At 67.1% G+C, this 109,354-nt stretch carries 94 protein-coding genes, 1 tRNA gene and 8 pseudogenes; 51 read left to right on the top strand and 52 right to left on the bottom strand.

Annotated elements, in window-relative coordinates; genetic code table 11:
- The coding region (locus AC1DXK_RS03705) for a collagen-like protein (protein WP_477296925.1) at window positions 1-787 on the top strand (787 nt) is incomplete at its 5' end.
- Window positions 788-797: 10 nt separating this feature from the next.
- Here the strand turns inward: AC1DXK_RS03705 and AC1DXK_RS03700 are convergent.
- The 3 genes from AC1DXK_RS03700 to ccrA all read right to left on the bottom strand — a co-directional run bounded on the left by AC1DXK_RS03700 (window position 798) and on the right by ccrA (window position 4,006).
- A complete protein-coding gene (locus AC1DXK_RS03700; protein ID WP_457105494.1) occupies window positions 798-2,099 on the bottom strand; it encodes a TIGR03862 family flavoprotein in 1,302 nt (433 codons plus the stop codon).
- A 148-nt stretch (window positions 2,100-2,247) separates the two neighbouring features.
- Window positions 2,248-2,547, bottom strand: a complete 300-nt coding sequence (locus tag AC1DXK_RS03695; RefSeq protein ID WP_457105483.1) for an alkylphosphonate utilization protein — start codon at window positions 2,545-2,547, stop codon at window positions 2,248-2,250.
- A 172-nt stretch (window positions 2,548-2,719) separates the two neighbouring features.
- Window positions 2,720-4,006 (bottom strand): crotonyl-CoA carboxylase/reductase, encoded by a 1,287-nt coding sequence (ccrA, locus tag AC1DXK_RS03690; protein WP_457105482.1) that lies wholly within the window; start codon window positions 4,004-4,006, stop codon window positions 2,720-2,722.
- A gap of 604 nt (window positions 4,007-4,610) precedes the next feature.
- Between ccrA and AC1DXK_RS03685 the strand changes: the two genes are divergently transcribed.
- The 5 genes from AC1DXK_RS03685 to AC1DXK_RS03665 all read left to right on the top strand — a co-directional run bounded on the left by AC1DXK_RS03685 (window position 4,611) and on the right by AC1DXK_RS03665 (window position 11,138).
- Complete coding sequence (locus tag AC1DXK_RS03685) at window positions 4,611-6,653, top strand: protein meaA (protein WP_457105481.1); 2,043 nt, start codon at window positions 4,611-4,613, stop codon at window positions 6,651-6,653.
- Window positions 6,654-6,761: 108 nt separating this feature from the next.
- Window positions 6,762-8,447: a methyl-accepting chemotaxis protein gene (locus tag AC1DXK_RS03680; RefSeq protein ID WP_457105480.1), complete on the top strand. Its 1,686-nt coding sequence runs from the start codon at window positions 6,762-6,764 to the stop codon at window positions 8,445-8,447.
- Between the two features lie 40 nt (window positions 8,448-8,487).
- Complete coding sequence (locus AC1DXK_RS03675) at window positions 8,488-9,537, top strand: MraY family glycosyltransferase (protein WP_457105479.1); 1,050 nt, start codon at window positions 8,488-8,490, stop codon at window positions 9,535-9,537.
- Window positions 9,534-10,469, top strand: a complete 936-nt coding sequence (locus AC1DXK_RS03670; protein ID WP_477296922.1) for an NAD-dependent epimerase/dehydratase family protein — start codon at window positions 9,534-9,536, stop codon at window positions 10,467-10,469. Before AC1DXK_RS03675 ends, AC1DXK_RS03670 begins: the two co-directional genes overlap by 4 nt.
- 144 nt (window positions 10,470-10,613) lie before the next feature.
- Window positions 10,614-11,138 carry a SixA phosphatase family protein gene (locus AC1DXK_RS03665; RefSeq protein ID WP_457105477.1) on the top strand — a complete coding sequence of 175 codons (525 nt, stop codon included), beginning with the start codon at window positions 10,614-10,616 and terminating at the stop codon, window positions 11,136-11,138.
- A gap of 4 nt (window positions 11,139-11,142) precedes the next feature.
- On the opposite strand, the gene AC1DXK_RS03660 is transcribed toward AC1DXK_RS03665, so the two are convergent.
- Window positions 11,143-12,177 (bottom strand): alpha/beta fold hydrolase, encoded by a 1,035-nt coding sequence (locus tag AC1DXK_RS03660; RefSeq protein ID WP_457105476.1) that lies wholly within the window; start codon window positions 12,175-12,177, stop codon window positions 11,143-11,145.
- 207 nt (window positions 12,178-12,384) lie between these two features.
- Between AC1DXK_RS03660 and AC1DXK_RS03655 the strand changes: the two genes are divergently transcribed.
- A complete protein-coding gene (locus AC1DXK_RS03655) occupies window positions 12,385-12,867 on the top strand; it encodes an Hsp20 family protein (protein WP_457105475.1) in 483 nt (160 codons plus the stop codon).
- A 161-nt stretch (window positions 12,868-13,028) separates the two neighbouring features.
- The gene (gene olsB, locus AC1DXK_RS03650; RefSeq protein ID WP_457105493.1) at window positions 13,029-14,027 is read left to right on the top strand and encodes a l-ornithine N(alpha)-acyltransferase; all 999 of its coding nucleotides are present in this window, start codon (window positions 13,029-13,031) and stop codon (window positions 14,025-14,027) included.
- 138 nt (window positions 14,028-14,165) lie between these two features.
- Here olsB and AC1DXK_RS03645 read toward each other — a convergent pair whose 3' ends face one another.
- Window positions 14,166-14,615: an RNA polymerase subunit sigma-70 gene (locus AC1DXK_RS03645; protein WP_457105474.1), complete on the bottom strand. Its 450-nt coding sequence runs from the start codon at window positions 14,613-14,615 to the stop codon at window positions 14,166-14,168.
- A 218-nt stretch (window positions 14,616-14,833) separates the two neighbouring features.
- On the opposite strand from AC1DXK_RS03645, the gene AC1DXK_RS03640 reads away from it, so the two are divergent.
- The 3 genes from AC1DXK_RS03640 to AC1DXK_RS03630 all read left to right on the top strand — a co-directional run bounded on the left by AC1DXK_RS03640 (window position 14,834) and on the right by AC1DXK_RS03630 (window position 21,585).
- On the top strand, window positions 14,834-15,694 hold the full coding sequence (locus tag AC1DXK_RS03640) for a Kdo hydroxylase KdoO (protein WP_457105473.1): 861 nt from the start codon (window positions 14,834-14,836) through the stop codon (window positions 15,692-15,694).
- Window positions 15,695-15,711: 17 nt separating this feature from the next.
- Window positions 15,712-16,011 carry an antibiotic biosynthesis monooxygenase family protein gene (locus AC1DXK_RS03635; RefSeq protein ID WP_457105472.1) on the top strand — a complete coding sequence of 100 codons (300 nt, stop codon included), beginning with the start codon at window positions 15,712-15,714 and terminating at the stop codon, window positions 16,009-16,011.
- A gap of 285 nt (window positions 16,012-16,296) precedes the next feature.
- Window positions 16,297-21,585, top strand: a complete 5,289-nt coding sequence (locus AC1DXK_RS03630) for an alpha-2-macroglobulin family protein (RefSeq protein WP_477296919.1) — start codon at window positions 16,297-16,299, stop codon at window positions 21,583-21,585.
- Window positions 21,586-21,897: 312 nt separating this feature from the next.
- Here the strand turns inward: AC1DXK_RS03630 and rlmN are convergent, their stop codons facing one another.
- On the bottom strand, window positions 21,898-23,172 hold the full coding sequence (gene rlmN / locus AC1DXK_RS03625) for a dual-specificity RNA methyltransferase RlmN (protein ID WP_457105470.1): 1,275 nt from the start codon (window positions 23,170-23,172) through the stop codon (window positions 21,898-21,900).
- Window positions 23,173-23,271: 99 nt separating this feature from the next.
- On the opposite strand from rlmN, the gene AC1DXK_RS03620 reads away from it, so the two are divergent.
- A complete protein-coding gene (locus tag AC1DXK_RS03620; protein WP_477296917.1) occupies window positions 23,272-23,928 on the top strand; it encodes a class I SAM-dependent methyltransferase in 657 nt (218 codons plus the stop codon).
- Between the two features lie 94 nt (window positions 23,929-24,022).
- Here the strand turns inward: AC1DXK_RS03620 and grxD are convergent, their stop codons facing one another.
- The 5 genes from grxD to recQ all read right to left on the bottom strand — a co-directional run bounded on the left by grxD (window position 24,023) and on the right by recQ (window position 29,403).
- Window positions 24,023-24,361, bottom strand: coding sequence for a Grx4 family monothiol glutaredoxin (gene grxD, locus AC1DXK_RS03615; RefSeq protein WP_043347809.1), 339 nt, complete (start codon window positions 24,359-24,361; stop codon window positions 24,023-24,025).
- A gap of 29 nt (window positions 24,362-24,390) precedes the next feature.
- A complete protein-coding gene (locus AC1DXK_RS03610) occupies window positions 24,391-24,897 on the bottom strand; it encodes a DUF29 family protein (RefSeq protein ID WP_477296915.1) in 507 nt (168 codons plus the stop codon).
- 23 nt (window positions 24,898-24,920) lie between these two features.
- Window positions 24,921-25,157 (bottom strand): BolA family protein, encoded by a 237-nt coding sequence (locus AC1DXK_RS03605; protein ID WP_007568343.1) that lies wholly within the window; start codon window positions 25,155-25,157, stop codon window positions 24,921-24,923.
- A gap of 24 nt (window positions 25,158-25,181) precedes the next feature.
- Window positions 25,182-27,407, bottom strand: coding sequence for a phosphoribosylformylglycinamidine synthase subunit PurL (gene purL, locus AC1DXK_RS03600; protein ID WP_477296910.1), 2,226 nt, complete (start codon window positions 27,405-27,407; stop codon window positions 25,182-25,184).
- 154 nt (window positions 27,408-27,561) lie between these two features.
- Window positions 27,562-29,403, bottom strand: coding sequence for a DNA helicase RecQ (gene recQ, locus AC1DXK_RS03595; RefSeq protein ID WP_477296908.1), 1,842 nt, complete (start codon window positions 29,401-29,403; stop codon window positions 27,562-27,564).
- 83 nt (window positions 29,404-29,486) lie between these two features.
- Here recQ and AC1DXK_RS03590 point away from each other — a divergent pair, with 83 nt between their 5' ends.
- The gene (locus AC1DXK_RS03590; protein ID WP_457105465.1) at window positions 29,487-29,714 is read left to right on the top strand and encodes a type II toxin-antitoxin system VapB family antitoxin; all 228 of its coding nucleotides are present in this window, start codon (window positions 29,487-29,489) and stop codon (window positions 29,712-29,714) included.
- Window positions 29,714-30,115 carry a type II toxin-antitoxin system VapC family toxin gene (locus tag AC1DXK_RS03585; protein ID WP_477296906.1) on the top strand — a complete coding sequence of 134 codons (402 nt, stop codon included), beginning with the start codon at window positions 29,714-29,716 and terminating at the stop codon, window positions 30,113-30,115. Before AC1DXK_RS03590 ends, AC1DXK_RS03585 begins: the two co-directional genes overlap by 1 nt.
- 145 nt (window positions 30,116-30,260) lie before the next feature.
- Here AC1DXK_RS03585 and denD read toward each other — a convergent pair whose 3' ends face one another.
- The 5 genes from denD to AC1DXK_RS03560 form a co-directional block, all read right to left on the bottom strand.
- On the bottom strand, window positions 30,261-31,238 hold the full coding sequence (gene denD, locus AC1DXK_RS03580) for a D-erythronate dehydrogenase (RefSeq protein WP_477296904.1): 978 nt from the start codon (window positions 31,236-31,238) through the stop codon (window positions 30,261-30,263).
- A 28-nt stretch (window positions 31,239-31,266) separates the two neighbouring features.
- Window positions 31,267-32,541 carry a 3-oxo-tetronate kinase gene (otnK, locus tag AC1DXK_RS03575; RefSeq protein ID WP_477296902.1) on the bottom strand — a complete coding sequence of 425 codons (1,275 nt, stop codon included), beginning with the start codon at window positions 32,539-32,541 and terminating at the stop codon, window positions 31,267-31,269.
- Window positions 32,538-33,320, bottom strand: coding sequence for a 2-oxo-tetronate isomerase (gene otnI / locus AC1DXK_RS03570; protein ID WP_457105461.1), 783 nt, complete (start codon window positions 33,318-33,320; stop codon window positions 32,538-32,540). Before otnI ends, otnK begins: the two co-directional genes overlap by 4 nt.
- Before the next feature lie 205 nt (window positions 33,321-33,525).
- The gene (ltnD, locus tag AC1DXK_RS03565) at window positions 33,526-34,434 is read right to left on the bottom strand and encodes an L-threonate dehydrogenase (protein WP_477296900.1); all 909 of its coding nucleotides are present in this window, start codon (window positions 34,432-34,434) and stop codon (window positions 33,526-33,528) included.
- Window positions 34,435-34,538: 104 nt separating this feature from the next.
- Complete coding sequence (locus tag AC1DXK_RS03560; RefSeq protein WP_477296898.1) at window positions 34,539-35,861, bottom strand: MFS transporter; 1,323 nt, start codon at window positions 35,859-35,861, stop codon at window positions 34,539-34,541.
- Between the two features lie 395 nt (window positions 35,862-36,256).
- Here AC1DXK_RS03560 and AC1DXK_RS03555 point away from each other — a divergent pair, with 395 nt between their 5' ends.
- Window positions 36,257-37,264, top strand: a complete 1,008-nt coding sequence (locus AC1DXK_RS03555; protein ID WP_477296896.1) for a LacI family DNA-binding transcriptional regulator — start codon at window positions 36,257-36,259, stop codon at window positions 37,262-37,264.
- Window positions 37,261-37,941: a 3-oxo-tetronate 4-phosphate decarboxylase gene (otnC, locus tag AC1DXK_RS03550; RefSeq protein WP_477296894.1), complete on the top strand. Its 681-nt coding sequence runs from the start codon at window positions 37,261-37,263 to the stop codon at window positions 37,939-37,941. Before AC1DXK_RS03555 ends, otnC begins: the two co-directional genes overlap by 4 nt.
- A 165-nt stretch (window positions 37,942-38,106) precedes the next feature.
- On the opposite strand, the gene glyS is transcribed toward otnC, so the two are convergent.
- The 3 genes from glyS to AC1DXK_RS03535 all read right to left on the bottom strand — a co-directional run bounded on the left by glyS (window position 38,107) and on the right by AC1DXK_RS03535 (window position 41,861).
- Complete coding sequence (glyS, locus tag AC1DXK_RS03545; protein ID WP_477296892.1) at window positions 38,107-40,206, bottom strand: glycine--tRNA ligase subunit beta; 2,100 nt, start codon at window positions 40,204-40,206, stop codon at window positions 38,107-38,109.
- Between the two features lie 52 nt (window positions 40,207-40,258).
- Window positions 40,259-40,702, bottom strand: coding sequence for a nuclear transport factor 2 family protein (locus AC1DXK_RS03540; RefSeq protein ID WP_457105455.1), 444 nt, complete (start codon window positions 40,700-40,702; stop codon window positions 40,259-40,261).
- Between the two features lie 250 nt (window positions 40,703-40,952).
- The gene (locus AC1DXK_RS03535; protein WP_457105454.1) at window positions 40,953-41,861 is read right to left on the bottom strand and encodes a glycine--tRNA ligase subunit alpha; all 909 of its coding nucleotides are present in this window, start codon (window positions 41,859-41,861) and stop codon (window positions 40,953-40,955) included.
- Window positions 41,862-42,039: 178 nt separating this feature from the next.
- On the opposite strand from AC1DXK_RS03535, the gene AC1DXK_RS03530 reads away from it, so the two are divergent.
- Together AC1DXK_RS03530 and AC1DXK_RS03525 are read left to right on the top strand one after the other, a co-directional pair.
- Window positions 42,040-42,498: an N-acetyltransferase family protein gene (locus AC1DXK_RS03530; RefSeq protein WP_477296889.1), complete on the top strand. Its 459-nt coding sequence runs from the start codon at window positions 42,040-42,042 to the stop codon at window positions 42,496-42,498.
- Between the two features lie 147 nt (window positions 42,499-42,645).
- Window positions 42,646-42,924 (top strand): hypothetical protein, encoded by a 279-nt coding sequence (locus tag AC1DXK_RS03525; protein WP_477296887.1) that lies wholly within the window; start codon window positions 42,646-42,648, stop codon window positions 42,922-42,924.
- Window positions 42,925-42,939: 15 nt separating this feature from the next.
- Here AC1DXK_RS03525 and AC1DXK_RS03520 read toward each other — a convergent pair whose 3' ends face one another.
- The 4 genes from AC1DXK_RS03520 to AC1DXK_RS03505 all read right to left on the bottom strand — a co-directional run bounded on the left by AC1DXK_RS03520 (window position 42,940) and on the right by AC1DXK_RS03505 (window position 46,701).
- The gene (locus AC1DXK_RS03520) at window positions 42,940-44,544 is read right to left on the bottom strand and encodes a Na+/H+ antiporter (RefSeq protein WP_477296885.1); all 1,605 of its coding nucleotides are present in this window, start codon (window positions 44,542-44,544) and stop codon (window positions 42,940-42,942) included.
- A 221-nt stretch (window positions 44,545-44,765) separates the two neighbouring features.
- Complete coding sequence (locus tag AC1DXK_RS03515) at window positions 44,766-45,278, bottom strand: MmcB family DNA repair protein (RefSeq protein ID WP_457105450.1); 513 nt, start codon at window positions 45,276-45,278, stop codon at window positions 44,766-44,768.
- A 91-nt stretch (window positions 45,279-45,369) separates the two neighbouring features.
- Window positions 45,370-46,146 (bottom strand): cobalamin-binding protein, encoded by a 777-nt coding sequence (locus tag AC1DXK_RS03510; RefSeq protein ID WP_477296883.1) that lies wholly within the window; start codon window positions 46,144-46,146, stop codon window positions 45,370-45,372.
- Between the two features lie 33 nt (window positions 46,147-46,179).
- Complete coding sequence (locus tag AC1DXK_RS03505) at window positions 46,180-46,701, bottom strand: DedA family protein (protein ID WP_457105448.1); 522 nt, start codon at window positions 46,699-46,701, stop codon at window positions 46,180-46,182.
- Window positions 46,702-46,825: 124 nt separating this feature from the next.
- On the opposite strand from AC1DXK_RS03505, the gene pdxY reads away from it, so the two are divergent.
- The 7 genes and pseudogenes from pdxY (at window position 46,826) to AC1DXK_RS03470 (ending at window position 54,558) form a co-directional block, all read left to right on the top strand.
- Window positions 46,826-47,674 (top strand): pyridoxal kinase PdxY, encoded by an 849-nt coding sequence (gene pdxY / locus AC1DXK_RS03500; protein WP_477296882.1) that lies wholly within the window; start codon window positions 46,826-46,828, stop codon window positions 47,672-47,674.
- A 48-nt stretch (window positions 47,675-47,722) separates the two neighbouring features.
- The gene (locus tag AC1DXK_RS03495; RefSeq protein WP_477296880.1) at window positions 47,723-48,607 is read left to right on the top strand and encodes a PhzF family phenazine biosynthesis protein; all 885 of its coding nucleotides are present in this window, start codon (window positions 47,723-47,725) and stop codon (window positions 48,605-48,607) included.
- Complete coding sequence (locus tag AC1DXK_RS03490; RefSeq protein WP_477296878.1) at window positions 48,600-49,322, top strand: NUDIX hydrolase; 723 nt, start codon at window positions 48,600-48,602, stop codon at window positions 49,320-49,322. The genes AC1DXK_RS03495 and AC1DXK_RS03490 overlap by 8 nt, the downstream gene beginning before the upstream one ends.
- A gap of 241 nt (window positions 49,323-49,563) precedes the next feature.
- On the top strand, window positions 49,564-51,834 hold the full coding sequence (gene glgX, locus AC1DXK_RS03485; protein WP_477296876.1) for a glycogen debranching protein GlgX: 2,271 nt from the start codon (window positions 49,564-49,566) through the stop codon (window positions 51,832-51,834).
- A gap of 142 nt (window positions 51,835-51,976) precedes the next feature.
- A tRNA-Ser gene (locus AC1DXK_RS03480) sits at window positions 51,977-52,066 on the top strand.
- A 132-nt stretch (window positions 52,067-52,198) separates the two neighbouring features.
- Window positions 52,199-52,750, top strand: a pseudogene (locus tag AC1DXK_RS03475) (tyrosine-type recombinase/integrase); the annotation flags it as partial.
- Between the two features lie 707 nt (window positions 52,751-53,457).
- Entirely contained in the window at window positions 53,458-54,558 is a 1,101-nt protein-coding gene (locus AC1DXK_RS03470) for a GSCFA domain-containing protein (protein WP_477296874.1), read from the top strand.
- A gap of 163 nt (window positions 54,559-54,721) precedes the next feature.
- Here the strand turns inward: AC1DXK_RS03470 and AC1DXK_RS03465 are convergent, their stop codons facing one another.
- The gene (locus tag AC1DXK_RS03465) at window positions 54,722-54,895 is read right to left on the bottom strand and encodes a hypothetical protein (protein WP_477296872.1); all 174 of its coding nucleotides are present in this window, start codon (window positions 54,893-54,895) and stop codon (window positions 54,722-54,724) included.
- A gap of 403 nt (window positions 54,896-55,298) precedes the next feature.
- The gene (locus AC1DXK_RS03460) at window positions 55,299-55,433 is read right to left on the bottom strand and encodes a hypothetical protein (protein ID WP_477296870.1); all 135 of its coding nucleotides are present in this window, start codon (window positions 55,431-55,433) and stop codon (window positions 55,299-55,301) included.
- 248 nt (window positions 55,434-55,681) lie between these two features.
- Between AC1DXK_RS03460 and AC1DXK_RS03455 the strand changes: the two genes are divergently transcribed.
- From AC1DXK_RS03455 to AC1DXK_RS03445, 3 genes are all read left to right on the top strand, one after another.
- Entirely contained in the window at window positions 55,682-55,858 is a 177-nt protein-coding gene (locus AC1DXK_RS03455) for a hypothetical protein (protein ID WP_477296868.1), read from the top strand.
- Window positions 55,855-56,442, top strand: coding sequence for a hypothetical protein (locus tag AC1DXK_RS03450; protein WP_477296866.1), 588 nt, complete (start codon window positions 55,855-55,857; stop codon window positions 56,440-56,442). Before AC1DXK_RS03455 ends, AC1DXK_RS03450 begins: the two co-directional genes overlap by 4 nt.
- Before the next feature lie 123 nt (window positions 56,443-56,565).
- Window positions 56,566-56,931, top strand: a complete 366-nt coding sequence (locus AC1DXK_RS03445; RefSeq protein ID WP_477296864.1) for a c-type cytochrome — start codon at window positions 56,566-56,568, stop codon at window positions 56,929-56,931.
- 255 nt (window positions 56,932-57,186) lie between these two features.
- On the opposite strand, the gene AC1DXK_RS03440 is transcribed toward AC1DXK_RS03445, so the two are convergent.
- Complete coding sequence (locus tag AC1DXK_RS03440; protein WP_477296862.1) at window positions 57,187-57,540, bottom strand: hypothetical protein; 354 nt, start codon at window positions 57,538-57,540, stop codon at window positions 57,187-57,189.
- Between the two features lie 235 nt (window positions 57,541-57,775).
- Window positions 57,776-58,042, bottom strand: a complete 267-nt coding sequence (locus AC1DXK_RS03435) for a hypothetical protein (protein ID WP_477296933.1) — start codon at window positions 58,040-58,042, stop codon at window positions 57,776-57,778.
- Window positions 58,043-58,197: 155 nt separating this feature from the next.
- Here AC1DXK_RS03435 and AC1DXK_RS03430 point away from each other — a divergent pair, with 155 nt between their 5' ends.
- The 7 genes from AC1DXK_RS03430 (at window position 58,198) to AC1DXK_RS03400 (ending at window position 64,112) form a co-directional block, all read left to right on the top strand.
- Entirely contained in the window at window positions 58,198-59,508 is a 1,311-nt protein-coding gene (locus AC1DXK_RS03430; protein WP_477296860.1) for a nucleotide sugar dehydrogenase, read from the top strand.
- Between the two features lie 80 nt (window positions 59,509-59,588).
- Window positions 59,589-60,206, top strand: coding sequence for a CoA-binding protein (locus tag AC1DXK_RS03425; protein ID WP_477296858.1), 618 nt, complete (start codon window positions 59,589-59,591; stop codon window positions 60,204-60,206).
- Between the two features lie 210 nt (window positions 60,207-60,416).
- Window positions 60,417-60,878: a 50S ribosomal protein L13 gene (rplM, locus tag AC1DXK_RS03420; protein WP_457105432.1), complete on the top strand. Its 462-nt coding sequence runs from the start codon at window positions 60,417-60,419 to the stop codon at window positions 60,876-60,878.
- A 2-nt stretch (window positions 60,879-60,880) separates the two neighbouring features.
- Window positions 60,881-61,366, top strand: a complete 486-nt coding sequence (gene rpsI, locus AC1DXK_RS03415; RefSeq protein WP_457105431.1) for a 30S ribosomal protein S9 — start codon at window positions 60,881-60,883, stop codon at window positions 61,364-61,366.
- A gap of 169 nt (window positions 61,367-61,535) precedes the next feature.
- Window positions 61,536-62,486, top strand: coding sequence for an N-acetyl-gamma-glutamyl-phosphate reductase (argC, locus tag AC1DXK_RS03410; protein ID WP_477296855.1), 951 nt, complete (start codon window positions 61,536-61,538; stop codon window positions 62,484-62,486).
- 833 nt (window positions 62,487-63,319) lie between these two features.
- Window positions 63,320-63,538, top strand: a complete 219-nt coding sequence (locus AC1DXK_RS03405) for a hypothetical protein (RefSeq protein WP_477296853.1) — start codon at window positions 63,320-63,322, stop codon at window positions 63,536-63,538.
- A 22-nt stretch (window positions 63,539-63,560) separates the two neighbouring features.
- Window positions 63,561-64,112, top strand: coding sequence for an NUDIX hydrolase (locus AC1DXK_RS03400; RefSeq protein WP_477296852.1), 552 nt, complete (start codon window positions 63,561-63,563; stop codon window positions 64,110-64,112).
- Here AC1DXK_RS03400 and AC1DXK_RS03395 read toward each other — a convergent pair.
- The 3 genes and pseudogenes from AC1DXK_RS03395 to AC1DXK_RS03385 all read right to left on the bottom strand — a co-directional run.
- On the bottom strand, window positions 64,109-65,224 hold the full coding sequence (locus tag AC1DXK_RS03395; protein WP_477296850.1) for a hypothetical protein: 1,116 nt from the start codon (window positions 65,222-65,224) through the stop codon (window positions 64,109-64,111). The two genes, AC1DXK_RS03400 and AC1DXK_RS03395, sit on opposite strands and share 4 nt — an antisense overlap.
- A gap of 270 nt (window positions 65,225-65,494) precedes the next feature.
- A pseudogene (locus AC1DXK_RS03390) lies at window positions 65,495-66,682 on the bottom strand (IS3 family transposase).
- Window positions 66,683-66,838: 156 nt separating this feature from the next.
- A pseudogene (locus AC1DXK_RS03385) lies at window positions 66,839-67,157 on the bottom strand (transposase); the annotation flags it as partial.
- Between the two features lie 148 nt (window positions 67,158-67,305).
- On the opposite strand from AC1DXK_RS03385, the pseudogene AC1DXK_RS03380 reads away from it, so the two are divergent.
- Window positions 67,306-67,445: pseudogene (locus AC1DXK_RS03380) on the top strand (IS630 family transposase); the annotation flags it as partial.
- A 209-nt stretch (window positions 67,446-67,654) separates the two neighbouring features.
- Here AC1DXK_RS03380 and AC1DXK_RS03375 read toward each other — a convergent pair.
- Both AC1DXK_RS03375 and AC1DXK_RS03370 read right to left on the bottom strand, forming a co-directional pair.
- Window positions 67,655-67,945 (bottom strand): hypothetical protein, encoded by a 291-nt coding sequence (locus AC1DXK_RS03375; protein WP_477296848.1) that lies wholly within the window; start codon window positions 67,943-67,945, stop codon window positions 67,655-67,657.
- Window positions 67,946-68,018: 73 nt separating this feature from the next.
- Entirely contained in the window at window positions 68,019-68,618 is a 600-nt protein-coding gene (locus tag AC1DXK_RS03370) for an acyltransferase (RefSeq protein WP_477296846.1), read from the bottom strand.
- Between the two features lie 361 nt (window positions 68,619-68,979).
- Between AC1DXK_RS03370 and AC1DXK_RS03365 the strand changes: the two genes are divergently transcribed.
- The 3 genes from AC1DXK_RS03365 (at window position 68,980) to AC1DXK_RS03355 (ending at window position 73,551) form a co-directional block, all read left to right on the top strand.
- Window positions 68,980-70,368: a discoidin domain-containing protein gene (locus AC1DXK_RS03365; protein ID WP_477296844.1), complete on the top strand. Its 1,389-nt coding sequence runs from the start codon at window positions 68,980-68,982 to the stop codon at window positions 70,366-70,368.
- A 256-nt stretch (window positions 70,369-70,624) separates the two neighbouring features.
- The gene (locus AC1DXK_RS03360) at window positions 70,625-71,869 is read left to right on the top strand and encodes a hypothetical protein (protein WP_477296842.1); all 1,245 of its coding nucleotides are present in this window, start codon (window positions 70,625-70,627) and stop codon (window positions 71,867-71,869) included.
- A 23-nt stretch (window positions 71,870-71,892) separates the two neighbouring features.
- Window positions 71,893-73,551: an SGNH/GDSL hydrolase family protein gene (locus tag AC1DXK_RS03355; protein WP_477296840.1), complete on the top strand. Its 1,659-nt coding sequence runs from the start codon at window positions 71,893-71,895 to the stop codon at window positions 73,549-73,551.
- Window positions 73,552-73,669: 118 nt separating this feature from the next.
- Here the strand turns inward: AC1DXK_RS03355 and AC1DXK_RS03350 are convergent, their stop codons facing one another.
- The 9 genes and pseudogenes from AC1DXK_RS03350 to AC1DXK_RS03310 form a co-directional block, all read right to left on the bottom strand.
- On the bottom strand, window positions 73,670-73,954 hold the full coding sequence (locus AC1DXK_RS03350) for a HigA family addiction module antitoxin (protein ID WP_477296838.1): 285 nt from the start codon (window positions 73,952-73,954) through the stop codon (window positions 73,670-73,672).
- Window positions 73,926-74,096, bottom strand: a pseudogene (locus AC1DXK_RS03345) (type II toxin-antitoxin system RelE/ParE family toxin); the annotation flags it as partial. The gene AC1DXK_RS03350 and the pseudogene AC1DXK_RS03345, both read right to left, overlap by 29 nt.
- A 53-nt stretch (window positions 74,097-74,149) precedes the next feature.
- On the bottom strand, window positions 74,150-74,356 hold the full coding sequence (locus AC1DXK_RS03340; protein ID WP_477296836.1) for a type II toxin-antitoxin system RelE/ParE family toxin: 207 nt from the start codon (window positions 74,354-74,356) through the stop codon (window positions 74,150-74,152).
- Window positions 74,357-74,625: 269 nt separating this feature from the next.
- Window positions 74,626-77,010: a glycosyltransferase family 2 protein gene (locus AC1DXK_RS03335; RefSeq protein WP_477296834.1), complete on the bottom strand. Its 2,385-nt coding sequence runs from the start codon at window positions 77,008-77,010 to the stop codon at window positions 74,626-74,628.
- A gap of 52 nt (window positions 77,011-77,062) precedes the next feature.
- Window positions 77,063-77,476, bottom strand: a complete 414-nt coding sequence (locus tag AC1DXK_RS03330; RefSeq protein WP_477296832.1) for a hypothetical protein — start codon at window positions 77,474-77,476, stop codon at window positions 77,063-77,065.
- Window positions 77,477-77,925: 449 nt separating this feature from the next.
- Window positions 77,926-80,079, bottom strand: a complete 2,154-nt coding sequence (locus AC1DXK_RS03325; protein WP_477296830.1) for a glycosyltransferase family protein — start codon at window positions 80,077-80,079, stop codon at window positions 77,926-77,928.
- A 593-nt stretch (window positions 80,080-80,672) separates the two neighbouring features.
- Window positions 80,673-81,308: pseudogene (locus AC1DXK_RS03320) on the bottom strand (DedA family protein); the annotation flags it as partial.
- A gap of 113 nt (window positions 81,309-81,421) precedes the next feature.
- Window positions 81,422-82,465: an NAD-dependent epimerase/dehydratase family protein gene (locus AC1DXK_RS03315; protein ID WP_477296828.1), complete on the bottom strand. Its 1,044-nt coding sequence runs from the start codon at window positions 82,463-82,465 to the stop codon at window positions 81,422-81,424.
- Window positions 82,462-85,131: a glycosyltransferase family 61 protein gene (locus AC1DXK_RS03310; protein ID WP_477296826.1), complete on the bottom strand. Its 2,670-nt coding sequence runs from the start codon at window positions 85,129-85,131 to the stop codon at window positions 82,462-82,464. Before AC1DXK_RS03310 ends, AC1DXK_RS03315 begins: the two co-directional genes overlap by 4 nt.
- Before the next feature lie 265 nt (window positions 85,132-85,396).
- Here AC1DXK_RS03310 and AC1DXK_RS03305 point away from each other — a divergent pair, with 265 nt between their 5' ends.
- The 6 genes and pseudogenes from AC1DXK_RS03305 (at window position 85,397) to AC1DXK_RS03280 (ending at window position 94,414) form a co-directional block, all read left to right on the top strand.
- Window positions 85,397-86,041, top strand: a complete 645-nt coding sequence (locus AC1DXK_RS03305) for an acetyltransferase (RefSeq protein WP_477296824.1) — start codon at window positions 85,397-85,399, stop codon at window positions 86,039-86,041.
- Between the two features lie 6 nt (window positions 86,042-86,047).
- Window positions 86,048-86,823, top strand: a pseudogene (locus AC1DXK_RS03300) (transposase).
- Window positions 86,824-86,932: 109 nt separating this feature from the next.
- Window positions 86,933-88,042: a DegT/DnrJ/EryC1/StrS family aminotransferase gene (locus tag AC1DXK_RS03295; protein WP_477296823.1), complete on the top strand. Its 1,110-nt coding sequence runs from the start codon at window positions 86,933-86,935 to the stop codon at window positions 88,040-88,042.
- 55 nt (window positions 88,043-88,097) lie between these two features.
- Window positions 88,098-89,870: a glycosyltransferase family 61 protein gene (locus tag AC1DXK_RS03290; protein WP_477296821.1), complete on the top strand. Its 1,773-nt coding sequence runs from the start codon at window positions 88,098-88,100 to the stop codon at window positions 89,868-89,870.
- 646 nt (window positions 89,871-90,516) lie between these two features.
- Window positions 90,517-91,665 carry a glycosyltransferase family 2 protein gene (locus AC1DXK_RS03285; protein ID WP_477296819.1) on the top strand — a complete coding sequence of 383 codons (1,149 nt, stop codon included), beginning with the start codon at window positions 90,517-90,519 and terminating at the stop codon, window positions 91,663-91,665.
- Window positions 91,666-91,678: 13 nt separating this feature from the next.
- Window positions 91,679-94,414, top strand: a complete 2,736-nt coding sequence (locus AC1DXK_RS03280; protein WP_477296817.1) for a glycosyltransferase family 4 protein — start codon at window positions 91,679-91,681, stop codon at window positions 94,412-94,414.
- A gap of 352 nt (window positions 94,415-94,766) precedes the next feature.
- Here AC1DXK_RS03280 and AC1DXK_RS03275 read toward each other — a convergent pair whose 3' ends face one another.
- From AC1DXK_RS03275 to tnpA, 4 genes are all read right to left on the bottom strand, one after another.
- Window positions 94,767-95,006, bottom strand: coding sequence for a hypothetical protein (locus AC1DXK_RS03275; protein ID WP_477296815.1), 240 nt, complete (start codon window positions 95,004-95,006; stop codon window positions 94,767-94,769).
- 60 nt (window positions 95,007-95,066) lie between these two features.
- Window positions 95,067-96,632, bottom strand: a complete 1,566-nt coding sequence (tnpC, locus tag AC1DXK_RS03270; protein ID WP_477296931.1) for an IS66 family transposase — start codon at window positions 96,630-96,632, stop codon at window positions 95,067-95,069.
- 95 nt (window positions 96,633-96,727) lie between these two features.
- The gene (gene tnpB, locus AC1DXK_RS03265; RefSeq protein WP_477296813.1) at window positions 96,728-97,075 is read right to left on the bottom strand and encodes an IS66 family insertion sequence element accessory protein TnpB; all 348 of its coding nucleotides are present in this window, start codon (window positions 97,073-97,075) and stop codon (window positions 96,728-96,730) included.
- Window positions 97,072-97,485 (bottom strand): IS66-like element accessory protein TnpA, encoded by a 414-nt coding sequence (gene tnpA / locus AC1DXK_RS03260; RefSeq protein ID WP_477296811.1) that lies wholly within the window; start codon window positions 97,483-97,485, stop codon window positions 97,072-97,074. Before tnpA ends, tnpB begins: the two co-directional genes overlap by 4 nt.
- 129 nt (window positions 97,486-97,614) lie before the next feature.
- Here tnpA and AC1DXK_RS03255 point away from each other — a divergent pair, with 129 nt between their 5' ends.
- On the top strand, window positions 97,615-97,845 hold the full coding sequence (locus AC1DXK_RS03255; RefSeq protein WP_457104594.1) for a DUF6429 family protein: 231 nt from the start codon (window positions 97,615-97,617) through the stop codon (window positions 97,843-97,845).
- A 21-nt stretch (window positions 97,846-97,866) separates the two neighbouring features.
- On the opposite strand, the pseudogene AC1DXK_RS03250 reads toward AC1DXK_RS03255, so the two are convergent.
- Window positions 97,867-98,139 (bottom strand): annotated as a pseudogene (locus AC1DXK_RS03250) (transposase domain-containing protein); the annotation flags it as partial.
- 100 nt (window positions 98,140-98,239) lie between these two features.
- Window positions 98,240-99,187, bottom strand: coding sequence for an FkbM family methyltransferase (locus tag AC1DXK_RS03245; RefSeq protein WP_477296809.1), 948 nt, complete (start codon window positions 99,185-99,187; stop codon window positions 98,240-98,242).
- Window positions 99,188-99,628: 441 nt separating this feature from the next.
- Here AC1DXK_RS03245 and AC1DXK_RS03240 point away from each other — a divergent pair, with 441 nt between their 5' ends.
- The 4 genes from AC1DXK_RS03240 (at window position 99,629) to AC1DXK_RS03225 (ending at window position 104,178) form a co-directional block, all read left to right on the top strand.
- Window positions 99,629-100,390 carry a recombinase family protein gene (locus AC1DXK_RS03240; RefSeq protein WP_477296807.1) on the top strand — a complete coding sequence of 254 codons (762 nt, stop codon included), beginning with the start codon at window positions 99,629-99,631 and terminating at the stop codon, window positions 100,388-100,390.
- Window positions 100,387-100,575, top strand: coding sequence for a hypothetical protein (locus AC1DXK_RS03235; protein ID WP_477296805.1), 189 nt, complete (start codon window positions 100,387-100,389; stop codon window positions 100,573-100,575). The genes AC1DXK_RS03240 and AC1DXK_RS03235 overlap by 4 nt, the downstream gene beginning before the upstream one ends.
- A gap of 654 nt (window positions 100,576-101,229) precedes the next feature.
- Entirely contained in the window at window positions 101,230-102,633 is a 1,404-nt protein-coding gene (locus AC1DXK_RS03230; protein WP_477296803.1) for a glycosyltransferase family protein, read from the top strand.
- A gap of 258 nt (window positions 102,634-102,891) precedes the next feature.
- Entirely contained in the window at window positions 102,892-104,178 is a 1,287-nt protein-coding gene (locus AC1DXK_RS03225) for a glycosyltransferase (RefSeq protein WP_477296801.1), read from the top strand.
- A 185-nt stretch (window positions 104,179-104,363) separates the two neighbouring features.
- On the opposite strand, the gene AC1DXK_RS03220 is transcribed toward AC1DXK_RS03225, so the two are convergent.
- The 5 genes from AC1DXK_RS03220 to AC1DXK_RS03200 form a co-directional block, all read right to left on the bottom strand.
- Complete coding sequence (locus tag AC1DXK_RS03220) at window positions 104,364-104,651, bottom strand: transposase (protein ID WP_477296929.1); 288 nt, start codon at window positions 104,649-104,651, stop codon at window positions 104,364-104,366.
- 474 nt (window positions 104,652-105,125) lie between these two features.
- Window positions 105,126-106,004, bottom strand: coding sequence for an NAD-dependent epimerase/dehydratase family protein (locus AC1DXK_RS03215; RefSeq protein ID WP_477296800.1), 879 nt, complete (start codon window positions 106,002-106,004; stop codon window positions 105,126-105,128).
- Entirely contained in the window at window positions 106,001-106,720 is a 720-nt protein-coding gene (locus AC1DXK_RS03210) for a nucleotidyltransferase family protein (protein WP_477296798.1), read from the bottom strand. Before AC1DXK_RS03210 ends, AC1DXK_RS03215 begins: the two co-directional genes overlap by 4 nt.
- Before the next feature lie 7 nt (window positions 106,721-106,727).
- Window positions 106,728-107,723 carry a GDP-mannose 4,6-dehydratase gene (locus AC1DXK_RS03205; protein ID WP_477296796.1) on the bottom strand — a complete coding sequence of 332 codons (996 nt, stop codon included), beginning with the start codon at window positions 107,721-107,723 and terminating at the stop codon, window positions 106,728-106,730.
- Between the two features lie 376 nt (window positions 107,724-108,099).
- Window positions 108,100-108,636: a hypothetical protein gene (locus tag AC1DXK_RS03200; protein WP_477296794.1), complete on the bottom strand. Its 537-nt coding sequence runs from the start codon at window positions 108,634-108,636 to the stop codon at window positions 108,100-108,102.
- 543 nt (window positions 108,637-109,179) lie between these two features.
- Between AC1DXK_RS03200 and AC1DXK_RS03195 the strand changes: the two genes are divergently transcribed.
- Window positions 109,180-109,354 (top strand): NAD-dependent epimerase/dehydratase family protein (locus tag AC1DXK_RS03195; protein ID WP_477296927.1); only part of this gene is annotated, 175 nt, incomplete at its 3' end.

The raw sequence follows: 109,354 nt of genomic DNA, 5'->3' as shown, positions 1-109,354 counted from the left end.
GGCGGATCCGGGGGCCGCGGCGCCGGATCCGTCCGCCGCGGCGCGACCGCGCCCGGTCCGGCCCCGGCGGCCGCAGATGCCGAGCCAGCCGATCATGGTCTACGACGCCCGCATCGAGGCCGGCGACCTGCGGATCTCTGGCTCGGTGCGCAAGCCGGGCGCGATCGTGGTGCTGGACGACGACATCTCGGTCCAGGCCGACCGACGCGGGCGGTTCACCTTCCGGGTGCCCTACCGGCCTTCGACCTGTGTGGCGACGCTGAAATCCGATCCGGACGAGCGCGAGGCGGTGGTGGCGAATTGCGCCCCCGAGGGACCACCGGGCGCGCCCGGGCCTCAGGGCGTGGCGGGGTCGCCCGGGGAGACGGGTCCCAAGGGCGAGCCGGGCGCGATGGGGGCCAACGGCGATACGGGGCCGAAGGGCGATACGGGTCCGAAAGGGGAGCCGGGTCCGAAGGGGGAGACAGGCCCTCAGGGTCCGGCCGGTCCCCAGGGAGCACCCGGACCGAAAGGCGAGGCGGGGATTCCGGGCCTCCAGGGTCCGCCGGGTCCCAGAGGTCAGGCCGGCCCGCAGGGCGGCCCGGGTCCGAGGGGCGAGGGCGCGGCCTCCGCCCTGCGGCCCGTGCGCAAGACCGACTGCGCGGGCGGTTGCGCCGTGACCTGCGAGGCCGGGGAAACGCTGGTCACCGCCCATTGCCTCAAGGCCGGTGCGCCGGTCTATGACGGGGAGGGCGCCAGCTGCCCGGCGGAGGCAACCGGTATCGTCGGGTTCTGCACGCGGCCGTGAGGCGTCCGCCTCAGCCGCCGGTCTCGCACAGCCAGTCGAGCATTCCGGCGGCGGCCGCCCGGCCGCCCGCGAAGGCGCCCTGGAGCAGGTAGCCGCCGGTCGGAGCCTCCCAGTCGAGCATCTCGCCGGCCAGGAACAGGCCGGGACGGGCGCGCAGCATCGACCGCCCGTCCAAAGCGTCGAGCCGGACGCCGCCCGCCGTCGAGATCGCCCGCTCGATCGGCGCCGAGGCCGTGAGGAACAGCGGTGCGGCCTTGATCAGCCCGGCGAGTTCCCCCGGATCGGCCGGGAGGGCGCCACCGCCCGCCTCGCGCAGGAGGCCCGCCGCCACGGGGGCGAGGCCCGCGGCCTTGCGCAGGCGGGTCGCGGTCGAATCCCCGGGCCGGGCACCGGACAGGCGGCTGGCGAGGGCGTCCCGGGTCAGGTCGGGCCGCAGATCCACGACGAGCCGGGCGGTGCCCCGGACGGCGATCGCCGCGCGCAGGGAGCGTGACAGGGCGTAGACCGCCCCGCCCTCAAGGCCGGATTTCGTGACCACGGCCTCGCCCCGCACCGTGGTGCCGTCGCAGGCGAGGGCGATCCGCTTCAGCGGGGCGCCGGAAAAGCGCTCCCGGAACCGGTCGGACCACGCCACCGCGAAGCCGGCATTGGCGGCCTGCAAGGGCGTCACCGCCACGCCGAGCCCTTCGAGGAGCGGCACCCAGCGCCCGTCCGACCCGAGCCGCGGCCAGCTCGCCCCGCCCAGCGCCAGGAGCGCGGCACGCGGCCGTATGGCGCGGGGGCCGTCCGGGGTCTCGACCTGCATCCTCAGGTGCGGACGTCCCGCTTCGGGGTCGAAATCCCTGCCTCCGGCGGACGATCCCCCGCCCAGGGTCTCGGGTGCGGATGGCCCCCCGGCGATTGCCGTGAGCCGGTGGCGGGTGCGGATCCGGACCCCGAGGCGGTCGAGCCGCGCCAGCCACGCCCGCAGCAGCGGCGAGGCCTTGAAGCTCTGGGGAAAGACGCGCCCGCTCGACCCGACGAAGGTCGGCTCGCCGAGGTCCGCGCACCAATCCCGCAGCGCCTCGGGAGGGAAGGCCGAGATGGCGGCGTCGAGGACACCGTGCGGGTGGTAGCGGGCGAGGAAGTCCGCCTGCTTCTCGCTGTGGGTGATGTTGAGGCCGCCACGCCCGGCGATCAGCAGCTTGCGGGCGACTGACGGCATGTGCTCGTAGACCGTGACCGAATGGCCGGCCTGGGCCAACACCTCCGCCGCCGCGAGTCCGGCGGGGCCCCCGCCCACGATGGCGATCTCGTCCGTGTCGTCCGGCATCCGCACGGAGAGCGGCAGGCCGGCGCCCTCTGTCAAGGGCGGGAGGGGGCGGATCCGCCGCCGGAGGAGGGGCTTCGCGCCGGCTCCCGGGTCAAGGGTCCCGCTTCGCCGCTCGGGGCCGGGGGTTCGGCCTGCCGCTCCAGAAGCGTCAGCGCTTGCGCACGAACTCGGTGCGCAGGACGAGACCCTTGATGGTGTCGTGGCGGCAATCGATCTCCTCCGGATCGTCCGTGAGCCGGATCGACCGGATGACCGTGCCCTGCTTCAGGGTCTGGTTCGCGCCCTTGACCTTCAGGTCCTTGATCAGCGTGACCGAATCGCCGTCGGCGAGCACATTGTCGGCCGCGTCGCGGACCGCCGCTTTCTCCGGGGGCGTGATCGCGGTCCCCGGCGGCAGCCATTCGCCTGTCGCCTCGTCGTAGACGTAAGCCTCGTCGTCGCCGTTCAAATCCGTGCCCCCGATTCGGATCGGGGCCGGGTCCGGTCAGGATCTCGCAGGCCCGTCATCCGCGCGCGTCCCGGCGCACCGAACCGATCGCCGAGTCGGCGCGGGACGATCGGAGCTTAGCCCATCGGGCCGGCCCCGCGCGAGAGCGGCGGGCCGGCCCGATGAGGTCGCCCTAGCGCTTCAGCGGCCCGGCCTCGATCACGTCCTCGACCGTGCGCAGGCCGGCGCGCGGGGAGTTGACGAGGCAGGCCATGTTGCCCGGCGGGTGCTGGTTCTTCCACATCTTGGTGTGGGCCTGGGGGATCTTGTCCCAGGGGAAGACCTCGCTCATGCACGGGTCGATCCGCTGGTCGAGGACGAACTGGTTCGCCGCCGAGGCCTGCTTGAGGTGGGCGAAGTGCGAGCCCTGGATCCGCTTCTGCCGCATCCAGACGTAGCGGGCGTCGAAGGTGATGTTGAAGCCGGTCGTGCCGGCGCAGAACACCACCATGCCGCCGCGCTTCGCCACCAGCGCCGAGACCGGGAAGGTCGCCTCGCCCGGATGCTCGAACACGATGTCGACATCCTGCTTGCCGGTGATCTCCCAGATCGCCTTGCCGAATTTCCGCGCCTCCTTGGTCCAGGCATGGAATTCGGGCGAGTTCACCTTCGGGAGCTGGCCCCAGCAGTCGAAGTCCTTGCGGTTGATGACGCCCTTGGCGCCGAGGCTCATCACGTAGTCGCGCTTCGACTCGTCCGAGATCACCGCGATCGCGTTGGCGCCGGAGGCCGCGCAGAGCTGCACGCCGAACACGCCCAAGCCCCCGGAGGCGCCCCAGATCAGCACGTTCTGGCCCGGCCGGACCGTGTGCGGCGCGTGGCCGAACAGCATGCGGTAGGCGGTGGCCAGCGTCAGCGTGTAGCAGGCCGCCTCTTCCCAGGTGAGATGCTTGGGCCGGTGCATCAGCTGGCGCGACTGCACCCGGCAGAACTGCGCGAAGGAGCCGTCCCCGGTCTCGTAGCCCCAGATCCGCTGGGTCGGCGAGAACATCGGGTCGCCGCCGTTGCACTCCTCGTCGTCGCCGTCGTCCTGGTTGCAGTGGACGATGACCTCGTCGCCGACCTTCCAGCGCTTCACCTTGGCGCCGACCTTCCAGACGATGCCGGACGCGTCCGAGCCGGCGATGTGGTACTCGCCCTTGTGCACGTCGAAGGGGGAGATCGGCTCGCCGAGGCCGGCCCAGACGCCGTTGTAGTTCACGCCCGCCGCCATGACGTAGACCAGCACCTCGTCGTCGCCGATCTCCCAGACCGGCAGCACTTCGAGCTGGTGGGACTGTTCCGGGGGTCCGTGGCGCTCGCGCCGGATCGCCCAGGCATACATCTTGGCCGGCACATGACCCAGCGGGGGGATTTCACCCATCTCGTAGAGGTCCTTGACCTCCCCGCCCGTCGGACTGATCGCAGCGCTCGCCGCCATCTCGCTCTCCTCTCGTCCCGCGTGGTTCTCACGGCCGCGGTTCTCCATCGCGCTATAGCGGCGATGCCGGAGGCGTCCAAGTGGGCCGAAAGTCGAAACCCGGTGGTTTCCGACATGAAAAAAGCGCCGGCACAGGGCGGGCGGCCACGTATTCAAAATCGGCTTTCCGGGAGACCAAGTATTATTCGGAGACCGCCTTGGCCGTGTCGGTCCCGTGACCTTGCACGACGCCGACGCCCCGGACCTGAGCTGGTCCCGATCACCCGCGGACACATTCAGACCTAAGTCATTGGCCTGACATGCTCTCTCGCATCAGTGCAGAGGCGGCTCCTGCGAACGACAGATCAGGTGGACTTTATACCAGGACGGCGGTGCCGGTCTGGACCGCATCGCGGCGCGCGGGTCGCACAGGGCTGGGCGGCCTCGGCGCGCGCCGGCGCCTTCAAATCCTGCTGTCCCGGCGGGCAAGTTTTTTCATGAGCCGCCGAGGCCCGCGCGGGCGCCTTGCACTTCCGTCCCGGATGACGGGTGCCCACGCCTTCGCTACGGTGGCCGCAAGGCTGCGCCCCGCGCGCGGGCATTAAAGATCACACGGAGGCGAGGAATGGGCGCGAGCGTCGCGGAGACCAAGAGCGACAAGTCGAGCCGCGATAAGCCGTGGATCATCCGCACCTATGCGGGTCACTCGACCGCGGCGGAGTCGAACAAGCTCTATCGGGGCAACCTCGCCAAGGGTCAGACCGGCCTGTCGGTGGCCTTCGACCTCCCGACCCAGACCGGCTACGACCCCGACCACGAACTCTCCCGGGGCGAGGTCGGCAAGGTCGGCGTCTCGATCGCGCATCTCGGCGACATGCGGACCCTGTTCCAGGACATCCCGCTCGCCCAGATGAACACCTCCATGACGATCAACGCCACGGCCCCGTGGCTGCTGGCGCTCTACCTCGCGGTGGCCGAGGAGCAGGGCGCGCCGATCGCCGCCCTCCAGGGCACGACCCAGAACGACATCATCAAGGAGTACCTGTCGCGCGGCACCTACGTGTTTCCGCCCGCGCCGTCCCTCCGGCTCACCAAGGACGTGATCCTCTTCACCACGAAGAACGTGCCGAAGTGGAACCCGATGAACGTCTGCTCCTACCATCTGCAGGAGGCGGGGGCGACGCCGGTCCAGGAGCTCTCCTACGCGCTGGCCATCGCCATCGCGGTGCTCGACACCGTGCGCGACGATCCCGAGTTCGACGCCGAGAGCTTCTCCGACGTCTTCGGGCGGATCTCGTTCTTCGTGAACGCGGGGCTGCGGTTCGTCACCGAGATCTGCAAGATGCGGGCGTTCTCGGAACTCTGGGACGAGATCGCCCAGGAGCGCTACGGGATCGACGACCCGAAGAAGCGCATTTTTCGGTATGGCGTGCAGGTGAACTCTTTGGGGCTCACCGAGCAGCAACCTGAAAACAACGTCCACCGCATCCTGATCGAGATGCTGGCGGTGACGCTCTCGAAGCGCGCCCGGGCGCGCGCCGTGCAGCTGCCGGCCTGGAACGAGGCGCTGGGCCTGCCGCGGCCCTGGGACCAGCAATGGTCCATGCGCATGCAGCAGATCCTCGCCTTCGAGACCGACTTGCTGGAATACGACGACATCTTCGACGGCAGCCACGTGATCGAGGCCAAGGTCGAGGCGCTGAAGGCCCAGACCCGCGCCGAGCTGGAGCGGATCGGCGGCATCGGCGGCGCGGTGGCGGCCGTCGAGACCGGCGCGCTCAAGCGCGCGCTGGTCGAATCGAATGCGCGGCGGATCTCCGCCATCGAGGCCGGCGAGCAGATCGTGGTCGGCGTCAACAAGTGGCAGCAGGGCGAGCCGTCGCCGCTCACCGCCGGGGAGGGGGCGATCTTCTCCGTCTCCGAGACGGTGGAGATGGAGGCGCAGGGTCGCATCCGCGAATGGCGCAGCCACCGCGACGCAGACGCCGTGGGCCAAGCCCTCGACGCCCTGGAGCAGGCGGCGCGCTCCGGCGCCAACATCATGCCGCCCTCGATCGAGGCCGCCAGGGCCGGCGTCACCACTGGCGAGTGGGGCGCGCGCCTGCGGGAGGTCTTCGGCGAGTACCGGGCGCCCACCGGCGTCACCCTCGAAACGGTCTCCAGCGGCGCGGCCGAGGATGCCAAGCTCCTGATCGCCGATCTCGGCGAGCGCCTCGGCGAGACGCCCAAGCTCGTGGTCGGCAAGCCCGGCCTCGACGGCCACTCGAACGGCGCCGAGCAGATCGCGCTGCGCGCCCGCGACGTCGGGTTCGACGTGACCTACGACGGGATCCGCCAGACGCCCGCCGAGATCGTCGCCAAGGCGAAGGAGACCGGCGCCCACGTGGTCGGCCTGTCGATCCTGTCGGGATCCCACGTGCCCCTGGTGCGCGAGGTCCGGGCCAAGATGCGGGAGGCGGGGCTCGATCACGTCCCGGTGGTGGTCGGCGGCATCATCTCGCCCGAGGACGAGCTGGTCCTCAAGAATATGGGCGTGCGCGCCGTCTACACCCCGAAGGACTACGCCATCGACCAGATCATGGTCGGGCTGGCCAAGGTCGTGGAGAAGAGCCTGGAGCGCCGGGACGGTCCGGCGGAAAGCCCCCGCGCGGAGGCCCAGGTCTACTGAGGGCTCTGACGCTGAGGTTGAAGCGACCGCTAACGCTTCTCAAACAAGTTTAACCGTTGCACGGTCATAACACCCTCGGTCCTCCTCCAGGACCGAGGGCGAAGTGACATGCGCACCGGTATCTCGATCGCGGCCAAGCTCGGGGGATGCCTCGCCGCCCTTGTCCTGGTCATCGCCGCCACGAGCGGCCTCTCGCTGTCCGAGCTGCGCAGCGTCAACGCCACCGCGGCGGAGCTGCGCGACGTGCGCGTACCCACCACCGATGCGCTCGGGCGGATCGGCGTCCTCATCATGCGCCAGCGGGTCAATGGCGGACGCCTGATCACCGCCGACACGCCGGAGCTGCGCGCAGAGGTCGCGGCCATGATCGCCAAGCGCGGCGCGCAGCTCGCCGCGCAGTTCGCCCGCTACGAGGCCGAGCCGCTCACACCGGCCGAGCGCGAGTCCTACGCGGCCCTTCGCCGGAACCTCGATACCTACACCGCCCTGCAGACGCAGGCTCTGGACAAGGCCACGTCCGGCGACGTCGGCGGCGGTCAGCGGATCTACAACACGACGATGTCGGCCGGCATCAACGCCGTCCTGAGCGAGTGGGACCGGCTGGTCGACCTGAACGCCGCCGGCTCCCAGGCGAGCGGCACGCTGATCGAGGAGACCTACGCGGCCGCCAACCGGAACATGCTGGCGCTCGCCGGCCTCGCCCTGGTCGTCGCCCTGGTCGCCCTGGTGATGGTGCTGCGCGGCGTCAGCCGACCGCTGCGGGCGATTTCCGCGGCGACGCAGCGCCTCGCCGCGGGCGATACCGAGACCGAGATCCCGGGCCGGAGCCGCCGGGACGAGATCGGTGCGCTGGCCGGATCGGTCGTGGTGTTCCGCGATAATCTGATCCGGAGCCGCGCCCTCGAGGCGGAGACCGCCCTGGCCCGTGCGGACGCCGAGACCCAGCGCCGGGTCGCGACCCATGCCCTGGCGGACGCCTTCGAGCAGGCGGTGGGCGGCATCGTCGGCGGCGTCTCGGCGGCGGCCACCGAGCTGGAGGCCACCGCCCGGTCCCTGACCGGCAGCGCGACGGATGCGGCCGGGCAGTCGGGCACGGTCGCGGCGGCCGCCGGAGAGGCGGCGGCCAACGTCAACACCGTGGCGGCCGCTGCCGAGGAGCTGGGCTCCTCCGTGCAGGAGATCAGCCGGCAGGTCAGCGGCTCGGCCGAACTCGCCCGCATCGCCGTCGCGGAGGCGACCGATACGGTGGCGCTGGTGCAGGACCTGAGCAAAGCGGCGGCGAAGGTCGGCGACGTGGTGGCGCTGATCTCCGGCATCGCCGCGCAGACCAACCTGCTGGCGCTCAACGCCACCATCGAGGCGGCCCGGGCCGGCACCGCGGGGCGCGGCTTCGCGGTGGTCGCCTCCGAGGTCAAGGCGCTCGCCGAGCAGACCGCCCGGGCCACTGAGGAGATCACCGGCCAGATCGGCCGGATCCAGTCCTCCACCGGGCAGGCCGCATCGGCGATCGACGGGATCGGCCGGCGCATCCGCGAGATCGACGGCGTGGCGACGAGCATCGCGGCGGCCGTGGAGCAGCAGGGCGCAGCGACACAGGAGATCGTCCGCAACGTCGCCGAGGCGGCCGCCGGCACCGGCGCGGTGACCGGCACCATCGCGAGCCTCGCCCAGTCGGCCGAGGAGACCGGCGCGGCGGCGGCCCAGGTTCTCGGAGCCGCCTCCGAGATGTCGCGCCAGTCCGAGCATCTGACCGCCGAGGTCGGGCGCTTCCTTGCCACCGTGCGGGCGGCGTAAGGTACTCACGGTCGCATCGCGGATCGGTTAGGACGGCGCCATGCCGTCCGATTTACCCTCCGCCCTGCCGACGCTCCTCCTCCTCGCCGTTCCGCTCGCTGCCGCCCTGTCGGCCGGGCTGATCCTGCGCCTGCGTCCACTGCTGCAGCGCTACGCCCTGGCGCGGCCCAACGCCCGCTCCAGCCACACCGTCCCGACCCCTCAAGGCGGCGGGATCGCGGTGGTCACGGCCCTCGTGACGATCTCGGGCCTGCTGATCGCGGCACCCGAGATCGGCGGCCGGCCGGACTGGATCTGGCTCGCCGGATGCACCCTGGCCCTGGCGATCCTGGGCGCCATCGACGACGTCAGGCCGCTCCCGGCCGCGCTGCGCCTCGCCGCGCAGGCGGTGGCGGTGGGGCTGCTGGTCTGGCACCTGGACGGACGGCTGCTGCCCGGCCTCCCCCTCGGGCTCGAGCGCGCCTTCGCCCTGCTGGCGGGGCTGTGGTTCGTGAACCTGACGAACTTCATGGACGGTCTCGACTGGATGACCGTGGCCGAGATCGTCCCGGTCGCCGGCGCGCTCCTCCTGGCCGGCCTCGTCGGACACCTGCCGCCGCTGCCGACCCTGGTGGCGGCCAGCCTCCTGGGCGCAATGCTCGGCTTCGCGCCGTTCAACCGACCCGTCGCGAAGCTCTTCCTCGGGGATGTCGGGTCGCTGCCGATCGGGCTCGTCACCGCCTGGCTGCTGTGCCAGCTGGCCCTGGCGGGCGGCCTCGCCGCCGCCCTGCTGCTGCCGCTGGTGTATCTCGCCGATGCCAGCCTGACGCTCACCGCCCGGGCGGCCCGGGGCGAGCGGATCTGGGAGGCCCATCGCGGACACTATTACCAGAGGGCGACCGTCAACGGGCTTAGGGTCCCGGCCGTTGTGGGACGGGTGTTCGCGGTCAACCTCGCGCTGACCATGCTCGCCGCCGCGACCTTGCTTTGGCCGTCCTGGCTGGTCACGCTCGCCGCCCTGGCAGCCGGGCTCGCCCTGGTCGCCGCCCTGCTCCGCCGCTTCGCCCGCGCCCCGGCGCCGGCCCCAGCCGAAGGTGCCGCACAACCGTGACCGGACTCATCGCGCTCACCGGGGCGACCGGCTTCATCGGCCGCCATCTGCTCGCCGACCTCACCGCGCGCGGCTACCGGGTCCGCGTGCTGCTGCGCCGGCCGACCACCGTGCCGGAGGGTGCCGCGAGCGCGGTGGTCGGCGACCTGACCCGCCCGATCAACATGGCGGCGGCCCTCAGCGGCGTGGACGCGGTGGTGCATTCGGCCGGCCTCGCCCATGCCAATCTCGGCCCGACGCCGTCGGGTGCCCCGGAGGACGATTACCGGACGCTCAACACCGAGGCGACGCGCAGGCTCGCGGAGGCCGCGGCGCGCGCGAAGGTGCGCCGCTTCGTGTTCCTGTCCTCGATCCGCGCCCAGGTCGGGGCGAGCGCGCCGGGCGTGGTCGGCGAGGAGGATCCTGCCAACCCCACCGACGCCTACGGCCGCTCCAAGCTGGAGGCCGAGCGGGCGCTCGCCGAAACCGGGCTGGATTGGGTCGCCCTGCGCCCGGTGCTCGTCTACGGGGCGGGGGTGAAGGGCAACATGGCCGCCCTCCTGCGCCTGGCGCGCAGCCCCTATCCGCTGCCGCTGGGCGGCCTCGCGGCGCGGCGCTCGCTGATCTCCCTGGAAAGCCTGTCGGGCGCCGTCGAGGCGGTGCTGGCGGCCCCCGTCCCCCTGAACCGCGCGCTCATCGCCGCCGATCCGGATCCGCTCAGCCTGCCCGAGATGATCGCGTCCCTGCGCCGGGGCCTCGGCCGTGGCCCCGGCCTCGTGCCGGTTCCGGCCGGGCTCGTCAGACTGGCCTGCCGGATGACCGGCCGGGACGCGCAGTTCGCCCGGGTCGCCGAAGGGCTCGTCGCCCGCGCCGACGGGCTCGCGGCGCTGGGCTGGCGGCCGGCCGCACCGACCCCGGACGGCCTTGCCCGGCTGGCGCGCGATGGCGGCTGAAGGCGGGGCAGGAACGGAGCGGGGAACGTCGCGGTTCCTGCCCGCGGCGCCTTCGGCTAACCCGGGGGAAAGACCACGGCCCCGCGTCCGGCAGGCCCGGGTCGGGGTCCGGCAACGCCTACAGGTTCGTCCCAGAGGTTCCTCATGCGCAGGCTGATCCTGCTCCGGCACGCCAAGTCGGACCGCCCGCCGGGCGTGGCCGACCACGAGCGCCCACTCAACGACCGCGGACGACGCGCCGCCCCGACGGTGGGCGCCCACCTCGCACGGGAGGGCCTGTGCCCGGATCTCGCCCTGGTCTCGACCGCCGCGCGGACGCGCGAGACCTGGGCGGCGATGGAGGCCGCCCTCGGCCACCCCGAGACACGCTGGCAGTCCGAGATCTACGAGGCGCCGGCGCGCCGGATCCTCGCGGTGATCCGGCAGGCGCCCGATGCGGCGGCCACCCTGATCGTGGTCGGCCACAATCCGGGCCTCGGCGACCTCGCGGCGGACCTCGCGGGGTCCGGGCCGCGGGCGGCCCGGGACCGGCTGGCCCTGGAATTTCCGACGGCCGCCTACGCGGTGATCGATTTCGACGGCGACCTCTGGGCGGAGATCGCGCCGGGCCGAGGCCGCCTGGACCGGTTCGTGCGCCCGCGGGACATCGACCCGGATCTCGGGGGCTGACGCCTCAGGCGACCGGCACCACGACGGCGTGCGCCTCGACCTCCGCGTGGGTTGGGAGGGGCGAGCCCGGCACGAAGGCCTCGAAGGCCGCCCAGAAATCCTGCCGGATCGCGTCCCGCTCGGTCAGGATCTCGTGCCGGGAATCCGGCAGGACCAGGATGTGGCCGGCCTTCAGCCGCGCCGCGAACCGCTCGGTGTCCGGCGTGCCGCAGACCGGGTCGGCGCCCGCCGCGACGATCAGGGTCGGCAGCGTGATGCGTGGCGCCGTCCGCGGGTCGCGCAGGCGCGCCATCGCCCGGAACGCCTCGGCGAGCCACGCGATCGTCGGGTCGCCGACCGCTCCGGCCCCCACCTGCCGCGCCGCCGCGGCGTTGCGGGCGTAGCGGACGGGATCGCGCGCGAGGCGGTTGCCGGCGTAGGGATTGGTGGCGATCGAGACCGGCTTGCCGAGCGGGATGTACCGGCTCCCGAGGCCCAGACGGTGCAGGCCCTGGGACAGCAGCGCGGCGCCGGCCGGCCAGCGGACCATCCGGATCGACAGCATCGGCGCCAGGGCCACCAGCCGCCGGAACGGCAGCCAGCCGTCGAGGGCACCGAGGAGGGCGACGCATCCCCCCATGGAATGCGCGAGGCCGACATGCGGCTCGGGCATCAGCGGCACCAGCACGGTCTCGGCCACGGCCCTGAGGTCGAGCCGATACTCGTCGAACCGGGCGACGTGGCCCTTGTGCGGATCGTCCACCCGCCGATCCGATTCGCCCTGGCCGCGCCAGTCGAAGGCGACGACCGCGAAGCCCCGCCCCCGCAGCTCGTGGATCGTCTCGTAGTACTTCTCGATGAACTCGGCCCGGCCCTGGAGCAGGCAGACGGTGCCCCGGCAGGTGCGCGCCGTCGTCTGCCAGTAGGCCGCCCGCAGGGTGCAGTCGTCGCGCGTGCCGACCGCGATCAGCGTGCCGCCCGGCGGGACCGGGTTGTCGGGCGTGCTGCGCAGGGTCAGGAGCGGCGGCTCGCGCCCGGTGTCACCGTCGAAGCGTCTCACAAGCCTCACCTCTGCGCGTCCGTGCATCGCCGGCATGCACCCGCCGACCGTAGCGAAAAAAATTGCGTTTCCTGCCATCGCCCCGGGTCTTGAAGCCCGATTTTCCCCCTCCGATATCTCGTCTGTGCCGGCCGTCAGGCGGCACGAAAGGCGGGTCCGGCCCATCGGGCGGACCGGAATTGCATGTTGCTCAGACGAGGATATGTCATGCGTCAGTTCGATCTCGCTCCCCTCTACCGTTCCACCGTCGGCTTCGACCGCCTGTTCTCCGCTCTCGATCAGTTCGCGAGCGCCGAGGCGGCTCCGACCTATCCGCCCTACAACATCGAGCGGACCGGCGAGAACGCCTACCGCATCACCGTCGCGGTCGCCGGCTTCACCGAGTCCGACCTGTCGATCGAGGTGCGGGAGAACGCCCTCACCCTGAAGGGCGAGCGCTCGGCCGAGGGCAAGGCGGAATTCCTGCACCAGGGCATCGCGGCCCGCGCCTTCGAGCGCCGGTTCCAGCTCGCCGACCACGTCCAGGTGACGGGCGCGGCGCTCGAGAACGGCCTCCTCCACATCGACCTCGTGCGCGAGGTCCCGGAGGCGAAGAAGCCCCGCCGCATCCAGATCGCCACGGCGGCGCGCCCGAGCGCCCCGGTGATCGAGGGTGACGTCCGCAAGGACGCGGTCCAGCAGGCCGCCTGATCCCTTCTCGCGCGGAACTGTCAGGTCCCAATCAGGTCCTTGGAGCGCCCCGGCCCCCGGCCGGGGCGCTTTCTTGCGTCGGGTGTCATAATGGCGTGTGGCCGACATGCTCTCTGTCGGATTCGACGGTGCAGGGACGCGCACCCGGAGTGAACCCGACCATGGTCGCCAATCTCGCCCGCGGAGCCTACAGCGCGCTCGGAGCCGGCTGGCACAGGGGCGTGCAGTGGGGCGTCGGCGCGCCGATCGCCAAGCTGCGCCGCCGGCCGATCCCGCTTCCGGTCGTCGACGGCGCGAACGGAATCGCCGACCTCCTCTCGGCCGAGCGTCCGATCCGCCTGCCCGAGCCGTTCGAGGGCCGCAGCCTCGGCCGCATCGGCAGCCTGGAGGTGCGGCTGGCGACGCGGAAATCCGAGATCCGGCGCGCCCAGCGGCTGCGCTACAAGGTCTTCTACGAGGAGATGTCGGCGGCCCCCTCCGCGCTCGCCGCCCTGTCCCGCCGCGACGTCGACGGCTACGACGCCGTCTGCGACCACCTCCTCGTCCTCGACCACGCCGCCGCGAAGCGGAAGAAGCCCTTCGTCGAACCGCGCCCGAAGGTCGTCGGCACCTACCGGCTGCTGCGCGGCGAAGTGGCCGAGCGGCATACCGGCTTCTATTCCGAGAGCGAGTACGACCTCGCGCCGCTGCTCGCCGCACAGGGACACCGGCGGATCCTGGAACTCGGCCGCTCCTGCGTTCTCAAGCCCTACCGGAGCAAGCGCACCGTCGAGCTGCTGTGGCAGGGGATCTACGCCTATGTCCTGCATCACCGGATCGACGCGCTGATCGGCTGCGCGAGCCTGGAGGGCACCGATCCGGACCGGCTGGCGCTGCCGCTCGCCTTCCTGCACCACCATGCCCGCGCGCCTGAGGCTTGGCGCGCGCAGGCGCTGCCGGAGCGCGCGGTGAGGATGGACCGGATGCCGCGCGAGGCGGTGGATGCCAAGGCCGCCCTTCAGGCGCTGCCGCCCCTGGTCAAGGGCTACCTGCGCCTCGGCGCCACCTTCGGCGACGGTGCGGTGATCGACCGTCAGTTCGGCACGACGGACGTGTTCGTCACGCTGCCGGTCGAGGCGATCGGAGCCCGCTACCGGGGGCACTTCGCGCCAGCGGAGTAAGAGTGCGGGCGATCGGAGGCGAGGGTCCGCACCGTCTTTGCGAGCGGAGCGAAGCAATCCAGGGCAGCGCGACCACGCTGAGCGTGGCGATGCTGGGTTGCTTCGCTCCGCTCGCAATGACGAAGGCGCGGCAGCCCCTTAAAGATCCCCCAGCGCCAGCTGACCCTGGTTGCGCGCCTTCGGCGGCGCGGCCTTGCGCTCCTTGGTCCGGGCCGGGGCGGCACGCGCGGCCGCCGGCTTCCTGGGCTTCGGATCGCCGCGCATCCGGGCCACCGCCTTGTCGCGGGCGACCGCCTCCGGGGCGCTCGGATCGTCGGTCAGCCACTTGCCGCGCTTGATCACCTCGTTCACGCGGCCCTGGTTGACCCCGACCTTGAAGGCGATCTCCTGCTGGGTCATGCCGGTCGTGGCGTGGAGGTCCAGGATCGCCCGGGCGAGTTCCGGGGTCATCTTCTGCCCCGTCAGCCGGCGGGCCGGCTTGACCGTGCGGGTCGCGCGGTCGCGCTCCCGCAGGCGCTCGAGGAGCGCCAGCGCCATGTTCATGCCATGCTCGCGCAGGGCTTCCTCGAACTCTTTCAGGGTCGCCATCGGCGCCATCCTCCGCCGGGCTCTCGGGCCGGTATCTCGCGGGAGAACGTGCCGGGAACGCCACAGTTGCGCAAGCGCCTGGGACAGGCACCCGCTCCGGTGTCGGTGGACGACAGGTGTCATCCACCGGAAATCCCGGCCGGCCACCGCCCCTGGCCTCCCCGCAGCGGCTCGTTTACAGGGGGCTCACCCGTTCCGGCAGGCCCAGCCCGCGCTCGATGATCAGCCCGATCCGCAGAATCGCCCCCGGCGAAACGCCCGGCGCCCTGGCCCGGGAGCTGGAGGCGGGGGCGGTCCTGCTCTTCCCGGACCTGCCCTTCCCGTTCAGCGATTTCGAGCGCCGGTTCACCGAGCGGCCCTTCGCGGACGGCAAGGCCAAGAACGTCAACATCCGCGGCGAGGCCGCGGTGTTGCGCGGCGCGGCCGGCACCCCGGAGGAGCAGGAGGCCCTGCGCCAGCTCCTGATCCGCTACCGGGCCTTCGCCCGGGAGCTGATCGGCGCCTACCTGCCCCAGTATCTCGACCGGGTGAGCCTCGCCGGCACCTCCTACCGTCCCTTCGACGTCGACCGGCGCAAGCTCAGCTGGCGGCGCGACGACACCCGGCTGCACGTCGACGCCTTCCCGTCGAACCCGATCGGCGAGAGGCGGATCCTGCGGGTATTCCGCAACATCAACCCGGCGGGCGAGCCGCGCCGCTGGCGCGTCGGCGAGGATTTCGGATCGATGGCGGACAGGTTCCTGCCGCGGCTGCCGGGCTATTCGCCGCTCTCGGCCCGCCTGCTCGCCGCGCTGCGCATCACAAAGGCCAGGCGCTCGGAATACGACCACCTGATGCTGAACCTGCACGACGCCCTCAAGCAGGACGAGACCTATCAGGCGTCGGCGCCCCAGGCCGACGTGGAATTCCACCCGGGCGAGACCTGGGTGACCTTCTCGGACCTCGTGATGCACGGGGCGATGGGCGGCCGCTACATGCTGGAGCAGACCGCCTATCTGCCGGTCGCCGCCCAGGCCGACCCATCCTTGAGCCCGCAGCGCATCCTGGCGGCCAAGCTCGGCCGCCCTCTTCGCACCTGAGAGAGGGACGTCAGACCATGATCCTCGAGATCGCGCAGATCGAGATCAAGCCCGGCCTGGAAGCCGAATTCGAGGCGGGCATCACCGAGGCCTCGGCGATCTTCAAGCAGGCCAAGGGCTGCCGACACTTCGAGGTGCGTCGCTCGATCGAGCACCCGCAGCGCTACCGGCTGCTGATCCACTGGGACACGCTGGAGGCCCACACGAAGGACTTCACCGGCTCGCAGCCCTGGCAGGATTACCGCGCGCTGGTCTCCCACTGCTTCGCCGGGCCGGTGGCCGTCGAGCATGCCGAGCAGGTGCTGAAGGCGTTTTGAACGGAGCCGCTTTGCGGCAAGTCCCGCGCTGGGTCCCGGGTCGCATTCCGCTAGCGCTGCATGCGCCCGGGAAAAGGCGTCGCGATCCATCCTGCGCCGCCCTTTCCCGGACAGGTGGAGCGGAGCGGAACCTGATCCGGGATCCAGCGCGGGAAGTGCCGCGAGAGCGGCTCCGAATAAGCCGAAGCGGTCCGCAGCGTTGCGACGCAGGCCGCCGGTGCTAGGCTCCCGCGCGACTGGCCCCGACGCGAATCATCGGGGACGCGGCAGGTGGGGAGCAGGCTGATGACGCGGCTCGGACGGCTCGCGGGTGCCCTGGCGCTCCTCGGATGGGCCGCGGGACCGGCTCTCGCCCAGACCCCGCCGGCCGCCCGCACCGCACCGCGTCCGGTGACGACGGTGTCCGTGCCGTTCGCCAAAAGCTTCGTCCGGCCGGACCTCGCCAGCGCCGCGGTCCGCCTGGAGACCGCGCTCAAGGCGGAAGCCGCCGGTCCGCTGCGGCCGGCCGGCCAGTCCCGGGCCGCCGGGCTGGCCCTGCTCGCCGCCGACAAGCCCGACGAGGCCCTCGCATCCCTTGCCGCCGCGGTGGCGGCCGACCCGGCCGACGGGCGCAACTGGCAGTCGTATGCCCGCGCAACTTCGGTAGCCCTGGGCACGCTCGAGGACAACGATTACCAGGGCCGGGCGCGCCTGCGCGGGCGGGCGACGGCCGCCGCCTATCGCGCCTACGAGCGCGCCGGCACGGCCGCCGACGCCGCGGCGTCACTGGCGGCTCTCGGCGCCGCGGAGGCGGAGCAGGAATCCTGGCGCCCGGCGCTGGACGCCTACGCGGCGAGCCTCGCCCTGGCCGAGACCGGCCCGGTCCGCGAGACCTACGAGACCCTGCGGGCGCAGCACGGCTTCCGCATCCTCGACTACAAGGTCGATTCCGACGCGGCCGCCCCGCGGGCCTGCTTCACCTTCTCGGACGCGATCAAGCCCAAGACCGACTACGCGCCCTTCGTCGCCGTGTCGGGCAGCAGCGCGGCCGCGGTGACCGGGGAGGGCTCCCAGGTCTGCGTCGACGGCCTCAAGCACGGCGGCCGCTACGCCATCGTGGTGCGCCAGGGCCTGCCCTCCGCGGTGGGCGAGAGCCTGCTCAAGGCCGCCGATTACGAGATCTACGTCCGCGACCGCGCCCCGCAGGTGCGCTTCACCGGCCGCAACTACGTCCTGCCGCGCACCGGTCAGGCCGGCGTGCCCCTCGTCTCGGTGAACGCGCCGAAGCTCGACGTCGAGGTGCTGCGCATCGGCGACCGCGGCCTGCTGCCGACCCTGCGCTCCGAGGACTTTCTCGGCCAGCTCAGCGGGGCCACCGCCCGGACGATCGCCTCCGAGAAGGGGCAGCGCGTCTGGAAGGGCACCCTCGACACCGCCAAGGCCGAGCTGAACCAGGAGGCGGTGACCGCCTTCCCGGTCCTGCAGGCGGTGGGCAAGCTGGAGCCCGGCCTCTACGTCATGCTGGCCCGCCCCTCGGGCGTGGCCGCCTCCGACGAGGAGTACGACACCCAGGCGACCCAGTGGTTCGTGGTCTCGGATCTGGGGCTCACCGCCACCAAGGGCCGGGACGGGGTCACCGTGGTCCTGCGCTCGCTCGCCTCCGCGCAGGTGATGGCGGGCGCCGAGATCCGGCTGATCGCCCGCAACAACGAGGTGCTGGGCACCCGCACCACGGATTCGCAAGGTCACGCCGCCTTCGATCCGGGGCTCGCCCGCGGGGAGGGCGGCACGGCGCCGAGCCTCGTGGTCGCCCAGGCGGGTGGCGATTACGGCTTCCTCGACCTCAACCTCGGCGCCTTCGACCTCACCGACCGCGGCGTGAAGGGAAGGCCCGAGACCGGCGGCCTCGACGCCTACCTGTTCCCGGAGCGGGGGGTCTACCGCACGGGCGAGACCGTCCAGCTCACCGCTCTCCTGCGCGATCCCCGCGGCGCCGCCGTGCCGGACCTGCCGCTGACCCTGGTGGTCAAGCGTCCGGACGGCGTCGAGTACCGGCGGGTCTCGGTGCCCGACCAGGGGCTCGGCGGCCGGGCGCTGCAGCTGCCGCTCCTGTCGGGGGCGATGCACGGCACGTGGCGGGTCTCCGCCTACACCGACCCGAAGGCGCCCGCGCTCGGCGAGACCAGCTTCCTCGTGGAGGATTACGTCCCCGAGCGGCTGGAGGTGACCCTCAAGGCCCGGCAGCCGGCCCTGAACCGGGGCGAGGCCGCGCGGGTCGACGTCGCCGCCCGCTACCTCTACGGCGCCCCGGGGTCTGACCTCGACGTGTCGGGCAGCGTCGTGGTGCAGGCCGCCGCGTCGAGCGGCATCAAGGGCCTGGAGGGCTATGCCATCGGCCTCGACGACGAGGCCGTGGAGCCGGTCACGCAGGAACTTCAGGATCACGCGACCACGAACCCGCAGGGCAACGCCGTCGTGACGGTGCCGGTGCCGCAGGTCGCCGCCCCCCGCGCGCTGGAGGCGAAGATCACCCTGGCGGTCGGCGAGCCCGGCGGCCGGGCTCTGTCGCGCAGCCTGACCCTGCCGATCCTCCCGGCCGGCCCGGTCCTCGCTCTGCGCAAGGGCTTCGCGGAGCTCAAGGACGGCGGGAATGCGGCCTTCGACGTGGTCTTCACCCAGCCGGACGGCGTGCTCCTGGGCCGACCGGGGGTGACCTGGACGCTGTCGCGGATCGATTCCGCCTACCAATGGTACCGGGCGGACGGGCGCTGGTCCTTCGAAGCGGTCAAGACTGCCCGGCGCGTCGCCAGCGGCACCGTCGACCTCAAGGTCGCCGGCCCGAGCCGGATCGAGGCGCCGGTGGGACTCGGCCGCTACCGGCTGGAGGTCTCGACCCCGGGCGCGCCCGAGGCGACCGCGAGTCTCGGCTTCGAGGTGGGCTGGGGCGGCTCCGAGACCGCGGAGGCGCCCGACCTCCTCGATCTGACCCTCGATAAGGCCGCCTACGCGGCCGGCGACACCCTGCGGGCCAAACTCAGCCCGAAGTTCAAGGGTCAGGCCAGCCTGATGGTGGTCAGCGACCGCGTGCACGAGACCCTGGAGGTCAGCGTACCGGAGGGCGGCACCACGGTGAGCCTGCCGGTGAAGGCCGAATGGGGTGCCGGCGCCTACCTGGTGGCCACCGCCTACCGGCCTCTCGATCAGGCGGCCAAGCGCCTGCCCGGCCGGGCGCTGGGACTGGCGTGGTTCTCGGTGGACCGGGAGCGGCGCAGCCTCGGCGTTGCCGTGAAGGCACCGGAGCGGGCGCGCCCGCGCCAGGACCTGACCCTGCCGGTCCAGCTCACGGGGCTGAAATCCGGCGCGCCGGCGCGGATCACCGTGGCCCTCGTCGATGTCGGCATCCTCAACCTGACCCGCTACGCGGCGCCGGACCCGACCCAGTACTTCCTCGGCCAGCGGGCGCTCGGGCCGGAGGTCCGCGACCTCTACGGCTACCTGATCGACGGCATGCAGGGATCGGCCGGGGCGATCCGCTCCGGCGGCGACGCGGGCGGCGGCGAGCTCGCCGATTCCCCGCCGACCCAGGCGCCGCTGGCGCTCTACTCCGGAATCGTCACCGTGGGACCGGACGGCGCGGCCAGCGTCACCTTCCCGATCCCGGCCTTCAACGGCACCGGCCGCGTCATGGTCACCGCCTGGAACGGCGACCGGGTGGGGCAGGCGCAGGCCGACGTGATCATCCGCGATCCGGTCGTGCTCAGCGCCACGCTGCCGCGCTTCCTCGACACCGGCGACCGCTCGCGCCTGTTCGTGGCCCTCGACAACGTCGAGGGGCAGGCGGGCGCGTACACGGTCGACCTGAGTCCGACCGGCCCGGTCGTGGTCGGAGCCAGCGCGCTGCGCCAGACGCTGCGGCTGGAGGCGGGCGCCAAGGGCCAGTTCGCGGTCCCGCTCACCGCCGCCGGACCGGGCACGGCCCGCCTCGACCTCGCTCTGTCGGGGCCCGGCCTCCCGGCCGCCCTGAACCAGAGCTTCGCCCTCGGGATCTCGCCGGGGACCGGGGCCCTGCTGCGCCGCTCGGTGCGCAGCCTCGCCCCTGGGGCGAACCTGACGCTGACCTCGGATCTCCTCGCCGACCTGCAGCCGGGCACCGGCAGCGTCTCGCTCTCGGCCACGCCCCTGCCGGGGGTCGACGTGGCGGCCCTGCTCCGGGCGCTCGACCGCTACCCCTACGGATGTTCCGAGCAGGTGGTGAGCCGGGCGATGCCACTGCTCTACGTCAACAAGCTCGCGACCCTGGAAAAGCTCGCCCTCGATGCGGGCGCCGACGACAGGGTGCGCGAATCGATCGAGCGGCTGCTCGCCCGCCAGGATTCGAGCGGCGATTTCGGCCTGTGGTCGGCGCAGGGGTCGAGCGACCTGTGGCTCGACGCCTACGTGACCGACTTCCTCACCCGCGCTCGGGAGCGCAACTTCGCGGTGCCGCAGAAGGCCTTCGCCCAAGCCCTCGACTACCTGCGCAACGCGGTGGCCAACGCCACCGAGGTGCGCAACGGCGGCGCCGACCTTGCCTACGCGGCCTACGTGCTCGCCCGGAACGGCCGGCCTGTGATGGGCGACCTGCGCTACCTCGCCGACACCAAGATCGGCGACTTCTCCTCCGCCTTCGGGCGCGCGCAGCTCGCCGCCGCCCTGGCGCTGCTGGGTGACCGCGGCCGGGCCGCCAAGGCGATGGAGTCGGCGCTCACCGTGCTCCGCACCGACCGCGACAAGGGCCTGTACCGGGCCGATTACGGCTCCCGCCTGCGCGACGGGGCCGGGTTGATCACCCTGGCGGCTGAGAGCGGGCTGACGCAGAGCGCCCTCGGTCCGGTCGCGGCGGCCCTCGGCGAGGAGCAGCAGTCCGAGCGGGCGACGAGCACGCAGGAGAATGCCTGGTTGGTGCTCGCCGCCGAGAGCCTGTCCAACGAGGCGGGCGCCCTGTCGTTCACCCTGGACGGCGCGCCGCAGACCGGGATGCTCGCCCGGGTCTACCGGGAGGCGGCCCTAGCCGAGCAGGGCGTGCAGCTGGTCAATACCGGTCGCGCGCCGGTGCAGGTGGCCGTGACCGTCAACGGCAGCCCCCTGGCGCCGGAGCCGGCGGCGCAGCAGGGCTACACGATCGAACGGAGCTTCCGGCGCCTCGACGGCAGCGTCGTCGACCCCGCGAGCGGCCTGCGCCAGAACGACCGGCTGGTGGTGGTGCTCAAGGTCACCGAGGCCAAGGCGGAGGCCGCGCGGCTCCTGCTGGTCGATCCCCTGCCGGCGGGTTTGGAGATCGACAACCCGAAGCTGCTGGACGCCGACGCGCTCCAGGGGCTCGCCTTCGCCAAGTCCGACGTGCAGCCGGTCCACACCGAGTTCCGCGACGACCGGTTCGTGGCGGCCTACGAGCGGGAGCCGAGCCAGTCGGCCTTCTTCACCGTGGCCTACACGGTCCGGGCGGTCGCGCCCGGAACCTACGTGCATCCCGGCGCCACCGTGGAGGACATGTACCGGCCGGCGCGGTTCGGACGGACCGCCTCGGGCAGCGTGACGGTCGGGGCGGCGAAGTAGGGCGCCGTTCGGGGGCGTCGGTCGACGTCAGCTCGCCGTCATCGCGCGCGCGGCGAAGCGGCCCAGGGCAGCGGGACACCGGCCGTCGTGGCGCTGCTGGATTGCGTCGCTGCGCTCGCAAAGACGGCGACCCGCCACCCAGATCTTACGGAACTCCAACTCTCACCCCTCATCCTGAGGTGCCGGAGCGCAGCGAAGGCCTCGAAAGAGGCCTCCAGCAACCGCAAGTCTCTCTGGAGGGCTCCTTCGAGGCGGCTTCCCCGCACCTCAGGATGAGGGGTGAGAGTTGGACGCCTTCCGTTGGACCGTCGCTCAATCGTCGAGGCCGGCGTAGAATCCCTCCACGCCGATGCCCTCTTCCTGCATCATCCGGGCGCGGGCGCGCAGCTTCTCGGTCTCGCTCTTGAGCTGGCCGCAGGCCGCCAGGATGTCCCGGCCGCGGGGCGTGCGCACCGGCGAGGCGTAGCCGGCGTTGAACACGATCTCGGAGAAGCGCTCGATCCGGTCCCAGTCGGAGCATTCGTAGCGGCTGCCCGGCCAGGGATTGAACGGGATCAGGTTGATCTTGGCCGGAATGCCCTTGAGCAGGCGCACCAATTCCCGGGCATCGGCGTCCGAATCGTTGACGCCCTTCAGCATCACGTATTCGAAGGTGATCCGGCGGGCGTTGCTCAGGCCTGGATAGGATCGGCAGGCGGCAAGCAGCTCGGCGATCGGGTATTTCCGGTTGAGCGGCACCAGCTCGTTGCGTAGGTCGTCGCGCACGGCGTGGAGCGAGATCGCCAGCATGGCGTTGGCCTGCTCGCCGAGTCGGGAAATCTGCGGCACGACCCCCGAGGTCGAGACCGTGATCCGGCGACGGGACAGGCCGAGACCCTCCTGGTCCGACATGACGCCGACTGCGTCGACCACCGCGTCGAGATTGTAGAGGGGCTCGCCCATGCCCATGAACACGATGTTGGTCACGAGCCGGCCGACCTCTCCGGCCCCGCCCGCGTCCCGGCTCGGCATCTGGCCGGGCCAGTCGCCGAGTTCGTCCCGGGCGGTGACGAGCTGCTGCACGATCTCAGGGCCTGATAGGTTGCGCACAAGGCGCTGCGTGCCGGTGTGGCAGAACGAGCAGGTGAGGGTGCAGCCGACCTGGCTCGACACGCACAGCGTGCCGCGATCGGGACCGGGGATGTAGACGCACTCGATCTCGGCGCCGCGATTGTGCTCCTGCCGGTTGGTCGGGGCCATACGCAGCAGCCACTTGCGGGTGCCGTCGCGGGACACCTGCCGGCTCGCCACCTCGGGCCGCTCCAGGGTGAAGTGCTCGGCGAGCTGCGCCTTCAGGGCCTTGCCGACATTGGTCATCTCGGCGAAGTCGGCCACCCCGCGGAAATTGACCCAGTGCCAGATCTGGCCGGAACGCATCCGGCTCTCGCGCTCGGGCACCCCCATGCCGACGAGCTGCGCCTTGAGGGCGTCGCGGGTCAGGCCGACCAGCGACGGGCGGCGGCCGGGCAACGCCTCGGGAAGGAAATCGGGCGCCTTCTCGATCGCGGCATCGGCCGCGCGGGCGCTGTCGAGCGACGGCGTCGCCATGGCGTTCAAACGATCCATACGATGGGAAAGGGTCTGATATAGGCGATCGCGGCGACGAATGCGAATGCGCGCCGCCCACAGGGGACCTGACGAAGAGCCATGGCGACCGACACCCGAGCCGGGCAGGCGATCTACAATCCGCGGACGCTGCAGCTCTACGATCTCGTCGTGCTGCGCCTATCGAATCCGCTGATCTGGCGCTGCCCGACGGCGCGGATCCTGGACCTCTACGACCGCCACGCGGGCTCGGCGCATCTCGATGTCGGCGTCGGGACCGGCTGGTATCTCGACCGGTGCCGCTTTCCCGCGCCGGCGCCGCGCATCGGCCTGATGGACCTCAACGCCGACAGCCTCGCCTTCGCGGCCGACCGGATCGCGCACTACCGGCCCGAGACCTACCGCGTCGACGTGCTCGGCGCCCCGGCCACCGGCCTCGCGCCGTTCGACTCGATCGGGATGACATACCTGCTGCACTGCCTGCCCGGGGACATCGCCGCGAAGGCGAGAGCCTTCGACACGGTGCGGCCGTGCCTGCGGGACAGTGGTGTCGTCTTCGGCGCCACGATCCTGTCCGGGGGCGTCCCGACCACGGCCGCGGCGCGGTCGCTGATGCGGCTCTACAACCGCAAGGGCGTGTTCTCGAACGCCGCCGACACCCTGCCGGCCCTGCGCGCGGCGCTGGACCGGCGCTTTCGATCGGTGGCGATCACGGTCGTCGGCTGCGTCGCCCTGTTCGTCGCACGGGACCCGCGCTGATTCGACCATCGCCTTCGCTCGCCCCGCAGGGACAGGGATCACACGAAAAAGGGCGCCCGCAGGCGCCCCGATCCGTCCGGCCCGTCAGAAAATGTCAGGCGGCAGCGGTCTTCACCGGCACGCCCTTCTCGGCCAGGAAGGTCTGCAGCTCGCCGGACTGGAACATCTCGCGGGTGATGTCGCAGCCGCCGACGAACTCGCCCTTCACGTAGATCTGCGGGATCGTCGGCCAGTTGGAGAAGGCCTTGATGCCCTCGCGGATGCCCTGGTCGGCCAGGACGTTCACGCCCTTGAACGGCACGCCGAGGTAGTTGAGGATCTGCACCACCTGACCCGAGAAGCCGCATTGCGGCATCTGCGGCGTGCCCTTCATGAACACCACTACGTCCTGGGAGGCGATCTCGTTCTGGATGGTCGTGTTGGCGTCGGTCATCGGGTCGATCCTTGTTCCTGGTCCGTGATCTAGTGATGGTCGGTGGGGGATTTCAACACTGCAGCCAAGCGTTCCAGCGCGACGTCCATGTCGAAGTCCGGAGCCAGCAGCTCTTCCGGCACGAAGGGCAACGTCTGCGACAATCCGCCGACGAGCGTGTCGCCGTGGACCCTCAGCTGCACGTCGGCATTCGCCTGCGCGTCGCGCCAGAGTGCCTGCCAGTCGATCCGCTGCCGCATCGCCGGCGTGTAGTTCCGTCGCGCCGCGCTCTGGAACGCCACCACCTCGGCGCGCCATGACCGGGTGGATTGCGCCGCAGGCGCGGACATGTACTTGAGCACGTGCACGAGGAGTTGCAGCAGGAGGCTCTCGACGCCGCGGATCTCAGACCGGCCCAAGGTCTCGATCTCCTCGATCACGTTCTCCCAATCGACGGCGTTCGAGAGATCGCTGCGGGCGGCGAGCGCGCGCAGGGCCGCCGCCTGCTCCTCGGCCCAGGTCACGATGTCGTCGTCGTAGAGACTCGGTCGGTCCATCGGGAGAACGCCCGCGAGAGGGCTCAATCCTGCGGGACGCCCGTGGTCAGCGCAAGGGCATGGAGCACGCCGCCCATCCGGCCCTGGAGGGCGCCGTAGACCATCTGGTGCTGCGCCACCCGGGTCTTCCCTTTGAAGGCCGCCGACAGGACGGTGGCCGCGTAATGGTCGCCGTCGCCGGCGAGGTCGCGGATCTCCACCTGCGCGTCCGGCAGGGCCTCGCGGATCATGCGCTCGATCTCGCCCGCATCCATCGGCATCGGGTCACTCCTGGGCAGTAGGGGTCAGGACGCCGGCGCGGCCGGCTGGCTCGCCATGTAGGCGGGCAGCCAGCCCTCGTGCGCCGCGCTCAGCTCGGCGAGCGGTATGGTCTCGCCGCCCGGCAGGGTCAAACGGTCGGAGCCGGTGACACCGACCACCGCCGCGTCGATGCCCTGCGCCGAGGCGCTGTAGAGCAGGTCGCTCGCCGCTTCCGGATCGACCGCCAGCAGGTAGCGGCCCTGGTCCTCGCCGAACAGGTAGGCGTGGGGGGCAAGAGCCACGGGCACCTCGGGCAGGGCTGCGCCGAGCCCGCCGGCCATGGCCATCTCGGCGAGCGCCACCGCGAGGCCGCCATCCGAGAGGTCGTGGACCGTGTCGACGGTCCCGGACTGGATCAGGGTGCGGACGAAATCGCCGTTGCGGCGCTCCAGGGCGAGGTCGACGGGCGGCGGCGCGCCCTCCTCGCGGCCCTCGATCACCGACAGGTAGGCGGACTGGCCGAGCCAGCCCTCGCCGGAGCCGATCAGCACCAGCACGTCGCCCTCGCGCTTGAGGGCGATCGTGGCGTGGCGGGCCACGTCGTCGAGCACGCCGACGCCGCCGATGGTCGGGGTCGGCAGGATGCCGACGCCATTGGTCTCGTTGTAGAGCGAGACGTTGCCGGACACGACCGGGAAGTCCAGCGCCCGGCAGGCCTCGCCGATGCCCTGCAGGCAGCCGACGAGCTGGCCCATCACCTCGGGCTTCTCGGGATTGCCGAAGTTCAGGTTGTCGGTGATGGCGAGCGGCTTGGCGCCGACGGCCGTGATGTTGCGCCACGCCTCGGCCACCGCCTGCCGGCCGCCCTCGACCGGGTCGGCCTCGCAGTAGCGCGGGGTGACATCGCAGGTCAGAGCGAGGCCCTTCGGCCCGTCCTCGACCCGGACGATGGCGGCGTCGCCGCCGGGCTTCTGCACGGTGTTGCCCAGGATGAAGTGGTCGTACTGCTCGAAGACCCAGCGCTTGGACGAGAGGTCCGGGGAGCCCACCAGGCGCTTGAGCGCATCGGTAAGCGAGGCGGGGGCCGGGACCTCCGAGGCCGCGATCACCGGCTGGTGGGTATTGGCCAAGTGCGGCCGGTCATAGAGCGGCGCCTCGTCGCCGAGTTCCTTGATCGGAAGGTCGGCCACGGTCTCGCCGTGCCACTTGATCACGAAGCGCAGCGTGTCGGTGGTCCGCCCGATCACCGCGAAGTCGAGACCCCACTTCACGAAGATGGCTTCCGCCTCCGCCTCCATGCCGGGCTTGAGCACCATGAGCATGCGCTCCTGGCTCTCGGAGAGCATCATCTCGTAGGGGGTCATGCCCTCTTCCCGGGCCGGGACCTTGTCGATGTCGAGTTCGACGCCGAGGTCGCCCTTGGCGCCCATCTCCACCGCCGAGCAGGTAAGGCCGGCCGCGCCCATGTCCTGGATGGCGATGACGGCCCCCGAGGCCATCAGTTCCAGGCACGCCTCCAGCAGCAGCTTCTCGGCGAAGGGGTCGCCGACCTGCACGGTCGGGCGCTTCGACTCGGACGCCTCGTCGAACTCGGCCGACGCCATGGTGGCGCCATGGATGCCATCGCGGCCGGTCTTGGAGCCCAGATAGACGATCGGGTTCCCGACGCCGGCGGCGGCCGCGTAGAAGATGCCGTCGGTGCGGGCGAGGCCCACCGCCATGGCGTTGACCAGGATGTTGCCGTCGTAGCGCCGGTGGAAGCCGGTGAGGCCGCCGACCGTCGGCACGCCGAAGGAGTTGCCGTAGCCGCCCACGCCCGCGACCACGCCGGAGACGAGGCTGCGCGTGCGCGGATGGTCGGGGGAGCCGAAGCGCAGSGCGTTSAKCGCCGCGATCGGCCGCGCGCCCATGGTGAAGACGTCCCGCAGGATGCCACCGACACCGGTCGCCGCGCCCTGGTAGGGCTCGATGTAGCTCGGGTGGTTGTGGCTCTCCATCTTGAAGACGCAGGCGAGACCGTCGCCGATGTCGATGACGCCCGCGTTCTCGCCCGGCCCCTGGATCACGTGCGGCCCCGAGGTCGGCAGCCCGCGCAGGTGCTTGCGCGAGGACTTGTACGAGCAGTGCTCGTTCCACATCGCCGAGACGATGCCGAGTTCGGTCAGCGTCGGGTCGCGCCCGATCAAGCCGCGGAAGCGGTCGTACTCATCCGGCGTCAGGCCGTGCTGGGCCACGAGTTCGGGGGTGATCGGAACGTCGTTGCGGAACATGCGGCGGTCTCGACGAAGGCGGTCCGGGAGCCCCGCAGGACCCTCGACATGATACGCGACCCGGACCGGGCGGCGTGCGGCGGCTGCGACGGATTAGTGCGTTCCGCCACCGCGTTGCAATACGCCGGCTGTCCCGACCGTGTATGGAGGCCGGTCACGCCGCCGGCGGATGGGCCAGGAAATCGGCGATCGCCGCCACGAACTTGTCGCCGTAGGCCTCGCGCTTGCGCTCGCCGACCCCGTGGACGGTGCGCAGAGCCCAGAGGTCGACGGGCTTCTGGCGGGCCATCTCGATCAGCGTGCGGTCGGGAAAGACCATGAAGGCCGCGATCCCTTCGGCACGCGCCAGGGTGGCGCGCAGGCCGCGCAGATGCTGGAACAGCGCCTCGTCGCCCTCCGACAGGGCGATCTCGCCGTCCTCGCGCGGGGCTGCGCGGCGGCGATCCCGCGATTCGGCCTTCGGCTCCGGATCCGGTCGGAGCTGGACCGGCTCCCGGCCGAACAGGATCGCCTCGCCCTTCTCGGTCATGGAGAGGCCGCCGAAGCCGTCGGCGTTCTCGGCGATGGCCCCGGCCGCGAAGAGCTGGCGCAGGATCGCGCGCCACGCCGCCACCGGCTTGTCGGCCCCGACCCCGAAGGTCTTGAGGCTCGCGTGGCCGTTGCGGCGGATCTGCTCGCTCTCCTTCCCGTGGACCACGTCGCAGATATAGGCCGCGCCGAAGCGCTGGCCGGTGCGCACGATCGCCGAGAGGATCTTCTGCGCCGAGACGGTCCCGTCCACCAGGGTGACGCCGCCGCGGCACAGGTCGCAGCGGCCGCAGGCTCCGCTCGCCTCGCCGAAATAGGCGAGCAGCGACTGGCGCCGGCAGGTGGCGCCCTCGCACAGGGTGATCATCGCCTCGAGCTTGCGCCGCTCGACCCGGCGGCGCTCGTCGGAGATCTCCTTCTCGTCGATCTGGCGGCGGCGGAGCGCCATGTCGTCGAGGCCGTAGAGGGTCAGCGTGTCGGCGGGCAGCCCGTCGCGCCCGGCCCGGCCGATCTCCTGGTAGTAGCCCTCGACGTTGTTGGGCATGTCGGCGTGGCAGACGAAGCGCACGTCCGGCTTGTTGATGCCCATGCCGAAGGCGATGGTGGCGGTCATCACCACGCCGTCCTCCTGCAGGAACCGGTCCTGGTTGCGCATCCGCGTCGCTTGGTCGAGGCCGGCATGGTAGGGCAGGGCGTCGAACCCGTCCTTCTTGAGGGTCTCGGCGAGCTGCTCGGTGCGCTTGCGCGAGGAGCAGTAGATGATCCCGCTCTCCGCCCTCCGGTGCTTCAGGAAGCGCTCGATCTGCCGGGCCGGGTTGTCCTTCGGCTGGAAGGTCAGGCGGATGTTCGGCCGGTCGAAGGAATGGACGAAGATCTTCGGCGGCCGGTCCTGCGGGAACAGCCGCTCGGCGATCTCCGCGCGGGTGGCGGCATCGGCGGTGGCGGTGAGCGCCAGGGTCTGGACGTTGCCGAGCGCCGTCCGGGCGCGGGCGATCTCCCGGTATTCGGGCCGGAAATCATGGCCCCATTGCGAGACGCAGTGCGCCTCGTCCACCGCGAGCCGCCGGACGCCGGCCCCGCGCAGGGCCTCGATGCAGCCGTCCATGAGCAGGCGCTCGGGGGAGACGAACAGCAGCCGCAGGTCGCCCGAGCGCAGGGTGCGCCAGGTCTCACGGGATTCCGCCTCGCCCACCGTCGAATTGAGGGTCGCGGCCTGGATGCCGACGCTCTTCATCTGCTGCACCTGATCGTGCATCAGCGCGATGAGCGGGGAGACCACGACGGTCAGCCCCGGATCGACCAGGGCCGGCAGCTGGTAGGTCATCGACTTGCCAGAGCCCGTGGGCATCACGGCGAACACGTCGGCGCCGTCCAGCACCGCGCCGATCACCTCGTCCTGGCCGGGTCGGAAATCCTCGTAGCCGAAGGTTTTTTTCAGCGCGGCGCGGGCCTCGTCGAGGCGGGTCATCGGCATCCTTGATCGGGTGTCTGCACCGGGCTTGCGGCGCGGATGTGTAGACACTAGCCTCGCATGTCTACACGGAGGCGATCGTGCCGCTCAACATCCGCAGCGAAGAGGTGAATCAGCTGGCCGAGAAGCTGGCATCGCGGGCCGGCGTGAGCAAGACCGAGGCGGTGCGGATCGCGCTCGAGAACGAACTGAAGCGGCGCGTGCCGCTCGCGGAACGGCTGAAGCCCCTCCTCGACAGGATGGATGCCGTACCGCGCACGGGCCTCGAGGCTGACAAGGCGTTCTACGACAGCCTGAACGACGAGTGATGTTCGTCGACGCCTCGGCCCTCGTGGCGATCCTGACCGCGGAGCCGGAGCGCCCCGTCCTGCTGGACTGCCTCGACGGCGCGGTGACACCGCTCACCTCGGGCCTCGCCATCTTCGAGACGGTGGTCGCCGTGGCACGCAAGAAGGCATTGTCCGTGGCCGAGGCCGAGGCGGAAGTCGATGCGTTCATCCGCGTCGCCGGTCTGGGCATCGTGCCCATCGCCGAGGCCGTGAGCGCTCAGGCTCTCGCGGCCCACGCCCGCTACGGAAAGGGCCGCCACCCCGCACGCTTGAACCTCGGCGACTGCTTCGCCTATGCCTGCGCGCAGGTGCACGGCTTGCCGCTGCTCTACGTCGGCGACGACTTTCCGCAGACCGACATCCGCTCGGCGCTCGGCTGACCGCCCGTTCGCATGTGATGCCGGGTCGCAGATCTCGGCACCGCCGTCTCTGCGAGCGAAGCGAAGCAATCCAGTGCGCCGCGTCCTTTAATGGCGCGCCGCCCTGGGTCACTTCGCCGCGCTCGCGATGACGGCGAGCGGGGCCTCAGCCGCCGTGGAACTCGGCCACGTGCTGCGCCACGATGGCGTCGAAGGATGCATCCGCCCGGAAGCCCAGAGCGAGGGCCGCCTCCGGCTCGAACGCCTCCGGCCAGGAGCCGACGATCCGCGCGATGGTGGCGTCGGGGACGCGCCGGATCAGCGCCACGGCCTTGTCGCCCGCCGCGCGGCGCAGGGCCTCGATCTCCTCGGCGACGGTCGCCGAGACGCCCGGCATGGTCAGGCTGATCCGCGGGCCGATCGCCGCGAGGTCGAGCCCGGCCGCGTGGACGAGGAAGCCCACCGCCGCGGCGGGGCTGGCGAACCAGTGCCGGACCGTGTCGGGCACCGGCAGGATTGCCTCCTGGCCGGCCAGCGGCTCGCGGATGATGCCCGAGAAGAAGCCCGACGCCGCCTTGTTGGGCTTGCCGGGGCGCACGCAGATGGTCGGCAGCCGCAGGCCGATCCCGTCGAGGAAGCCGCGCCGCGCGTAGTCGGCGAGCATCAGCTCGCCCATGGCCTTCTGGACACCGTACGAAGAGGCCGGCCGCAGGATGTGGTCGTCCGGGATGACCTGCGGGAAGGGGGGCCCGAACACGGCGAGCGAGGAGGTGAAGACCAGCTTCGGCCGGTAGCCGTCCGCCGCGTTGGCATGCCGGATCGCGTCGAGGAGCAGCCGCGTGCCGTCGAGGTTGACCCGGTATCCGAGTTCGAGGTTCGCTTCGGCCTCGCCGGAGACCACCGCGGCGAGATGGAAGATCACCCCCGGCCGCTCGGCGATGGCGGCTTCGGCGGCGCCGGGGGCCGTGAGGTCCGACGCCTCGGCCCGGACCGGCCCGGAGAAGCCCGCTGGCGCCGCGGGCGGCACCACGTCGAGCAGGGTCAGGGCGCTGAGCGTCTGGCCGCCCACCTGTCCGTCCTTCACCAGGGCATCCACGAGGCGGCGGCCGATCATACCGGCGGCGCCGAGAATCAGGGCGTGCATGGGAAACCTCTCGTCGGAGTATGCGGCCTCAGGCCATCATGTCGAGGGCGCGGCCGAAGAAGTCGGGGCCGCCGAAATTGCCGGATTTCAGGGCGAGCAGCATCGGCTCCGGACGTCCGGCGGTTCGCAGGACGGGCACGCCCGCCGCGATCTCCGGCCCGAGCAGGAAGGCGGTGAGGCCCAGCCGGTCGACCACCGCGCCCGAGGTCTCGCCCCCGGCCACCACCAGGCGCCGCACCCCGCGGGCGACAAGGCCCTCGGCGATCGCCGCCAGCGCCGCCTCGATGGCGTGGCCGGCCGCGTCGACCCCGTGCGCGGCCTGGAGGGCGCGCACGGCGTCGGGGGGCGCCGAGGAGGCGATCAGCACCGGGCCGGCGGCGAGGCGCTCCTCCGCAAAGGCCAGGGCCTCGGCCACCACGTCGGCGCCCGCGAGCAGCCGCGCCGGATCGATGCGCAGCACCGGCATGATCGCCTCCGCGGCGGCGACCTGCTGGAGGGTCGCCTGGGAGCAGCTGCCGGCGAGGCAGGCCGAGGTTCCGCCGACCGGCTCGCCCACGGCGGCACCCGCGGCGTCGCGGGCGCCGCGTCCGGTGGCGACCAGCGCTCGGGCGAGCCCGAGCCCAAGCCCGGAAGCGCCGACCGAGAATTTACGGTCGATGATCGCCCGCCCGAGCACTTCGAGGTCGCTGTCGAAGATCGCGTCCGCGATGGCCGCGCCCTTGCCCTCGGCGGCGAGGGCGTCGAGACGGGCGGCCACGGCCTCCGCGCCCCGGGCGACCGTGGCGGTGTCGATCAGGCCGACCGGACTGCCGCTCTGGCGCCCGAGCACGCGCACGAGGTTGGCGTCGCGCATGGGGTTGAGCGGGTGATCCTTGAGCGGGCTCTCGTTCAGCGGCACGGCGCCCACGAACAGGTTGCCCTGGTAGACGCTCCGCCCCGTCTCCGGGAACGCCGGCGTGACCAGGGCGACGGTCTCGCCCGCGTCGGCCCGGAGGGCGTCCATCACCGGGCCGATATTGCCCGCATCCGTCGAATCGAAGGTCGAGCAGACCTTGAACATCACGTGGGCGGCGCCCCGGGCTCGCAGCCAGGCCTCCGCCTCGCGGGAGCGGGCCACGGCCTCGTCGGCCGGGATCGAGCGGCTCTTGAGCGCCACCACCACCGCATCCGCCTCCGGCAGGGCGCGGCCCTCCTCCGGCACGCCGATGGTCTGGATCGTACGCAGGCCCGCCTTGGTCAGCGTGTTGGCGAGGTCCGAGGCCCCCGTATAGTCGTCGGCGACGCAGCCCAGCGCGAGGCTCATCGGGCACTCTCCTTGTAGGCGGCGAGCCAGCCGAGGCCCGCGACGGTGTCGGCGGCCGGGATGTACTCGCAGCCGACGAAGCCGCGGTAGCCGAGTCGGTCCAGCTCGTCGAACAGGAAGGCGTCGTTCATCTCGCCGGTTCCGGGCTCGTGCCGCTCGGGCACGCTCGCGGTCTGGACGTGGCCGATGATCGGCATCAGGGCGCGCAGCCGCATGGTCACGTCGCCGTGCAGAATCTGGCAATGGTAGAGGTCGAACTGCAGCTTGAGGTTCGGCAGCGCGAGGTCGCGGATCAGGTCCGCGGCCCGGCCGAAATCGTTGAGGAAGTAGCCCGGCATGTTCCGGCCGTTGATCGGCTCCAGGACGAGATCGAGGCCGGCCGGCGCCAAGCGCTCGGCCGTCCAGGTCACGGCCCGGCGGTAGGCTTCGACCGCCTTGGGATCGTCCCAGCGTGCGAGGCCCGCCATGAGGTGGAGCCGGCCGACGCCGGTCGCCTCGGCGTAGCGCAAGGCCGTATCGACCCCCGCCTTCAACTCGTCGAACCGCTCGGGGAACGCTGCGATGCCGCGCTCGCCCGTCGCAAAATCGCCCGGCGGCAGGTTGAACAGCGCCTGCGTCAGGCCGTTGTCCCGGAGCCGCGCGCCGATGGCCTCCGGCGGGTGCTCGTAGGGGAACAGGAACTCGACCGCGTCGAAGCCGGCCCGGGCCGCGGCCTCGAACCGGTCGAGGAACGGCACCTCGTTGAACATCAGGCTCAGGTTGGCGGCAAAGCGCGGCATTCTTTTGGGACTCCCTGTCCGATCCTTGAAACGCGACGATCCGCTCAGCGGACCATCATCTAACCCGTGCCCTCATCCTGAGGTGCCGGAGCGGAGCGGAGGCCTCGAAGGAGCCCTCCAGCCAGCCCTGCGATCCCTGGAGCCCTCCTTCGAGGTCCGCTGCGCGGTCACCTCAGGATGAGGCGGAGGGCGGGATCGGCGCTGATCACTTCGTCCCCGGCAGCTTCGCCCCCGAGACCTGCGCGTAGAGCCGCGCCACGGAGGCGTCGTCGTCCCGGCCCATGCCGGCGCCCGACGCCATCAGGAACATCTGCAGGGCCGCCGCCGCCACCGGGACCGGATACTTCTCCGCCCGGGCCATGTCCTGCACGATGCCGAGATCCTTGACGAAGATGTCGATCGCGCTCTTCGGGCTGTAATCCGCGTCGAGGATGTGGGGCACCCGGTTCTCGAACATCCACGAATTGCCGGCGGACTTGGTGATCACCTCGTAGACGCGCCGGAGATCGAGACCCTGCTTGGCCGCGAAGGCCATCGCCTCGCAGGCGGCGGCGATGTGGACCCCCGCCAGCAGCTGGTTGATCATCTTGAAGGCCGCGCCCTGGCCGGCGGCGTCGCCGAGTTCGTAGAGCGTGCCCGCCATGGCATCGAGGGCCGGGCGCGCCTTGGCGAAGGCCGCCGCCGAGCCCGAGGCCAGGAAGGTCAGGCCACCATCGGCCGCGCGGGCGGCGCCGCCGCTCATCGGAGCGTCGAGATAGTGGCGGCCGGTGGCCTCCAGCCGGGCGGCGAGAGCCCGGGCGACGGCGGGGTCCATCGTGGCGGAGGAGACGAACACCGCGCCCTCGGGCATCGCGGCGGCCGCGCCGTTCTCGCCGAACAGCACCGCCTCGGTCTGGGCGGCGTTGACCACCACGCTCACCACCACGTCGGCGTCGCGCGCCGCCTCGGCGGGGTTGGCCGCGCCCCGGCCGCCGGCGGCCGCGAAGCGCGCCACCGCATCCGGGTTCACGTCGCAGGCGGCGACCGAGAAGCCCGCCCGCAGGAGCGAGCCGGCCATGCCGGAGCCCATGGAACCCAGGCCGATCACCGCGGCGCGGTGTGTTGCGTTGGTCATCGGGGGCGGATCCTACGTGAGGGGGGAGGGCGGCTCTTCGTCGCCGCGTGAGGCGCGAGCCCCCTCTCCCGTACGGGAGAGGGGGCTCGCGCCCGGATCGACAGTCAGCGGTTGACCATCCGGGCCGGCGTGACGAACACGCAGACCGCGCCGACCACCAGCATCGCGGCCAGGGCGTACATGCCGGCGGCGGTGCTGCCGGTGGCATCGCGCAGCGCCCCGATCACGTAGGGGCTGACGAAGCCGGCCAGGTTCCCCACCGAGTTGATCAGCGCAATGCCGGCCGCAGCGCCCGCGCCGCTCAGGAAGGCGGTGGGCAGGGACCAGAACAGGGGCGAGCAGGTCAGCACGCCGGCCGCCGCCACCGAGAGCGCCGCCACCGCGACCGTGGTCGAGCCCGCGCTCGCCGAGACCACGAAGCCGACGGCGCCGAGAAGGGCCGGGACGATCAGGTGCCAGCGCCGCTCGCGCATCCGGTCCGCGCTCAGGCCGCACAGGACCATCACGACGGCCGCGCACAGGAACGGGATCGCGCTGATCAGGCCGATGTTGAGGTTGCCCTGCACCCCCGACGCCTTGACGATCGTCGGCATCCAGAAGGTCAGGCCGTACTGGCCGGTGACGAAGGCGAAGTAGATCAGGCTCATGAACCACACGCGGCCGTTGCGGAACACGGTGGCGATCGAGTGCGGGCTCGATTCCTTGCCGTGATTGTCGGCGGCGATGTCGCGCTCCAGGAGCTGCTTCTCGGCGTCGGTCAGCCATTTCGCCTCGGCGGGGCGGTTGTCGAGGTAGAGGAACACGGCGACACCGATCAGCACCGCGGGCACCGCCTCGATCAGGAACATCCACTGCCAGCCGGACAGGCCGTGGGTGCCGTTGAGCGCGTCCATGATCCAGCCGGAGAGCGGATTGCCGAAGATGCCCGAGATCGGGATCGCCGCCATGAACACCGCGATCACCTTGGCGCGGCGATGGGCCGGGAACCAGGAGGTCGTGTAGAGGATCACGCCCGGATAGAAGCCGGCCTCGGCGAGGCCGAGCAGGAAGCGCATCCCGTAGAAGCTCCACTCGGAGTTCACGAACAGGAACGCGCCGGAGATCAATCCCCAGGTAATCATGATCCGGGCGATCCAGACCCGGGCGCCGACCCGGTGGAGGATCACGTTCGAGGGCACCTCGAACAGGAAGTAGCCGAGGAAGAAGATCCCGGCGCCCAGCCCGTAGACCGTCTCGGAGAACTTCAGCTCCTGGGACATCTGGAGCTTGGCGAAGCCGACATTCACCCGGTCGAGATACGCCACCACGTAGCAGAGCATCAGGAACGGCACGAGGCGCCAGAACACCTTCCCGTAGGTGCGGTCGGCGAAGGACTTCTCGTCCGTGGGGGCGGTGGCGCCCCCCAGCGGGGCGGCTTGGACCGGCATCGCGTTCTCCCTGGTCCGCACGATCCCGCGTCCGGACAAATCGTGCTCTTCGCCGCTCGTCGGGCGGCGCTGCGGGCGAGATAACTCAGTTTGGCAGCGCTGCCAATCCGGTTGTGCGAGATAATGCACGCGGCTATGTCGGGTCAGCGCGACGACGATGACAGGCGCGACGGGCTCCCTCTCCCGTGGGGGAGAGGGTCGGGGTGAGGGTCGAGAAGGAGCAGGACTGAGCACGCCATCGCCGCGCGTTCACGTCGAGCCTGATCCGGAAGCTGTCCATCCCTCACCCTGTCCCTCTCCCGCACGGGAGAGGGGACCCGCGGCCATCCGGACTCGTCTGGATCGCCGTGCGGTCATCGCATGAAGGCGCCGCGCCGGGCGGGAGAAGCGGGGCCATGGACGACATTCAGCCGCCGGGGCGGCTCGTGACGCTCACCGACGTCGCCCGCGCGGCCGGGGTGGGCGAGAGCACGGTCTCGCGGGTCCTGCGTAACCACGGCTCCTATTCGAAGCGCGCCGGCGAGCGGGTGGCCGAGGCGGTGGCCCGGCTCGGCTACGTGCCGAATCGCCTCGCCGGCAGCCTCGCCGGGCAGGGGGCGAGCGCGCGGCTCGTGGGCGTCGTCATCCCCTCGCTCGCCAACGTGGTCTTCCCCGACCTGCTGCGCGGGCTGACCGCGGCCCTGGATGCCGAGGGCATCCCCTGCGTGATCGGCGTCAGCGACTACGACCCGGACCGGGAGGAGGCGCTGGCCGCCGCGCTGCTCTCCTGGCGGCCGGCGGCGCTGCTGCTCACCGGGCTGGAGCACACGCCTGGAACGGCGGCCCTGGCCAGGGCCGCGGGCGTGCGCGTCGTCGAGATGATCGACACGGATGGCGCCGGGATCGACACGGTGGTGGGCTTCTCCAACCGGGCCGTGGGGGCGGCGAGCGCCCGGCACCTCGTCGCGCGGGGCTACCGCCGGATCGCCTATCTCGGGCACGATCTCGCGGTCGACCTGAGGGCGGGCAAGCGGCTGGCCGGGTTCGAGGAAGCCCTGGGCGAGGCCGGTCTGGGGCTCCAGGGCCGGGAGATTCGGCCCGGCCCGTCCTCGCCGGCCTCGGGCCGGGCCGGACTGGAGGCGCTGCTGGCGCGCCACCCGGATCTCGATGCCGTTTACTTCTCCAACGACGACATGGCGCTCGGCGGCTACTTCGCCTGCCTGTCGGCGGGGCTTCCCGTTCCGGGGCGGATCGCCCTGTTCGGCTTCAACGGCCTCGACTTCGCGGCGGCGATGCCCCAGCCCCTGTCGACGGTGCGCACGCCGCGCCTGGAGATCGGCCGTCGGGCGGCCGCCTGCCTGACGGGTGAGAGTCCCAAAAGAATCGATCTCGGGTTCGAGCTGATCGAGGGAGCGACCGCATGAGCGACGAGAGCCGGCTGCGCGAGGAGATCTGCCGCTATGGCCGCTCGCTGTTCGAGCGCGGCCTGACGCCGGGCTCGTCGGGCAACATCTCGCTGCGCCTGCCCGACGGCGGCTGGCTGGTGACGCCGACCAACGCGTCRCTCGGCTTCCTCGACCCGGCGCGGATCTCGCGGCTCGACCAGGCCGGCCGGCTCGTCTCGGGCGACAAGCCCACCAAGGAGATCCCGCTGCATACGGCGCTCTACGAGAGCCGGGGGAGCGCCAAGGCCATCGTCCACCTGCACTCGACCCATGCGGTGGCGGTCTCGATGCTGCCGGAGATCGACCCGCGGCAGGTGCTGCCGCCTCTGACGCCCTACTACCTGATGCGCACCGGCGGCACGGCGCTGGTGCCGTATTACCGGCCGGGCGACCCGGCAGTGGCGGAGGCGATCCGGGGCTTGGCGGGGAAGTACAGCTCGGTGCTGCTCGCCAATCACGGCCCGGTGGTGGCCGGGGACAGCCTGGAGGGCGCGGTCTTCGCCACCGAGGAGCTGGAGGAGACCGCCAAGCTGTATTTGTTACTCCGCAACCTCAACCCACGGCAGCTCAGCCCGGGGCAGGTGGCCGATCTGGTGAGCCATTTCGGCCTGACCCTGCCGGAGCCGGAGGATCATGCCGGGCACGATCACGGGTGAGGGGGCCTCGGGGGTCGGGGCCAGGCGCAACGTCGCCCTCTCCCGTGCGGGAGAGGATTGGGGTGAGGGATCAGGTCGGTCCGGAGAGGTCGCACCCCTCACCCTGTCCCTCTCCCGCACGGGAGAGGGGACCCGCACCGGATTCTGCGCGTGGCGCGTCGAACCTCACCCCTCGATCTTCGCGAACTCCGCCACTTCCCGCGTCGCGGCGCGCAGCGCGTTGAGCAGAGCCAAGCGGTTCTCGCGGAGCTTCGGATCGGGCGCGTTGACGGTCACGTCCTGGAAGAAGGCGTCGACCGGCGCGCGCAGGGTCGAGAGCGCCTGCATCGCCCCCGCAAAGTCCTCACGCGCGACGGCCGCCGAGGCGGTCTCCCGCGCCTTCGCGAGCGCCTCGGCGAGCGCCCGCTCGGCCGGCTCGCCCGCGGCGGCGAGGGCGGCGTCCGGCGCGGAATCGTGGGCGCGGCCGTCCTTCTTCTCCTCGATGCGCAGGATGTTGGCCGCCCGCTTGTAGCCGGCCAGCAGGTTCTTCCCGTCATCGGTGTCGAGGAACTTCTGCAGGGCTTCGACCCGGCGGACCACCATCAGCAGATCGTCCTGGCCGGGCAGGGCGAAGACGGCATCGATCAGGTCGTGGCGGGCGCCCTGGTCGCGGAGATAGACCTTCAGGCGGTCGGCGAGGAAGCCGAGGAGGTCCTGCGCATCCGCGCCGGCCCGCCCGGCGAGGCCGCGATCCGCCGCGCCGACCTGCTCCAGCAGGCGCAGGCGCAGGCCGCGGTCGAGGATCAGCCGGATCACGCCCAGAGCCGCCCGCCGCAGCGCGAACGGGTCCTTGCTCCCGGTCGGCTTCTCGTCGATCGCCCAGAAGCCCACCAGCGTGTCGAGCTTGTCGGCGAGCGCCGCCGCGATGGAGACCGGGTCGCCCGGCACCCGGTCGGAGGGTCCGAGCGGCTTGTAGTGCTCCTCGATGGCCGCGCAGACGCTGTCATGCTCGCCCTGGAGCGCCGCGTATTTGCGCCCCATCAGCCCCTGGAGTTCCGGGAACTCGCCGACCATCTCGGTGACGAGGTCGGCCTTGGCGAGGCGGGCGGCGCGCTCGGCGAGCGCCGGATCGGCCCCGACCAGCGGCGCGAGGTCCTTCGCCAGGGCGGCGATCCGGGCGATCCGCTCCCCCTGGGTGCCGAGCTTCTCGTGGAAGACGATGCTGTCGAGCTTGGGCAGCCGGTCCTGCAGGCGGATCGCCTTGTCGGTCTCCCAGAAGAACTTCGCGTCCGACAGGCGCGCCCGCACCACCCGCTCGTTGCCGGCGGTGATCGCCTGCCCGCCGTCGCTGGCGACGAGGTTCGAGACCAGGATGAAGGCCGGGGCCAGAACCTCCGAGCCGCTCTTCCGGAGGACGAAGCACTTCTGGTTCGCCCGGATGGTGGCGCGGATCGCCTCGGCGGGGATGTCGAGGAAGGCCTCGTCGAACGAGCCCATCAGCACCACCGGCCATTCCACGAGGCCCGACACCTCGTCCAGCAGCCCTTCGTCCTCCACGAGGTCGAGCCCGCGGGCGAAGGCGAGGTCGCGGGCGTCGTGCAGGATCACGTCCTTGCGCCGCTCGGGGTCGAGGATGACCTTCGCGCGCTCCAGGGCCTGGATGTAGTCGTCGAACCGGCGGACCTCGATCGCCTCCGGGGCGAGGAAGCGGTGGCCGTAGGTCACCGTGCCGGCCGCGATCCCGCCGACCGCGAACGGCACGACCTCCGGGGTCTCGGTCTCCGGCCCGAACGTCGCGACGATCGACTGCAGCGGGCGCACCCAGCGCAAGGCGCCCGGCTCGGCCGAAGCCGCGCCCCAGCGCATGGATTTCGGCCAGGGGAAGGTCCGGATGATCTCGGGCAGGAGTTCGGCCAGCACGTCCAGCGTCTCGCGGCCGGGCCGCTCGATCACCGCGAGGTAGAACTCGCCCTTCTTGGGATCGGTGACGGTCGTGGCCTGATCCAGGCTCGTCAGCCCCGCACCCTTGAGGAAGCCCTGGACGGCCGCCTCGGGGGCGCCGACCCGCGGGCCTCTGCGTTCCTCCCGGACAGCCTCGCCCCGGGGGGGCAGGCCGGCGACGTGCAGCGCCAGCCGGCGCGGCGTCGAGAACGCCTTGGCGCCCTCGTACAGGAAACCGCGCGCCACCAGGGCGTCGGTCACGAGCTTCTTGAGATCCTCCGCCGCGCGCCGCTGCATGCGGGCGGGGATCTCTTCCGAGCGGAGTTCGAGCAGGAGGTCGGGCATGGGGCGGCCATATCGCCGCGCCGCACCCCTGTCGAGGGTCGGAAAGCGGGGCTCAGTGCGCCTCGCCCTTGAGGATGGTCGAGAGCTGCCATTTCCGGTCGCCGATCGCGTGGGCGTCGGACACCTTCCACCCGCCATCCTCGCGCACGAGGTCGTACACGATAGACTTGGAACCGTCCCCGCCCTTGCGCTCCACCGTGACCTTCGCTTGGTCCTTGCCCTCGGTGGCCTCCTTGAAGGTCAGGTTCTTGACGGTGTCGGGCTTCAGGGGCTCGCCATTGAGGCGGAAGTCGAAGTCGAGGTTGCCGGCGGCGCCGTTGGCCTGCTTGGCGTCGGCGTCGAACAGGCCCTGCAGGCGCTTCGTGTAGACGGTGGAGTGATTCGGGTGCGGCTCGGCATAGAGCTTCTTGACCACGGCCTCCGGGCCGGGATCGGCCGCCAGCGCGGGGGCGAGGCCGAAACCGAGGAGGCTAAGGGCGAGGAGCGTCTTCTTCATCAGGAAATTCCCGCGTCTGCGGACGCGCCGGAGCGCGCCGATTGGCGGGTGTTGCAACGCGCGAAGGCTCAAGGGGCTCCGCAGTCCGACATGCCGTCATCGCGGGCGCCGTGAGGCGACCGAGGGACAGAGCGCAACGTCCCGATACGCGGAGCGCCCCCTGGATCGCGTGACTCCATTCGCAAAGACGGCTGCCGCTCGGAAACCTACGGCTGTGCCGCAAAGGTGACGAACCACCGAAGCCCGGAGCTCACGCGCCCCCGGCCGCGGTCTTCAGCCAGGCCGCCCCGCAGGCCTTGGCCAAGTCCCGCACCCGCAGGATGTAGCTCTGGCGCTCCGTCACCGAGATCACGCCGCGCGCGTCGAGCAGGTTGAAGACGTGGCTCGCCTTGATGCACTGGTCGTAGGCCGGCTGCGCCATCCGGTGGCGCTCGCCCTCGGCGGTGGGCGCGCCCGCCGCGAGGTAGGACCGGCAGGCGGCCTCCGCGTCGGTGAACTGGCGGAACAGCATGGCGGTATCGGCCGCCTCGAAGTTGTGGCGGGAATATTCCTGCTCGGCCTGCAGGAAGACGTCGCCGTAGGTGATCCGGTCGGCGCCCTCGGCGCCGTTGAAGTCGAGGTCGTAGACGTTCTCGACGCCCTGGACGTACATGGCGAGCCGCTCCAGCCCGTAGGTCAGCTCGCCGGCCACCGGGGCGCATTCGAAGCCCGCGACCTGCTGGAAATAGGTGAACTGCGAGACCTCCATCCCGTCGCACCAGCACTCCCAGCCGAGTCCCCAGGCGCCCAGCGTCGGGCTCTCCCAGTCGTCCTCGACGAAGCGGATGTCGTGGAGCTTCAGGTCGACGCCGATGGCGGCGAGCGAGGCGAGGTAGAGCTCCTGCAGGTTCGGCGGGTTCGGCTTCAGGATCACCTGGAACTGGTAATAGTGCTGGAGCCGGTTGGGGTTCTCGCCGTAGCGGCCGTCCTTGGGCCGGCGCGAGGGCTGGACATAGGCCGCCTTCCACGGCTTCGGGCCGAGCGCACGCAGGGTCGTGGCCGGATGGAACGTGCCGGCGCCGACCTCCATGTCGTAGGGCTGGAGGATCACGCAGCCCTGTGCCGCCCAGAATTCCTGAAGCGTCAGGATCAGACCCTGGAAGGATTTTGTCTGGGACATCGGTCTCGGTGGCTCGGGCTCGCGCGGCGGATCGGGCCGCCGGCGGGCCGGTTTAGGTGCGGGCGGCCGGGGGTGCAAGAAGTGCGGTCTCTGGCGAAGGGCCAAGCGTCCCGGCCGGCCCGGGTTGCGCGGGCGGACCGGATGATGGTCCGATCGCCCCGGAGAACCGGAGGACATCATGGACAGCGGCACCGCCGGCATCGCGATTCGCCCGATCGGACCCGGCGACCGGGAGGCGTGGCGGCCGCTCTGGCAGGGCTATCAGGCCTTCTACAAGGTCGACCTGTCGGAGGCCGTCACGGACACGACGTGGCAGCGCCTCAACGACCCGGCCGAGCCGGTCGACGGTGCCCTGGCCTGGCGCGGTGCCGAAGCCGTCGGCCTCGTCCATCACATCCGCCACCGCTCGGCCTGGACGATCGGGGATTACTGCTACCTGCAGGACCTGTTCGTGGCGGACGGGACCCGGGGCCTCGGGATCGGGCGGCGATTGATCGCGCATGTCTGCGACGCCGCGACGGCCGCCGGCTGCGCCCGCGTCCATTGGCTGACGCACGAGACCAATACGGACGCGATGCAGCTCTACGACCGGATCGCCGAGAAATCGGGCTTCGTGCAGTACCGCAAGATTCTCTGAGCGCCGGCTCCCGCGTGCGGCGGGACACCCAAGCGTGGCGGTTTTTGGGCAATAACCCGGAACCGCCGAGCTGACGGCCAAGTTATCAGCGCAACAGGGGATCTCGGCACCTCAGCGCTGCCGAACGAATACGTCGGACGACCACTCATGCGCAATGCTCGCACCGTTAGCACCTTCGGCCGCAAGAACATCGCCGTCTTCGCCGCGCTCGCCATCTCGTCCCTGGCCGCCACGCCCTTCGTGATGAGCGCCAGCCGCGCGCTGGCCACCCCGGAGGACCAGCCCGTCGCCGCGACCCTGCGGGTCGAGCCGGTGGACGTCACCCCCGTGACGGCCGCGCCCAAGGCTGCGGCGACCTGCCTGCGCAAGGTGCGGGTCGTCTACGGCGGCTACGGCCAGCCGGCGGATGGCTGCGCGGCCCACTGAGGTCGGCGCCCCGGATCACGCGTGGGCCGGCGCGGTGCCGGCCAGGCGCTTGAGGTGAAGTTCCTCCAAGTCGATCTCCGCCTCCAAGTGCCGCAGGACCGAGCTGTGGATCCGGTTCTCCCGGTGCAGGTCGATCAGCGCCGACCGACCGGACCGGACGGCGAGGAGCGCGGCGACGAAATGCTCGCGCTTCTCGGAGGCCAGGGCGGTCCGCTCGTCGCGGTCCCGGGACGTGGCCCGGACCCTCCGGCGGTACTCCTCCACGAGGCGCGGGTGCTGGAGCGCCCCGGTCTCGGGAAACACCAGGCCCTCCAGGGCGGCGAGACCCGCCTCGTTCACGAGGACGCGGGCCATCGGCGTGTCGAGATGGCCGTCGGGCAGGTGGCTCGCCGGATCGAGCCGGAGCCGGCGGATCAGCGCCCCGAGCGTCGTGCCCTGGACCAGCACGGTGAACAGGATCACCACGAAGGCCGCGACCAGGATGGCGTCACGGCCCGGGAAGTCCGCCGGCAGCGCCAGGGCGGCCGCGAGGGTCACGACCCCGCGCATGCCGGCCCAGCCGACGATCAGCGGCACCGCCGGGTTCGGGGCGGCCTCCCGCGCCCGCACCCGGGCCGACAGGATCCGGCGAAGGTAGACGGCCGGGAACACCCACAGGAAGCGGGCGGCCACGCAGGCCGCCGTGACGGCGAAGGCCAGCGGCAACCCTGCCGGGAGCGATCCGAGCGCGCCGCCGGTCCGCGCCAGCACGCCGCGGAGCGCCAGCCCGATCAGCACGAAGACCAGGGCCTCCAGCACGAACACCACGAATTCCCACACCGCCACGGAATGGCGGCGGGCCTGGGCGTCGAAGGTCTCGTGCTCCCGGCCGCCCATCATCAGGCCGCAGGCCACCACGGCGAGGACGCCGGAGGCGTGGACCTCCTCGGCCAGAAGGTAGGCGACGTAGGCGGCGAGGAAGCTCAGCACCGTGATGGCATTGGCGTCGTGCAGCCGCCGCATCCCGGCGTTCACCGCCAGACCGCAGGCGAGCCCGACCGCGATACCCGCCACCGCGAGCCACGCGAAGCTGCCGGCCGCGGCCCAAGCGCTGAAGCTGCCCGTGAGCGCGGCCGCCACGGCGAAGCGGTAGAGGACGAGGCCCGAGGCGTCGTTGACGAGGCTCTCGCCCTCCAGGACCGTGATCATCCGGCGGGGCAGGGCGACCCGGGCGAGGACGGCCTTGGCGGCCACCGCGTCCGGCGGCGAGACGATGGCGCCGAGGGCGAAGCAGGCCGCCCAGGGGAGCTCCGGCATCACCGCGTGGGCGACGAGCCCGACGATCAGCGTCGTGAACACGACCGCGCCCAGCGACAGGGACAGGATCGGTCCGAGGCTCGCCCGGAAGTCGCGCCACACGGTGAAGTAGGCGGATTCGAGCAGGAGCGGCGGCAGGAACAGGACCATGATCAGGTCCGGGTCGAGATCGAAGGCCGGCAGGCCCGGGGCCACGGCGAGCGCCATGCCGCCGACGACCAGGGCGGCGGCCGGCGGGAAACCGAGGCGCCCGGCCGCGAGCGACAACAGCAGGGCTGCCCCGAGGAGACCGAGGATCAGCTCGAACAGGGCGACGGATGTCATGGAGCGATCAGTCCCAAAGCCGGGATTCCGGCAAGCGCGGCCGTTCTAGGACGTTTTACGCCCCGATGAACACCGGGCCGGGGCGCTCCACGCGCGGGTCTCACGACGCCCTGAGGCCGGCGGGACCGCAGCACCYGGCCGCACGCGACGACGGACCGGGTTTCGCAGCCGCCTCTCACCTCCGATCGGGTCAGGGACCGAAGGCGTCGGAACGCGGCACGCTACAGCGCCCCCTCCCGCACCGCGCCGGGATCGGCCAGCGCGTGGAGGATGCGCGCCGCGCTGTGGGCGAAGCGCAGCGTCACGGCCTTGCGGCGGGCGCCGCTCAGGGGATGCTCTGGCGGGGCCCGCAGGATCCCGGCCCCGTAGGCGTCGGCGACGATCAGGCCGCATTCTTCCGGGATCAGGGTTTCCGGCACGTCCTCGGGGATGGCGAAGAAGAAGCGGTCGCAGAAGTCGCGGTAATCCGGCCATTTCCGGTCGGCGCGGAAATCCGCCACGCTCGACTTGATCTCCACGATGGTGAGCTTGCCGGCGCCGCACAGCGCGATCACGTCCGCCCGGCGGCCGTTGACGAGGGAGAATTCCGGCAGGGTGACGCAGCCCATCTCGGAGAACAGCCGGCGCACGCCGCGCTGGATGCGCAGGGCCGTGGGCGATTGCCGCCGGTCGGGCGGCAGCAGCGCCTCGACGGCCGGGGGGGCACTGTCGGGAAGGCCGAGGGAAGCGGACATCAATCTCGGGGGATGCGTCTGTACCGAATCGGGACATCCTGCCAATCCGAGCGCCGTCCGTCACCTGCGGCGCGGCATCACCCCGGCGCCGTCACGCCAGACAGGCCCGGATCGCATCGAATCCGTCGGTGAGCGCGGCCGGGCCGGGCTGCAGGATCAGCGGCGCCTTGATCTCGTGGATGCGCCCGTCGCGCACGGCCGGAATCGAATCCCAGCCGGGCCGGGACCGGATGCGCGCGATGTTGACCCGCTTGCCGCACCAGGAGGCGAGGATCACCTCGGGCGCGGCCGCGATCACCTGCTCGGACGTGACGATCCGGTCCTTCGCGGCCGGTTGCCGGCTCAGATCCGGAAACACGTCCCGGCCGCCCGCAAAGCCGATCAGGTCCGAGACCCAGCCGATGCCGGAGATCATCGGCGCGTCCCATTCCTCGAAGTACACGCGCCGGGGCGGACGGTCCCGCGTCGCCGCTTCGGCCTGGGCCAGCCGTGCCTCGAAGCCGGCCGCCAGAACTTCGGCCGGCCCCGGCATCCCGACCAGGGCGCCGAGGGTGCGGATCATGGCGAGGCAGCCCGCCACGTCGCGCTGGTTGAACAGGTGGACCGCCACCCCCGCCCGAGCGAGGTCGGCGACGATGTCGGCCTGGAGGTCCGAGAAGGCCAGGACGAGGTCCGGCGCCAGCGCCAGGATCTTCGGGATGTCGGCGCTCGTGAAGGCCGAGACGCGGGGCTTCTCCCGGCGGACCCGCGGCGGGCGCACCGCGTAGCCCGAGACGCCGACGATCCGGTCCTCCGCGCCCAGCAGGTACAGGGTCTCGACGGTCTCCTCGGTGAGGCAGACGATCCGTTCGGGCGGGAAGCGGCGCATCAGCGGTCGCGCCGGATCATCGATCGAGCCAGATCATCGATCGAGCCACGTCAGCAGGCCGGCCCCGGGGGCCAGGAGCACGAAGGCCCAGACCAGGGCCGAGGCGACGTTGGCCACCTGGAACGGCAGCCGGGACAGGCCGAGGATGCCGGCGAAGAGCGGGACGAGGGCGCGGGCCGGGCCGAAGAACCGCCCGAGCGCCACAGCGGCGATGCCCCAGCGCCCGATGAAGGCCTCGGCCCGCGCCATGAGGTCGGGATAGCGCCGCAGCGGCCACTTGGTCTTCGCCCCCGGCCCGAACCAGCGCCCGGCCTCGTAGGAGATCCAGTCCCCCAGCGCGGCCCCGAGGGCGGCTCCCAGGACCACCGGCCAGAACGGGATGTCGGCGCCGCCCACCAGGGCGCCGATCCCGACCAGGATCACGGTCGCCGGCACGAACAGCGACAGGATCGCGATCGATTCGCAGAAGGCGAGTCCGCCCGCGATGAACGGCGTCCAGACCTTGTGCGCCTCGATGAACGCGAGGGTCGTGGTGCGCAGGGCTTCGATGTCCATGGGGCTCGGCGGGTGGGAGGAGGGTCGGTCCCATCTGAGGCGCGCGGGGGAGGGCGGCAAGGGATAGGGGTGCAGGCGGCGCGGGAACCGGCTAACCGTAGCGGGACAACGAGCGAGTCCGGCGTTGAACGTCCTGTCGATCCAGTCCCACGTCGCCTACGGCCATGTCGGCAACGCCTCCGCGGTGTTCCCGATGCAGCGGCTCGGGGTGGAGGTCTGGCCGGTCCACACGGTGCAGTTCTCCAACCACACCGGCTACGGGTCGTGGCGCGGCCCGGTCTTCGATGCGGCGATGATCCGCGACGTGGTGCAGGGCATCGGCGAGCGCGGGATGCTGCCCACCTGCGACGCGGTGCTGTCGGGCTACATGGGGTCGGCCGAGATCGGGGCCGCGATCCTGGAGGCGGTGACCGCCGTCCGCGCGGCGAACCGCCAAGCGCTCTATTGCTGCGACCCGGTGATCGGCGACGTGGAGGAGGGCGTCTACGTGCGTCCGGGCATCGAGGCATTCCTGCGCGAGCGCGCGGTGCCGGAGGCCGACATCCTCACCCCCAACCAGTTCGAACTCGGCCGCCTCACCGGTCTGCCGAGCGGCACGCTGGCCGAGGCCGCCGCGGCGATCGCGGCGCTCCAGGCCCGCGGCCCCCGGGTGGTCCTGGTCACCTCGGCGCTCTGCGCCGACACGCCCGTCGACAGTATCGACCTGCTCGCGGGCGCGGAGGGCCGGGTGTTCCGGGTCCGCACCCCGCGGCTGGACCTCGCGGTGAACGGGGCGGGCGACTGCATCGCGGCCCTGTTCCTGGTGCACTACGCCCGGACCGGCTCGGCGGAGGCGGCCCTCGGCGCGGCGGCGGCCTCGGTCTACGGGTTGCTCAAGCGCACCGCCGAGGCGGGGTCCCGGGAGATCCTGACGGTGGCCGCGCAGGACGAATTCGTGAACCCGACCGCGCGGTTTCCGGTCGAGCTGGTTTGAGAGCACTCTTTCGGACGACGTCCGGCGGGATCAAAAAGGACCGACACGATGGCGCGCCGCTTCTTCACCCTCGACGTATTCACCGAACACCGGCTCGCCGGCAATCCGCTGGCCGTGGTGCTCGACGCGGAGGGCCTCGACACGGCCGCCATGCAGGCCATCGCACGGGAATTCAACCTCTCCGAGACGGTGTTCGTGCTCCCGCCCACGGAAGCCCGGCATCGGGCACGCATGCGCATCTTCACCCCCGGTCGCGAGCTGCCGTTCGCCGGCCACCCCACGGTCGGGACCGCGGTGCTGCTGGCGCTGCAGGAACCGGCCGGGGGCGATGCTCGGGCCTTCGGGCTGGAGGAGGAGATCGGCATTGTGCCCTGCGTGGTCGAAGCCCGCGCGGACGGCAGCGGCGGCCGGGCGCGGTTCCGACTGCCGGTCCTGCCGGACTATCTCGGCCCGGGACCCGAGCCGGCGGTGCTGGCGCGGGTCCTCGGCCTGGAGCCCAGCGATATCGGCACCGGCCGGCATGGCCCGAGCCGGCATGGCGTCGGCCCGAGCTTCACCTGCGTCCCGGTCGGCACGGTGGCGGCCCTCGACGCCGCCCGGCCGGCCCAGGCACCCGACGCGAATGACGGACTCTACCTCTATGCCCCCGATCCCGAGGGCTCGGGCCGGAGCTGGCGGGTGCGGATGTTCGCACCGAATTTCGGCGTCCCGGAGGATCCCGCGACCGGCTCGGCGGCTTCCGCCTTTGCGGGGGTGCTGATGCAGTTCGAGGCGATGGGGGACGGCACCCACGACGTGGCGATCCGCCAGGGCCAGGCCATGGGCCGGCCGAGCGAGATCGCGCTGCAGCTCACGATCGAATCGGGCGCCCTGCGGGCGGTGGAGATCGGCGGCGCCGCCGTGATCGTGTCGGACGGCGCGTTGCATGTCTGACGGCGTCTCCGGCGGGTTCCGGATCACGCGGCTGACGGACGTCACGGCCCGGCTGGTGGATCACGACTGGGCCTTCCCCCGGGAGAACGCCGACGCCATCGCGGCGCATTGGCAGGCCCGGGTCGCCCGCAGCCCCGGCCTGTTCGACGGCACCGTCCTCCTGAGTTGCGACCACGCCGTCGTCGACGGGATAGCCCAGCTCGACCTGTTCGCGACGCGCTACGCGACCTTCACCTACGCCCGAGCCCGCCCGCAGGCGGACCCGCGGATCGCCAACGCCTTCGCGGCGATCGTGCCGTGGAGTGCGGACGGCGCCGTCCTGCTCGGCGCGATGGGCGCCCACACGGCCAATGCCGGCCAGCTCTACTTCCCCTGCGGCACCCCGGACCTGGACGACGTGCGCGGGGACAGCGTCGACCTCGCGGGCAGCGCCGCCCGGGAACTCACGGAGGAGACCGGCTTGGTGCTGCCGGAGGGCGCCGGGACCGCCTGGATGCTGTTGGAGGGGGAGGGCCAGCTCGCCTTCCTGCGCCCGGTGCGTTTTCCGGAGCCGGCCGCCGCGCTCGCGGCGCGGATCGAGGCGCATCTCCGCGGCGAGGCCGAGCCGGAACTGTCCGGGATGCACGTGGTGCGCGGCGCGGACGACATCGAGACCGCGCGGATGCCGGGGTTCGTGCGGGCCTATCTGGCGGAGGCGTTCGCGGCCCGATCCTGAGACGCGCGGGACCATCCTGCCGGTCGATGCCGCTTGCGAGGCCTACGCCGTGGCTTTTGCCCGCCCGGTCGTCACAGCGACGATTCTGGCCGACGCTGGCCCGGCAGCCTGACCGGACCCTGGCCCCGCCGCGCCGCACCCGTGAATTTTGCGGCATCGCGGGAGCTTCGCTGTATCCGGCACGTTCACCAGGGGCTCCCCGCCACGGCACGTGGCCGGCGGGTCGCGTTCCGGAGTTTCCATGTCCGATTCCCGACGTCCTGTATCGCAGTCCCGCGCGGCCCGCTCGCGTATCCAGGAAGGCCAACCCTACCCCCTCGGCGCCACCTGGGACGGGCTCGGCGTCAACTTCGCCCTGTTCTCGGCGCACGCCACCCGGGTCGAGCTCTGCCTGTTCGACGACCAGGGCGAGCAGGAGATCGAGCGGATCGAGCTGCCGGAGTACACGGACGAGATCTGGCACGGCTATCTGCCGGACGCCCGCCCCGGCACCATCTACGGCTACCGCGTCCACGGCCCCTACGAGCCGAAGGCCGGCCACCGGTTCAACCCCAACAAGCTGCTGATCGACCCCTACGCCAAGGGGCTCGTCGGCTCGATCACCTGGAACCCGGCCCTGTTCGGCTACCAGATGGAGACGGGCGACGACCTCACCTTCGACGAGCGGGACAGCGCCCCCTACACCCGCCGCTCGCGGGTGATCGACCCGGCCTTCACCTGGGGGCGGCACCAGAAGCCGCGGGTGCCCTGGGACAAGACCATCGTGTACGAGACCCACGTCAAGGGCATGACCAAGCTCGACCCGCGGGTGCCGGAGAAGCTGCGCGGCACCTATGCCGGCCTCGGGACCCGGGACGTGCTCGACTACATCAAGAGCCTCGGCGTCACCTCGGTGGAGCTGCTGCCGGTGCATTCCTTCGTGCAGGACGACTACCTGCAAGAGAAGGGGCTGGTGAATTACTGGGGCTACAACACGATCTCGTTCTTCACCCCCGCCCGGCGCTACGCCGCAGTGCCGGATTTCGCCTTCTCCGAGTTCAAGGAGATGGTCTCGCGCTTCCACGGCGCCGGCCTCGAGGTGATCCTCGACGTGGTCTACAACCACACCGCCGAGGGCAACGAGAAGGGTCCGACCCTGTCATTCAAGGGGGTCGACAACGCCTCCTACTACCGGCTGCTGCCCGACGAGCCGCGCTACTACATCAACGACACCGGAACCGGGAACACCTTCAACCTGTCGCATCCGCGGGTGCTGCAGTTGGTCACGGACTCGCTGCGCTACTGGGCGCAGGAGATGCAGGTGGACGGGTTCCGCTTCGACCTCGCGACGATCCTGGGCCGCGAGCCCTACGGGTTCGACGAGGGTGGCGGCTTCCTCGACACCTGCCGGCAGGATCCGGTGCTGAACAACGTCAAGCTGATCGCCGAGCCGTGGGATTGCGGTCCGGGCGGCTACCAGGTCGGTGGCTTCCCGCCCGGCTGGGCCGAGTGGAACGACCGGTTCCGCGACGATGTGCGGGCCTACTGGAAGGGCGACGGCGGCCTGCTGCCGGATCTGGCCGCGCGGATCGCCGGCTCGGCCGACAAGTTCGACAAGCGCGGGCGCAAGCCCTGGGCCTCGGTGAACTTCCTCACCGCCCATGACGGCTTCACCCTGCACGACACGGTCTCGTACAACGACAAGCACAACGACGCGAACGGCGAGGGCAACCGCGACGGCCACTCGCACAACCTCTCGTACAATTACGGGGTGGAAGGTCCCACCGACGACCCCGAGATCCGGGCGGTGCGCCTGCGCCAGATGCGCAACATGCTGGCGACGCTGTTCCTGTCGCGGGGCACGCCGATGCTGCTCGCGGGCGACGAGTTCGCCCGGACCCAGAACGGCAACAACAACGCTTATTGCCAGGACAACGAAGTCTCCTGGCTCGACTGGGGGGCGATCGGGGAGGAGCAACGCGACCTCGCCGAGTTCACCCAGCGCCTGATCATCCTGCGCAACGCCCTGCCGATCCTGAGCCGCGGCCGGTTCCTCACCGGCCAGTACGACGAGGAGTTCGGCGTCAAGGACGTGACGTGGCTGCGCCCGGACGGCAGCGAGATGGCGGGCGAGAACTGGTCGGACGGCGAGGCCCGGGCCTTCGCGGTCCAGCTCGACGGGCGTGCCCAGGCCACCGGCCTGCACCGCCGGGGCGGCGATGCGACCCTTCTGATCATGTTCAACGCCTACCACGACCTCGTGACCTTCACGCTGCCCGAGTCGGTGGGGGGCGTGGCCTGGACGCGGCTGCTCGACACGAACCTGCCCGACAGCCAGGACGTGGAGAGCTTCAAGTTCGGCACCGGCTACGCCGTGACAGGCCGCTCGCTGCTGATGTTCGTGCTGAAGCCCGAGGACAGCCCCGGGACCGAGGACAACGCCATGGAGCGCTCCTACCAGCACGTGATGCAAGCCTTCGAGCGGGCGAACGTGGAGCATGTCCGCTTCCACCTGGACGACGCCGAGGGGTAAGGGACGCGGCCGGGCGGTTTTCTCAACCCCCGGCCGTCTGCGCCTTGCGCCGGACGGCGCACCCGGCTAACAGCACGGCACTGCGCGGCCCTGGCTGCGTCCGGCGTCCCCACGGGCGCGCCCGGACGCCCGGTTCGCGGCCGGAGGGGTGGCCGAGTGGTTGAAGGCGCACGCCTGGAAAGTGTGTATACGGGAAACCGTATCGCGGGTTCGAATCCCGCTCCCTCCGCCAGTTACCTGTCCGTAACAGTCCGCTAAATCACTCAAATCTCTAGATAATCCGCAACCCGCTGTCCGCAGCGGGCCGCTGGCATTCGCCCAAATCCGCGTTAATGATGTGGATAGCGTCATGGGTGCGAATGCCATGCAGGGTAAGCTGACCGCGTTGGGCGTAGCCCGTCTGAAGACCCCCGGCCTGTACGGGGACGGCGGTGGCCTCTGGCTTCAGGTGTCCGGCAAGGGCGGGAAGAGCTGGGTCTTCCGGTACACCCTGAAGGGCAAGTCCCGGGAAATGGGGCTTGGCTCGGTCAACACGTTCTCGTTGGCCGAGGCGCGCGATAAGGCGCTGACCTGCCGGAAGCTCTGCTACGAGGGCATCGACCCGATCGAGATGCGGCGCGGACAGCGCCAGGACGCCGCCGTGGAGGCCGCGAAGGCGATCACCTTCCGAACCTGCGCCGAGAAGTACATCGAGGCCCACAAGGCCGGCTGGCGCAACGACAAGCACGCGGCGCAGTGGACCGCGACGCTGGACACCTACGCCCACCCAGTTTTCGGCGATCTGCCCGTGCAGGCGGTCGACACTGGCTTGGTGATGCGGGCGCTGGAGCCGATCTGGTCCGCAAAGCCCGAGACGGCGACGCGGGTGAGGGGGCGGATCGAGTCCGTCCTCGATTGGGCTGCAACCCGGGGCTACCTTCTCCAGCCCGGGAGCGACTGCGCCATGAGGTGGCCGAGGCTCCGGCGCACCGACGACGAGTTGCGCGCGCTTGCGGTGGAGATGACGTGGCTTGTTCAGGTGGCCTGCGCGGGTGAGCCTGAGAGCGAGCACGACGCGATCACTGAGGCTGCCCTACTGGTGGTCTACCAAGCGAGCGGCTGCGGTCGTCTGAGCGGGAGCGGTTGGCGCAGCACCTGGAGGACTATGCCGGCCTGAACGCCCAGCGGGCGCTGATGATGGCGGAGCCGGCAGGGCGGGCATAGCGCATCCCGGCAGAATAGCCGCTGGCGCGGCGGTGCTGAGCCACTGAGCCTACGCGATGGCGGCCAACAGCGGGCAGGCGTGAGGGGCGCTCCCACTCTTCGCCTGTGAGCAGATCGGGGCGGGGCCGAACGAACTGCTGGTTAAGATTCTGGCTCTACCGCGACCGGCAGGGTCAGGAATGGAGCGTGCCGGTCTAGGAGTTCGCGGCTCGGGCGCGCTAATTCACGTTCCCGAGGCGGGCCTGGAACCGCTGCGCAGCCCTTCTCGTCAATTGAGTGTGCAGTGCACTGCCGGCCACGGACAAAGCACCTAATCAGCATGCGGTGTCGGCATTAACCGATTGAGTTGCCATACTCGCGACTAAATCGAGAAGCAGGCTTTGTCAAAATTCTCGCGATGCTATCAGTGGTTTTCGACCAATGCGTTATGAAGGTGTCAAGGTTTGGGAAAAGCTACTCCGAGAGAAGGAGCGGTCATGGGCAAATGACGTTGAGCGATTTGCAGAAGCTCCGCTTTCCATAACTCACGAACCAAAGTTTACCATTGACCCAAATGCAAACTTTTTTTGCATTGGATCTTGTTTCGCGCGCAACGTCGAAGAATATTTGATTTACAATGGCGTTAAGGTCTCTAGTCGCAGGCTGCGTGCTGTTAAAGAGGAGTCTCCGACGCGCTGTCCAAACGGATTAGTAAATAAGTTCACTACAGCGTCGATGCTGAATGAGCTTCGATGGGCAGCTAATCCTCCTAAAGACTTGGACATTCTTTTTACTCGTGCTTCGGAAACAACCGTTGACGACTTGCAATTGCACCCCGGGATAAAATCTGTACCCCTAGAGCGCGCTCGTGAAAGACGACGCGATCTCATAGAAAATTATTTTCAGCAGGCATTTCACGCGGATGTGGTGGTACTGACACTTGGCCTGGACGAGGCATGGTTTGATGCGGAGTCCGGCATCCATTTAAACGCGACGCCTTCGATGTGGGCGTGTCGACGTTCGCCAAGTCGCTACTTTCTGGATGTGCTTGACAGCAATGAAAACCTGTCCGCGCTCCACGAAATCCGCTCGATACTAAAAACAAAGAATTCGAATGTCAAAATTATTGTAACTGTCTCGCCAGTCCCATTGGGTCATTCGTCGAGCGTTCGCGATGTTGCAGTTGCGAGCTCTCGGTCAAAGGCAGCACTTCGCTCCGCAGCTCAGTCATTTGCTGATGCTTATGACGATGTGGATTATTTTCCATCCTACGAAATGGTCATGTTTGCGCCGAGGTCCCTCGCCTTCGACCCTGACTGCTTACACGTAAGCGATCTAACGGTGGGTTCCGTGATAAGGAACTTCATCAAACTGTACATGGGAAGAGAGTGCGTTCAGGACCATGGTTTCATCGATGCCCACTATATGGAAGCTAACCCAGATGTAGCTGAAGCGGTCTGGGCCGGGCATTTCGAGAGCGGATATCATCATTGGATACAGCATGGTCGTGCCGAAGGTAGGTCGCTCAAGCTGGGGACTTGAGTATGAGCTAAAATTGCTTCCCTTCGTCAAAAGTATCGGCTCTGTTTATTAATGCGCTGCTGTTTTGCGATAGCTATCAGAGCGGATCGCAAAACAGCATAGGAAATCAGCATTTCGGGTACATTCGATTTAATCATGCACGGTCGAAGTATCGAATGCTGATCTATGCGCTACCCTGCGCCCGCTGATGCTCCACCTCATCCTCGGATGCGTGCTGCTTCTTCGTGGCGATCAGCAGGTCGAGCCAGGCGATGGCCAACTCGTGCGTCTCCATGGACCGGACGTCCCCGAGGCACTGCCCGATCTGCCAGCGGTGCCAGGAGCGCACGTCGGACACTTCACTACCACATCCAAGTCATCCACCGAGAACGTGCGCCCCGTGCTGCGCGCCTGTAGCATCCGCTCGGCCAGCTTTGTCGCGAGGCTGAGGACATCGCCCACGCCGAGGGGCTGAGCGTTGTCGCTCATTTCTGATAGCTCTCCGCCTTCAGGTCCTCGGTGAGCCAAGCCGTTAACGCGCATCCAACAACCACGCCGCTCCCATCATCGCGCCTCCACCGATTACCAAGGCGACCACGAGGTAGCGGTGAAAGCGATCGGAGAGGTCGGTGGGCATGGTAGCGGCCTATTTGAGCGGCGCTCCTGATGGCCGAGAACTGAGACTCGCCGCTACATCAAAACTTAACAGTTCGTAAATTCAGACTTCGCGTGGTTCAGAGGTCACAGCGTCATCAGCCGCCCTATGACCGCTTCGCCTTCAGAGCTTCCTCTACGAGGCGGCGGATGGCTTCGGAGCGAGAGGGCTTGTCGGGCTGTGCCTCGCGCCAGCCATCAATGCCGTCGCGCAGGCCGTCCGACATACGGAAGCCGTACATCGGATCGCGTCCTGTCGCCGGGCGACCGCGCTTTTTTGGTTCAGCCATAATTGACAGGAGCATGTTTTGGGTTTAGCAGAAAAGGCGAGCCGGAGCAAGGCTGGAACCCTCGCTCACGGCTCTAACCACCAACCGCACCAGGAGTGCTGTTCATGGCTATCCACCACCCTACACCGCCCCTCGGCGGCGGTGAACGCCCGCGCTTGCCTTCAGCACAGGTAGGACCGGTTACACAGGCCATTCGCGCGATGCGGGCGGCTGACCCCTTCGAGGTCGATCCCGAGTTGCGCGCCATCCGCGACACCGCCGAGCGCATGATCGCCGACAGCCGGGCGGCACGGTTTCGGGCTATTCAGAGCCTGCGCCGGGCCAATGCAGCCCTGCGCTCCGCCCGGGCGACGCTCGTGGTAGGAGGCCGCGCATGAACAGCCCAGCCAACCGCCGCGGTTTCCTTCGCGGCCTCACCACACTCCCGCTGATCGGTGGAGGCGTGACCCTAATCGGCGCACCATCCGCTGTCGCCGAGCCCGTCACGTCCGAGCTGCTCGACAGCTACGACGCATGGTTGTTCTACGAGCGCCGGTACCTGCGGTTTCAGCGCTATGCCGGGGCCGACAAGGATCTCGGGTACGACCGCCGCTTCGTCATCATGGACACCGAGTCGGGGAAGCGCTTCGATTGGCTTGCTGTCGACAACGCTGGGGGCACCTTTCACAACCAGCACCCCCATCCGACGGATCGGGCCGCTCTCGTCCTGAGCGCGGTCGGGCGCCCGACGCGCCGCGGCAGGCGATTTCGTGCGCGTCGCCGCACACGTTCACAGGCCGAGCCTCATTCTCCGGCGCCGGGCGGATTAGGGCGCCTCGGCGTACGTCAATATCCCGACACGCCAAGCTTGAACGCACGCTCTGTTCCGCCGTGCTCCGATCCCGCGTCTCAGCCCGGGAGACGGCGCGCGCCGCAAGGTGTCTTCGGACGGCGGACGAACCGCGACGGAAGCATGGCATGAAGTTCGGCAGGACCGCCTGATGCAACGGTTAAGGAGATCCGGGCTGGCACCCTGATGTCCCGCCGCGATCGGGCGCCTGATCCGGGAAATGCGCCCAATTATCCTTTGTATCGAGGTTTACACATGCGTCTGCTCGCATTCGGTGCCGTCCTTGCCGTTCTCATGCCTCTCGCGGCGCAGGCCCAGGAGGCCGGAGATGCGGCTGCGGGCGAGAAGGCGTTCGCCCCCTGCAAGGCGTGCCACAACTTCCAGAAGAATGGCGTCGGTCCCGACCTGAAGGGCGTGGTCGGCCGCAAGGCGGGCACCTACGAGGGCTATAACTACTCGGCGGCCTTGAAGAATTCCGGCCTCACCTGGGATGAGGCCAACCTGCATGAGTGGCTGAAGAACCCGAAGGCGAAGGTCCCGGGCAACAAGATGATCTTCCAGGGGATCACCGATGACAAGAAGATCAATGACGTGATCGCCTACCTCAAAACTCAATCTTAAATCGGCCCAATCTCGGAGCAGGCAAGAAAAACATTCGCCCTATTGTTGTAGACTCGAACCCCGCTCGGCTTAGCCGCGGCGGGGCTTTCCTCATGTTTTTACACTCTTGACGTGATAATAGAACTCGATTGTCATCGCGAGATCTTCCGATTGCGCGCGGTTTGCTTATTGTAGCAGCGGTCGCTCGGCGTAACGCACCGGGCGTCAACAACCTTCAGCCCCGCCGGCACTCGCCGCGCGGGGCTTTTTCGTGGCTCAGCGGCCGCTGCCGGAGGACAGGCTGGAACCCACGCTGCCGGAGAGCTGACTCGGCGTCCCGAGCTGGGTGCCGTTCGGATTGCTGTCCAGGCTGAGATCGGGCGACATGAGGCCCCCGGGCGCAGGATTCGTCGACTGAGCCGGCTCGAAGGCCTGCCGGCCGCCGGCCAGCGGAACGATGACGCGATCCGGTCGGATCGTCGTCTCGCAGAGCCCCTGGCAGATCGGAACCGTGAGGTCGGTCTCCTGGCAGATCGCCTTCATCTCGCCGCGGATGCAGGTGCAGCGGCACAGCGCCGAGGCGGGGGCCGGCAGCGCCAGCAGGGCGACGGCGAGCATGAACAGGCGCATGTTGGTCGACCTCGTTGCCCACGACAGGGCGATCGGGGCTCATAGCACGTCGCGTCCCGGAGCCCGAACGCGGCGGCGGCCTCACCTGCCAGGTCCGGCGCCACCGTACCCGTCGTGGGGGCAATCCATCGCCCGGTCTGAACGCCAAGATGCCGGTGGCGTCCGCCGGTCGCCTGGGCGCTGGGACGGACCACAGCACCGCGGAGCGGACGCGTGCCCGGATCCCCCTGGGCGGTCAGAGTGCCGGTGCGTCCGCCTCGCGGATGATGCGCACCGGCCGGAACGCCCGGGCCGCCACTTCGGCCTCGACCCAGGCGCGGGCCGCGGCGGCCGCGGGGTGATCGGCGAAGGCGGCGGGGCGCGGCGGCCATTCCGAGCCGGACTGGACGACGTAGCCGCGCATGCCCGCGGCGCAGGGGCCGATATAGCCGAACACCTTGCCGGTCCCGTCCACGAGGTCGGTGCAGCGGACCGGGCCTTCGGTCCAGCGGAGGTCAGGCATCGTCACGCCCCCTATGCGCGATCCGGGTCGGCCGGTTCACAGCCCGCCGCGACCGACAGCACCCGCATCGAGTCGACGCCGGCGCGGACCGCCCCTATACGCGCCGGGCGGCCGGGTCGTCATCGGCGCCTTCCGAGCCCGCAGAGGGATCCGGCGTGGCAGACGGCTTGGCAGATGGCTTGGCGGACAGCGTGGCGATCGTCGGCCTCGGCTATGTCGGACTCCCCCTCGCCCTGGCCTTCGGCCGGACACGGACCACGATCGGCTACGACCACGCGGCCGACAAGGTGGCGGCCTACCGGGCCGGGCGGGACCCGGCCGGAGAGATCGACCCAGAAGCGTTCCGGGCCGCCGCACACCTCGCGATCACCGACGACCCGACCGCGCTGGGCGCGGCGGACGTGATCGTCGTCACGGTCCCGACCCCGGTCGATACGGCCCAGAGCCCCGATTTCGCGCTGCTGGTCCGGGCCTCGGACCTCGTCGGGCGGCACATGCGGCCCGGCGCGACCGTGGTGTTCGAATCCACCGTCTATCCCGGCGCCACCGAGGAGGTCTGCATCCCGGTCCTGGAGCGGGCCTCGGGCCTGCGCTGGAAGACGGAGTTCTCCGTCGGCTACTCGCCGGAGCGGATCAATCCGGGCGACCGGGAGCACAGCCTCGCCAAGGTGGTGAAGATCGTCGCCGGCGACACGCCCCAAACCCTGGACCGGCTGAAGGCCCTCTACGGGTCGATCATCGAGGCGGGCCTGCACGCCGCCTCGTCCATCCGGGTGGCGGAGGCCGCCAAGGTCATCGAGAACACTCAGCGCGACCTGAACATCGCGCTAATGAACGAGTTGTCGCTGATCTTCGACAAGCTCGACCTCGACACGCAGGAGGTGCTCGCGGCGGCGGGGACCAAGTGGAACTTCCTGCCGTTCCGCCCCGGTCTGGTCGGCGGCCACTGCATCGGCGTGGATCCCTACTACCTGACCCACAAGGCCGCGATGATCGGCTATCATCCCCAGGTGATCCTGGCCGGGCGGCGCATCAACGACAGCATGGCCGCCCACGTGGCCCGCAGCACGGTGAAGCGGATCGTCCGGCGGGGCGGCAACACCGGGCGGGCGCGGGTGATCGTCCTCGGCCTGACCTTCAAGGAGAACTGCGCGGACCTACGCAACTCGAAGGTCGCCGACCTCGTGCGGGAGCTGGAGGAATTCGGCTGCGCCGTGTCGGTCCACGATCCCCGCGCCGGCAAGACCGAGGCCCGGGCTGAGTACGGCATCGCCCTCCTCGACTGGGCCGACCTGCCCGCCGACGCGGAGGCGGCCGTGATCGCGGTCCCGCACCGGGATTATGCCCGGCTCGGGCCGGAGGCGATCGCCGCCCGGGTGAAGCCCGGCGGCCTGATCGTTGACGTGACGGCGCTCTACGCGAAGGCGGCGTTCGAACGGCTGGGCTACGAGGTCTGGCGGCTGTGACGGCCGGGCCGCCGGCCAGAGGAGCGGCAGGGACGACGATCATCGGCACGACGATCATCGGGACGACGAGGGAACACGCCATGGACGAGACGGGCCACGATCATCGGCCGCCCGCGCCCAGCGACGCAGCGGCGCTCGCGGAGCGCCACGCCCGCTATCCCGACGCGCAGATCCGCGCGATCATGAACGCCACGCGCACGATCGCGCTGGTGGGCGCCTCGGCCAACCCGGCGCGCCCAAGCTGGATCGTGCTGAAATACCTCCTCGACCGGGGCTACGCGGTGACGCCGGTCAATCCCGGCCTCGCCGGGCAGGATCTGCTCGGGCGCCGGGTGGCGGCCTCGCTGGCCGAGGTCCAGTCGGCCCTGGGCGACCAGCCGATCGACATGGTCGAGATCTTCCGCAACTCCGCCGCCGCCGGACCGCTGGTGGACGAGGCGCTGGCGCTGGCGCCGCCGCCGAAGGTGATCTGGATGCAGCTCGGCGTGCGCGACGATGCCGCCGCCGCCCGCGCCGAAGCCCGCGGGCTCACGGTGATCATGAACCGCTGCCCCAAGATCGAGTACGGGCGGCTCTCCGGCGAGATCGGCTGGACCGGCGTGAACTCCCGCATCCTCAGCGCGAAGAAGCCGGTGCTCGCCGGCCGAGGCGTTCAGAGGCTCACCATCGCGGAACGGGGCCGCCGCGGAGAGCCATAACGGTATTCTGATACCGCTGTCCATAAATCTTTGTCAAATCTCGCGTTTTCCCGATTTCGCATTTCTTTGTTGACCGGACCTCGGGGGCCGTCTATGCACCGGCCACCGCCGCCGCGTGTGCCCCACGCGGCGGCTCGTTTTTCGGCACCCCGATGTCCGCGGATCCCGACGCGTCGGGGTCCGGTCCGTCGGAACCCCTGGGATTTGGCTATGAAGACCACCTCGCTGAAGCCCGCCGAGGTCGACAAGAAGTGGATCGTGATCGACGCGGAGGGCCTCGTCGTCGGCCGCCTCGCGTCGATCGTGGCGATGCGCCTGCGCGGCAAGCACAAGGCCGCCTACACGCCCCACGTCGATTGCGGCGACCACGTCATCGTCGTCAACGCGGACAAGGTGAAGTTCACCGGCCGCAAGTACGTTCAGAAGCGCTACTACTACCACACCGGCTACCCGGGCGGGATCAAGGAGCGCACGGCCAAGTTCATCCTCGAGGGCCGGTTCCCCGAGCGCGTGGTGGAGAAGGCCGTCGAGCGCATGCTGCCCCGCGGCCCGCTCTTCCGCCAGATCCTCGGCAACCTCCGCGTCTACAAGGGGGCCGCGCATCCGCACGAGGCCCAGCAGCCGCAGGCGCTCGACGTCGGCGCCCTCAACCGCAAGAACGTGAGCGCTTGATCATGGCGACCCTGCAGTCCCTCGCCGACCTCAACCGGGCGAATGCCGGTGCGGTCGACCCCGCCAACGAAGCCCCCGTCCACGTCCAGAAGCTGGACGCCCAGGGCCGTGCCTATGCCACCGGCAAGCGCAAGGACGCGGTCGCCCGCGTCTGGATCAAGCCCGGCAACGGCACGGTCACGGTCAACAAGCGCCCGGTGGAGGTCTACTTCGCCCGTCCGGTGCTGCGCATGATCCTGCGCCAGCCGCTGGAGATCGCCGGCCGCGTCGACCAGTACGACATCAATGTCACGGTGGCGGGTGGCGGCCTCTCCGGCCAGGCCGGCGCGGTGCGCCACGGCCTGTCGAAGGCGCTGACCTATTACGAGCCGGAGCTGCGCGCGCCGCTGAAGCGCGAAGGCTTCCTCACCCGCGACGCCCGCGTGGTCGAGCGTAAGAAGTACGGCCGCAAGAAGGCCCGCCGCAGCTTCCAGTTCTCGAAGCGCTGATATCCGGTCACACCGGTGTCACGGAGAGGGCGGTTCCTGCGGGAGCCGCCCTTTCGCGTTTTCAGGCCGCGGCATGGTCGTTGACAGGCTGCCGCACCGCGCGCACCTGATCCCCGGCCGCGATGCCCGACTCGGGCGGCACGGCATATTCGAGAGAGCGAGACGGACGATGTCTGGCGCAGGCGCGACGAAGCCCACCGTGTTCATCGACGGCGAGGCCGGCACGACCGGTCTCGGCATCCGCGAGCGCCTGGAGCGCGACGGGCGGGTCGCCCTGCGCAGCATCGCCCCCGAGCACCGCAAGGATCCGCAGGCCAAGCGCGCGCTGCTCGCCGAGGTGAACCTCGTCGTGCTCTGCCTGCCGGACGAGGCCGCCAAGGAGACCGTAGCGCTCGCCGACAGCCTGCCCGGCGGCGGCCCGCGCGTCCTCGACGCCAGCACCGCCCACCGGGTCGCGGAGGGCTGGACCTACGGCTTCCCGGAGCTGACCCGCCAGCAGGGGGCAGCGGTGGCCCGCGCCCGGCGGGTCGCCAATCCCGGCTGCTACCCGACCGGCGGCGTCGCGCTCCTGCGCCCGCTGGTGGAGGGTGGCCTGATCCCGGCCGACCATCCGATCAGCGTCAACGCGGTCAGCGGCTACAGCGGCGGCGGCAAGAGCATGATCGAAGCCTACGAGCAGGGCACGGCGCCGCCGTTCCAGCTCTACGGCCTCGGCTTCGCCCACAAGCACCTGCCGGAGCTGCAGCGCTACAGCGGGCTCACCCGGCGGCCGATCTTCGTGCCGTCGGTGGGGAATTTCCGGCAGGGTATGCTGGTGAGCGTGCCGCTCCACCTCGCGACGCTGCCGGGCCGGCCCACGGCCTCCGACCTCGAGGCGACGCTGCGCGACTGGTATGCCGGGCAGAGGCTGGTGCAGGTGGTGCCGGGCGCCGGAACCGGCGCGCACCGGGAGAAGATCGAGCCGGAAGAGCTCAACGACACCGACCGGCTGGAGCTGCGCGTGTTCGGCTCGTCCGAGCACGGGCAGGCGGTGCTGGTGGCGCGCCTCGACAATCTCGGCAAGGGCGCCTCCGGGGCGGCCGTGCAGAATCTCGGGCTGATGCTCGGGCTCGACGGCTGAGGCCGGCGGGATCGGATCAATCGGCGGTCCGCGTGATGGCGCGGTCGGTGTTCACCCGGGCCAACCAGCCCTGTTAACGCCTCCACGTTGGCGCGGCTCATTTCGGTCTGGGTCATCGCAGGCGAGGTCATGCCGGCGCCCAACCGCAAAATCCTGTTTGGCTGCTGCGGGTCCAGCAGCGAGGGCAGCGACCATGAAGCTGAGGGTGAGGTGTGCCATCGGTTACTTCCATCGGGTGCTGCTTATGATCAGCGCTCGTATCGTGTTCATTGAGTCGCGCGGCTGAGGACGGCGATTCTTGGGCTCGCTCGTGCCCAGCATTCGATCAAAAGCCTGGGCTCAGACTTTGCTGTCAAGAAAGGCGGTCGATCGCGCCCTTCCTAGGGCTTTGACGCCGACAAAACGTACACGAGGCAAGGCAGTTTTCCGAGTGGTAGCAGCACGTTAACGGGCAAGCACGTGGTGCGTTCGTCAGCGTCTGTGCACTAGCGTGTGAGCACTATCCACGTACCGGTTCGAAGGAGGGGTGCCCGGGCAGCCCCAAGTCATCATGGCAACAGCCTGTTGAGGACGGCGAGGCTAAGAAACGCATGCAATAGAACGGACGGTGAGCAATGAGCGTGACGAACGAAGCGGGGACGGAGCAGACTGCGAAGGCGGACCAGCGCGAGCGGCCGACCGACGTCTATGAGCCGCATTTTATGCTTAAGCGTCGGGAGGCACCCCAGGATCGGACGGCGATATTCGATCCTCACTTCCCGACATCACGGCGCATAGTTCCGGCATCCGAACCGCCTGGCCGGCGTTAAGTTGGATCGGGCGGGAGCGACGGTATGGACGAAATCGAACTAATTAATCTGGTAACGGCGAGTGTTGCACAGGTGACACATCGGCGCGTCGCCTACGTGCGCCCGACAAGCAATTTTACCGCGGAAGTCGGCGTCGAAGGGGGCGCCTCGGACCAAGAGAAGGCTAACATCGCTATGCTCCTGCCCAAGCGCGTGGTCATAAAAGTCCGCGACGGAGGCGACGAGGCGTGGCCTCAGCCCTGATACCCTCGACCCGGAAACCGTGATGTCAGACAAGGCTTGGTTCGTCACACAGTCACGCTATGTCCTGCGTGATCGCTGGCTCACCGTGCGTGCGGATGATTGCGTAACGTCCCGCGGCGCGGTTCTCGCGCCCTACTATGTAATTGAGCGTCCAGACTTCGTGGCCGTCCTAGCTGTCGACAAAAACGACCACATCATCCTGGTGCGACAGTATCGCCACGGCCTTCAGACCATGTCGCTGGAGCTACCCGGCGGCATACTGGACGACGAGGAGGTTGATCCGGTTATGGTAGCGCGGCGAGAGCTTGCTGAAGAGACCGGGTACCGGGGCGGCCATTTCCGTTCTCTTATCGCGCTCGGGGTCCAGCCAGCCTCTGCGTCGAACCGTGCGCACCTTGTCCTAGCCGAAGGTGTGGAGCCCGGTCTCGCACATCCGGAGGCGTGCGAGGACATCACAGTGGTACGGGTGCCGCGCGAGGAAGCTCGTACCTTAGCGATCTCCGGCGCTATCCTCAACGCCAAGCACGTCGGCTTTCTGCTGCTCGGCCTCGCCCGGTTGGACGCCGGTACTTAGGGCGTTGGTCGCGACGGTGGGGTACCCTCGGGTGACAGCGCCGCCCGTCCGCTCGCGGTTAGGGCTCCGCACACGTGGATGCCGAGCCGGTCCGTCCGACCATCCCATGGGTAGTAAAACAGCGCCGCGACCGAACCGTCCGCGACCTTAAGCGCGAGGTCGGCGCGGAAGGCTTCGACGAGGGGAAGGCGCTTCGAATCGTCTGGTGGGCAGGACGTTGCGGGCAAGGGCATGCCCCATTCAGTTAGCCAACAAGGCTTGCCCGCGGCATCGCCTGCTGGGCGACAGCCGAGCAAGACATACCGGCGCAGGTGTTCGCGGCGCTGCGCGTCCGTCAGCCCCGGCCCCGTGTAGGTATGGGCTCCGTACCCGTCTACGAGTGCGTCGAGGCCGTGCGCCTTCAGATAGGCGAGCGTGTCGGCGTGATCGATGGCGTCGGCCCGCACCGATGGCAGCGGCCACGCCGGGCTCGGATCCGATAGGCCGGCGAGAATGATGGGCGTCGTGCGGTTGTGGGTGGAGGCATCCCGGGCCGCCTTCAGCACGGAAAGGCCGCGCAGATAAGCGTCGAAGCCGGCCAGGATCGCGCGACCCGGAGCACTCTCCTGGAGGTCGGCGACCTTGAGCGTGCGGCCTTGCCCAGGCACCGGAATGTCGCCGTTGAACTCGGTCCAGTTGATCTCATTGTCGAGCTCGAGACCGACGAGGCGGATGCCAGCAGCATCGAGGTTTCGGAACAGGTCGCTCACCAGCACCCGCAACCGATCCGGGTCCGACTTCGACAAGCCCGGCTGCGGCCATCCGCTGGGAGTACCGGGGGCACGGCGCGGTGCATCCGCAGGGTATTGTGACCAAACGACTAAATGCACGCCAATCCCGCGCGCGTGAAGGCGTTGGATGAAGTCGAGGATCGAGCCATAATCTTCTGCCGTGCTCGGCAGGTAGGGCACCCGAACGGCTCGGACGCCGGCATCGGTGAGTTCATCGACGATCGCGGCCCTTTGTTCGGCCGGAAGCCATTGTGGATTGTTCACGTTTACGCCGATGACGGGGTCGGCGCGGCACGGGAGAGCGGCGAGCATAAGCCACAGGATAGCGAGTAGACGGACCACGGATGCCTCGAATGACGATGCGTCCGGCTCTTGTAGCGGATTATCGTGATGCGTTCCCTATGAAGCGCCTCGATGTCCGACCAACGGTAACCTGTTCCACCGCCCGGACTCATAACCAGTAGCAGACGGTAGCCGCGAGGCAGACGGCAGTGAGTTAGCTGCTGGCGCGCCGATCGTAGCGCGTGGCGATACGGCGGAAAACCATGAGCCGCCCGAACATGCGCGCGATCGCGTTCCTGATCCTCCCCTGAATCCGCGGACACGGAGGGTTTAGCTCGCGGTTCGCTCGGCCTGCTCGGGCGTGAGATAGCCGAGCGCCGAGTGGATACGCTGCCGATTGTAGTAGTCCTCGATGTAAGCGAACAGGCCGCGCCGCGCCTCATCCCGGGTCGCCCATCGTCGCTGATGGACGAGCTCGACCTTGAGGGTGTGGAAGAAGCTCTCCATCGGGGCGTTATCGTGAGCCCCATCCTGTCCGACTCATGGATGGCTTGGCCCCCATGCTGACGAGCTGCCTCCGGTAGGCCTCCGCCGCGTACTGGCTGCCGCGATCCGAGTGGCAGATGAGGCCGGCGGCCGGCTGCTGTCGCTGGGCGGCCATCATCAGTGCAGCCACGCTCAGCTCGGTGCGCATGTGATCGCGCATCGACCAGCCGACGATCTTGCGCGTAGCGAGATCAAGGACGGCGACCAAGAAGAGCTAGCCTTCGTCGGTCGGCAGGTAGGTGATGTCCGCCAGCCAGACCGTCTCAGGTCGCGCGGCCGAGAAGTCCTGCTTGAGGAGACTGGGCGCGATCGGGAGATCGTGGCAGCTGTCGGTCGTGCCGGGCCGGAACCGACGACCTGCCAGAGCACGGATGACATGTCGGCGCATGAGACACTCCACCCGCCCACGGCTGCAGAACCGGCCCTCGGCCCGCAGGGCGGCATGCAGGCGAGGGGCACCATAGCGCCGGTGGTGGGCGCGGTATGGATGCGCCGGACGTCGTCCAGGAGCTGGCGGTTGGAGGCCGAGCGGACGCTCTCAGGCCGTGACCGCCAACCGTAGAAGCCGCTGGGTTGAGACTCCGAGCACGCGGCCCATGAGACGCACCGGCCACGTGCGCGCATGCTGCTCGATGAAGGCGAAGGTCACTTGAGCATCGCCGCGCAGAGGCCGATGGCTTTTTTTAAAACGTCGCGCTCCATGCGCGTGCGATCGAGCTCACGCCGCAGACGGGCGATCTCGGCGGCCTGATCGGACGGGGACGCGACCGGGCTTGCTGGCGAAATCCCCGTCGATCCTGAGGGCCGCGGCCGGGGTGAAGCCCCATTCAGCGTGGCCCGCCACTGTCGCAACATCGAGGGCTGGATCCCGAGCTCGGCCGCGACCTGCATCTGCGGCCGGCCGCTGCTCTCCAGCAGGGCGACGGCTTCGCGTTTGAACGCGGGCGTGAACTCTCGTCTCGTCTTCGCCATCCGACACCTTCTCTGCTCAGCATGAGCGTATCAGAGGTGTCCGCGAAGCCCAGGGAGGATAAGCCAACGGCTCGCCGGAAGGCCGGATACGTTTATGCAGACTGCTCAGACCTGCGGATCCAGAGCCACTTGCAGACTGGGCGGGCCATACGTTCCTCCCGGCGGCGCAGCGGTGCGCCTTCACGGCGGAAGAGTCGATAAGAACCTGGGCGCGCGGTCCGCCAGCCTGGGCCAGGGCTTCAAACAGACCGACCCAAACCCCCTTGGCTGCCCAGCGCACGAAGCGGTTGTACAAAGTTTTCTTCGGCCCGTAGATCTCGAGCGGTGCGTCCGTCCAACGTCCGCCGGACTTCAGCACGTGGACGATGCCGATGGTCACGCGCCGGTCGTATACGCGCTCTTTGCCCCGCGTATCGGTGGGCAGACGCGGGGCGATCTTCGGAAACTGCTCGTCCATCAGCCAGAACTGGTCCATCGGCTCCTCCAGCAAGAGCCGTGAATTGCGCCCGCGCCGTTCGCGCCACCGTTACCGTCCAGACGCTAGGACGAGATGCTGCGGAGGGCGCGGATGATGACGGGGTCGATAGTTAAAATTACCTCGCAGGCCTGCCCTCCATCTAGGCCGCGTCCTACTTCGCACCGCCGCTGCCAGAACCAACCCAGACCTTTGAGCGGCCATCGAGCGGGCCTTCGCGGCCTTCTCCCTTCCGAATGCAGGAACTACATCACAGCCGCCGGATACGACGCTTATGGCCCAACCTGAATGGCAACAGCTCTAAGCCTACGATGGAGCAGCTATCCTCCGTTCGTGAAGATCCTCAGTCTGCTGCAGGAGCGCTTACGGCGGACCTGGAGCCTGCCGGAAACGCTCGAGCGCCCAGCAAAAGTCTGGACGCGACATATGTTGCGATGCCGTGTTTCACGCCTAAACTGAGTTAAGCGACCACCATGCCATCTTCTTTGGGGCAAAATCTATATGCGACGCAGAACCTCAAACCCATTTGCAATACGGTCCCAAAGCTCATCAGGCATGGAGGCAGCATTCCAATGCACTAATTTGCCGCTATCATCGAGATAGTAAATTTTTCGATCGGCTACGTTTACCGCGAGCCCCCGAGGACGCATCTTACCTGGATCGGGAGCAGATCCTGGTTCAGTTCCGCGAAAAAGACGAATCAGCGTCATGATGGTTTCCGAATGATTCAGTTGTGAGGTGCGGTAGCTGAGCACCGCTACCGAAGACATATAGAAAAACTCATACACTAAGAGATCAAATCATTCACCTGAAAGAAATCAGCTCAAAACAAAGCTATCTATAGTTCAGGCTTCCGGATTCTCAAATTAGATCGGTGCGCCACGTGACACCGGTGCGGATGATTTTGGCCGGCACGCCGCCGGCCATTACATTTGGTGGGAAGCTGCCGCGCACCAGCGAATGCGCGCCGATAAAAGATCCATCGCCGATTGTCGTACCCTTCAGAACCGTCGAGCGCGCGCCGATCCAGACGCGGTGACCGATCAGGATCGGCCGTGCGGGATTGATCCGAGCGCCAGTCCCTAGGTCGATGACCGAGTGCATGTCACTCACCGAAAAGGTCACTTCGTCGGCAATGAGGCAGTTGTGCCCGAACGTAATCTCCGCCACCTCGTGCGCTGAGATCTGCGCGTTGCCGACAAACGACGTGAATTCTGCAATGATTAGCTTGGTCGGCGCCACGATATGCATCCTGGCCTTGGCCAACCGCACGTGATCTCCGATATGGATCGTTGCGTCGGACCCGCAGTGAAGATAGATATCGTCACTGTTCGAATTTTTACCGATGATGACGTGGTTGTTGCTGCGCTCGAAGAAGATGGTTCCATTTTGATTCTGAAGGAACTCGTCCGCCGCATCGATCTGATTGTTGTGGCCGAGGTCGACGATCTTGATGGGCATGCCTGTTCGATCTCAGCTTACTGGGTCGGGTGTGAGCCGTAATTACGACGTTCGGAGTGCGCGAGTACGGACGCGGGCGGGACGGCGTCACATATCGCATCGACTGACGCAGCCTGTCCATGCGGACCGGTTGGGCACACGACGCGTGCGGGTAGCGAAGCTAGCCCTCGACCTCCACGCCGGCCTCTATTAGAGACGGCACGCGGGTTCGGGACACGTCGGTGCGCGCGGCGTGGAATTGTCGCCCTGCGTCGACCTTCACGATTAGAGGCCGCCGGCACAGCCGGCGATGTAGCCGGGTCGGGATCGGTCTCGGTCAGCCCAGCGAGGGATACAGGGCGGGGCATACGGAACGCAGTCGATGGCAGACGAACAAGCTTCTCATCACGATCTTGTCGTGCTGGCTCCGGACGGTGCGTGGACGGTCGTCGATCGTCACATCGCCGCGCCATCGTTGGCCGCCGAGGCCGGCGCTTGGCGGCAGATCGACCTAGGCCTCCGCTTCCCCGTCCATTCCATTGAGATTGCGTCGGCCGGAGAAGCGGACACCCCCGAGGTTCAGATCGCCTTCTCGGACGATGGGGAGACTTGGGTAGCCCCTGAAATCATCCCGCAGGCCGACGGTGCGGCCGCGACTGCACCGACCTTGATCGCCCCAGCGGAGACGAGCTGGACCCGCTACATCCGCGTCTCCACCACCGCCCTCGCCGCCGACGACGCATGCCCTGTGCGCGTGTGGACCGAGCGGGCCGCCTTCGATCTGATCGTCTGGCGCACGCTCATGAACGCGGATTTCGACCTAGTATCCGAGCGTCCGGGTATCGATCTCTATCGGGGTTACCGCTTGCTCGGCCATCCGGCGCAGCGGAGCCTGTCGATCGTTGGCATCGACCTGTACGAGAACGGCGCCTTCGGCAATTTCATCATCCAATGCCTGCTAGCGATCGGCATCTGCATCGCGCTAAAGCTGAAGTACATCAAGCTGCCGGCCCGGGACAGGAGCGAAGTCCTCGATTACGCCGAACCGCGCGATATCGGCGGCATTACCTTCATCCCGGCATCCTATCCGCTACCGACCGACGGATATTTTTTGTCGGGCATGTTCTTCGACGTCCAAGTCCAGAAGTTGGCCGGGGACTTAGAGCAGGACCGCTCGCGCCACATCATTACGAACTATATCCGCCCCCTCTTCAACCGGCTTCCGACGCGGTTTCCTAAGAAGCTCGACGATCAGCTCCTGATCCACATCCGGTCGGGCGACATCTTCAGCACGTGGGTCGCGCCACATTATCCGCAGCCGCCGCTGGCGTTCTACAAGCTCGTGATCGAGCGCCTGATGGCGGAGAAGCGCATTACCTCCATCAAGCTGGTGTTTGAGAACCGCCTCAACCCCGTGATCTCCGCACTCGAGGCGCATATCGCGGAGCTTGCCATCCCGCTGGAAACGCAGAGCGGGACGCTCGCCGACGACGTCGCCGCCCTTGTGAATGGCCGCTACCTAGTGTTCGGCCTCGGCACGTTCGGACCCGGCGTTTGTCACCTCTCCGAGCGCGTGGAGGAGGTGTACTACTTCGCGTCCGGATGGCCGCAGCACTTTAGGGGCATCCCGACCATCGGTAAGATCGTGGAAGTCGTGGATCGCGCGGGCGCATACACCAAGGTCGGGGAGTGGGACAACTCGCCGGAGCGCCGCCAGATGATGATTGATTACCCGATCGAGCAGCTCGCCTTCGACGACCAGCTTCGATGATCGAGAATCCGCGTCATGTTTCTACCTCCCCGATGCGTGGACGGACGCCGTCACTTTGGTCGTCAAGACGCTGTACGTCCCGTCAGACAAATACCTTTCCTAGACCTTGGCGTTCTTGCCTTCGTCCTCGCACATGCAGCCAGATCAGCCCCGCCGGTGTCTCGGCCCGGAGCCGACAGTGCGCTCAACCGTCGCAACCTTGCCGAGATTATGAAGATCGGTGACAAGCCATAAGCCGATGTCCAGGAGGAAGTTGTTGGCCAGGGAGGATGAGGCGTACGAGCCACTCCGCGTCAGTGCGTATGAAACGCATCGCGCTGAGGTGCGGATGATGCAGCGCCGGAACTTGCGCGGGTGCCACAAGACGCTGATCAGCTTCGCCGCAAAGTATCATTATGTTGAGAGCCAACGCCGACTTGTGGCTGCTGCGGCGCTCACAGGCGACTTCGATACGGTCGAGAGCTGGTCACCCGATAGGCTACGCGAAACAGCGTTCTATCGAGCGCATGCGGAGATTCTCAACCGTTCGAGGGGCGCCGGCAATTGGGCCTGGAAGCCCTATATCATTGCAGATGCTTTGGAAAAGCGCCGCGATGGGGACTTCATCATCTTCAGTGATACCGGGATGCAAGCGGTGGGTGAGGACCCGCTACCGCCCGTGGCGCCGCTCCTGACATGGCTCGCCGGGTCCGAACGACGTGTCGCGGTCGGCGTGCTGCACGGCCGACCTCAACGGATATGGACCAAGCGCGACTGCTTCGTGCTGATGGATTGCGACGCGGAGCGCTATTGGAACGCCGACCAGATTCAGGCTACTTGGATCGCCTTCATGGTGAGCCCGGACACGCGCCATTTGGTGGCCGAGTGGCTGCGCTACGGAAGCGACGCACGGATCGTCACTGACATCCCCAATCAGCTTGGTCTACCGGATTTTGGTGACTTCATCGATCACCGCTTTGACCAAAGCATCCTTTCGAACCTGATCTACAAACTTGACTTGGAGATCCCAGCACTCCGCGAGCCGTCGAAGCGGATCAGGACGCTGATCGATGAGCTCGAGCGAGATGCGCTGGTCTGGGCGCGCCCGTCCGAGAACATCGCGCTGGGCAAGACTTGGCTGGCCAGCTCCGCCTCGCCTTGGTCGGGTACGACCGGGACCTACGGCGAGCGAACGACCGGCGACCCGTCGTTCTTCTTCCACACGGCCCTCGAGTGGAAGCCGTGGTTGGTGCTCGACCTCGGCGCGGTCGAGCGGGTGTCGGAGATCCGAATCTACAATCGCTGGGGCCAGCCCAGCGAGCGGGCGCAGTTGATGCGGGTCTGGCTAGGCGAGACCCAGAACGATTACCGCCTCGTCTTCGATGCCGTGGACGCTCACTGTCATCCGGGTCTTCCCCTGCACCTGCGGTTCGACAACGCCCGGTTCCGCTATCTGAAGGTCGATCTCGACGAGGAACAATACCTGCACCTCGACGGGATCGAGATCTTCGCGGCGCGCTGAGACGACGGGGCGATCAGGATCGCATGAGCGCGCCGGTGTCCGACAAGCCGCTGTTTCCGTTGGGGCCGATCCTGTTCTTCGGCGATTCGGTAACGGCCGCGCTGACGGCCGAGACGCCCTCGCTCTTCGCGGGGCCGCAGACGGTCGCCCGGGGGATCGCCGGGCAATCAACCCGCGCCATGGCGCGGCGGCTCCGCTCCGACATCGCCCTCTACGGAGCGAAAGGCCTCCACCTGATCGGCGGTCGCGACGACATCCTCGACCCGAATCGAACACCGACGCTCGACGGCATCGTGGCCGACCTCACGGCCATGCTGCAGGACGCGCGCGACCTCTATGTGCGGACCTGGGTCGGCTCGATCCCGCCGGTGGATCCGGCCGCACCGGGAGCGGCCGGGCTGCCGGTCGCGCTCATCGGGCAGATCAATGCGTGGCTGCGCGACCACGCGCAGGCGTACGGGGCGCAGTTCATCGACTACGATGCCGTCCTGGCCACCGGGACGGGCGCGCTCAGGCCCTCGTTCAGCCACGACGGCGTCCGGCTCAACGCGGCCGGCTACGCGGCGCTCCGGGAGGCGATGACGGCGGCCTTGACCGCCCCGGGCGTCGAGCAGATCTGGGCACCGCCAGAGAGCGAGGACGCCGCGCGGCGGCGCAAGTTCCTGCACCACTTCGGCTATCTCGACTCGAACACGCGCTATCCGAGCCCGTTCATCCAGTTCGCCGGCAAGCCGGGGGCGAGCCATTACGGCGTCCCATTCGACGCGGACGGGTTCCTTAACGCCGTCCCGATCGTCGCGCGCAAGCCGCCGGGCGAGACCCGGATCCTGGTCGTCGGCGACTCGACCACGATCGACGGCGGCGACATCGCCAACACCCTGCCGGGCCGCATCGAGCGGATTCTGCGGGCGGGCGGCCTCGACGGCGCGAAGGTCTACAACTTCGGGGTGATGTCGAGTTGCCTCACGCAGATGACCCACCTGATCTGGTCGCGGCTCGTGAACTACAGCCCCGACGCGATCGTCGTGCTCAGCGGCAGCACGGATCTCTTTCAGCCCTGGACCTACGATCCGCGGCCCGGCCACCCCTACAACGCCTTCATCACCGAGCGGCTCCACGACCACTTCTTCGACACGCACGATCCCCGAGCCCGCGAGGACGGCCTGTCCTACGACGCGCTGATCACGCTGATCTACGAGGCGCTGAAGCGGCTGCGGGCCGAGGTCGGCTGGCAGAGTCCCGGCTGGGAGGACGCCATCGTCCACCATTACGAATTAGCGGCCCACCGGCTGACCAAGCTGTCGCACGATCACCGCGTGCCGATCGTCAGCGTCCTGCAGCCGACGATCCTGCGCAAGCGCCACCTCACCGAGGCCGAGCGCGGCGTCGCCTCGGGGGCGTTCCTGGCCTATCTCGACCGGCAATACGCCAAGCTGGAGGCCTTCACGGCGCAGCTCGCGGCGCGGCGCCCGTACCGGCGGACCTTCACGGCCCTCGACCTCAGCGGCATCTTCCGCGACCGGGCGGAGGGGACCTTCTACGACATCGTCCACTACGACGATCCCGCCCGGGAGATCATGGCGACGCGACTGGCTGCAGAGATCCGCGCGGCCCTAGACTGCGCCCAGAGGCGGACGCCCTTCGGGCGGGTGAAGCGCCTCCTTGGCGGCCGGAAACAGTAGGAGCCACATCGCAGGGCGCCGAACTCAGCAGGCTTCAGAGACACGATCTCCGTCGTCATTCAGGGGCGCCTCCGGCGTAGCGCAGGTCACCCGGTGTGTTGCGTGGCGTCAGGGGCGATTATGCCGGCTCATAGGGCCGCACCTTCGAGAGGTCCGCCTCGGCCTCCGCATGCGAGAGATCGTGCGCGGTCTGAAGGTTGAGCCAGAACTGGGGCGTGGTCCCGAATCGGATGCCGAGACGCAGCGCGGTATCCGCGGTCACACCGCGGCGCTCGCGGACGATCTCGCTGAGCCTGTTGGCAGGGACATCAATCTCGGCCGCGAGGCGGTTGGCGCTCAGGCCGAGCGGCACCATGAACTCCTCGCGAAGAACCTTACCGGGATGCGTGCGCAGGCGGGGCATGGGGTTTTCCTCTGTGGCAGTCCACGATCTCGACGTTTTCGGGCTCGGTGCCGCCCCACCTGAAGCAGATGCGCCACTGGTCGTTGATTCGGATGCTCCACTGTCCGTCGCGGTCCCCACTCAGCTTCTCAAGCTGGACACCTCCAAAAACCCCTTTTTGCCCTGACTTGGGTCTAATCAAATCAAATCAATAGGTTAGCCCTCGCTGCGACCACGATTGCGGAGGTTTTTGGAGATGTCCAGCTGATTGCCAGGCGGTGATCGAAGGTCGCCCAGCGCGGCTGCAGCGTCGATCATGTCGAGCTTGCGTATGGCGGTGGCCTTGAAGGCGCGCCACTGCCGGTGGCTGATATCGTGGAGGTGGAGCGCCTCCGTGTCCTTGTCAGAGAAAGTCTGGATCATCAGCGCTTGATACGTTATACGTAATGCGTATCAAGCTGTGCGGAGAAAGGCAACTGTTCCAGCTCATCTGCTCCTTCACGGAAGCAGGCAGTGACCAGTGTCGCGATCGCCTTGCACAGCGAGTCGCAGCCCGATCTTGATGTGCATCGCCACCCAGCCGCCCACCGCCGCTCGGAAAAGGACGAGGGCAAGCGAGTGGCTCTCAAACCGATCCAGCCCGGGGGCGCCACGCGGCCCCGGCTCGCTTCCCTCCGCACGCGAGGACGGGATCAGCCCTGCTCGGCCGATCGCTTCACCCGGTGGGTGAAGATCACCGACAGCCAGGGCACGACCTCGTGCTCGACCTCGATGGAGATCAGCACCTCGAGGTGGAGCGCGTAGGGAAGGGTGAAGCGGAAGCCGCAGCGGGCTTCCTCCATGGTGGTGGGCATGTCGCCGAGCACCGCCGCGATCACGTCCGGCCGGTGGACGTCGACGGGGATGCGCTGGGTCTCACCGTCGACCTCAGCGACAAGCGTCGCCCTGGCGCGGCTCGCCGAGACCACCCAGCCGGCCAGCACCACCTGCCCGTCCTGGATCTCGGCCCAGACCCGATCCCGGGGGGCCTCCAGGTTCGCCCGGGCGAAGGAATCCGGCAATTCCCCGTCGAGTTCGGCCACGGTGCAGCCGACCTCGTACTTCTCGAAGCCGCGCCCCTCGCCGAAGAGGCCGGCGAACTCCTTCTGGTACCAGGCGATGCGGGCGTTCTTGATGTTCTCAGGCAAGCCCGACCACTGGCCTTTGGCCTGGATTGTGTAGACCGACAGCAGCTCGCGAAGAAACGCGATGCGGCCCTTGTCGGCAATGTAGAGGTTCATTAGCCAATCGGCCGCTGAGGTGGTCTCGTAGAATGTCTCCGGCACCGCGCGCAGGGCCTCGGCGCGGTAGAAGCAGCAGGAGAAGTTCGCGGTCAGCGGCGAATTAGCCAGAACCGGGAAGCTGATCGTGCCGGTGGGATAGCGGCCCTGCTCGTCGTGCGGCACGTAGGAGCCGGTTGCCGGGTAGTGGAGCAGGACCCAGTTGAAACACATGTCGAGCGCGCGGTCGTTGCGCAGCATACGCATCTGCATGGCGATCTTGCGGTCGGACAACCAGTAATCGTCCGCCTCGCAAAAGGCGATGTAGCGGCCCGTGCAGGCGGAGATGCAATCCTGCATGTTGCGCAGCATGCCGAGATTGCGCTCTCGGGGCCGAACGATGATGCGCTCTGGGTCGCGCGTCCGGTAGGATTCGACAATCTCAGCGGTTCCGTCCGCGGACTTGTCGTCGCCGATCACCACCTGCATCCGGAACAGGCCGCGTTGCCCCAGCACTGCGTCGAGGCAGCGGGCGATGTCACGGGCGTGGTTGTAGGCGGTGACGACGACGCTTACGGTGAGTTGCTCCATCAGCCACGCGCGCAGGGCGTCCGGCTCACCGGAGAGCTGGTCGGGCGCGTCGAGACCCATATCGCGCAGGGCCGTTCGGGCGATGTCGGGGTTGGCATCGATCAGCCGCCCGAGGCTCGGGACGTCCTCCTCGTCGAGATAGGCTTCGCCGAGGCGCCGGAAAATCGCCTTCTGCGAGGCCTCGTAGCCCGCCGCGTAACGGCCGCCGAAATGGCCGCGCAATTGGCGGAAGAACTCGATCTCGGCATTGCCGAGCTTCTTGTGTCGGGCGAGTTCGGTCGCGTAGGTCGCCCACATTCCGGCCGCGTGTTTACGGTAGACTGCCATGATCTGAGGTAGAAACCCAATGCGGCCGACCTCGGCGTGCATGAGGTGTACGTACCAATCCACCGGCGCGATGCTTTCATCTAGCCGGAATGTCTCCTCGCCATGATAGCGCCAGCGATAGAGCACGCTGTTGGTTTGGATGAAATTGTGAGCGACAAGATCGGAAAGCGACGGCTGCGCGCCCGAATGCTGCGGGTAGACTTCCTCTACTCCGGGTATCTCCTCGTAGATAACGCGCACCGGATGGAAGCAGAGAGTAAATTCTGGACGCTCTCTCAAAAATTCGATCTGACGCTGAAGCTTGTCAGTATCGGTCCAGTAATCATCGCCCTCGCAGATTGCCACGTACTCACCACGGGCTCGCTGCGCGAGATCGGCGAAATTCCTGTTCACACCGAGATTCTCGGTGCGCAGCACCGCCACGAGGTTGGGGTGCCGCGCGGCGTACTCGGCAATGATCTCGGCGGTCCCGTCGGTGGAGCGGTCGTCGCCGACGAGCAGCTCGAAGGGGAAATCCGTGACCTGTCCGAGGATGCTCTCAAGGGTCTGCCGGATGAATGCCGACTGATTGTAGGCGATGCACAGTACAGAGACGACTGGGCGGTTCCAGGCCGGCGCGGGCTGGGTCTCAGCCCGCGCGCGGATCCAGGCCGCGAAGGGATTGACGAAGGTACCATCGAAGGTGTCGTCCGGCGCGGCGGTGAAGTCGGCCCGGGGCTGGCGGCCGAGCCGGGCGCCGTATTTCACGTAGTGTTCGAGGGGCGACAAATCGGTCAGGCCAACATCGGGATAGCGTGTCGCGTACTCGATATGGTCGAACAGGCCGCTGGCGTAGATCGTCGCGAAATCGTCCTGCCACGGTTCGAGCGCGGGCGCGGCCTCTCCTGCACCGTCCTGCATCGATCAGATCCCTCGAACGCGCGTCAGCGGGCCGCTTCCCCAGACCATACCCTCAGAGGGTGCTAGGGAGGCGACCTTCCTCGGAGCCGTGGTTGTAATAGTGCTGCGTCGGATCGGCGCCGGCATTTGCGACATCGTCGTTGCACGAGAGGTAAAACTGGCGATCGAAGAGCCCGGAGGCTTCGAGCCATCCTAGCATCGTCTGTTCGGGCACGACGGGAGCACGGTCGGCGGCAATCGCCGCCTCCCTGTAGAGGTGCGCGAACCGCGCGATCCGGGCCGCGAGCTCCTTGGCAGCAGGGCGTCGTACCGAGGATGCAACGACGCTCGACTGCTCACCGGGGCGCCGGCGCTGAAGATCAGCTTCGGCCAAGCGCACCAGACGGGCCAACTCACCCTGCGTCTCCTTGAGCCGCGCCTGCGTGTCGGCGAGCTCGGCCCGCAGCGCTTCTACGTCCTCGCCCATGGTCGGCTCCGTCCTAATCACGACGCCCTGCGATACTGGCGTGCGCGGGTCACGCTGCGGGATCGGCTGTGTTCCGGCGCGAAATGGCACCCCGGTCGGGTAAGCCGGCGTGATACGATCGGCTCCAGGATGGGTCAACTCTGGGCATCGTGAAAGCGGAATCTTACAGCGCCACCTATAGGCAGAATCGGCAAGTCAGTGGCAGTCAGACGGCAAAAGAGAGCCTTCGCATTTCACGCGGGTTAAGGATGCGTGAGATCACATCTGATCCAACTGGCTCCAAGGATGCAGCCAGACATGATAGTGACTGCCAGTATGACGTCCGATGAGTCCTCACGTCGGAGCTCTGCAAAGAACTCGCTTGTTTGCCTGATGCTCTTCGGTAAAATTTTTCACGGTCTCAATCATAAGCGTGTACGATTGAGCTCGCTTGAGGATAGATCGCGACCTTAGATGGCTCTAAGTTGCGCCCGAAGTAAAGTGAGTCGCGGCAGCATCTGGCGTGCGAAGCTGTATTCCCGCAAGATGGCTAGGCGGCCGGACTCGCTGAGACGCCGGAGCGCCTCGCGGTCTCCGGCGTAGAACTCGATCCTGGCGGCGATCCCATCTGCGTCGCGCGTGATCAGCTCGAACTCCTTCCCGGGGACGAGGGCAGGTGTTCCGTCGAGCCGGCGATTCAGCTCAAGGGAATCGGAGAGGAACATGGCCACGCCGCGCAAACCTGCCTCGACGCAGGAGGTGGTGGGGAACCCGTCGAACGACCCGCGCCCGCCGTCACGCTCCATCGGCGACAGGTTCGGCGATATGACGATGTCCATGCCGGGATAGAAGTCGGGGAAGAACGAGGCCGGCTGTACGCCGTGGAAATAGACCCGATCGACCCGCGTGACGCCGAGCAAGTCCGCCGTCCAGTCGCCGACGTAGTGCCACTCGAAGCGGGGGTCGTCCGCGTAGCGACGGACGAGGTCGGTGAAGACGTCGCAGCCCTTCTCGACGCCGAACTCCGTGTAGCGCTGGGCCACGAAGCAGATCCGGATCGTGTCCTGAAGCGGTCGATTGATCCGCGAGCAGCGCACACTCGCCGCGACGTCCCAACAATCGGGCGAGACCGCGCCGAAGATGAAGGCGATCTGGTCCGGATCGCACCAGCCGCGGTCGAGCAGGTAGTCGCGCTGCAGGGTGTGGGTCGTGAGCACCTTGGCGAAGCGGCGATCGCCGAGGACGCGCCGGAGCTTGGCATCCGAGACCGGATCGTTCGGCATAAATCCGCCCCCCGGATAGAGGGTGAAGGTGAGGCGCTCGGCGCGCAGATCTGGGTTCGAGGCCAGCAGCACGGCCGCGTTGTGCAGGAAGGTCGTGTGCAGGACTTCGGCGCTGAGATCATGGTCGGTGTTCAGGGCGCGCACCCGGCCCGCCAGGGTCGGATGCTCCGTCTCGAACTGGCGCAGTTCGTCGAGGAAGGTCCGGTCAGGCCGGTAGCGGTTGATGTCGCGCAGCGACGAGGCAACCCGGCTCTCTGGGATGGCGTACAGGTAGGTGAGCAGCTCGCCGTAGCGGAACGCCGAAAACCGCGACGGAAAACTGGAATCGACGAGGAGGAGGCCTGCCCGCCCGGCCCGAAATCGTCGTACCGGAGCGGCGACCTTCGGATAGACGGCCCGGGCTTGGTTAGCTGCCTGCCACGCTTGCGGATCAAAACCCGGCACGGCGCCGCTTCCAGCATATAGCTGCTCGGCCTGGCTTCGGTCGCGCGCAAGCAAGCCGTGGAGGGACCGGGTGTGGGGGCTGGTGTCGCCAAGGTCGAGGGCGAGGCGCGCCTGCTCCTCGGATTCCACGAGCCGACCCCAGGTCCGAAAGATAACCGCGAGCCGGAAGCGGAACAGGGCCGGATCCTCGCAACCCACCGCCAGCGCGATCTCGTAGGCTGCCGCTGCGGTTCCCAGCCGGCCCAGCGTCTCGGCCTGGTAGGCGGCCAGACCGCACCGGGCGATCAGGCCGCTGCCCTCGACCTCCACGGCGCTCCGGGCGGCCTCGAGCGCCCCGTCGCGCCGCCCCAGGGCGAGCAGCGCTCCGACGCGCACGAGGAGCGCCTGAAGGCCTACGACAGGGCCGCCCGCCAGCATTGCGAGCGCCGCCGCGGGATCGTTGGCGTGCAGCCGCTCGGACGCGGCCTGGACCCGTGCGTAGGGGTTCGCGGGATCGTGCGTTAGCGCCGCCGCACTGGCCGCGGCGAGCGCGCGACCCTCTAGGAGGTTGGGCAGCCGCCCTTCCGCGACCCCGTAATTGAGGTAATGGCCGAGGGGATTGACTCCAGCTTCTGCGATATCGGGATAGAGGGTCAGGTAGGTGCGGGTGCTGAACAGCGGTCCGGGATCGAACCCGACCGCGGCGCCATGGACGCAGTAATGCTCGGCCGGGCTGAGACTGGCTGCCTCAGCGGGCGACACCTGCTCCCGATAGAAGGCCGAATCGAACAGCGGGTTCGGGTCGAGATCAGAGAGCCAGCCCTCTGCCGCGTAGGCTTCCGGCGTCGCGACGCCGCGGTGGCCGTAGCGCCGGGCCACGGAACCCGCGTCGAACAATCCCGCCAGATCCGGATGCATACCGTCGTCCGTCCCTCTCTTCGCGCCCGCGGAGTCCCGTCACAGGACGGAGGGACGTGCGGCCGTCCGGCCGGCGTGCGCGCAATCCGCCGAGCCTTCGCGCGGCGTAGCTTCTCGCATAGCGGGTCCGATGTGCCTACCCTGCTCGGGCGGCACTTCGGCTGCATGTCCCCTCAGGCGTATGCGCCGTCGGCGCTCCCTTTGGCGGCGATCGTGGAGCCGGGGCCGGTCAGACGCCGGCCGATGACCAGCAGGACAGCAACAGGCACGACGAGAACCAGCCCGACGCCGAGGATCCCGACATGCCCGACGAGGCGCCCGTAAAATCCCCCGGTCACCCCATCGTACCACGAGACCATCGCCATCCCGACGCTCGATGCCACGAGAAGCGCGAGCATCTTGAACCATAGGGGCAGGGGCTGCCGAGACCGAACGGGCGCGGCGGCACCGGCTTCGCCCGAATCGGTGTCTCGCTGGGCCAGGAGCGCTTCGACCTCGCTCGCGAAGTCCGCCTGGATCCGGTCCCGCCGATCCGCGTCGCCATCGCTGCGCGCCCGTTCGGCCTGCGGCACGATCTCATCTAGCCCCTCGGCCAACGGACCGGGGATCGCGGCCTCGGCGGCGAGCATCAGGCGCGCCTCATGCCGACGCATGAACAGCCACAGAGCGACCGCACCGAGCAGGACGAAGGCCAGCAACCCGAGGCCGACCGGCCCCATGACGTTCTCGATGGAGCGCCCGCACAGATACGCGCCGAACCCCATGATCGAGGCCCAGGCCACACCGCCCAGCGCATTGAAGGCGAAGAAGCGGCGGGCGTCGAGCTTGTTCACGCCGGCGAGCACGGCCGCGTAGGCGCGCAGCATCGCGGTGAACCGCCCGAAGAACACGATCTTCCCGCCATGCCGGCGGAACAGGTATTGACCGAGCTTGAGCCGCCCGTGGTCGAGGCCGATCAGGTGCCCCTTGCGCAGGAGCAGGGGCAAACCCCAACGGCGGCCGACCCAGTAGCCGGCATTGTCGCCCAGGATGGCGGCGGTCGCGGCGATCGCCACCACGACGGCGATGTTGATGTTGCCGGTGCTGCCGGCATAGGCCGCCGAGGTCAGCAGGACCGTCTCGCCCGGCAGGGGCAGCCCGGCGCTCTCCAGCGTGATGATCACGAAGATCGCCAGGTAGCCGTAATGCGCGATCAGGTCGGCGATCGGCAGATCGTGCAGGAAGGACATGCGGTCTCCTCGCGGATCAGACCGCCGCGCTGTCGTCGATAAACGTGGCCACTCCGGGGCGGGTCGCCGCGGACGGGCTGCGTCGGAGCGTACACCGCGCCGTGAGGACTGCATCAATCCTCGCGGATACCGTGCGTACCGGCGGAGCCCGCGCGCATATCCGCCAGGTGCGCCTGCATCCAAGCGATTGTCCCGATCAGCCCGTGGCGCAGGGCAACGCGCGGCTGCCAGCCGAACTCGGACCGGATCAGTGCGGTGTCGAGGACGTTGGCCGGCACGTCGGCAGCCCGGCTCGGCTTGTAGACGCAAGGGAGGCGGTCTCGCCCGAAGGCCGCCTCAAGCTCGGCGATGACTTGGTTCACGCTCAGGCCCACGCCGCTGCCGACGTTGAGGACCTTGTGGGGACCGTCATAGGTGACGGCGGCGAGGAAGGCGTCGCTGACGTCGTCGACGTGCAGGAAGTCGCGCACCACTTCGCCGGTGCCCCAGACCTCCAGGGACAGGCCCAAGAGGACGCGGTGGATGTAGCTGCCGATCAGCCCCTGGTGCTTGGTGCCGAGCTGGAACCGGCCGTACGGATTGGCGATCCGCAGGATCTGGTAATCGATTCCGTAGAGATGCCGGTAGAGGTAGAGCGACTTCTCGATCATCAGCTTGCTGATGCCGTAGGCCGAGATCGGATCGGTCGGCGCCTGCTCGGGGATCGGGATGGCGCGCGGAACCCCGTAGATCGCACCCCCGGAGGACGAGAACACCAGCTTCTTGACCCGAGCCGAGCGGCAGATCTCTAGTAGGTGCAGGGTAGCGATCGGCGCGGCCGCGAGTTCCGCCGATGGATCCCGGTTTGAACTCTCCGGGATCGAACCGGCGATCAGGTGGAAGACGACGTCCTGGCGCTCGACGGCATTGGCGATGGCGAGACGGTCGGCGAACTGGCCGGTCACCCGGGCGACGCGCCGGTCCAGCACCTCGGGCTGCGGGTGGCTGCGGCTGAAACACGTGACCTCGGCGCCCGCCTCGGCCAGACGGTTGCACAGGTTCAGTCCGAGGAATCCGCCACCCCCGAGCACGAGGCAGCGGGCGCCCGCGAGCGACGGCGTCGGCGGCTCCGTTGCGTCGCACTTTGCCACCGGCCGGCCCTCGGGGTGCGGGCTCATGCCCGTGCCTCGGCCGCGTGTTGAAGCGATGCGCCGGCCGGAGAAGCGACATCCGCGATCCGGCCCGTTTCGGCGGCCTCTGCCTCGCGCACTTCGATCATGCGTTCCACCAGCGCCAGGGCGGAAGCTTGTAACTTGAGCCGTGTCGGCTCCAGAGGCACCTTCTGGCAGGCCCGGGCCGCCGCATAGGCGGCCGCGTAGGCCGCGTCCCAGCCGGCGGCGAGGATCCGCGGGCCGGCGGCCCCCAGGTCGTCCCGGATGGTCGCCCACGCAGCCCGATGGGTCGCGTCCCAGGCCGCAGCCCGGGCCAGCGGCCCCGTCTGCCGCAGGGTCAGGTTCGCGATCGCCGCCCGCTTGCGCGCGCGCTTCAGATGATCGCACAGGATTGCGAGACCGGTGACGTCCTCGATCTCGGGCAGACCGGCGAGCGCGTCGCCCTCGACGTTCAGCTTGGCGAGGCGGAACCACGCCGGCAGGTGGGTGCGGACGAGCCAATCGGCCACCAGGGCGACCCGCCGCCGCTCCAGCACCTCCGAGTCGCGCGCGTCGACGAGGCGCGGGATGAGCGGCCGGATCAGCGCCTCGCGCGCCTCCCGCGGTAACCCATCACTCCAAGTGCGGATGAAGGCGGCGAGGCTCGGCGACGCGCAGACTCGCGGATCCGGATGCGGCTCGCCGGCTAGGTAAGCCGTCTCCGGAGCGCTGAGCTCACCCTCAGGGCCCTTAGGCGGACTGGCCGCGAGCGTCGTGACGCGCGCGCGCCGGTCGGGATCGACGCGGGCGAACTCCGCGGTCTGCTGGTCCCGAGGCGGGAATGCGTCGCGACGGGGCACCTGGATCGGCCGGTCGTCCGCCGCACCCGGGAACCCGGCCGCCACACCGGTGGCGATCTCGGCTTCGAGCGCCGCCACGGCGGCTACGACCTTTCCGGGATCGACCGTGTAGCTCACGTGGAAGGCGTGCACGCCTGGGCGCGGGAGCGTGCGGCCGCGCAGGAACAGGATCCGCGCGCCACCGGCCTCGATGAAGCTGGTATAGCCCCGGAAGTTGAAGGACAGCTCCTCGTGGATCAGGCCCAGGATGCGGCACTCGGGCCTGCAGAACAGGGCGTTGCAGAGCGCCGAACTTGATGAGCCCACCACCATGGCGGCCGAGTGGAAGGCCTCGACCTGTTCGAGGAACGACATCGTCTCCGGGTAGATTACCTCGAAGCCCAGAGGTTGCAGCCGCTGGGCGATCTCCGCCTCGTTCACTAGGGCGCGCTGAGTGAAGGCCGCGCGCGAGATGAACAGGCGCCGGTCGGTCCGACCCGAGAGAAGGCCGCGCTCACGCGCGCGATCGAGAAGCTGTTGGCGCACCGCCACGAAGATGTCGGCCGGCCAGACGGTGTCGTAGAAGGGACGGCCGGGCCTCATGTCGAAAGGGAAGAAGGCCGGTACCGGCGCCATCCCGAGGAGCCCGAATTCGATCGGCCTGGGCGGCAGCTTGATTACGGGCCGGTCACGCCTGTCGATCAGGCGCAGGATCTCCTCGTGGGAGGCGGGCATGTGCTCGTCGATGCAGAGCGGAATCCCATCCGGGCAGCGCGAGTCGTTATAGCAGAGCATTCGGGGCACAAATTCGAGGAGCCAGTGGCCATAGTTCCGGCTCTGGAACCCGAACATCATCAGCCCAGCTTCGACCGTCCAGGCGTCCTCGGGAACCTCCACGAGCGCGCGCGTGGCGCCGAACGCGGCGGTCATGATCTGGTCCGGGTTGAGGCCGTCCTGCAGCAGGATGTCCGGTCGGCGCGGATGGGCAGCGAGGTCGTAGACTAGCTTGTCACCGACGACGACGACGTTGCTGCGCGGAAATGCACGCACCCCCTCGAGAAATGCGAGATATTGGGCCGGTACGTCCAGGGTGCCGGCCTCTGAACGCAACGGGGGGGATGGTGCCCAGAAGCGCAGTTCGGGCGCTGCGATACGACGCTCCGACAAAACTTCGGTGTAGCGGGCGCTGCCAGCCGCCGCGAGGGCTTGGACGGACACGATATCGTAGGCCGCCAGGGGGCCGGAACCGGTGACCTGGCGCGTCCCCTCGTGCAGGGTGATCGCCTCGTCGAAACGCCCACCCTCCAGCAGGGCATCGAGGAGAAGGCGGCGCAGGTTCTTGACCTTGGTGCTGAGACGGTCGCCGTCCTCCGTCGTTACGCCCGCGTCACCGCCGTTAAGCGCGTAGGCGAGATGATAGCATCGGAGGCATGGCTCGGGCTGGTTCCGGCACTCATACGTCCATCCAAGCTGCAGCAAGGTCGCGACGCCGTCGTGGATCAGCGCGGGCGCGTCGCCGTCGACCCGCAGGCGCGCGACGTAGGCGGCGGCCTCATCGAAGCGGCCGCGCCCGCAGAGGTCGCGCAGGCGCGCGGTGGCGGCGGCGCGCATCCAGCGGTCACGATCGTTCGTGACGATCGACCCGATCAGATCGTAGGTGTCAGCGGCGGCGCCGAGTTGGTCATCGCCCTCGAGCCGGAACGTGAGAGCTTCGAGGTGTCGCCGAATGGCGACGAGCCGAGCGCCCGCGCGATCTTCGGCGGCGACCACGGCACGGAGCCGTCCGATCACGTCCGAAGCGTTGTCGCGACTGACCGTTCGGATCAAGTCGAGGAACGTCTTCGTCGGCCTCATATCCGTTCTGTGCCCAATCGAACCCGCTTGCCCGCGCTCATCAAGCGGCGCGCCGTTGCGCGATGTACTGGAATGGGGGCACCATGGCGAGGCGCCCCAGGGCTACGAGTCGCTTTCGACGACACGCCAACGCTGGAGGGCGAGCGAGATCTCGTGTAGGGCAGCGCACCGGACAGGCAGGGATCCCGCGCATGGACGATTACCCGAGCGACAAGCAGCCGCCCGGGCGGAGCTGCATTGAGAGCGCGTCACGGATCCCGGCGCTATGACGGTCCGCCTCGTCCTGTACGGCGCGGGCGCCCTCGCGCGCGAGATCGTGGACGTCTTGGCACGGCTGAATGCAGACGGGACCGCGATCGAGTTGCAGGCAAGCATCGTCGATCCGGGGATCGATTCGCCAGAGACGTTCCGCGGCAAGCCTGTCGTGCGGGATGTGCGCACCTTCGCGGGTGCCGACAATCTGCGTTTCGTCGTCGCCCTCGGCGAGCCCGAGTCCCGAGCCCGAGCGGTCGCGCATCTGCAGACGGAAATCGGCGCTCGATTCGCCTCGATCATCGATCCCGGGGTTCTGGTCGGCGCCAGCAGCCGCATCGGCGCGGGCGCGGTAATTCTCGGCCATTCCTCCATCACGGCGGATGCGCGGCTCGGAGAGCACGTTTTGGTCAACCCCGGTTGTACGATCGCACACGACAACGCGCTTGATGATTTTGCCACGCTGAGTCCAGGGGTCCACTTGGCGGGCCATGTGAGCGTGGGGCAGGGCGCGTTTCTCGGGACGGGTGCCTCCGTGATCCCGCGGGTCCGAATCGGCGCGCGCGCAGTGATCGGCGCCGGTGCCGTCGTGATCCGGAACGTGGCTCCGGGCCAGACGGTGATCGGCAATCCGGCCCGGCCCTTGCGGCACGCTTAGAGCTCTCTGCAAAGGGCTCGCGAGCAGGGGGAGCAAGCCCATGCGCGGCGGGCACAACGCTTTGGGCTGAGCGCTGAGCAGCGGGAGCAGATCGCCCCGTTGCCGCCTTCAGAAGCCGCGGACGGGCGATCCTGCCCAGGACCATCGCCGGATCCTCAACGGCATGCTCTGGATCCTGCGCACCGGCGCACCTTGGGAGGATCTACTGGCCCGCCACGGCCCTGTCGGCACGGTGTCGAGCCGGCTCTACCCGCGTCGGCAGCGGGCATGTTCGATCGGGACCTGCACTTTTTGGATGCCACGGCGGTGCGCGCCCAGCGGCCCGCCGCCGGAGCACACCGCCCGGGAGCCGTCGGGATTGAGGGTGCGATCGAGGAAGTCGGCGAGGCGCTCGGCCTCAGCCAGGGCGGGTCCTCGACCGAGCTCCACCTGCGCGCTGTGGGCAGCGGAGGGCCGATCGCGGCAGTGCTGACGGCCGGCGAGCGCCATGAGCGGCTAACGTTGAATGCACGAGCGACAAAGGCGCATTGCTACGCTTTGGCCGGGGTTGAGGGCACCTGCGTGTTTGGAGGCCGGCAGGGAATAGCAGCTAATTCAGCCCGCCAGCCCGGCTTCGTCAGAGCAGACCATCGATACCGCAACGCCCTTGAACGGATGATCGGCCGGCTCAAACAGTACCGCCGCACTGCCACCGGCTGCGAGAAGTAGGCCATCAGCTACTCATCAGAGTCACACTCAACATGATCACGCCTTGGCTCAAGCGAGTTTGCAGAGATACCTAATCAGCGGGTAGCGCCTTCCGCCGACAGGGCGGGCCATGTATAGCAGCCTTCGCCGCCGGGCGTTTGGATGAGGGTTCGTGGCGATCGGCAACCAGGATGCATTTCTAAAATGATTCCAGTACTCGTTCCAAGCATGCCGGAGACGGATGCGATCGTCCCGTACCTACGCCGGATCGATCAATCGCACATCTACAGCAATTACGGACCGCTCTCCCGCGAATTTACCGATAGGCTCTGCGGCTTCGTCTCGGAACGCGCTGAAGGCGCACCAGTGGCGGCAACGATTACTGGTAGCGGAACGACCGCTATTGAGCTTGCTCTGCGTTACCGGATCGCCGGCCGGAGCGGCCGGCTCTGCCTGATGCCCGCCTATACGTTCGTCGCCACCGCGCATGCGGCGGTCAATGTCGGCCTGGAGCCGTTCTTCGCGGACGTCGACCCCGAGACGCTGGCGCTGACGCCCGCCATCGCCGCGCGGGCCCTGGCGGCGGCCGAGGGCGAAATCGCCGCAGTGGTGGTGGTCAGCCCCTACGGCGCGCCAATCGACATCGCCGCCTGGGAGGCGTTCGAGGCGGCGCATGGAATCCCGGTGGTGTTTGATGCAGCCGCCGCCACGCTCAACCTGCATCGGGTGGGCACGCAGCCGATCTGTGTGAGCCTTCACGCAACCAAGGCACTCGGGATCGGAGAGGGCGGAGCGATCCTCACGACCGACACTGATCTCGTAGCGCAGACTACCGCCATGACGGGCTTCGGCTTCTCTGCGGGTAGCCGCGTCTCGGAGGTGCGCGGTGGCAACTATCGGATCTCTGAATATGCCGCCGCTGTCGGGTTGGCGGTGTTCGATAGCCTCGAAGAGCGCACTCGGTGCCTCAAGAAAGCGTCGCTCGCGTATGTCGAGGGGCTAAGCCGGATCGGCGTGCGGATGCAGCCAGGCTTCGGGACGGAGTGGCTGACCATGACGATCAGCGCACTGTTTGACCCCGAGACCGCCGAAGCGGTGACGACAGGCTTCGACTCAGCGGGAATCCAGTGGCGGCGCTGGTATGGGACCGGCTGCCAAGCGCACCCCGCATTTGCGACTTGTCGCCACGACGGCCTCGCGCAGACCGCGACCGTCGCCGCAGGCGCGATCGGGGTGCCGCTCTTCCCCGCAATTACGCTGGAGCAGATCGGCGCGGTATGCGACTGCGTGAAGCGTTCTCTGGCTGCGCGTTAAGCTAAGGAGTGCGGCGCGCGTCGTTCGGAGCGTTGACGGGAACGGTCAAGACGAGATGATAGGCGATCTTCGACGGATCCTGACACAGGCCAATCGAACGAACGGAGCCGCCGCGCTCGACTCAATCGAGGATTGCCTCACCACCTTGGCCAACGATAGGCCGGAGACCTACGCCCAGCACCTCGCCACCCTCGGTTTCCGGTTCCAGAGTGAGGACAGGCTCGATCTCGCAGCGCGTGCCTACGGACTGGCGGCCCGGGTGACACGTTCTCGCACTTCGCAGTACAGCCTTGCCGCCATCCGGGCGAGCATCGTCGACCTGTGCGGGCGCAAAGCATTCGACGAAGTGGAAGGGCTACTCCACCAACTGCGCGAGGTCGGGGCGGCCTATCACGATCGCGGTACGGATGATCCGTCGCTGATTCACATCGCCTGGCACTACGAGCTCGCCGGGGATATCGAGAGCGCAGTGCGCAGCTACCTGCTCGCCCGGACGGCGCGGGACCAGTTAGGCGGTCAGGCGCTGACGATCGACGGCGATACCCTCGAGCGCAAGATTCGGAACTTGCGAATCTTGCAGATGAATGCGCTCGCTGAGGAGGGCCGGTACGAGGAAGCGCAGGCGCTCCACGAGAGAACCCGCCACGTCCTTGGACTCGGTCCGCTGCGTCTATACGACATCGTCTCCGCTCACCAGGCCGCGGCTGAAGGAGAGGGTGCATATCACGAGCTACTCGGCGCTCGTCGGATCTCCGAGCCGGAGATCTCGTTCCTCGAAGGCCCAGTCGCGCTGACCTCGCAATGCGGAACCCTCGACGCGCCACCACAATACGTCGCTCGGTTTAGAAACTGCCTGACCTTTCCGCGCAGCAACCTCGTACTCAAAGGCGGCCGCCTAATTTATGATCTTGCCGCCCATCAGTTGAGCGGCATCGCGGACATAAAGGACGGCGTGAACCCCGACCAGATTATGACGGCGGTCTACGGCGCTACCCGCGCCTTGATTGAACAGCCGAGTGACCCGATGACGCTCGATGCCGGGCTGATGATGTTCGGACTGCAGAGCAAGAACTACGGCCATTGGCTCCTGGAATTTGTTCCACGCATGTTGTGGTTCAACGACCGCGCCACACCATCCGGCTTTCCGATCTGCATCGACGATCACATGCCCGCGACGCACCGACAGATTGTCGAATTACTCGACGAACGCGATCGCGCGATCCAGCCGCTACCGGCGATCGCCACACGATTCGGAGAACTCGGCATCGCTCCAGTTCCAACCTTCTTTCCGTTCGACACACGGATCGGAAAAACGGTGTACGATGCGATCTGGCCGATGGATGTCTTGGCGCGCATGCGGCGCGCCCTCCTTGATAAGATTGCGGCGCGCGGTATTGAACTGCGTTCGGCAGGACGACGCATTTTCCTTTCCCGGCAGGGCTTCACACAGCGTCAGCTCATTAATGAGCCTGAGATCATCGAAGTTCTCAAGCGTCACGGCTTCGACGTCGTATACCCTGAGAAGCTGTCGTTCATAGAACAAATCGCGCTCTTCTACTCAGCGGATCTGGTCGTTGGATCGGCCAGTTCAGCATTGACGAATTGTATTTTTTGCAATCCGAGCGCCCGCGTCATCGCGCTGATCCACGGAAACCCGTCGTTTAATTTCCGCGGCTACACAAGCATGATAGAGTCAAGCGGCGCGAAGCTTTTTTTCATGCGAGGATCGACCGTCAAAGGCGAGAAGACACATCAGTTCCACGCTAACTACATGATATCTCGCGAACAAATCATTCGTGGGCTAGAACTAGCCCGGCGTTCTACATAGCAGAAAGCCATCGGCATTGAACCAAACGGAGTCGACTTAGCTACAAAAGCGCTACCCGTCACGCCGCGGCCCGGTAGGTACCGTCGCGAGCTCAGAGTGCGGCTCTGAGTGCCACCTCGCCCGATACCAAAAGATGACAGGCCGCCGGCACGTCCGCCACGGTACCAAACAGCAGACCTTCGCGCCCGCGTTCCGCAGCCACCCCGGGTATCAGCAAAATGAATCGATAATCCCGCGCTGCGAGGATCGACCTTGCCATACAGAGAATACTCCATTTTAGGAAAATAACTTCGCAATTCCTTCGGGCACATCCACTACAGCACCCCCCTGAACAGGGCCAGGCGCAAAGCCGAGGCAAACGCCGCCTTCAGATTTTGACGCATGTCGCGGCGCAAGGTAAACGCGCCGCCAAGGCTCCCACCCCGGAGCCGCGGAGTTTTAATGCTCGGGGAGAGCCGCAGTCTGCGAAGCAGCCAATGGAGACGTCATCCGTCGTAATTGCGACTCGTTGAGCCGACCTCCAACCGAGGCAAGACTAATGACAAGACCTGAGACGGTTCGGCAGGAATATGCCGACTAAAGCCGGCCTCTCTGCAAAATACCTGCGCAGCATCTCGAAACAGATTACAAGGGAACGAGCCTTGCAATGACAACGGAAAGCATCGAACGTAATCCACTGGTATCGGTCATAACGCTTAGCTATAACTACGCGCGTTTTTTGCCCTATACGATAGAAGCAGTTCTGAGCCAAACGCACGATAATATACAACACATAATCATTGACGACGGATCTACAGACGACTCTGTCGATGTCGCACGCACTTACGCGCAGAGAGACAAAAGAATCGAAGTCATCGCTTTAGAAGCAAATCGAGGGGCATGCGCTGCCTACGCCGAAGCCTACAAATACGTGAAAGGAGAGTTCGTTTGCTCAATCGACGCAGACGATGTGCCGCATCAAACCAAATTTCGCAAGCAGCTCGATTTTTTCAGGGAAAATCCCGAATACGACCTCCTAAGCACATATATAGACGCAATTGATGGCAAAGGAGATCTCGTACCCTCGCCCAATATTCAACAGCAATGGGTTAACCAAGACCGCGATCTGAATGATCTCACGAACTGGCTGTCGGGCAACTATGTTGCGCATTCCGCAGTAATGATGAAGCGGCGCGCCCACGATGAAGTAGGAACCTTAGACCCAAGCATGATCTACGCCCCAGATTACGAGCATTTTACTCGTTTTATGGTGAGGGGATATAAAATTTTCACCTTGCCCGAAGAGCTGTTAAGTTATCGAGTGCACAACAACAACATAACGCACAAAAACCCGGAGGAGACGTTCATCGAGTTCTCATACATATTCTGGAAATGGATAATGCCAGTGCTCGTTCGTCAGCGCCGCTTCCAAGAGGTGGCGGGGCGGCTTTCGCAAATCGTCGCGCATGATCAGTACGCCGAGATGTCATTTGAGAGGCGAATGCGTCTACTGTCGGTCATCACGAGCCCTCCCTCAAATGTGAGTTGCTATAGGGAATTCAGAGATCTTGCCGCCACATCCGACCTATTCTCGGGAAGTGTTCTTGAGTCAGCGCTGAGCTACTCTCCCGCAAGCCTCGAGTTTAGGTCGCTGCTTCAAACAACTACACGCCTCTCCGCTACAGTTAACACACTAATATCCCAGATGGATTCACAACATAAATCGCATCAACTCGATACGCGCCTGAAATCGACGAATATATTTTCTTGGTTTGGACGGATCGCCAAGCAGTTGCGCGCGAATGACCTCCGGTGAGGAGATGTCAGCAATGTCCAAACCGGCAATTGCCGCGAATGATGAGACCCGAAATCAGGATGAAGGCCGCGGCGCAATGGGAATTACTTTCGCGCTTATAACCGATGAGTGCAAGGACTTATCAGATTTTCAACAATTTGTGCAAGCGTGCGCGGCTCAGACGATCTCACCGGTCAAACTCATTGTCGACTCCCGGGCACACTCGCTACCGGCGCAAAACTCGCTGTTGCCGATAGAGCACCAGCGCGCCGCCGAAAGTACCACAATAACGGCGCGGATTTTGAATACATTATCTAACGCGCCCGGCGAATATCTCGTCATCTTCCCAGGCGTCGACTACATTCCTGACCCCTTTTTTTGCGAAAGGACCGGTTTCCACGCGGCCCGAGTTCGTCCCGATGTCATATTCTACGACCCTGAACCGAACTTGGAGAGCAACTTAGCTCACAGCTGTCTCGGCAGCGGGACTCCCTTTTTGTATCGGCCAGAAAGTCCAGCGGTGGGTATCCGCCTTGCCAAGTACGGAAAGCAATCGAACCTCGCAATACGAGGCGCACCGCAATCAGCTCCATCTAAATTCACAAAACCCATTTCATCAGCCGGAAGTCGGCTGACCGCCGGTCGAGACCAGGACCCATTCAACGACGCATTGGCCCGGATTTTCGCGTCGACACCTCCGGAATACGCCTTAGCCTTAAAGGCCTTAGTTCATCCGGAGCAGATTTTCGGGCGGGAGAGTCAAAGCAACAACGGCGGGCGCCGAATTTTTTGGCATAGGCTTGGTCCAGATCGACGTGATTTGGGCGAGAGTAGGCGGTTCTCGCGTCTTGCACAAAGTTCAATCCCGAACGGGTCCGTCGAAGAAGTGGGCGGATATTTGGACCGAGTCCGTGAACCGCCGCAAAGCGGCCGCGGTAAGTATTTTACTATCGGCGATCAATCGGCATATTCAGATCGAGAACTCGTAGAGAACTCACAATTTTTTGATTATGACCTGTATCGAGCCAATTGGTTCTTCCGCGGGCAGCCCACAACCGATGCACTTTCTGATTTTCTCGAGCACGGCTGGCAGAAGGTTAGAGAAGTCAGCAAATATTTTCGTCTAGACCGCTACTTGCTAGCAAACGACGATGTACGAGATGTTCACATAAATCCTCTTGTTCACTATCTTAGATATGGAAGAGCGGAAGGTCGGTCGCGCTGGGGGAAAAACGGCGAGGTTTCAGGCGCGGAGGAGGCGCATCTGCTTTCAAGCGCCTTGTTCGATGCAGAGTACTACCTTGCGCAGAATGCCGACCTTGCGAGACAGGACGTCGATCCTATTTGGCATTTCCTAAAATATGGCGGGTTTGAGGGGCGCAGTCCAAGTGTTTATTTCGACGCCCGGTGGTACCTCGCCGAGAACTCTGATGTGGCTCATGCGAAAATAAACCCCCTTTTACATTATGTATTGTTCGGAAAAGGAGAAGGGCGCCAGATAAGGCCGGTCAACGATGCTCCATGGCGGTCTCGACTCGCAGGGCGGCCGCGGATGACGGATAGAATGGAATGGCGTCTCGACGCCGAGCCGGGTGGGTCTGCATCATCTTGGCTCATGCAGTCAGAAGTACCCGAAGGCTGCAAAGCTAGAGTCCTATGCTGCCTTCCTTATTTGGTCCGGGACAACCTGACTCTACGCCTCATGGATCAGGCGAAAAATCGCGGAGTTTCGGCATTATTAACGGTCCAGCATCCGACGCCGAAGAGCTACGCGGAAGACAATGGTCCATGGTCTCGCAGGGCTGAAAGTGTCTTACGTCTATATCAAGTCTCTGAGGAACAATCCTATCCGGACCTAATAGCGCATTTAATCAGGTCAAGGGGCGCGGGCACCTTATTGATTGCGGGCGCATCCGATCTTTATCCAATGCTTCCTCGTTTGAAAAGCGAGTTTAAAAATCTGTTCGTGATCGATCAGCTGTTTAATACGACGGGCCATACTCGCCTATCACTGACGTTCTCGCCATATATTGACAGGTATATCGTCGAGAGTGAGGCCATGTGGTCATTTCTATCCGACCGCGGGGTCGGCAAAGATAACATTTCTATACTATCCAGCGGAATCGATTTGGATCGATTTTCCCGCCGCGCAATGAACATGGAAGCTGTCTCCGCGTTCCGTTCCAGATTCGGTTTCGATGATTCGGTTTCGTTTATCGTGGGATACGTTGGTCGGTTGTCTCCCGAGAAAAATCCACTGGGTTTTTTACAGATCGCTCGGGAAGTACTCTCTCGTCGCTCGGATGTCGGCTTTTTCATCGCTGGTGGTGGGCCTATGCTCGACACCGTAATGATGGAGGTCAACCGGTACCTTCCAAGCGGCAATGTGAAAGTCGTTGGCTTTGTTGATGATGTCAGACAGGCAATGGCTGCCGCCGATTTACTGATAGTTCCCTCCCACGTAGATGGGCGTCCTAATGCGATCATGGAGGCAAACGCGCTCGGCGTGCCCGTTTTAGGTAGTGCAATCGGAGGCATTAAAGAGTTGATCAAAAACGGGGCGAACGGCTTTCTAGTCCGAAGTGGCGCTTATTCCGACTTCGCATCGAGAATTTGCGAAATTGTAGCCGACCCGGAAGGGTACGAAACCCTATGTCGCAGTACCGTTGATTTCGCCCTGAATAATTTCGAACAAGGTCCGATGTATGATAATTTTGTAAAGATCATCGCCGGATCTTTAGACGAAGGCCGCGCTCCTGGAGCCAAGTAGGCAGCCGCCGCGATGGGATGAGGTTGGCGCCGATCTGAAGTCGAGCGAGCAAAGATCTCGCAGGGCGGGGCGGTTGAGCCGCTTGTGCCGTGACGGTGACCGTTTCGGCTGCGCGGATCGGAGGGGTCGGGCAGATCACCAGTTATTCCCCGCCCCCTCGCCAGCGGCCGGGGCGCTCATCGACGTAAGGGGCCAGCCGTCCGTATTGCGCCACCCCTTTCCGCCGAATGGCGGGACGTATGAGAGTGACCCGACGCTCTGCCTGTTCGATTGGCGTGCTGGAGATATGTCGTTCGAGGATAACCGTTCGGCTGGGACCATGCCCATATCCGTCCGGTGAAGGACGCGGGGGCTACGGTTTAGATGGCAGCAGGTCTCTTTCCGCTCTGTGAGCGGCGATCCGCGCCTTGATCTCGTCGATGCCGTCGCGGGTGAATGCGGGGCACGCCTCGTCGCCCAGGCCGTGGACCCAGATCAGGCCGTCCTCAGGCTCCATGTCGACGATGATGTCGAACAGGGCGTCTTCGTCTGCTCCGAGGTCAGCGGCGACCCGGGCCAGCGTGAAGACGGCGCTCACCTTGTTGCGCTGCATCGGTTCAAGTCCGCCACGGCTTGATCGTCTCGTCAGGGCTCAGGCTGGCTGGCGATAGGCTCAGGCGGCCTCGGCACACGGGCCGGTGGCCGAGCGCCAATGCCACGGAAGAAGCTCGTGCAGGCGCTGCGCCGGGTGATCGGCGATGCGGGTGAGCACGTCGGCGAGCCAAGCCTGCGGATCGATGCCGTTGAGCTTGGCCGTCACGATCAGCGTCGCCATGGCGGCGGCCCGATCGGCGCCCCGCCCCGAGCCGGCAAACAGCCACGCCTTGCGTCCAAGCGCAAAGCCTCTCAGCGAACGCTCGGCGGCGTTGTTCGTCAGGCAGATCCGACCGTCCTCCAGGAAGTGGGTGAAGCCGGGCCAGCGTCGCAGCAGGTAGTCGATCGGCTCGGCCACAGCCGAGGAGCGTGACAGGCGCGCGCGCTGCTCACGCAGCCACGTCTCCAGTTCGGCCACGAGGGGTGCGCTCTCGGCACGACGCACCCTCAGACGTTCGTCGGCCGAGCGACCGTTGATCCCGCGCTCGATCGCAAACACCTCGTCGATCCGCCGGACCGCCTCCAGCGCGATCGGCGAGATCACCGCAGCTGTCTTGCCCCGCCGTGCCTTGGCCGCGACGTCAGCGAGCACGAAGAACCCGCGGCGGGCATGCGCCCAGCAGAGCGCCGGGCGGATCGTTCCTTGCCGGCGCGTGGGATCGTAGAGGCGGTTGTAACCGCTGTAGGCGTCCGCCTGCAGGATCCCGCTGTAACCGCGCAGATGAGCCTCGGGATGTTCTCCGGCCCCGTCGCGCGAGGCGTAGAACAGCGCCGCCGGCGGATCCGGGCCGCCGAAGGGGCGGTCGTCACGGACATAGGTCCAGATCCGGCCGGTGACCGTCCGGCCCCTGGCCAGGATCGGCACCGTGGTGTCGTCGCCGTGGAGCCGCCCGGCCGCCAGAACATGCGCCGCGATCAGCGCGTGCAGGGGCGCGAGCGCTGCCGTGCAGGCGCCGACCTGGTCGGCCAGCGTCGAGACCGACAGCGCGATCCCTTCCCGGGCGAAGCGCTCGCTCTGGCGGTTCAGCGGCTGATGCTGGCCGAACTTCTCGAACAGGATCGTCGCCAGGAGGTGAGGTCCGGCAAAGCCGCGCGGCGTGACGTGGAAGGGCGCGGGCGGCTGCGTGATCGTCTCGCAGGCCCGGCACGAGAAGCGCTCGCGCACGGTCTGGATCACCTTCCAGGTCCGCGGGATCACCTCCAGCGTCTCGGTGACGTCCTCGCCCAGCTTCGACAGCTTGGCCGATCCGCAGCACGGGCAGAGCTCCGGCGCCGGGATGAGGATCCGCTCGCGCGGGAGATGGGCCGGGAACGGTTTGCGCGCGGGCGGCCTGCGGGGCGGCAGGCCGGCCCCCAGCGTGCGCGCCAGGGCGGCCTCGGCGGCGGCCCGTTCCGTGGCGGTCGCCTCCAGCTCTTCCAGTTCGAGCTCCATCTGGTCGATGAGCCGCGCCGCGCGCTCCGAGCGCGTGCCGTAGAGGTCGCGCCGCAGCTTCTCGATCTGCAGCTTGAGATGCGCGATCAGCGCCGCATCGCTCGATCGGTCCGCCTCGGCGGTCAGCCGTGCGGCCCGTTCAGCCAGGATCATGGCGTGCGCGGCGGCAAGGTCGGAGGGCAGCGACTCGGGCGACGTGGTCACCGGAGGAGGGAATCACGCCCGCCCGGTCCTGCAAAGGGCCGACCTCACCCGACCGAGCTGGGCCGCCACGTCTCCTGGGGATGACGCCAGTCGATGCCCGAGAGCAGGTAGCCCATCTGCGCCGATGAGATCGTCACCACGCCGTCGGCTGGGCTCGGCCACAGGAAGCGCCCCCGTTCCAACCTCTTCGTGAACAGGCACGCGCCCTGGCCGTCGTGCCAGATGACCTTCAGCAGATCGCCGCGACGGCCGCGGAAGCAGAACAGATGCCCGTTCAGCGGATCGCGCTGGAGCACCTCCTGCACCTGCAGCGCGAGGCCGGGGAAGCCCTTGCGCATGTCGGTGTGGCCGGTCGCGAGCCAGACCCGCACGCCGGTGGGGACGGGGATCATCGCTCCTCCAGAACCGACAGCACCCAGCGCAGCGCCTCGGCGTCGACGTCCCGATCGACCTTGAGACGCCGGCCACCGCCGAGATCGATCTCGATCACACCGGCCCGGCGGCGGCGACGCGGATGCTGGTCTGCAGCGGCCGATGCCGGCAGGGTTGGCCCGCAGGGGTCAGGGTCCGGCTCAGGCTTTGTCACCACGGGCACGAACACCGGAGCCTGCTCGGCCCCGCCGAGCCGGCCCTCGCGGGCTTGCCGGCGCCACGTGAACAGCAATCCCAGCGCGATCCCGTAGCGGCGCGCGAGCGCACTCACCGAGGTGTTGGCCGCGTAAGACGCCTCGACGATCCGCGCCTTCTCCTCGAAACTCCAGCGCCGCCGACGCTCGACCCCGGCAAGAACCTCGACCCGCATCGCCCTGATCCGATGACCTTAACGCCAGCATTAAGGTCACACCTCAGGCACAAAACCGGATCTCACAAGGCGGCCATCACCGGGAGCTTACCCATGCCCTGTCTGAGCACGGCGTGCTAATCTGCTCGGATGGCGGTCGACGAGGAGCGCATCGACGAGGCGGTGCTCGCCCTTCTGTGGCTGACGCTCCACGACGGGCGTCGGGCCTGGAAGGGCTTCGACTGGGCCGCGCTTGGCCGTCTCCACGCCAAGGGGCTCATCGCCGATCCGGTCGGACGCGCCAAGTCGGTGGTGCTGACCGACGAGGGACTGCGCCAATCCGAGGCGCTGTTCCGGACCCTGTTCACACGCCCTGACTGACGCGCCAGGGCCGCGGCGTTGTCAGGCCACGGCTTGGAGCGTGGGTGTGCTCGGGTCGACCCAGGGCAGACGCTCGTCGAGCTGGCGCTGCGGATGGCCCTGGACGATGCGGGTGATCACGTCGGCCAGGTAGGSCTGCGGYTCGACGCCGAYGAGYTTGCAGGTCTCGAYSARKGARGCGATCACCGCCCAGTGCTCGCCCCCGYYGTCSGAKCCSGCRAACAGGGCATTCTTCCSATTCAAAGYCAGAGGCCGGATCGCGCGCTCGACRGTGTTGGAGTCGATCTCCAGCCGCACGCGCAAACACACATATATCGAACTATCACCTGCCGTGAGAAAGCAGGCCCCGTACCTCTAGATCAACGTTACTCGTCAGATCCGAGCCCTGCGTTCATCAGAAAGGCCTAGCAAACACATTTACTTGAGCGTCAGCACCGACGGGCAAAGGAAAGGGTATCGTCGACGCACCTGGGTTGCGACCGCTCGACGGAGAAAGATTAGGTTCGACAAACGACTCGAAGTAATAGCGAGACGCATCAGAAAACGCAGCAATATATTGCTCTTCATCAAATCCAAAATCTAGGGCAAGTTTTGGAGTGTACTCAAAAACAACAGCCGGCCTCTTGCACCTGATTACTTCCTTTGCGCCCCTCAACACGTTAAGCTCAGCCCCTTCAACGTCTATCTTTATGAGCGAGACGTTTAATATTTCCTCACGAGCAACGAAACTGTCGATGGAAGTGCACCGCACGTCAATCTCCGTCCAGGTATTCATAAACGAGAACCCGTGTTCCAGAGACGAGGCTATCGCAGAGTTCCCCGGAGCCGAATTAAATTTTATAACCCCATCTTGGTCGCCGATTGCAGATTGTGTTAGTATCACATTATGCACGTCGTTTAGAGCCAATGTTGCGGCGGCGACTCGAAACGTTTCCGGCGCCGGCTCAAACGCGAAAACTCGTCCTCGGGAATCGATATGTCGTCCCAGACTTGCGGCAACAACCCCAATGTTGGTTCCGACGTCTATCACATCCCCTTCCAGACCACCTATGCACTCAACTAACCCGTTGATTAACACTGAGTTGCAATTTGGATAAAGCGCATGTAGCGCCCCTGGCAGGTCTCTTGCGTCCGCCGCGAATTTAACGCCGTTTTCGATTTGGCCAAAGAAATATGGATAAAGAGGATCAACTTGGTCTCTCATCAATGCGTAGGTAGCTAGCGGGTCTGCAGAGTTCCGGCAGGCGTCCCAAAGCCAGCTGTAATCCGCAGCCCGGTCTCTAATTTCCTCAAGGATCATCAGAGGCGTTTCGAATCCGTTTTTTGGAGCATCGTGCGGCATTGGTAGCCTCCGGCTTCTTTCCGTAAATCTGTGAGAAGTCTCGCTTATCACACACTATGATGGCTGCGCTTGTGCTTCGCGCGAGACTAGCCTCCTTCTATGATGATTCGCCCGGATGTCACCTATCGCTCCAACTTCTAGCTCACCCACGCAATCGACCTAACCTTGTTTTAAAAATACCTCGAGGCTTGGGGCAGGTGGGGCAATATCGATCTTGGTGGGAGCCCGGAGATCTGTGCTGTGTGCGTTCTCGATTTCTGTGCTGGCGGACGAGACAGTTCCGCGCTGGCTTCGACACAGCATGCTAGATGACCGGCGGTCAAGTTCCGCGCCCTTTGTGCCGGCGTCCGCCTCCATCAGGGTGAGCGCCAGAAGGCGTCACGCGGCGAACTGCGGCTGCCGTTTCCGGCCGGCCTCATCTATGACGGCGCAGGTGCGATCGTGCTCAACCCGGACGAGGAGTTGCGGGCATGCCTCCAGCTCGTCTTTGCAAAGTTCGAGGAGCTGGGCAGTGCGCGCGCCGTCATGCGCTACCTGCGCACCCATCATCTTCCTCTACCGGTGCGCCTGTTGCTCGGACCGGCCCCGCATGCCGTCGTCTGGCGTGAGGCCGACAGCGCCCGCGTGCGCGCCATCCTGCAGAACCCCGCCTATGCGGGCGCCTACGTCTATGGCCGACGGCAAACCGAGCCGATCCGACGCCGGCCGGGATCGCGGCCGACCAGCACGAAGGTCACGGTCGGGGCTTGGGAGGTCTGCCTCCAGGCCGCGCATCCCGGCCACATTGGCTGCGAGGCGTTCATGGCCAACCAGATCCACTTGTCCGAGAACGTGAACCGCTATGCGGCGGATCGAGCTGGCGCGCCGCGGGCGGCCTCGCGCTCCGCCAGGGCATCGCGCTGTGCGGGTGCTGCGGATGTCGCATGGGCCTGCGCTACAGCGGCCCCGCGCGGCGCCTATCCTGTCTACGGCTGCCGGGTCGATCGCGATCAAAGTGCCGGCCCGCTCGGCCAGGAGGTCCGTGCTCAGCCGGCCGACGACGCGGTCGCGCCGGTCCTGCTCGATGCCCTCGTCGCAACCGCCGATCGCACCATCGTGGCCCCGGATGCGCCCGCGGCTGTTATCCCTGTATTCGACTTCCTGGCAGCGCTACGCACGGCCTGGCAGGCTGGTGAGATGCGGCCGACGGCGCGGGTGGGTTGAAGCCCACACGCGTCCCTCGCCGACCTGATCCGCTGGTTGCGGCCGCCGACGAGCTGCGGGCGTGGTTCGAGGCCGAGCCGTGGCGCTCGGGCGGCGAGTTCCTCGCCCGGCTGCAGGCAACCTACCCCGATCGCTACTACGCGGACGGGCTGCTCCGGACGGTGCAGCGGCGGCTGAAGGTGTAGCGCGTGGAAATGGCCTCAGCGCTGGTATTCGGCCTCTCGCAGCCAGCCTTGCCGTTAGCTGCTCGATCGGGAAAATTGACGTGAAGCAACCGACCGTCGGCTCGGGAGCATTCCTAGTGAGGCCACACGTGGTCTCATCCTGATTGCCGCGCCGCAAGGCCGACCAGGCGCAAGCCGGAAGGGCGCTGCTCCTGTGCTTCCAGCAATCGTATCCCGACATTTATCCCAATGCTCTACCGCGCACGTGCAACGCCGTCTCAAGCTCTGGCGCGGCGAGGCGCGTCCCGGCTGGCGTGTGGCGTCTCGGATCAGCGACCACGCGGAGGCGCGTCGGGAACATCCGCGTGAGGTAATCAACCGCGCCTCCGAGAGCATCTATGAATGAGGCGATACGGCCTCACATCCATAACCTCACGCGACACCACGGTTGTGGAGCTAGACGAATGGTGGCAATACCGCGTCGAGCGGCGACCATAGAGCCCCGTGCCAAGCGCGTCGCAACCCAAGGAGTTCCGGTGCTGAAGGAAGGCAAATCACCACGCTGGTTTCCCCTTCAAGGGCCACACAGCTCTTCGAGCCTCATCCTGAATATGAATTTTTCGTCATAAGAGCTTGGGGACAATGAGACATACGTCATATAATGGACCCGTTAACATGGGCGATGAAGCTGAATCGCTGTTCACGGAACTCGCCATTTATGACGAGACCCTGCCTTCAAGTTTTTCGCCATTTCGCACTTTGGAATATGAACATTATCTGTCTTTTTTTCCGAACTCCGTGCTTATATCGCTCGAGCAATGGCATTGTAGAAATTCCAACTCAAGCTTCGACGAAGAAGTTCAATCCCTGCCGATTGATAGCGGGCTAAAGCCAAGAATACGTAGGTTTGCAGACTCCCAGGCCATCGTTCCGCGCCTCGCGTATATAACATTCTTGAATAATGCTTGGTCGTTATTACCGCACCTCACTGCCCGTCAAATACCTTTCATTCTGCAGCTGTACCCAGGCGGCTGCTTTGAGCCCAACGTGCCAGAAAGCGACAGGCGCCTGAAGGAAGTTGTTTCCTCCCCGCTCTGTCGAAAAGTTATCACGACGCAGAATCTTTCGGCAAAACATTTGATTGAGCGGATTGGATGCCCTCCAGAAAAGGTGGAACTGATCTATGGTGGAGTATTCGACAGCCGCGTAGACTTCGATTTCTCGCGCGATAAGCGCCTTTATGGGGTTCATAAAGATACTATCGACCTTTGCTTCGTCGCGCACCGATACGGAAATAATTTCGCCCAAAAGGGTTACGACCAGTTTGTCGCAATAGCACAAGGATTGTCGGCTACAGATCCACGGCTTCGCTTCCATGTAGTAGGAGATTATTTTCCAGAAGACATTCCCCTCGGCGCCGTCACCGATCGGTTTACCTTCTATGGCCAACAGCCGAACAGTTTTTTCCGCGATTTCTATCCAAGCATGGACCTTATTATTTCGGTCAACCGCCCCCCAACCCCGGGCACCGGTGCATTTGACGGTTTTCCGACCGGAGCCTGCATGGAGGCGGGCTTCCGCGGGGTCCTCAATTGCCTCCATGATCCCTTGGGCCTGAACATCGAGTTCGAAGACGGCCGCGACATCATCCTGGTGGACCTGGATGTCGACACCACGATACGGCGACTGACAGAATTTTTTGCCGAGCCGGATCAGCTCTACAAACTCGCAAGGGCAAACTGGGACAAGTACCGTGAGATCTTTGATGTAGACCGGCAATTGTGGGCACGAACTCGGCTTATTGTGAGCGAGATATCCTCACTTGCCGGGACACTAGTGATCCGTCCCTCCGCGCCGGCAAGTGCGCTTGATGCCCACACGATAGCTGCGGTGAACAGTTCACAATACGAGCTTATTCTGCAGCTGAACGCCAGACTCGAGGACACTGAGAGACGGCTAAATAATTTGATCGACGAGTACAAGAAATTGGCACAGGGATATGAAGCTAGAGGTCATGCTCTGGAGCAGATGGAGGCACAGATGGCTCGGCTGAGCTCGCCGTCCAAAAGTGCAGAATAGGCAAAGCAACGACACGACAACCTGCTCGCGGAGTACCAAAAATTAGCCGCCGGGTACGAAGCACGTGGAAAACTGCTCGAAGCGATGGGGGCCCGTGACGCGGGTGTTCGGCAGGTTGCGCCTACCCCGGACCGCCAACTCGCGGAGCTCACTTCTGGACCTTACGACGAGGCGGAAGAGCCTTGACGCGTCGGGAAACTAGATTTTTGCACTCCTATTTGCAGGACAAAAGCAATAATCATCGAACGGGGAGATCCAATGAGCTGTGATATTGCCGCTGCCAGCGAACTATCGTCAACGAACAAGAAAGAGAACTACGTCTCAATTCTTGCCTGCGAAGAGATAGATCGATTTCACCACAACGCCGTCTTCGCGGCGGAAATCGCGGCCGCCTTCGCAGACGCCAACGTCAAAACACGCACTTTTGACTACCGGAAGCAAGTTCGGGAGGTCACAGCGGCAGTGATGGATCCGTTGTGCCAATTTTTTCTGTGTTTCAACGGATTCGGGTCGGAATTGTCTGTTTCGCCAGGAACTCCCGGTCACCTTCTTTCCGCCTTCGAGTATTACCGGAAGCCGATATTTGATCTGATGCATGACATGCCATCAGGGGAGCCGATGGCTCATCAGATGAACTCGCGCAGCAAGTTTCGTTTCGTCTTGATGACCGACTATGGATACGTCCAAGAAGCGAACGAGCTCGGCATTCCGAATGTCCGCTTCGTGCCCTCAATTACTTTCCCTCGCACCGTCGCCAGGCGTCAACCACTGTTGAAGGACAGGCCTATCCAGGTACTTCTGCCAGCCACAATTCTGAAAACAGACTACTTGAGAGCCCGTTACGACCGGGACCAAGGCTACAGAACCCGAGTCTATCGTGAGATATTTTCTGCGGTCTCGGAGAGATGCAGCCAGGATTTGTCACTCGACTCAAGGGTGGAAACGCGTTCTGCTTGTCTTCAGGCGGGGGTAGAATTCGATGTCCGGCACCCTGACTCGCGGTTCCTACTGACTAGTATCTCCGACTTTGTGAAATTTGAGCGGCGGCGCAACTTGTTGAAGGCACTTCAATCCGTCCGAGTTACAGTTGTAGCAGATCGGCAACTGGAGGAGACTTACCCAGGCGCTCTCTTCGAGACGGCACCTGCAAGATCCTTTACCGAACTGTTAGGGCTGATGACGAATTCGCAGATCGTGTTATGTCCGTTACCACATATGGCTGGCTTCCATGAGCGCGCGCTCGGCGCGTTCAATGCTGGGGCGGCAGTACTAGCGGCGCCAAACCATATTCTAGAATCAAATTTCTTGCACGACGAGGACATGTATGTTTATCGAGACGTGTCGGAGTTACCTGACTTAATCAGCGACCTACTCGCCGACCCGGATCGGCTACAGAGGCTGGGGCAGCACGGACATTCGAAGGCAATGGCGCAGTTCTCGCCATCCCGTTTGATACAGACAATTCTAGCGCACTGGCGGCTATACTACCGTGACACGCGGACGAGTGCAGACGCGCAGGATGATGCCGCGAGCGCCGCTGCATAAACAGCGACGAAGCGGCTAATCAACGTCAGCGTGCCGACTCGGCATGATCCGCCCCACTTAGGTGGTCCGCCCGGAGGGCGGAACTCGCCGCAGCCCTGGTCGAGGATGGCCTTGTTCAGCCCGGCCTTCTACCGGACGTGTTTGCCCGGCGGCTCGGCCGTCCCGGCCGCGCTCGCGGTCATCGCTCACACGTCCAGATCCTCGAGGCAGATCACCGCGTGGTTCTTGCTGATGGGCGTCGAGGCTTCGTGCAGGAAGTCGGACCGGATACGGGCGATGCGCGCCTGGATCTTCTTGACCGTCGCCTTCTTCCAGTTGCGGCTGAACTTCTCCTTTCGGCTCATCGCCCGTTGCGCCTTCGAGCGCCGCCTCGGCCGAGCGGAACGCGTCCACCGGCTCGATGTGTGTGCCGTCGGACAGGGTGGCGAATAGCGCCACGCCCACGTCGATTCCGACGAGGCTTGCGGCCGGATGAATCGGCTGCTCGACCTCGCGCTCAGTCTGGACCGCGACGAATCAGCGACCGGTGTGGCGCGAGACGGTCACTTGCCCCACCTCACCTTCGACGAAGTGAGAGGCGCGGTCGCGCATCCAGCAGAGCTTGGGTAGGTCGATGCGCCCGTTTGGCTGGTCGAGTCTCACCTCTTGCGGGTGGCGAAAGGCATCGTCTTAGCCCCTCTTCTCGTGGCGGGGGAACTTGGCTCGGCCCTCGAAGAAGGTGCGTTAGGCGCGGTCGAGATCCTTGAGCGCCTGGTGCAGCACCTGGCTGTGCACCGCCTTGAGCCAGGCAGTTGCAGTCTCAGCCTTCCAAGCGGTGAGCTGCTTGCACAGGTCGGCGCAGGAGAGGTGCGTCTCAGCCCGACAAACTTGCGCTCAGCGCGGACCAATTTTGCCGATCCAGGGCATTGTGCCCGCGCCGAAGCTTCACCACACCAGGAGCCATGACCTTATGAGTCCGCAATCATACGTCGGAGAATGCTCGTGAAGTCGGGTTTACTTGGGGTAAGTCCATATCGTTGAAGCCGTCCGGTGCTGCCATAAAATTCCGGCATTTCGCCTCCCCGTACCCGAAGCGGGTCGGTGACGACGCTCACAGCCTGAGGTGCAATCTCGATCAATTGGTCGACAATATCTCTCAGTGTGAAGGCCTCGCCTACGCAAATATTGACCACCTGCCCAAAGGCGTCCGGAATCGCGCAGAGAGCGGCGATCAGGCGTGCAGCTTCGTCAGCACATATAAAATCGCGTCGGACGTCAAGATTTCCGACGCGCAGTTCGGTTTCACCGCGACGAATCCGGTCGGTAAAGTCACCCAGCGCAAGGTAGGAGGGCATGCCAGGCCCGACGGGATTGAACAAGCGAGCACACAGAACGGGGCGGCACCTCTGAGACAGTCCCAGCAGCGTCTGCGCGAACTTACTGACGCCGTATGCGGTCTGCGGCGAACAGACATGCTCTTCTGAGACTGGCAGATCGCGGGCGTGCACATAACCGTATTCGGCAGCAGATCCGATGAGAACCACCGCCGTTCCAAGGCCCAGCTGATCAAGAGCCGAAAATAAATCAGTTGCAGAAAGAAGGTTTGCTTCGAAAAACTCGCGAGGCGACAGTGGACCTGCTGTGCCGATGCCATGAATAATCAGATCCGGCTCGGCCTCAGCGAGCGCACTCGTAAAACTTCCTTCTCGTAGTGAAGGGACCACGAGGTCGCCCGCTTCGGGGTCGCGGCGGACAACCCCCGTCGTCCGCCAGCCCCCCTCCTTAAGCATTGAAACGATGCGCCGCCCAAGAAAGCCGTTGGCACCTGTCACGAAGGCAGTTTTCAAGATAGAGATCCCAGAAAAACGCTAGCATCTTTCTCGAACATCTCCTGCGCAAGCGCGAAGTCCGCTGGCCTACCTATGTCAAGCCAGAAACAGTCGTCGCGGTGGCAGTAAACATGCTGATTATCTGCCACGAGAGCACGCACCAAGTCAGGCATATCTAGATGTTCGCCTGGGCGGACATAAGGCCGGACAGCATCCGTGTTCAGTACATAGATTCCCATACTGATCACTTGCTCGAACGTGGGCTTCTCTCGGTAGGCGACCATGCGCATTTCTTCATCGGTCTCTAAGAGACCGAACTCGCTTTTCATTTCTCGCACGTATGTACCGATGGTCGCCGCCGCCTTGCGCTGTTCGTGCTCTTCGATCATGCGCCGGATATTCAGGGTGGTCAGCAGATCACCGTTCGTGAGCAGGAATGTCTCGCCGAGCCGATCAAGGGCGAGGCCGATCGGCCCTGCCGTTCCGAGCGGCTTATCCTCCACACTGTAGGTGATCGGAATTCCGATCCGGCTTCCGTCGCCGAAAAACGCCTCGATCAGGTGCCGGAGATGATTGACGGCAAGAACGACCTCGGTGACCCCCGCGGCTTTGAGGCGGCGTAGAAGAAGCTCCAGAATCGGCATGTCGCCGAGCGGCATTAGGGGCTTCGGGAACAGGGCAGAGTAGGGGTGCAGTCGCGACCCCTTACCGCCGGCCATGACGATCGCTTTCATGGCAGCCTCATACAGCAAAGACGTTGGGGCGGTACAACGCGCGGTGCTGGTCGACGAATTCGATGGTTCGGCGCAATCCGTCATCCAAATTCGTTTTCGGCTCCCAGCCCATCAATCGCTTGGCCTTCGCGTTGTCGGAGACCAGTCTCATAACTTCGCTACGCGCCGGTCTGTCGCGTTGTGCGTCGTGGACGATAGGCTTTCTTACATCCATCAATGCCAAGATCCGATCAGCGAAGTCGCCGATGCTGAACGTTGAGCCTGTACCGAGATTGATGGTTTCGCCTTCGATTCCAGGGGTGATGGCAGCGCGCAGGAACCCATCAACTGTATCATCAACAAAAGTCATATCGCGCAGCGGGGTAAGCGAACCGAGATGGATCGCGTCACGCTCGAGCGCCTGACAAATGATCGTTGGGATAAAAGCTCGAGCCGATTGTCTAGGGCCGAAAGTGTTGAAAGGCCTGAGCGTAACAACGGGAGTGTCGAAAGAGCGGTGATAGCTCTCCGCAATTTTGTCAGCCGCCAGCTTGCTCGCCGAATAGGGAGACTGCCCTTGCAGCGGATGATCCTCATCGATCGGAACCCGCAGCGCTGTGCCGTAAACTTCCGAGGTGCTGGTATGTACGACGCGTGAAACGCCCAGCCGCCTGGCCGCCTCTAGTACATTAAGGGTCCCCTCAATGTTGGTCCGGAGGTAGCTTCGCGGGGCTGTATATGAATATGGAATCGCGATCAAAGCGGCGAGATGAAGTACAATCTCGTTCCCCTCGACAGCTCGATAAACGAAATCACCGTCTTCAATGTTCCCCGGAATTATCCGAAGCCTAGCTTTGAGATCAGGATGGAGAAACTCGAGATTGCCGATGCTCGACAACGAATTATAGTGAGTCATACACGTTACATTCGCGCCGAGGTTCAAAAGCGCTTGCGTAACGTGGCTGCCAATGAAGCCTGCAGCGCCTGTCACTAGGATCTTTTTCGATCCGAATGCATTTTCCATGGTTGCGATTGCCTCACCGGAGCTAGGGAGCCGCGGGCCCTGTTAAACGCGGCGAGCGATAGCCCTTCTTTCGGGACCTGTCGATCTTGAGTCGTGAGAGTGCCTTCAGAGGATTGATTCTGGATGAGGGTAGCTGGACGATCGCGCCCTTCCCCGTGCCGCGGGCAGCGGCCGGCGCTTATGCCACCTATTCGTCCGGCAGATGTCGTCGGCCGCCTGGTGGTCCGCCACACGGACGGCTCCTGAACCAGCAGCGGCCGAACGCTCACCCGCCATCCGTGCCAGCAGCACGGGCCAGCCTCCGTGAGAAGGCCGTCTCCTCATCCGCGCGAGGCGGCCCCCGCGGCCGGTTGACACGCGGGACGGGCGGCTTCGCTCATTCCGCGGCGGTGTCGTGGTGGATCTCCTCGCTGGCGAAACCCTCCTCGCTCGATTCAGTTTCGCCGTCAGCCCCCTCTGAGGCGCCATTCGAGCCCGTTGCAGCCGTGAAGAAATCACCGTTCCGGACGGCCTCGCCGCCCGTCACCATCATGCTTAGATATGTGTTGAGGGTGTTCGGGGCGACGTCGGGCAGCCGCTCGGCGATCTCGGCATGCGACAGGCCTTGCGGACCGGCATCGCCGAGCAGGGCCTTTAACCGGCCCTTGGCCGAGTTCGCTCGTGGACCGCGAGCCCCGCGTCGCCCGCCCGACTGGGGCGCGGTACGATCGCCCGCGGATGCCCGTGAGGCGTCCGATGAACGAAGGTGGCCGGTTTCCTCCAACGGAATGCCCTCCACAATCGAGGTCAGTGCGGCCTCCGCGGCACGGAGTTTCGTCAACTCCGCCGCGATCCGATCGTAATCGCTTTGGAGGGCGGCTCTGCGCGTCCGAACGTCGACCAGAGCCTTCGATAAAGTGTTGTCCTCAGCCACCGGATGGACTCTTCCATTCGTCTCGTTTGCAGTCGGCCATACGTCATAGGCCCCATCAAACGTCAACAGGGGCTCGTAAACCGTCTGCCCTGCTGCCGTCTCGGTTCGATGGGTAAGTGCGGTGTGACGGCTCAGGTTGTGACGGCTGCGCTGTATAGCTTAGACACGTTCCGCAACACCCTTGCCACGCTCCTGCCAAACCTGCCGCGTTCCACGCAGGCCGGATTGCCGACGGATCACAACCCCAGCACGCTGATGCCGTTTATATCCTGGCAAAGGGCAGGCGCTCTTCCACGGATTCAGAATATTGCGATGGACCACCGACCTGGGCCGGGTTACGTGCGGACGATCCGGAGATCGGCGTGCCGTGGCCGATCTCGGGCGAGGCGGCGATCCTGTCCGACAAGGACCGCCGCGCGCCGCGCCTCGCCGATCTCGGGCGGGTGTTCTGATCTGCGCGGCCAGCCGTAATTTTGTCACGCCAGCCAGTCTTCTGCTGGGCCGGCTCTCCTGTTTTCGATCCCTACGACGAGGTAACCCGCCATGCGCATCCTGGTGACCGGAGGCTGCGGCTTCATCGGCTCGGCGCTGGTGCTGCACCTCGTCAACGATCTCGGCCACGACGTCTGCACCCTCGACGCGATGACCTACGCGGCCAACCCGGTCTCGCTGGCGCCGCTTGCCGACAACCCGCGCCATCGCCTCGTCGAGGCCGACA

Source organism: Methylobacterium sp. P3_A11, from assembly GCF_056403155.1.
Note: the sequence above shows the minus strand (reverse complement) of the source record. Positions and strands in the feature narration are given on the sequence as shown.

What these genes read in the sequence shown, in the direction of transcription:
- AC1DXK_RS03700 (WP_457105494.1), bottom strand. Translation starts at nt 2,099, where the DNA reads ATGCCGGACGACACGGACGAGATCGCCATCGTGGGCGGGGGCCCCGCC.
- ccrA (WP_457105482.1), bottom strand. Translation starts at nt 4,006, where the DNA reads ATGGCGGCGAGCGCTGCGATCAGTCCGACGGGCGGGGAGGTCAAGGAC.
- AC1DXK_RS03685 (WP_457105481.1), top strand. Translation starts at nt 4,611, where the DNA reads ATGGGCGCGAGCGTCGCGGAGACCAAGAGCGACAAGTCGAGCCGCGAT.
- AC1DXK_RS03680 (WP_457105480.1), top strand. Translation starts at nt 6,762, where the DNA reads ATGCGCACCGGTATCTCGATCGCGGCCAAGCTCGGGGGATGCCTCGCC.
- AC1DXK_RS03675 (WP_457105479.1), top strand. Translation starts at nt 8,488, where the DNA reads ATGCCGTCCGATTTACCCTCCGCCCTGCCGACGCTCCTCCTCCTCGCC.
- AC1DXK_RS03665 (WP_457105477.1), top strand. Translation starts at nt 10,614, where the DNA reads ATGCGCAGGCTGATCCTGCTCCGGCACGCCAAGTCGGACCGCCCGCCG.
- AC1DXK_RS03655 (WP_457105475.1), top strand. Translation starts at nt 12,385, where the DNA reads ATGCGTCAGTTCGATCTCGCTCCCCTCTACCGTTCCACCGTCGGCTTC.
- olsB (WP_457105493.1), top strand. Translation starts at nt 13,029, where the DNA reads ATGGTCGCCAATCTCGCCCGCGGAGCCTACAGCGCGCTCGGAGCCGGC.
- AC1DXK_RS03645 (WP_457105474.1), bottom strand. Translation starts at nt 14,615, where the DNA reads ATGGCGACCCTGAAAGAGTTCGAGGAAGCCCTGCGCGAGCATGGCATG.
- AC1DXK_RS03640 (WP_457105473.1), top strand. Translation starts at nt 14,834, where the DNA reads ATGATCAGCCCGATCCGCAGAATCGCCCCCGGCGAAACGCCCGGCGCC.
- AC1DXK_RS03635 (WP_457105472.1), top strand. Translation starts at nt 15,712, where the DNA reads ATGATCCTCGAGATCGCGCAGATCGAGATCAAGCCCGGCCTGGAAGCC.
- AC1DXK_RS03630 (WP_477296919.1), top strand. Translation starts at nt 16,297, where the DNA reads ATGACGCGGCTCGGACGGCTCGCGGGTGCCCTGGCGCTCCTCGGATGG.
- rlmN (WP_457105470.1), bottom strand. Translation starts at nt 23,172, where the DNA reads ATGGCGACGCCGTCGCTCGACAGCGCCCGCGCGGCCGATGCCGCGATC.
- AC1DXK_RS03620 (WP_477296917.1), top strand. Translation starts at nt 23,272, where the DNA reads ATGGCGACCGACACCCGAGCCGGGCAGGCGATCTACAATCCGCGGACG.
- grxD (WP_043347809.1), bottom strand. Translation starts at nt 24,361, where the DNA reads ATGACCGACGCCAACACGACCATCCAGAACGAGATCGCCTCCCAGGAC.
- AC1DXK_RS03610 (WP_477296915.1), bottom strand. Translation starts at nt 24,897, where the DNA reads ATGGACCGACCGAGTCTCTACGACGACGACATCGTGACCTGGGCCGAG.
- AC1DXK_RS03605 (WP_007568343.1), bottom strand. Translation starts at nt 25,157, where the DNA reads ATGCCGATGGATGCGGGCGAGATCGAGCGCATGATCCGCGAGGCCCTG.
- recQ (WP_477296908.1), bottom strand. Translation starts at nt 29,403, where the DNA reads ATGACCCGCCTCGACGAGGCCCGCGCCGCGCTGAAAAAAACCTTCGGC.
- AC1DXK_RS03585 (WP_477296906.1), top strand. Translation starts at nt 29,714, where the DNA reads ATGTTCGTCGACGCCTCGGCCCTCGTGGCGATCCTGACCGCGGAGCCG.
- denD (WP_477296904.1), bottom strand. Translation starts at nt 31,238, where the DNA reads ATGCACGCCCTGATTCTCGGCGCCGCCGGTATGATCGGCCGCCGCCTC.
- otnK (WP_477296902.1), bottom strand. Translation starts at nt 32,541, where the DNA reads ATGAGCCTCGCGCTGGGCTGCGTCGCCGACGACTATACGGGGGCCTCG.
- otnI (WP_457105461.1), bottom strand. Translation starts at nt 33,320, where the DNA reads ATGCCGCGCTTTGCCGCCAACCTGAGCCTGATGTTCAACGAGGTGCCG.
- ltnD (WP_477296900.1), bottom strand. Translation starts at nt 34,434, where the DNA reads ATGACCAACGCAACACACCGCGCCGCGGTGATCGGCCTGGGTTCCATG.
- AC1DXK_RS03560 (WP_477296898.1), bottom strand. Translation starts at nt 35,861, where the DNA reads ATGCCGGTCCAAGCCGCCCCGCTGGGGGGCGCCACCGCCCCCACGGAC.
- AC1DXK_RS03555 (WP_477296896.1), top strand. Translation starts at nt 36,257, where the DNA reads ATGGACGACATTCAGCCGCCGGGGCGGCTCGTGACGCTCACCGACGTC.
- glyS (WP_477296892.1), bottom strand. Translation starts at nt 40,206, where the DNA reads ATGCCCGACCTCCTGCTCGAACTCCGCTCGGAAGAGATCCCCGCCCGC.
- AC1DXK_RS03540 (WP_457105455.1), bottom strand. Translation starts at nt 40,702, where the DNA reads ATGAAGAAGACGCTCCTCGCCCTTAGCCTCCTCGGTTTCGGCCTCGCC.
- AC1DXK_RS03535 (WP_457105454.1), bottom strand. Translation starts at nt 41,861, where the DNA reads ATGTCCCAGACAAAATCCTTCCAGGGTCTGATCCTGACGCTTCAGGAA.
- AC1DXK_RS03530 (WP_477296889.1), top strand. Translation starts at nt 42,040, where the DNA reads ATGGACAGCGGCACCGCCGGCATCGCGATTCGCCCGATCGGACCCGGC.
- AC1DXK_RS03525 (WP_477296887.1), top strand. Translation starts at nt 42,646, where the DNA reads ATGCGCAATGCTCGCACCGTTAGCACCTTCGGCCGCAAGAACATCGCC.
- AC1DXK_RS03520 (WP_477296885.1), bottom strand. Translation starts at nt 44,544, where the DNA reads ATGACATCCGTCGCCCTGTTCGAGCTGATCCTCGGTCTCCTCGGGGCA.
- AC1DXK_RS03515 (WP_457105450.1), bottom strand. Translation starts at nt 45,278, where the DNA reads ATGTCCGCTTCCCTCGGCCTTCCCGACAGTGCCCCCCCGGCCGTCGAG.
- AC1DXK_RS03510 (WP_477296883.1), bottom strand. Translation starts at nt 46,146, where the DNA reads ATGCGCCGCTTCCCGCCCGAACGGATCGTCTGCCTCACCGAGGAGACC.
- AC1DXK_RS03505 (WP_457105448.1), bottom strand. Translation starts at nt 46,701, where the DNA reads ATGGACATCGAAGCCCTGCGCACCACGACCCTCGCGTTCATCGAGGCG.
- AC1DXK_RS03495 (WP_477296880.1), top strand. Translation starts at nt 47,723, where the DNA reads ATGGCGCGCCGCTTCTTCACCCTCGACGTATTCACCGAACACCGGCTC.
- AC1DXK_RS03490 (WP_477296878.1), top strand. Translation starts at nt 48,600, where the DNA reads ATGTCTGACGGCGTCTCCGGCGGGTTCCGGATCACGCGGCTGACGGAC.
- glgX (WP_477296876.1), top strand. Translation starts at nt 49,564, where the DNA reads ATGTCCGATTCCCGACGTCCTGTATCGCAGTCCCGCGCGGCCCGCTCG.
- AC1DXK_RS03470 (WP_477296874.1), top strand. Translation starts at nt 53,458, where the DNA reads ATGCGTTATGAAGGTGTCAAGGTTTGGGAAAAGCTACTCCGAGAGAAG.
- AC1DXK_RS03460 (WP_477296870.1), bottom strand. Translation starts at nt 55,433, where the DNA reads ATGTACGGCTTCCGTATGTCGGACGGCCTGCGCGACGGCATTGATGGC.
- AC1DXK_RS03455 (WP_477296868.1), top strand. Translation starts at nt 55,682, where the DNA reads ATGCGGGCGGCTGACCCCTTCGAGGTCGATCCCGAGTTGCGCGCCATC.
- AC1DXK_RS03450 (WP_477296866.1), top strand. Translation starts at nt 55,855, where the DNA reads ATGAACAGCCCAGCCAACCGCCGCGGTTTCCTTCGCGGCCTCACCACA.
- AC1DXK_RS03445 (WP_477296864.1), top strand. Translation starts at nt 56,566, where the DNA reads ATGCGTCTGCTCGCATTCGGTGCCGTCCTTGCCGTTCTCATGCCTCTC.
- AC1DXK_RS03440 (WP_477296862.1), bottom strand. Translation starts at nt 57,540, where the DNA reads ATGCGCCTGTTCATGCTCGCCGTCGCCCTGCTGGCGCTGCCGGCCCCC.
- AC1DXK_RS03435 (WP_477296933.1), bottom strand. Translation starts at nt 58,042, where the DNA reads ATGCCTGACCTCCGCTGGACCGAAGGCCCGGTCCGCTGCACCGACCTC.
- AC1DXK_RS03425 (WP_477296858.1), top strand. Translation starts at nt 59,589, where the DNA reads ATGGACGAGACGGGCCACGATCATCGGCCGCCCGCGCCCAGCGACGCA.
- rplM (WP_457105432.1), top strand. Translation starts at nt 60,417, where the DNA reads ATGAAGACCACCTCGCTGAAGCCCGCCGAGGTCGACAAGAAGTGGATC.
- rpsI (WP_457105431.1), top strand. Translation starts at nt 60,881, where the DNA reads ATGGCGACCCTGCAGTCCCTCGCCGACCTCAACCGGGCGAATGCCGGT.
- argC (WP_477296855.1), top strand. Translation starts at nt 61,536, where the DNA reads ATGTCTGGCGCAGGCGCGACGAAGCCCACCGTGTTCATCGACGGCGAG.
- AC1DXK_RS03405 (WP_477296853.1), top strand. Translation starts at nt 63,320, where the DNA reads ATGGACGAAATCGAACTAATTAATCTGGTAACGGCGAGTGTTGCACAG.
- AC1DXK_RS03400 (WP_477296852.1), top strand. Translation starts at nt 63,561, where the DNA reads ATGTCAGACAAGGCTTGGTTCGTCACACAGTCACGCTATGTCCTGCGT.
- AC1DXK_RS03370 (WP_477296846.1), bottom strand. Translation starts at nt 68,618, where the DNA reads ATGCCCATCAAGATCGTCGACCTCGGCCACAACAATCAGATCGATGCG.
- AC1DXK_RS03365 (WP_477296844.1), top strand. Translation starts at nt 68,980, where the DNA reads ATGGCAGACGAACAAGCTTCTCATCACGATCTTGTCGTGCTGGCTCCG.
- AC1DXK_RS03355 (WP_477296840.1), top strand. Translation starts at nt 71,893, where the DNA reads ATGAGCGCGCCGGTGTCCGACAAGCCGCTGTTTCCGTTGGGGCCGATC.
- AC1DXK_RS03350 (WP_477296838.1), bottom strand. Translation starts at nt 73,954, where the DNA reads ATGCCCCGCCTGCGCACGCATCCCGGTAAGGTTCTTCGCGAGGAGTTC.
- AC1DXK_RS03340 (WP_477296836.1), bottom strand. Translation starts at nt 74,356, where the DNA reads ATGATCCAGACTTTCTCTGACAAGGACACGGAGGCGCTCCACCTCCAC.
- AC1DXK_RS03335 (WP_477296834.1), bottom strand. Translation starts at nt 77,010, where the DNA reads ATGCAGGACGGTGCAGGAGAGGCCGCGCCCGCGCTCGAACCGTGGCAG.
- AC1DXK_RS03330 (WP_477296832.1), bottom strand. Translation starts at nt 77,476, where the DNA reads ATGGGCGAGGACGTAGAAGCGCTGCGGGCCGAGCTCGCCGACACGCAG.
- AC1DXK_RS03325 (WP_477296830.1), bottom strand. Translation starts at nt 80,079, where the DNA reads ATGCATCCGGATCTGGCGGGATTGTTCGACGCGGGTTCCGTGGCCCGG.
- AC1DXK_RS03315 (WP_477296828.1), bottom strand. Translation starts at nt 82,465, where the DNA reads ATGAGCCCGCACCCCGAGGGCCGGCCGGTGGCAAAGTGCGACGCAACG.
- AC1DXK_RS03310 (WP_477296826.1), bottom strand. Translation starts at nt 85,131, where the DNA reads ATGAGGCCGACGAAGACGTTCCTCGACTTGATCCGAACGGTCAGTCGC.
- AC1DXK_RS03305 (WP_477296824.1), top strand. Translation starts at nt 85,397, where the DNA reads ATGACGGTCCGCCTCGTCCTGTACGGCGCGGGCGCCCTCGCGCGCGAG.
- AC1DXK_RS03295 (WP_477296823.1), top strand. Translation starts at nt 86,933, where the DNA reads ATGATTCCAGTACTCGTTCCAAGCATGCCGGAGACGGATGCGATCGTC.
- AC1DXK_RS03290 (WP_477296821.1), top strand. Translation starts at nt 88,098, where the DNA reads ATGATAGGCGATCTTCGACGGATCCTGACACAGGCCAATCGAACGAAC.
- AC1DXK_RS03285 (WP_477296819.1), top strand. Translation starts at nt 90,517, where the DNA reads ATGACAACGGAAAGCATCGAACGTAATCCACTGGTATCGGTCATAACG.
- AC1DXK_RS03280 (WP_477296817.1), top strand. Translation starts at nt 91,679, where the DNA reads ATGTCCAAACCGGCAATTGCCGCGAATGATGAGACCCGAAATCAGGAT.
- AC1DXK_RS03275 (WP_477296815.1), bottom strand. Translation starts at nt 95,006, where the DNA reads ATGCAGCGCAACAAGGTGAGCGCCGTCTTCACGCTGGCCCGGGTCGCC.
- tnpC (WP_477296931.1), bottom strand. Translation starts at nt 96,632, where the DNA reads ATGATCCTGGCTGAACGGGCCGCACGGCTGACCGCCGAGGCGGACCGA.
- tnpB (WP_477296813.1), bottom strand. Translation starts at nt 97,075, where the DNA reads ATGATCCCCGTCCCCACCGGCGTGCGGGTCTGGCTCGCGACCGGCCAC.
- tnpA (WP_477296811.1), bottom strand. Translation starts at nt 97,485, where the DNA reads ATGCGGGTCGAGGTTCTTGCCGGGGTCGAGCGTCGGCGGCGCTGGAGT.
- AC1DXK_RS03255 (WP_457104594.1), top strand. Translation starts at nt 97,615, where the DNA reads ATGGCGGTCGACGAGGAGCGCATCGACGAGGCGGTGCTCGCCCTTCTG.
- AC1DXK_RS03245 (WP_477296809.1), bottom strand. Translation starts at nt 99,187, where the DNA reads ATGCCGCACGATGCTCCAAAAAACGGATTCGAAACGCCTCTGATGATC.
- AC1DXK_RS03230 (WP_477296803.1), top strand. Translation starts at nt 101,230, where the DNA reads ATGGGCGATGAAGCTGAATCGCTGTTCACGGAACTCGCCATTTATGAC.
- AC1DXK_RS03225 (WP_477296801.1), top strand. Translation starts at nt 102,892, where the DNA reads ATGAGCTGTGATATTGCCGCTGCCAGCGAACTATCGTCAACGAACAAG.
- AC1DXK_RS03210 (WP_477296798.1), bottom strand. Translation starts at nt 106,720, where the DNA reads ATGAAAGCGATCGTCATGGCCGGCGGTAAGGGGTCGCGACTGCACCCC.
- AC1DXK_RS03205 (WP_477296796.1), bottom strand. Translation starts at nt 107,723, where the DNA reads ATGGAAAATGCATTCGGATCGAAAAAGATCCTAGTGACAGGCGCTGCA.